Here is a 113,283-nt window from a genome sequence, read left to right as displayed (position 1 = left end):
AGACCGGCTATCCCCCAAACCTTCAGGTTCTTGAAGATGGCGTGGACGATGTCAAGAATCCGACGGTCGGCAAAAAGCTTTATTTCCTACGCCGGATTCCCCGTGATCCATTTTCCAGCAACCCGTCGCAGTCGGCTGCCGATACCTGGGGCAAGCGTAGCTATGCCAGTTCGGCGAAAAATCCGCAAGAGGGTGAAGATGTCTTTGACGTCTACTCCAAATCGAAGGCGACCGGTATCAACGGCATTCCTTATCGGCAATGGTGACCATGCAGCCTGACAACCGTCCCCGCCTCGCCGGGTTCACCCTGATCGAACTGGTCGTCGTCATGGCCATCATTGCGCTGCTCGTCGCCCTGGCGGCACCGCGCTACTTCCATAGTATCGACCGCTCCAAGGAAACCGTGCTCAAGGCTAATCTGGCCCAGACCCGCGACGCCCTCGACAAATTTTACGGCGACAACGGCCGCTACCCGGATTCGCTGGAGATGCTGGTCGAGAAGAAGTACCTGCGTGGCCTGCCTTACGACCCGCTGACCGACAGCAAGGAAACCTGGGTCATCGTGCAGCCCAAGAATACCGATTCAGGTGGCGTGTACGACCTGCACAGCGGGGCCGAGGGCACTGCCTCGGACGGAACGAGCTATGCCAGCTGGTAAACAGGGCGGCTTTGCCTATGTCGCGCTGCTCATCACCCTGGCCATTGTTGCAGCCGGCGTTGGTGCGGTAGCTGATGTCTGGCATACCACCATGCGGCGCGAGCGCGAAATGGAACTGCTCTTCGTCGGCCATCAATTCCGTCAGGCCTTGGCGCAATTTGCCCAGCGCCGGGGGCGTTATCCGACAGCGCTTGCTGAAATGCTCGGCGACGGTACGGCAAACTCCGCCCGTTTCCTGCGCAAGATCTACCCGGATCCGCTGACTGGCACTGAGGAGTGGGGGACGGTCAGCAATACGGGCGGTCAGATCGTTGGCGTCTACAGTCGTTTCGACGGCGAGCCGATCAAGCAAAAAGGTTTTGCCGAGCGAGACAACGCTTTCGAGGGCAAGAAAAAGTACACCGAGTGGATATTTTCACCGCTGGCCTCGGTGGCTTCGCCCAATGACGTCAAGGCGGCGCCGCCCCCAAATGCACCCCAGCCGCGCACCGTGGTCAATCCGGAAAGCGGTTTGCCGGGATCGCGCAACATGCAAGGCAGTACGCCGCTGATTATTACCCCAGTTGTACCGAGAAGAGGGACGCCATGAGCAAATACACCATCCTGATCGCCGAAGATTACGCGCTGATCCGCGCCGGCATCCGCTCGCTGCTTGCCGCCGAGGCCGATCTCGAAGTGGTTGGCGAAGTCGACAACGGCAAGGATGCCGTACGCCAGGCCGTGGCGCTCAACCCCTCGCTGGTCCTGATGGACCTCTCGATGCCCGGTTCCAACGGCATGGATGCGATTGGCGAGATCAAACGCCGCAATCCCGATACCCGCGTCCTGGTCCTGACCATGCACAAGACCGACGAATATATCCAGGAAGCCCTGCGCATGGGCGCCTCCGGCTACATCCTCAAGGAATCGTCGTACAACGAACTGATCACCGGTGTGCGCACCGTGCTGTCGGGCAAGATCTATCTTTCGCCGGATGTCTCGGAACGCGTCGTCAACAGCTTCATCATGTCGCCGCCGGCTGCCACCCCAAACAACACGGGCGGATCAACCTGGAACAGCCTGACGGTACGTGAGCGCGAGGTCATCAAGCTGGTCGCCGAAGGGTCGAGCAACAAGGAAATTGCCGAATACCTCTGCCTGTCGATCAAGACCGTCGAGAAGCACCGCTCCAGCCTGATGCGCAAGCTCAACCTGCGCAATTCGGCCATGCTCATCGCCTACGCCATCGAAAAGGGTATCGTAACCCTGTAGTGCGTGGCGGGATGGTTCAGGCCGCTGGCCTGTCATCAAATCGTCATCGGATCGTCATCAAAACTCAGCGCCATGCCTTTAACCATGCGGGTTGCGACTTTTCGTGAAGTATTTCACGGGGCATACTCCAAAACCTGTTGGAGGGGTATGGTGGGGCGGGAAAACCCGCATAAGGGATGATCAAAAACACTCGACGGAGTAGGGTGTTTGCGCAGTGCGTCAAATTGCCGCAGCACCGAGAATGGCATCGTGTATGAGAGGCCGTGTCACTAAGCCCTCTCACAACGATCAACTTCTTAGCGGGGATTCGACGAAATGAAAAATCAGACGCAAACTTTCAGGCTTAGCAAAATCGCAACGGCTGTTTCGATGGCCACCCTGGCCCTGTCGGCCGGTCTATCCATGGCCGGTCCCGGCCGAGTGCCGGCTGTCGGTGGTTATACCGTACCGGCCCAGTGCGGTCCGGACGTTGAGCCGGGTACGCCGGGCTATCCGGCCTACTACGCCTGTATTAATACGGCCAAGGGCACCTGGGTTTCCACCGGCGTACAGCCGACCTACTTCGCCAACAGCCCGCTAGGTACTCGTATTGACCCCGTTGATAACACGCCTGTCTTCACCGGTAAGGCCCTGCGCAAGTTCGTCGATACCCTGCCGGGCGTAGGTTCCGCCGGCGCCAACAATCTCGGTCAGTATTTGCCGGTGGCCAAGGCTGATACTACCTCCTACCCGGGTAGTGACTACTACGAAATCGCCGTCGTCGAGTATCAGGAAAAGCTCCACAGCGACCTGCCGAAGGGGACCACCCTGCGCGGTTACGTCCAGATCGACCGTGGCATGACAAACACCTCGTCGGCAGCCGGTATTGCTGCCGCCAATGCTTACCGTGATCTGCTCGCCGGTCTGGCAACGCAACAGGCTGCCTATACCGCCGCTGTCGATGCGCTGAATCTCTTCAATTCGCTGGTTGCCGGCCTTGATGCCGCCAACGTCACCTACGCTGCGCAAAACGCCATCTACGCCCCGCTGTATGCCAATCTGGGCAGCACCCAGACTTCTTACAGTGCCCTGCTGGCTCAATACAATACCGACCTCGTGGCCTACAGCGCCCTGGTTGCCGCCCTGCCGACCCAGCAGCTGGCCTACAACGCCGCCGTCAGCAACGCCAATGCCGCGATGGCCGCCCTGAGCGCCGCCAACGCCGGTGTCCAGACCAACTACGATATCGTCAAGTCGGTCGATGCCCAGTATCAGGCCCTGGTTGATGGCCTGGGTGCTGCCCAGACCGCCTACTCGGCGCTCATGCAGCCGGTCACCGATTACCAGCAGGCTGCTGCCAATCTCCTGACGGTTCAGGCCGCCTTTACGGCTGCCCGTCAATCGCTGGTTGACTACAATACCAACGTTGCGATGCTGCCCAAGGTTCAGCAAGGGTATGCTGCTGCAATTGCTAACCATAACGCTGATTGGGTCACCTTTAATAACAACTGTGACATGATTCAGGTAGTGGGTGGCACTACTGCTGACTGCATCATGCCTGTCGAGCCTGCTCTGGTTCCCCCGGCTGGATATTGGTTTGCCAGCAACCTTGACCGGAAAAATGGCATTCTCAGTGTGGTCGGCCCGGCCCCTGTCGAGCCGCCTGTTCCTGCCGGTTACACCCACATCGGCAACGGCGTCCTCGAAGCCACCCTGCCGGCTGGCGGCTTGGTCATCCCGACCGTTCCGGGCGGTTATATCGTTGATGCCGCTGGCACCCTCAGCGTGTTCGGTCCGAAGCCGGGAGACGCCGTTATCCCGACGGGCTTCCAGTCCTCGGGCACCGGCACCTCGCTGGCTGTCACCCCGGTTGTCGTTCCGGTTCCGGCTGGCTACACCGTCACGGCTGGTGTCCTCAGCGTAACCGGTGCAGCCCCGACCGTTCCGGCTGTCCCCGCCGGTTACGTCGATCTCGGTAATGGCACCCTGGCTGTTGGTGCAGCGGCTCCGGTCATTCCGGCTGGCTATGTGTTGAGCGGTGGCGCCCTGATCGTTCCGGGTACCGCCCCGGCTGCCCCGACCGTTCCGGCTGGCTACGTGCTGGCTCCGGACAACCTCACCCTGACCGTTCCGGCTCTGCCCACCGGTACCGGATTCCCGAGTGCGGGCAGCCTCGGTTATCCGCTGCTCTACCCAAATGGCACCCCGATCCTGGTTGCCCTGGAAAACTCCGATCACAGCCTGGCGATTGATCCGGTCACCAAGCAGCCGATCATGGTTCCGGCCTATGCCTACGACAAGCCGCATTACCTCGGCCCGGTCATCGTTGCCCAGGGTCAGAGCTCTGAAGCTGCAAACGACAATCGTCCGACACGCGTCAAGTTCGACAATCTTCTGCCGACCGGTCGTGCCACGGTTACCAAGGATGCCGCTGGCAAGGTGACCAACGTTGTCCGTAACGGCGATCTGTTTATTCCGTTCGATACCACCCTCATCGGTGCTGGCGCGACGCCGGCGGCTGGTGAAACCTACATGCAGAACCGTGCCAACATTCACTTGCACGGCGGCAATACCCCGTGGATTTCCGACGGTACGCCGCACCAGTGGGTGACGCCGGTTGGCGAATCGGCCACCGTAACGCAGCGCCGAGGTGTCAGCACGGTCGACGTGCCGGACATGCCGGCTGCGGGTGATGGTTCGTCCACCCTGTACTTTACCAATGCTCAGTCGGCCCGCCTGATGTTCTACCATGACCACACCGTTGGTCAGACCCGTCTGAACGTGTACGCCGGTATGGCCGCCGGTTACGTCGTGCAGGATGCGGCCGAGCAGGCATTTGCTGCTTTGACCGGTCTTGATGGCCTGGGTATCCCCCTGATCATCCAGGAACGTACCTTCGTGCCGGAAGACATCGCCATCCAGGACGCCAAGTGGCGTACCGATGCCTGGGGCAAGCCGGGTGACCTGTGGTATCCGCACGTTGTCGAAACCAACCAGGATCCGAACAACCGCGCCAATCAATTTACCAACCCGGTTGGTCGTTGGGACTATGCCCTGTGGTTCTGGCCGGTTTTCCCGGTCACCAATGCACTGCCCACCGGTGATTACGGCAATGTCACGGTAACCCCCGAAGCCTTCGGCGATACGCCGCTGGTCAACGGTACGGCTTACCCGACGATGACGGTCAAGCCCGAACCGACCCGCATGCGCATTCTGAATGCCTCCAACGACCGCATGTTCAACCTGCAGTTGTATGTGGCCGATGACAGCGTAACGGCTACCGATGCTGATGGCACCATCCGCCGCAACACCGAAGTCAAGATGATTTCGGCCATCGCCACCGATCGCCTCAACAATCCGCTGCCGGATTGCCAGGTCGTTCCGGGGCAGTCTTACGATCAGCTGGTTGTACCGCTGCAGGCTATTGACGGTAACGGGGTGCCGATTTCCGGTGCTACCGGTCCGGGCTCCTGCTACCCGTACAACTGGCCGACCGACGCCCGTACCAGTGGCGTGCCCGATCCTTCCCTGGTTGGCCCGACCATTTGGCACATCGGCACGGAAGCCGGTCTGCTGCCGAAGGTTGGTGCTGAGCCGCCGGTGCCGATGAACTTCGACTACAACCGTCGTAGCGTCACTGTTCTCAACGTTTCGCAGAACAACGATCCGACTCAGGCATGTGCCGCCGCCAACAACGGCGCCGGTAACTGTCATGGTCTGTACATGGGCAATGCCGAACGGGCTGACGTCGTTATCGACTTCTCGGCCTATGCCGGCAAGACCCTGATCCTGTACAACGATGCACCGGCTCCGAACCCGGCTTCCGATCCGCGTATCGACTACTTCACCAACAATGGCGATCAGACGCTGGCTGGTGGTACGCCGAACACGCTGGCAGGTTTTGGCCCGAACACCCGCACCATCATGCAGATCAAGGTCGATGCAACGCCGACCACCAAGACCACCAAGGGTGGCGCGCTGGGCACCGCCAAGTGGGTCGACGAGGTGCTGAACCCGGCCCTGCAGGCTGCTTACCGCGCCAGCCAGGACAAGCCGTTGATTGCTCAGCCGGTTCTCGACCAGGCCTTTGGCACCAATATCACCGGTGGCGAAGCCCAGCTCGGTACCATTTTCATCGGCTCGAACTCGCAGCTCGCCACGACCTTCAAGGATGCCGACGGCACCACCAAGGGTTATTGCGTGCCTGACGTGATCCCGGCTGTTGCAGGTGCAACGACCTTCCCGGACAACCTGGCAACGATGAAGATGCCGGCCTCCAAGAACGGCATCAATTGCGACGGCCCGATCCTCAACAAGGCCATCCAGGAACTGTTCGACAAGTACGGCCGCATGAACGCCACCCTCGGTGCCGAACTGCCGGCCACCACGGCGCTGACCCAGACGACCATTCCGCTCGGCTACATCGATCCGGTTACCGAGACGCTGCCGGCTGGCGAAACGCAGATCTGGAAGATCACGCACAACGGCGTCGATGCGCACCCGGTGCACTTCCATCTGCTCAACGTGCAGGTGATCAACCGTGTGGGCTGGGACGGTACGCTGAAGGAGCCGGAAGACGGCGAGCGCGGCTGGAAAGAAACCGTCAAGATGAACCCGCTCGAGGACATCATCGTCGCGGTCAAGGCTGCCCGTCTGCCGCCGCTGCCTGGCTTCGGCGTGCCGAAGAGCGTCCGCGTCATGGATCCGTCCAAGCCGGAGTCGAATCCTGCTGTTGCTGGCACGATGAATCCGCCGGACTTCATGAACATCGACCCGCTGACCAACATCCGTCCGGCTGGTGGCCAGCAGAACGTCAAGTTCAACTACGACTGGGAATACGTCTGGCACTGCCATATCCTTGGCCACGAAGAGAACGACTTCATGCGTCCGTTCGTGTTCACCGGTATGTCGGTTGCACCGACTTCCGCCTCGCAGGCTGAGATTGCTGCCGCCACGCTGGCTGACAGCCGTCCGGGTGCCGTCGCTGGTGCTGCTGTTGGTGCCCTGCCTTCCGGTGCGCCGAGCGGCGTGACGGTGGTTGGTAATACCGTCAGCTGGATTGATAACGCCAAGAACGAGTATCGCTTCGACATTCAGCAGGCACCGTTCGATGCACCGGTTTCGCAGGTCATCTCCGGTATCACCTACTATGTCCAGGGTACGACGGCTGGCAACTACACGACCATCGGCACCGCACTGGCTAACGCCAGCAAGTGGACCGCCCCGGCAGCTCTGCCGACGACCGGTGTTGCCTTCCGCGTTGCAGCTGTCGCTGCTGGCGGCTCGGCTCCTTCGACCGACGTCGTGACGACGCCGGTTCCGGCTCCGGCTCCGGTGGTTGGTGGGCTGACTGCGACGCTCGTGACCCCGACCAGCCTGACTCTGGGCTGGACCAACCCGACCCCGTCGGCTACGGTTGGCGTGCCGACCGAGACGACTGTCGGTTGTACCGGTGCCGCAACTTGCGTCGGTCAGACCACCGCCTGGTCGGCCGTGATGAACACCTCTGCCTACAAGGCCGGTGCTCAGACACGCGCCTTCACCGGTCTGCAGCCGGGTACCGCCTACACCTTCACGGTGACCGAGACCAATCCTACCGGCAACGCCAGCACCTCGCTGAACGTGACGACGCCGATGGTGGCTCTGGCTGCTGCGCCGGTCCTCACCTTCTCGTCGGGTCCGGTGGCAATCGCCAACTGGGCACCGGTGGCTGGTGCGGCTAGCTACAATGTCCAGGTCAGCGTCAATGGCGGCGCCATCCAGACGTTCAACGTTGCGGGCACCACCTTCGATACGACCGGTATCTCCCTGACGGCGGGTCGTCCGGTGATGATCCAGGTTGCTGCGGTGAGTGCTGGCGGTGTGGCCTCGGCCTACAAGGCCACCACCACCAACGTGCCGGCCATCCCGAACGTTGCTGGTCTGACCATCCCGACGGCAACCACGACGGCAACTGGCGTGACCTTGAACTGGACGCCTTCCAACAGCGTTTCGGCGACCGGTTACTCGGTGCAGATGGCGTCTGATGCAGCCTTCACCAACGTGCTGACGACCACCGCAGTCGCTGGGGCGGCAACGAGCACGCTGGCTGTCACTGGTCTGGTGCCGAATACCACCTACTGGTTCCGTATCGCCAACACCGACAACAACGGTGCGACGGTTGGTACCTACGGTGCTGGTGTCAGCAAGCTGACCCTGCCGGCAGCCGCCACTGCGCCTAGCTTCAATGCCGTGGCAACCACCACCGCCACCGTGTCTCTGACGACGATGGCTGGGGCGACTGCTTACCAGGTGTATCGTGATGGCGTAGCGACTGGTGGTGCTTCGCTGACCACTCCGCGTACGCTGACCGGTCTGGTGGGTAATACGACGTACAACTTCACGGTTGCCAATCGTAATGCCACTGGCTACGGTGCCCAGTCCCCGGCCCTGACGGTGCTGACGGCTCCGGCTACCCCGGTTGCTCCGGTCGCTGCTCAAGGCGCCATTGGTAGTGCTGCAGCAACCGTGACCTTCGTCCCGGTGGCTGGCCTTACCTACGATGTCGTGATGCAGAACCGTACGACCAACGTTGTCTCTACGGTAGCTACCGGTGTGACGAGTGGTTCGGTCACGGTGAATAGCCTGGTCGTCGGTAACCAGTACCGCTTCGCCCTGATCGCCAGCAACTCCGCAACGGCTCCGGCTGTTGGCGGTGGTGTCTCCCTCCAGGGTGGCTTCGGTAACACGGTTACTGCCCGGTAATTCGTAGCACTCATAACGCCGGCTTCATGGAAGTTCATGAAGCCGGCGTTTTTTTTGCGTTACGATTACGTCTTCTGGCGTAATCACTGAACACAGGAATCGACGAATGAAAAAATTGCACATGCTCCCGCTGGTTTGCGTTCTTGTTGCTGCCAACGTCATGGCGGAAAGCCAGCCGGTCGGCAAGGAAGTCAGGCAAACCAGGGAATCCAAGGAAAAGACCAGCTATGTGATCGGTATGCAGACCGGCCGCAATCTGCGTATGGGCGGAATGGAGATCGATGTGGAGCAGATGATTGCCGGTCTGCGCGATGGTCTCGATAACAAGTCGACCATTTCGGACGACGAGGCCCGCAAGATCATGACCAATGCCATGAATGACGCCCGCCGCAAGACCCGTGTCGCGGCCGAGGATAATCGCATGCGGTCGGCCAAGTTCCTTCAGGAAAACCGGATCCGGCCTGGCGTTGTCGTGCTCCCCACTGGCGTCCAGTATGAAGTGATCAAGCAAGGCACCGGTGCCAAGCCGATGGATGTCGACACAGTGGTTGTCAGTTATCGTGGCACCCTGATCAATGGTCAGGTATTCGACAAGTCCGAGGATGGTAAGCCGGTGGCCTTCAAGCAGGCCGGCCTGATTGCCGGCTGGCGCGATGCCCTCAAGGAAATGACGGTGGGTTCGCAGTGGAAGTTGTACGTGCCGCCCGAGCGTGCTTACGGCGAGCAAGGTGCCGGCGCAATCGGCCCCAACGAAGTGCTCATTTTTGAGATGGAACTGGTGGCGGTCAAGCCGTCCAAGTAAAGGGTCAGATCATGGCGCATCCCGATTACCTGAGCCGCAGCGGACAATGGGGGCGCGTTGTCGGCGTCCTGGCTGGCCTGCTGTTATGCCTTTTGGGCGGAACTGCGGCCCTGGCCGCCGATGACCTGGTCGAACAGGGGCGGCGTATTTACGTGGACGGGGTGCTCCCCTCGGGAGCGCCGCTGACCGCCCTGCGGGCCGGCGACGTGCGGGGTGAGGGGAGCAGCGTGGCCTGTGTCACCTGCCATCGCCCGAGCGGGATGGGTCAGGTTGAAGGCGATCTGCAGGTCAGGCCGATTACCGGCAATTATCTGTATCACATCGGCCGCAAGAACATGGCGACGATGGATCCGCGAATCGGCAAGCGGATGAATCAGGCCCATGCCGGCTATAACGACGAGACGCTGGCCCGCGCTATCCGCGAGGGCATCAACAGTCAGAACACCCGCATGGTCACCCTGATGCCACGCTATAACCTGGAAGCGCCCGACATGGCGGCGCTGCAGGCCTACCTCAAACAGTTGTCGGCGAACTGGTCACCCGGCGTCACCGCCAAGATGATCCACTTTGCCACCATCGTCACGCCGGAAGTCGAGCCGGCCCGGCGCAAGGTTTACGTCGACATGCTGCAGGGCATTTTCGACCAGAAGAATGGCAGCACGATGCCCGGTCGTCGCCACATGGTTTCGCCGGCAGAAATGCTCGGGGGCACCGAGCGTAACTGGACTCTCCATGTGTGGACGCTGGAGGGCGCGCCCGAGACCTGGGCGGCCCAGCTCGACGCCCTATATGCCCGTCAGCCGGTATTCGCTGTCCTCGGCGGCCTGTCCTCCGGCGACTGGTCGCCGGTGGCCGACTTCTGTGAACAGAAGCGCCTGCCCAACTGGTTCCCCAGTGTCGATTACTCGCCTTCGGAGCACGGTCGTTATACGGTTTATTTCTCGCGCGGCGTAGGTCTCGAGGCGGATGTGCTGGCCAAGACCCTGCGTGACGGCGCACCGGTCAAGGGGCGTATCGTCCAGGTCTATCGTGAGGGCAAGATCGGCCAGAAGGGATCTGAACAACTCAGGGCGGCTTTGGCCGAGACCGGCGACAAGACGGTGGTCGAAGATCGTGTCGTCCGCAAGCCGGGGCGCAAGGCGGTTCGGGAAGCATTGTCCGGACTGAGTCGCAGTGACGTGGCGGTCCTTTGGCTGACGCCCGATGATCTGGCCGCCCTCGGTGAAGGGGCGCCGCCGAAGAGCCGGGTGATTGTCTCCGGGCGGCTGGCTCGTGGTCAGTGGGCGACCCTGCCGCTTGCCAGCAAAAAGTCGCTCGAAGTGGTTACGCCTTACCTGCTGCCGCACAATCAGGATGCCAATCTGGCGACCTACCGCATCTGGATGGATTTACGGCGGTTCCCGGTGGTCGACGATGCCATGCAAAGCGAACTCTTTTTTGCCGCCAGTTACATGACGGCGACCATTTCGGAAATGCTCGACAATCTTTATGTCGATTATTTGCTGGAGCGGGTGGAAAACATGCTGACCGTTCAGGAAACCCTGCGTGCGGTCGATGAGTCGCGCATGCGCTCACTGGCCGGAAAGCCCGGTGCGATGATCGCGCATTACGGGCCGGAAACCTCGCCGGAGGGGATCCACCGCTCGACGCTCGAGCGGGTCACCAATATCAAGGCCGAACAGACGGGAACCAGCATCTATCCCGCACTCGGTCTTGGGGCCGGGCAGCGCCATGCCTCCAAGGGAGCGTATCTGACCCGTGTGGCGGGGCCGGGCCTGCATGATCTGGTCTCGGACTCTGGCTGGATCGTGCCCTGATTGGGTGGTGCGCGGAGCGGCCCTGGGGTCTATAACGATAAGGATGAACAGCTTTGCGAGGTGAAACAATGATCACGATGCCTGTCAGCCTTGCCCGCATCGGGGCAGTGGCATTTGTGCTGGGGTGTTTGGCGGGACCAACCGTGGCGCAGCAGACTATCTATTCCTGCGAGATGGATGATGGTTCGGTCGTTCTTGAAACCGAACAGGTCAGCAAAAAATGCCAGAAGGTGTCGGAAACCGCTGCGCCGCCCAAGCCGCCGGTAGCGGCTGCCGCTCCGCTGGCTCCTGCCGCCGCAGCCAGTGCGGCGAAGCAGCCGGCCGCGCCGGTCGCCAAGCCGCCGGCTGCAGCGCCCGGTCAGCCGGTGTCCGCCGTGGCCAAGACCTCGGGTAGCCTGGTCGTCAAGGCGCCGCTGCCACCGGTCAAGGTGCCGCCCAAGCGGACGGTGGCAGAAACCTATCATGATCTACAGGTCAAGAAGGCGGAAACAGCCCTGCATCAGGATGATCCCGAGCACGGCATCGTCGGTGCAGCACCGACGACCAACGCCGCCCGGCGCTATCTGATGACCGACAGGGCGCACTACCAGAAAGAGATTGGCGTGACGCCCCAGGCTGCGCCAGAACAAAAGTAGCTGAAAAAGGCCGGGCCACAGAGTGGGCCGGCCAGCTGCATCAGGAAATCGCCAGCATCCGGTCGAGGGCCAGTTTGGCCAGTCCGGCCTCGTGTTCCGGCACGGCGATCTGATTGACCACCTTGCCGTCAACCAGGTTTTCGAGGGTCCACGCCAGATGCTGCGGGTCGATGCGCTGCATGGTCGAACACATGCAGATGGTGGTCGCCATGAACTGGACGATCTTGTTCTGCGGCAGCACTTCCCTGGCCAGGCGGTCGACCAGGTTGAGTTCGGTGCCGACCAGCCAGCGCGTGCCTTCTGGCGCTTCCTTGATGATCTTGACGATGTGTTCGGTCGAACCGACATAATCGGAGGCAGCACAGACCTCGAAATTGCATTCCGGGTGGGCGATGACCTTGCCTTCCGGGTATTTGGCGCGGAAGGCGTCGATATGCGACTTCTGGAACATCTGGTGCACCGAGCAGTGCCCCTTCCACAACAGGATTTTGGCCTGCTTGATCTGGGCTGGCGTCAGGCCGCCGAGTTCGAGGTCGGGGTCCCAGACGACCATTTCGTCCATGGCGATGCCCATGTTGTGGCCGGTCCACCGACCGAGGTGCTGGTCGGGGAAGAACAGCACCTTCGGACGACGCTCAAAGGCCCATTTGGCAATCGTGCCGGCGTTGGACGATGTGCACACGATGCCGCCATGGTCGCCGCAGAAGGCCTTCAGGTCGGCTGCCGAGTTGATGTAGGTGACCGGCGTTACTTCCTCTTCGGCGTTGAGCACGGTGTTCAGTTCGCGCCAGCAGCGTTCGACCTTGGCCAGGTTGGCCATGTCGGCCATCGAGCAGCCGGCGGCGAGGTCGGGCAGGATGGCTTTCTGGTGCGGGGCGGTCATGATGTCGGCGACTTCGGCCATGAAATGCACGCCGCAGAAGATGACGTATTCGGCATCGGTTTGCGAGGCAAGGCGCGATAGTTTGAGCGAATCGCCGGTCAGATCGGCGTATTGATAGACGTCGGCACGCTGGTAGTGATGGCAGAGGAGGACGGCCTTCTTGCCGAGTTTGGCGCGGGCGACGCGGATGCGCTCATGGCAGGCGTCGTCGGAGAGGCGGTTGAACGGTTCGAAGGCGATGGTGGCTGTTTGCATGCTGTTCTCTGAATTTTGGCGTCGGTTTTTGCGGCGCCGGCAATTATCCCTGAATCCATGGCAATCCGGCCTTGCGCCAGCCGCCGATGGTATTGCGGTGCCCGTTGGCATCCTTGTCGCCCTCGAAGCCTTCGAGGATGTTGTAGCAACTGTTGTAGCCGGCTTCGGTGGCCGCCGTGGCGGCGCCGACCGATCGTACGCCGCTGCGGCAGAGGAACATGACCAGGGCTTCGGGATCGATCTGGCGCTTGAGTTCGGCCACGAAATTGGGGTTGCGCACGCCGCCGGGGTATTGGTTCCACTCGATTTCGACGGCGCCGGCCACCCGGCCGACCCAGTCCCATTCGGCACGGGTGCGGACATCGACGATTCTGGCGCCGGGGGCCAGATGCAAAATGTCGCTCGCTTCCTGCGGCGTCAGTTCGCCCAGGTAGGGCCGTTCCAGTGCTTTGCCCCGGGTTTGGGCGAGCTTGAGTATCTCGGTTAACTTTCCCATCGTATCCAACTGCTAAAATTACACATTAACAGTATAGGGCAAGAGATCATGGGACCAGAGCATCACCCTCCCGCCGCCACTCCCGGCGAGCGCGCTGCCGAGGCGCAAAAGGCAACCTGGGTAAGCGTCGCGGTCAATCTGGTGATGACTGTCCTTCAGTTGATCGTCGGCTGGCTGGCCCATTCGCAATCGCTGATCGCCCACGGCCTGCATTCCTTTTCCGACCTGCTCTCGGATTTTCTCGTGATCTACGCCAGCCGGCAGAGCGCCCACCCGGCCGACCAGGCGCATCCTTATGGCCATGCCCGCGTCGAAACCGCCGCGACGCTGGTGCTGGGAACGTCGCTGGCCCTGATTGGCGGCGGCATTCTCTGGGAGTCGGGGATGCGTCTGCAGCACATCGAGGCCCTGCCGACGGTTGAGCTGTCGGCCCTGTGGGTGGCGATTGCCACGGTGATTTCCAAGGAAGGCCTGTATCGCTACCTGATTCGCGTCGCCGAGCGTCAGCGTTCGCAACTGCTTATCGCCAATGCCCTGCATACGCGGGCCGATGCGGCGTCGGCGCTGGTCGTGGTGGTCGGTATTGGCGGCGCCTTGCTGGGCTGGTCTTTCCTCGACCTGCTGGCGGCAGCCTTGATGGGTTTCATGATCTTGCACATGGGGGCTGGTCTGGCCTGGGGGGCGATCAAGGAACTGATCGATACCGGTCTTGACGATGTTCAGGTTGAGGCGATCCGCAAGACCCTGCTGGCCACGCCCGGCGTGCGCGACCTGCACGAATTGCGGACCCGGCGCATGGCCCATCAGGCGCTGGTCGATACGCATGTCCAGGTCGATTCGCGGATCAGCGTGTCGGAAGGCCATCGCATTGCCGAGTCGGCGCGCGCCCGCGTGCTGCGCGAACATCCCGAGGTGCTCGATGTGCTCGTCCATATCGATCCCGAAGACGACATGGACCCGGATAGCTACGCGACACGATTGCCCGCCCGGGATAAATTGCTCAGCGAATTGCAGCCCTTGCTGGTCGATCTGCCGGAACCCGAGAAAATCGTCCTGCATTACCTGCGCGGGCAGATCGAGGCGGAAATCTATTTCAGCCACACCCTGTTCGAGAATGGCGAGGCGCTGCGACAGGCCGAGTCGATCCTGATCGACCGCCTGAAGTCGCATCCGCTAATTCGGAAAATTTCGCTGAATTGTTTTGTTGCACCATAAAGGTGCGTAAATTTTCGCCATTGCACAATGGTGGTGCGCTAATTCTTTGTTTAAACCCCGCATCTCATTGTGGCAAAATACAAAGATTACTCGTGAGCGTTTGGCACGCTTTCTGCTAAACACTCCGGGTTACAAATTTTTGATTGTCGCCGGATCGCCCGGCAACTTGTTTTCTTAGGAGATTAAGGCATATGGCAACCCCGCAAGACGTGCTCAAGATGATCAAGGAAAACGACGCCAAGTTCGTCGATTTCCGTTTCACCGATACCCGTGGCAAGGAACAGCACGTCACCGTGCCGGTTTCTGCCTTCAGCGAAGACAAGTTCGAAAACGGTCACGCTTTCGACGGCTCCTCGATCGCTGGCTGGAAGGGCATTCAGGCTTCCGACATGCAGCTGAATCCGGATCCGGATACCGCCTACATCGACCCGTTCTTCGACGAAACCACCGTCGTCCTGACCTGTGACGTCGTTGACCCGACCGATGGCCGTGGCTACGACCGCGACCCGCGCTCCATCGCCAAGCGCGCTGAAGCCTATCTGAAGTCCTCCGGCATTGGCGACACCGCCTACTTCGGTCCGGAACCGGAATTCTTCATTTTCGACGGCGTCGAGTGGAATGTCGACATGTCCGGCTGCTCCCTGAAGATCCACTCCGCTGAAGCGGCCTGGGGTTCGGGCGAGAAGAACGACGGCTCCGGCTCCACCGGCCACCGTCCGACGGTCAAGGGCGGCTACTTCCCGGTTCCGCCGGTTGACAGCCTGCACGACATCCGTTCGGCCATGGTCCTGACCCTGGAAGCCCTTGGCTGCCCGGTTGAAGTTCACCACCACGAAGTCGCCACTGCCGGTCAGTGCGAAATCGGTACCGTGTTCAACACCCTGGTCAAGCGTGCCGACCAGACCCAGATCCTGAAGTACGTGGTGCACAATGTGGCCCACCAGTACGGCAAGACCGCTACCTTCATGCCGAAGCCCATCGTTGGCGACAACGGTTCCGGCATGCACGTTCACCAGTCGATCTGGAAAGACGGCAAGAACCTGTTCGCCGGCGACGGCTATGCCGGTCTGTCTGAACTGGCTCTCTTCTACATCGGCGGCATCATCAAGCACGCCAAGGCCCTGAACGCCATCACCAACCCGGGTACCAACTCGTACAAGCGTCTGGTCCCGCATTACGAAGCCCCGGTCAAGCTGGCTTACTCGGCCAAGAACCGTTCTGCTTCCATCCGCATTCCGTACGTTGCCTCGACCAAGGCTCGTCGTATCGAGACCCGTTTCCCGGATCCGATCGCCAACCCGTACCTGTGCTTCGCCGCGCTGCTGATGGCCGGCCTGGATGGTATCCAGAACAAGATTCACCCGGGCGATCCGGCTTCCAAGAACCTGTACGACCTGCCGCCGGAAGAAGATGCAGCCATCCCGACCGTCTGCGCCTCCCTCGAGGAAGCCCTGGCCGCTCTGGAAGCTGACCACGAGTTCCTGACCCGTGGCGGTGTCTTCTCCAACGACTGGATCGATGCCTACATCACCCTGAAGATGGACGAAGTGAATCGCGTTCGCATGACGACCCACCCGGTCGAGTTCGATCTGTACTACTCCTGCTAATCAGCCGGATCTTGAAGAAGGGCGGGTATTTCCCGCCCTTTTTTTGTGCACTTTTTTCAGGCTCGGACGTTAAGTCCGATACACTCAGAAAATTGACAGGAATGATGCTGATGACACGCTGCTCGCTTGCCTTGCTTATCGCCTTGTTGCCGCTCTCGGCCTCGGCCCAGTCCATCTATAAGTGCGTTGACGCCAGCGGCAGCACGACCTACTCGAGTACGCGGCTGGAAAAGAACTGCAAGGTCATTTCCTCCAGCCCGGAAGGTTCCGCACCCGCACCCGCGCCTGCCCGTGCCCGGGCACCCGGCGCTGCGGCGAATCCGACCCAGGCGGGCTTCCCGCGTGTTCAGGAAGATACCCAGAAGGCGCGTGACGGTGACCGCCGCCATATCCTTGAGCAGGAACTGGCCGGCGAACAGCGCAACCTCGAGCAGGCCAGGAAGGAACTGGCCGACCAGGAAGTGGCCCGTACGCCAAGCGACCGCCTGTCTGGCTATCGCGAGCGCGTCGGCCAGCATGAGCGAAATATCCAGGCGATCCAGAAAGAACTGGCGGTCAGCCGATAGGGAGCAGTATCGACCGATTGAAAAGGGCGCCGAGGCGCCCTTTTTTGTCTGTGACGCCAGCCGTTAGTCCTTGATCCTGACCTTGTACCAGGCCGCATAGAGCGCCGGCAGGAAGAGCAGGGTCAGGGCCGTGGCGACCATCAGGCCGCCCATGATGGCGACGGCCATCGGCCCGAAAAAATCGTTGTGCGACAGGGGAATCATTGCCAGCACGGCAGCAGCGGCAGTCAGCACAATCGGCCGAAAACGCCGCACGGTCGATTCGACAATGGCTTCCCGGCGCGGGCGGCCTGCCGCCATGTCCTGTTCGATCTGGTCGACGAGAATGACGGCGTTGCGCATGATCATGCCGAACAGGGCGATGGTGCCGAGCAGGGCCATGAAGCCGAAGGGCTGGTTGAAGACGAGCAGGAACAGGGTGATGCCGATGATGCCGAGTGGTGCGGTGAGCAAAACCATGACGACGCGGGAAACACTCTGCAACTGGATCATCAGGACGGTGACCACGACCAGTACGAACAGCGGGATGCCGGCCATCACCGAGCCGGAGCCTTTCGAGGACTCTTCGACCGAGCCGCCGGTGGCGATGTGATAGCCCTCCGGGAGCTTGGCCTGGATGGCATCGATGGCCGGTTTGAGATGGCCGACGATTGTCGCCGGCTGCGTCTTGTCGTAGAGATTGGCGCGGACCGTGATGGTCGGCAGGCGATCGCGGCGCCAGATCAGGCCGGGTTCGAAGCTATGCTTGAGGCGGCCGATCTGGCTCAGCGGTACGCTTTTGCCGGCGCGGGTCGGCACCGAAAGATCGTCGAGGGACGAGAGGTGACTGCGTTCCTCACGGTCGCCACGGAGCACGACGTCGATACTCTTTTCGCCCTCGCGATAGGTGGTCACGGTAAAACCGTTGAGCGACATGTTGAGCAGCGCGGCGATATCCTGGCTGGACACGCCGAGCAGTCGGGCCTTGTCCTGGTCGATTTCGATCTCCACCGACTTTGACAGTTCGCTCCAGTCAACATTGATGTTCGACAGTTCCGGGTCCTGGCGCATCGCCGTGGCGACCTGGCCAGCCACCTGGCGCAGGATCGCCGGGTCTTCGCCGGAAACGCGGTATTGCACCGGGTAGCCGACCGGCGGGCCGTTTTCGATGCGGGCGATATTGCCCCGGGCGGCGAAGCTGTCGCTGTCGAACAGCTTGATCAGGCGCTCGCGCAGGGCCTCGCGGGCCTCGACGTTGCGCGTCACGATGACGAACTGGCCGACATTGCTTGACGGCATCTGCTGGTCGAGGCTGAGGTAGTAACGGGGCGAACCGGAGCCGATGTAGGCGATGAAGTGCTCAAACTGGTCGAATTCGGTCTTGTCCTTGTCCAGCCATCTCTCAAGTTGGCGGACTTCGGCGTCGATGGCAGCAATCGAGGCACCTTCGGGCAGGCGCAGTTCGACGTTCAGCTCAAGACGTGTCGAGTTCGGGAAGAACTGCTTCTGCACCTTGCCCATGCCGACGATGGACAGGGCAAAGAGGGCAATGGTGATGCCGATGACCAGCCAGCGCCGACTGACGCACCAGCTGACCAACTGGCGAAAGCGGGTATAGAACGCGGTGCCGTAAACGTCGTGGTCTTCGGCATGGGCCGGGCCGTTGAGGCCGAGTTTGTCGGCCAGCCAGGCCAGTCGCGGTAGCCGTTGGGCCAGGCGGCCGGGCGTGTGCGCCGCCCGTGGATCGGGGAGCAGCTTGTAGCCGAGCCAGGGAATGGCAATGACCGCAGCCAGCCAGGAAATGAGCAGGGCAAAGACATTGATCTGGAAGAAGGCGAAGGCGTATTCGCCGGTTGACGACTTGGCCAGGGCGATCGGAATGAAACCGGCGACGGTGACCAGTGTCCCCGACAACATCGGGCCGGCCGTGCTGGTGTAGGCGAAGGAGGCGGCGCGGGTACGTTCCCAGCCTTGTTCCATCTTCACCCACATCATCTCGACGGCGATGATGGCATCGTCCACCAGCAGGCCTAGGGCGAGTACGAGGGCGCCGAGCGACACCTTGTGGAGGCCGACGTTGAACAGATACATGGCGAGGAAAGTCGCAGCCAGAACGAGCGGAATGGAAATGGCGACGACCAGTCCGGTACGGATGCCGAGACTGAGGAAGGTGACCAGCATGACAACGGCGACGGCTTCGGTCAGGGCCTGGGTGAAGGCCTTGACCGAGCGGGCGACAGCGGTCGGCTGACTGATCGCGACGCCGATGTCGACGCCGACCGGGAGCGCCGCCTGAAGCGTCGCGACACGGCTGCTTAAGGCCTTGCCGAGTTCGATGATGTCGCCCCCCTTGGCCATGGTGACGCCGATGGCCAGGGCCCGCTTGCCACCATAACGGACCTGGGTGGCTGGCGGGTCGATGCCGCCGCGGTGCACCTCGGCAATGTCGCCGAGTCGAAAACTGCGGTTGCCGGAGCGGATCAGCGTGTCGGCCACTGCCTGCACGCTGTTGAAGGCACCACCGGGGTGAATCTGGATGCGTTCGCTGGATGTTTCGAAAAAGCCGGTGGCGGCGACCGCATTTTGCTGGTTGAGGGCCTGGGTGATGGTGGCCAGATCGATCCCTAGGGTTGCCAGCTTGCTGTTGGAGAGTTCGACGTAAATCTTCTCGTCCTGGATGCCGAATATTTCGACCTTGCCGACCTGCGGCACGCGCAGCAGATTGTCACGAACACGCTCGGCCATATCCTTCATCTGCGGATAATCGAGGCCTTCGGCAGTCAAGGCGTAAATATTGCCAAAAACGTCGCCGTACTCGTCGTTGAAAAAAGGCCCCTGAATGCCGCTCGGCAGGGTGTGCCGGATGTCGCCGATTTTCTTGCGCACCTGATAGTAGACATCAGGAACACTGCCCGGCGGTGTGCTGTCGAGGGCGAAGAACAGCACGGTCGACTCGCCGGGGCGGGAAAAGCTGGATACCCGGTCAATGTATGGTGTTTCCTGAAGCTTTTTCTCAATTTTGTCAGTCAGTTGCTGTTCGACCTGGCGCGCCGTCGCTCCCGGCCACAGCGTGCGGATGACCATGACTTTGAAGGTGAATGGCGGGTCTTCGGCCTGGCCGAGCCGGCTGAAGGCAATAACGCCCATTACCGCGATGGCGAGAAGGAAATAGCCAACCAGTGTGCGGTGGTGCAGGGTCCAGTCGGACAGATTGAAGCGGTGGCTCATCTCAGCGCTGCCGTTCCGGGGCGGTGACTGGACGGGCCTGGACCTCCTGGCCGTCGACCAGCTTGCCGGAACCGTTGATGATGACCAGTTCGCCTGCTTCCAGTCCGCCGCTCAGGGCCGCACCGTCTTCACGGAAGCGGGCGACCTGGACCGGGCGGGAAACTACCTTGCCGTCCTTGACGACGCGGACCAGCGGCCCTTGGCCGAGATCGATGATGGCGCTCAGCGGCACCAGCAAGGTGCTTTCGGCGCTGCTGTCGACGGCCACTCGCGCCGTCATGCCGAGGCGCACTTCGGGCGGCGGCTGAAGAATGCGGATGCGGGCAGCGTAGGTGCGGGTGGCCGGGTCGGCGGCTGGCGACAATTCGCGCAGTTCGCCGCGCAGGGCCAGTTTTGGGTCAGCCCACAGGCTGACGGCCAGTGTTTTTGCGGCTTTCAGCTCGGCCAGACGGCTTTCGGGAATGGCAATGGCCACTTCCTTCTCTTCCGGTCGGGCGACACGCAATACGGCCTGGCCAGCGCTGACTACCTGGCCGGCATCGGCCAGTACGGCGGTGACGACGGCGGGAAATTCGCTGCTCAGGGTGCCGTAAGCAGCCTGGTTGCCACTGATCCGGCTTTGCGCGCGGGCTTGCTCGAGGCGGCCCTGGGCGCTGTTCCAGGCGTTGTCCTTGGCATCAAAAGCGGCTTGGCTGACGAATTTCTTGGCGAGGAGTCCGGCATAACGCTCACGCTCGGCACGGGCTGTGGTCTGCTCACTTTCGGCGGCGCTCAATTGCGCCCGGGCCGCGGCGGCGGCGAGTTCAAGATCGGCCGGATCAAGGCGGGCGAGCGGCTGCCCGGCTTTGATCTCGGCGCCGGCATCAACAAGGCGGGCGCCGATCTTGCCGCCGACGCGGAAAGCCAGATCAACTTCGTGGCGGGCGCGAATCTCGCCGGTATAGATACCGCCGGCTGTCGCCACGTTGCCTGCCGCCTGAACGAGCACGGCACGGCTGGCCGGTGGCGGCGCTTCGCCTGAGCCGCAACCGGCCAGGGTGGTGGCAGCGAGCATCAGCAGGGTGGCGATGCGGGGAGCGAAGTTAGGCATTTTATCAAGATCCGGTAGCGAGTCCGTGGATGATAATGAACGATGGGTCAGTAAGGCAAGTTATCGTCGAGGGCGACGTTCAAATCGTTACAATGGCGAACATGAACGTGACCCATTCTTCCTTTGCCGGCCTTGATCTGCTGGCTTCGGCCGTACTCCTGCTGGATGACGGGTTGGCCATTCGCTATATCAATGCCGCGGGCGAAAATCTTCTCGCCGTGAGTGGTCGCGTCGTGGCCGGAAAAACGCTGGCGGCGGTGTGCACCTGTTCGGCGACCCTGCAGTCGGCACTTGATAACGGGCTTAACAACAACTGGGGCTACACCGGCCAGAACATCGAATTGAAGCGCAGCGATGGTGAGGTCCTCAATATCAACTGCACGGTGACGCCGCTGCGCCCCGATATCGCGCCCGGCGTCCGCTTGCTGCTCGAACTGCAACCGATCCAGCATCATCTGGCGTCGACCCGCGAAGAGCGCCTGATCGAGCAGCAGCAGGTCAGCCGAGAACTGATCCGCAATCTGGCGCATGAAATCAAGAATCCCCTGGGCGGCATCCGCGGTGCGGCCCAACTGCTCGAACATGAACTGGCCCATCTGGCCAACGCCCCGTCGCTCAAGGAGTACACGCAGGTCATCATCAAGGAGGCGGATCGCCTGCAGGACTTGATGCAGCGGCTGTTGACGCCGCACCGGGCAATGTTGCCGACGACGGTGAATATCCATGAAATCCTCGAGAGAGTGCGTAGCCTGCTGACTGCGGAGTTTCCCGGTTCGCTCAGTGTTCGTCGTGATTATGACACCAGTCTTCCGGAGTTGGTCGGCGACCGCGAGCAACTGATCCAGGCCGTTCTCAATATAGCCCGCAATGCCGCCCAGGCGATGGGCGGCGAAGGCGAAATCATTCTCCGTACGCGCTCCCTGCGCCAGGTAACGCTGGCCAAGAAGCGCTATCGCCTGGCCATGGAGCTAAAGGTCATCGACAACGGGCCGGGCATTCCTGACGCGATCCGCGAGCGCATGTTCTACCCGCTGGTTTCCGGGCGTGAAGGGGGGAGCGGCCTCGGTCTGACCATCGCCCAGAATTTCATCCAGCACCATCACGGGACGATCAATTGTGTCAGTCGGCCGGGGAATACGGTGTTCACACTGAATCTGCCGGTCGAGCAGGCTTGAGTCTTGCTTCGGTAATGCTCATTGTGAACACAAAATGAGCCATCAAAATATGAAACCCGTCTGGATCGTAGACGACGACCGCTCCATTCGCTGGGTGCTGGAAAAAACCCTGTCCCGCGAAGGTATCCCGTTCAAGAGTTATGCCTCGGCCAGCGAGGCGATTTCGCAGCTCGAACAAGGCATTGAACCCCCGCAAGTACTGCTTTCCGACATCCGCATGCCCGGCCAGTCGGGGCTTGAGCTGCTGCAGGAGGTAAAAACCCGTTTTCCGTCAGTGCCGGTCATCATCATGACCGCCTATTCCGATCTGGAAAGTGCGGTTGCGGCATTCCAGGGCGGCGCCTTCGAATACCTGCCCAAACCCTTTGACGTCGATCAGGCTGTGGAGCTTATCCGACGCGCCATTGATGAATCCATGCACCAGAGTGGTGCGGCGGAGGAGGAAGGGCTGGTCCCCGAGATCCTCGGTCAGGCACCGGCCATGCAGGAAGTCTTTCGGGCCATTGGCCGTTTGGCCCTGTCGCACGCCACCGTGCTGATTACTGGCGAGTCGGGTTCGGGCAAGGAACTGGTGGCGCGCGCCCTGCACCGCCACAGTCCGCGGGCCGACAAGCCCTTCATCGCCATCAATACGGCAGCGATCCCGAAGGACCTGCTCGAGTCCGAGCTGTTCGGTCATGAGCGCGGTGCCTTTACCGGGGCGCAGGCGCAACGGCGCGGCCGCTTCGAGCAGGCCGAGAGCGGTACCCTGTTTCTCGACGAAATCGGCGACATGCCGGCCGAATTGCAGACCCGTCTGCTGCGTGTTCTGTCGGACGGGCACTTCTACCGCGTCGGCGGTCATTCGCCGATCAAGGCCAACGTCCGGGTCATTGCCGCGACGCACCAGAACCTCGATACGCGGGTCAAGGATGGCCTGTTCCGCGAAGACCTCTTTCATCGTCTCAATGTCATCCGCGTCCGCCTGCCTGCCCTGCGCGAGCGGCGCGAAGATATTCCGCTGCTTGCTCGTCATTTCCTGCAAAAGAGCGCGCGGGAACTCGGGGTTGAAACCAAGCGCCTGACGGAAGCTGCGCTCAAGTACATGAGCGGCCTTGATTTCCAAGGCAACGTTCGTCAGCTCGAAAATCTCTGCCACTGGCTGACTGTCATGGCGCCGGGGCAGCAAGTCGATATCGGCGACCTGCCCGGCGAACTGCGCGAAGCAACCCCGGTGATGCTGGCGACCGATTGGGAAGGAGCGCTGGAGGGCGAGGTTGACCGTCTCCTGGCGCGCGGCGTGCCGGATATTCATGGTGTGCTGTCGCAGGTCTTCGAGCGGATCCTGATCGCCCGCGCGCTGGCCCATACCGGTGGTCGCCGGATCGAGGCGGCACAGGCGCTCGGTATCGGGCGCAATACGATCACCCGCAAGATCGCCGAACTCGGCATCGATGGCGGCAAGGAGCACGCGGCAGAGTAAAATCCATCGCATGACCCTGATTGATCCTGTTCTGTTGAAGGCCCGCCTGGGCGACCTGGCGGGTCGTTTTGACGTCGATGCTCTGGACGTGTGCGACTCGACCAACAGCGAACTGATGCGCCGGGCCGAGGCGGGCGCGCCCTCGGGCACGGTCGTCGTCGCTGACCGGCAAAGAGCCGGCCGGGGGCGGCGCGGGCGAAGCTGGTTGTCTTCGCCCGAATCCAGTCTGACTTTTTCCCTGCTTTGGCGTTTCGCCGGCCACCCGGCCAGCTTGAGTGGCCTGTCGCTGGCGGTTGGCGTCGGTCTGGTGCGGGCGATGGAAAGTCTTGGCGCGCAAGGCCTTTGTCTCAAATGGCCGAACGATGTATTGCTCCGTACCGGTCAGGATTTTGCCAAGCTGGCCGGCATCCTGATCGAACTGTCGTCTGACCGGCGCGGCATGCAGACAATCATCGGTATCGGTCTCAACCTGTCGCCGCCCGTTGGCGATCTGCCACAGCCGGCAGCCGGTGTAAGCCAGGCCGGCCTCGGGCCAATAGACCGGCATGATGTGCTGGCGGCCATTCTCACCCATTTGGCCGGGGTGCTCGACCGGTTTTCGGTGCGCGGCTTTGCCGGACTGAAAGACGAATGGCAGCGTCTGCATGCTTGGCAGGATCAGGCGGTGCAACTTTTCGGCGAAGGCGAGGTGACCAAAGCCGGGCGCTGTCTGGGCGTCGATGACGATGGTGCTCTGCTGCTCGAAACGGAAATTGGCCTTGAGCGCATATTTTCCGGTGATGTCAGCCTGCGCCCCGCAGGAACTACCATCGGTGAGGGCTGCCCATGATCATCTGCCTGGATAGTGGCAATAGCCGCATCAAATGGGGTGTGCACGACGGTGACCGTTGGCTTGCCCAGGGGGCTGTCACCCACGCCGACAGTGGCCAATTGGCGCAGCTGCCCGTCGACTGGCCGACGCCTGACAAGGTGATGCTGGCCAACGTGGCCGGGGTCGAAGCGGGCGGCCGGATTCGCCAGCATCTTGCCGCGTGGCAGGGAGTTTTTGTCGAAGCTCGCTCGGAAGCCAGCCGCTGCGGCGTTACCAGTCATTACCGTAATCCCGGGCAACTTGGCGTCGACCGTTGGTGTGCGCTGATGGGCGCCCGTGGTCTGAGCCAGAGTGCGGCCATCGTCGTCATGGCCGGTACGGCGACAACCATCGATACGCTGGATGCCGACGGCAACTTTCTCGGCGGCCTGATCCTGCCGGGCGGCGAACTGATGCGGCGCTCGCTGGCTGCCGATACGGCTGCTCTGCCCTTTGCCAATGGTGGCCATGCGACCTATCCACGCTGTACTGACGATGCCATCGTCAGTGGCACCATCGAGGCGCAGGTCGGGGCCATTGAGCGCGCCTGGCAGCGGTTGGGGAATATCGACAAGGTCTGCCTGCTGTCCGGGGGCAATGCCGCCAGTCTGGCGCCCCATCTGTCAATTCGATGGCGCTCGGTCGATAACCTGCCGATGGAAGGCCTGCTCCGTCTGGCGCTTGCGGCCTGAGGCTTGAACAAACCACGGCGAGCGGTGACAATCCCCTGTCATTGCCCCACCTCCGGGAGATTCCATGTTCGATCCGGTCATCAGTAGTCTGCCCGCCTTTGCCGGCTATTTCGCGACGGCCATCGGCCTGCTTGCCGTCTTTGTCGTGCTCTACGTCTTTGTCACCCCCTATAGCGAATTGCAGTTGATCCGCGAGGGCAATGTCGCGGCGGCCATCAGCCTGGCCGGGGCCATCGTCGGTTATGCGCTGCCCATTGCTGTCGCCGTGGTCACCAGCCACAACATCGAGGTGATGATCGGCTGGGGCATCGTTGCCTGCGTCGTCCAGTTGACCACCTACGTCGTGGCGCGTCTGGCCTTGCCACAGATCAATCTCAATATTCCCCAGGGCAAGATCGCCTCGGGAATATTCCTCGCCTCACTTTCTCTCGGTATCGGCATCCTCAATGCCGGCTGCATTGCCTGACCTTCCAAGGAGACTCCAATGGCCCTGATGGACTTCATCAAGAAGCAGTTTATCGACATTCTGCAATGGACCGAGGAGGGCGACGGCACGCTGGCCTGGCGCTTCCCGATGGCCGAAATGGAAATCCAGAACGGGGCCAGCCTGACCGTGCGCGATACGCAGGTGGCGATGTTCGTCAACGAAGGCCAGGTCGCCGATGTCTTTGCCCCTGGTATGTACCGGTTGACGACGCAGACCCTGCCGGTCCTGACCTATCTGAAAAACTGGGACAAGCTGTTCGAATCGCCGTTCAAGTCGGATGTTTACTTCTTCTCGACGCGCACCCAGATTGATCAGAAGTGGGGGACGCCCAACCCGATCACCATTCGCGACAAGGAATTCGGCGTCGTCCGTCTACGTGCCTTCGGCATCTATTCATATCACCTGACCGACGCCAAGACGTTCTACCAGAAGATTTCCGGCACCCGCGACAGCTATGGCCGTGAAGAACTCGAGGGCCAGTTGCGCAATACCCTGGTCGCCGGCCTGACCGACCTGTTCGGCGAATCCGGCGTGGCGTTCATCGACATGGCGGCCAATCAGGACGAGTTCGGCAAGGCGATGCAGGCCAAGGCTGCACCGATGTTTGCCGAATATGGGTTGATGCTCGATTCGCTGGTCGTCCAGAACGTTTCGCTGCCGGAAGAGTTGCAAAAGGTTCTCGACCAGAAGATCGGCATGAACATGATTGGCGACATGCAACGCTATACCCAGTATCAGGTCGCCAACAGCATCCCGGATGCGGCCAAGAACGAGGGCGGCATGGCGGCGATGGGGGTAGGACTCGGTGCTGGTGTCGGTTTTGGTCAGGTCGTCGGGCAGGTCATGGGTGCCGCCTTGCAGCCGGCTTCGGCGGCTGGCAGTGTGAGTGCCGACGAGGTCGTGGCGACGCTGGAAAAACTGCACGGTCTGGTCGAAAAAGGCATCCTGAGTCAGGCCGAGTTCGACGCCAAAAAGGCGGAGCTGCTCAAAAAACTGAGCTGACCGCTAACCCGTGTCCGTCAGTGCATCATGCCCTTCCTGCGGGGCGCCGGTTGTCTTCAAATCGGCGTCCTCGGTCTTTGCTGTCTGTGAGTACTGCCAGAGCACGCTGGTTCGCCACGACCAGAATCTGGAAGACATCGGCAAGATGGCGGCGCTGGTCGACGACCGCTCGCCGCTGCAACTGGGGGTAGAAGGGCGCTACAAGGGCGTCCATTTCGCCCTCATCGGACGCATCCAGATCAAGTATGGCCAGGGTTTGTGGAATGAATGGCATCTGTTGTTCGATGACATGCGGACCGGATGGCTGACGGAGGCGGGTGGAGAGTATGTGCTCACTTTTGCGGAGTTCGTCGGGGAGGCGCTGCCGGCCTTTGCTGACCTGACCATTGGCCAGCGCTTCGTTCTGGCCAGCCAGACGTGGACGGTAAGCAATGTTGAAAACGCCGAGTGCGTCGCCGGGCAGGGCGAGTTGCCATTCAAGGTCGGGGCCGGCTACCCGGTGGCGACGGTCGACCTGAGAAATCAGGCCAGCTTCGCCACCCTCGATTATTCCGAAACACCCCCCCTGTTTTTTGTCGGCGAAGTCGTTGATTTCGCATCGTTGCAGATGAATGGCCTGCGTGACGGGATGGCGCTTCCGACGGTGACCGTGCAGGCGCAGGTTTTCCGTTGTCCGGCCTGTGGTTCGCCGATGTCGGCCAGGTCTGCCGAGATTCTGTCGGTCGGTTGTGTGGCCTGCGGCGCAGTGGTCGATACTGCCGACCCGAATCACCGGGTGCTGACGACGGCGCTGGGTGTCCGCAACCCCATCTATGAGCCGCGTTTGCCATTGGGGACCACGGGTCGGCTGGACGGCAGCCCGGTCGAAGTCATTGGCTTTCTCGTCAGGCAGACCCGGGTCGATGGCATTTCTTACGACTGGCGCGAATATCTGCTGGCGGCCGGACACGGGACCTATCGCTGGCTGACCGAATACAACGGCCACTGGAATATCGCCGATAGCTTGTCGAGACCGCCCAGCGTCAGCCATGTCATCGAAGTCGATAGCATCCGTTTCGGCGGCCAGCGTTTCAAGCATTTCTCGACAACTCAGGCCGCCGAGGTGGTCCAGGTCAGCGGCGAGTTCACGTGGCGAGTCAGGCGGGGGGAAACGGCCCGTATTGTCGACTATGTGGCGCCACCCCTCATGCTGTCGAGCGAATCGACCGGCACCGATCTCAACTGGTCACAGAGCCGCTATGTCGAGCCAGCCGTTATCGCCGAGGCCTTCAGCTTGCCCGAAGCGCTACCCGGGCCGGTCGGTGTCTTTGCCAACCAGATCAATCCATGGGCCAAAAACAGCGAGCGGGTGTGGGTGCTGTTCTGGAAATTCGTGCTGGCCGTGGTCCTGATCCAGGCGTGGTTTGTCTTTTTTGCCGGCGGCAAGTTGTTGCTGCGCCAGGAGTTCATGTTTGATCCAAAGATGGCCGGAGAGGTGCAGACCCGCGAATTCGAGATCACCGGAAAGGCGCGCAAGATTGCCGTCAAGAACCTTACGTCGCTCGACAACAACTGGATCGGCCTCGACCTGATGCTGGTTAACAAGGCGACTGGCGCTGTCTGGCCGACCTCGCAGGCCTTGTCTTTCTACAGTGGCTACGACGGTGGTTCGTGGTCGGAAGGCAGCCGCGAGGACGAGGTGGTTTTCCGCAATATTCCCCCGGGCACCTATTACCTGACCGTCGATCCCGACATGGCACCGGAAAAACCTGTCGTCGTGCGCGACACGGTGGAAGTACACATCGCCGGGGCCGGCTGGTCCAATTTTGTGATGGTGATTATTTTTCTTCTGGTTTTTCCGGTTTTCAGCGCCTTACGTCAGGCTGCCTTCGAGGCGCGGCGCTGGGCCGAAAGTGATCACCCGCCGGTGCATGGTGGCGACGCGAGCGGAGACGATTGATGTTCACCAAAATCAACCTGCTGGCCGGTATCTTTGCCGTACTGCTTTTTGCTTACGCCCAACTGGAAGGCTGGAACATGTTCGACAACGAGGCGCGGTCGGCGCATGGGGGTTCCGGCGGCTCTGGTGGCAGTAGCCGGACCTATCACAAGTAGTGGGCTAGTCGCCGCCGCAACCGCCCCCGCATCCCCCGCCATCGGACGACACGGCATCGCCGCCACAGCCGCCGCCACAGCCGATATGGCTGGCGCAATAAGCGGATCCGACGCCAGCGCCTTGGGCGGCCAGGCAGTCGAGTTGATACACGAAGCCGCCGCTGATGCCCAGCGCCGCATCGAGCGCGAACAGGCGGGGCAGGCGATCCGGCTTTTTCGGGTCGATTTTCTCGCTGGCGCAGGCCAGTCGCCAGGCGCGTTTCAGGCCATCGCTCGCCTGCGTCGGGGTGCTCATTGCCTCGGCCGGGGTGTGGTGCAGAAAACGGCCAAAAGCGTGGCGGCAGAACTTGTCGTACTGGCGGGTGAACAGGATGAATTCATGCCAGGCTTCGTCCACCGCCTGCGAGGGCATGGCCACCATGCGCCGGCCCGCCTTGCGGCAAAGCTGGAAGTAATCGACCAGCCCGGCGAAAACCTCGGCGCGCTGTGCGGCCGTCAGTTCGGGTCGGCATGCCGCCAGTCGCTGGTCGATCAGGCGCTGGTAGGGAAAGGCGGCAATGTAGGCCGCCCGCCGCTGACGGATCCAGGCTCGCCAGAGCAGTGCGGCGACCAGCGCCAGCAGTCCGATAACGATGAGCTTGCCCATGCTCAGCCGTTGACGTCAAAGCAAAGGTATTTGATTTCCAGATAGTCCTCGATGCCGTATTTCGAGCCTTCACGGCCGAGGCCGGATTGCTTGATACCGCCGAAGGGTGCGACCTCGTTGGAGATCATCCCGGTATTGACGCCAACCATGCCGTATTCGAGGGCCTCGCCGACGCGCCAGCAACGGCCGACGTCGCGGCTGAAGAAATAGGCGGCCAGCCCGAACTCGGTGTCGTTGGCCATGGCGATGGCTTCCGCTTCGGTCTCGAATCGGAAAATCGGGGCAACCGGGCCGAAGGTTTCCTCGCGGGCGACCTTCATGGCGGTTGTTACATCGGCCAGCACGGTCGGCTGGAAGAAGTTGCCGCCGCGTTCGTGGCGGGTGCCACCGCACAGGACGCGGGCCCCCTTGCTGAGCGCATCGGCGACATGATCCTCAACCTTGGCCAGTCCGGCAGCATTGATCAGCGGGCCTTGCGCGACCCCGGCCTCGGTGCCGTTGCCGACCTTGAGGCTGCGTGCCTTGTCGGCAAACTTCCGGGCGAACTCCTCGTAGATGCCCGATTGCACCAGAAAGCGGTTGGCGCACACGCAGGTCTGGCCGGTGTTACGGTATTTGGCGGCGAGCGCGCCGTCGACCGCAGCGTCGACATCGGCATCGTTGAAGACGATGAAAGGCGCATTCCCGCCCAGTTCCAGCGACAGTTTCTTGATGGTCGGCGCACACTGTGCCATGAGCAGGCGACCGACCCCGGTCGAGCCGGTAAACGATAGCTTGCGGACGATGGGGTTGGCGCACAGTTCGCCGCCGATAGCAGCCGGCTGGCCGGTCACGACGTTGAAGACACCGGCCGGGAAGCCGGCCTGCTCGGCCAGTACGGCCAGGGCCAGGGCGCTCAAGGGCGTCGCTTCGGCCGGCTTGACGACCACCGGGCAACCGGCCGCCAGCGCCGGTGCCACCTTGCGGGTGATCATGGCGAGCGGGAAGTTCCACGGGGTAATCGCCGCACACACCCCAATCGGCTGTTTGATGACGATCAGGCGGGTATTCCAAGCCGGGCTGGGGATGCTTTCACCGTAGGTGCGCTTGCCCTCTTCGGCAAACCATTCGATGAAGGAGGCTCCGTAAATGACCTCGCCCTTGGCTTCGGCCAGGGGTTTGCCGCATTCGGCGGTAATCAGTTGAGCGAGATCGTCGGCATTGTCCAGAATCAGGCGGTTCCAGGCCTGCAGCAACTGTGCCCGACGGCGGGCCGTGAGCGCCCGCCAGGCCGGCCAGGCGGCATTGGCCGCGGCAATCGCCCGCTGCGTTTCAGCGGCACCGCATAGGGGAACATCGGCCAGCTTGTCCCCGGTCGCCGGGTTGGTGACGGCCAGCAGCGCACCATCGTCGGCATTGACCCAATGTCCGCCGATCAGGTTGGTTGACCGGAGCAACTGTGTGTTCTGTAAGTTCATGGCCTTGAAAATTCCTGTAGAAACGGTAAGTTGAAGATTATTCGAAGAAAGCACCCTGACTTGATGCGCCTTTCCGCCCTCATCCCGATATTGCTGTCCGCTTTGTTCCTGGCCGCCTGTAGCGGCCCCTCGCCGCGTTCAGGCGACACGCCGGAAACTATAACGCAAGCCTCGCTGCCGGTCAGTGGAAAGGGCCATGAAGTCGTTTTCTACGCCTTGGGCCTGATCGATACCGACTATCGCTTTGGCGGCCGCAATCCCGAAGCCGGGCTGGATTGCAGCGGCATGGTCAGCTATATCTACGACCGGGCGGCCGGGCTCAAGGTGCAGGGCAGCGCCGCCGACATCGCCCGCAATGGCCGACCGATTGCGCGGGGCGAACTGCGGCCGGGCGACCTGGTCTTCTTCAATACCCTGAATCGTCCGCTGTCGCATGTCGGCATCTATATCGGCGATGCCCGCTTCATTCATGCGCCGTCGACCAACGGCAAGGTACGCATCGACCGGCTGAGCGACAGCTATTTCGCCCGGCGCTTTGAAACGGCGCGAACCTATTTCGATTGATTGGCCAGCCATCGCTGGCGACGGGGTCTTCTGCCGGGCGTGCGTTATGGCGCATTGCGCCGTTACCTCAATATATTTCCGACATGGACGCGAGGCGGCTGTGAAGGGTAGAATACGCCCCTCCCAGGCGCCCGTAGCTCAGCTGGATAGAGTACTGCCCTCCGAAGGCAGGGGTCGGACGTTCGAATCGTCTCGGGCGCGCCATGAATTCAACGGGTTAGGTGATTGTTACCTAGCCCGTTTTCATTTTGTGACCATACTGTGACTAATCTGAGACCAGTATGTGACTACGTTCGCAATGAACGTTTCGGGAATCTCGAAAAACGACTACTGCCTGCTGTGAGCGTGTAAGAATTTTTGTGTAAACGGTCACCCGGCAGGAAACTGCCACATTGCCAGGAGCGATGATGACCGTAGGAAAGAAAGCAGTACCCAAAGAGTTGCTGGATAGCCTGTTGGCTGATTACCGGAAGCCGGAAGACCTGATTGGTGAGAATGGGTTGCTCAAGCAACTCACCAAGCTGCTGGTTGAGAAGGCGCTGGAAGTTGAGATGGCTGATCATCTCGGCCACGGCAAGAATGAGCCGGTGGAGAACACCGCCGGCAATACCCGTAATGGCAAGAGTAAGAAGACGCTGAAAGGGGAGTTCGGGGCATTGCCGATAGAGGTTCCCCGCGACCGCCAAGGCACTTTCGAGCCGCAGCTAATCCCAAAGCACCAGACCCGCTGGACAGGCTTTGACGACAAGATTCTGTCGCTATACGCCCGTGGCATGACGGTCCGTGAAATCCAGTCGCATCTGGAAGAGATGTACGGCACGGAGGTGTCGCCCACCCTGATTTCGTCAGTCACCGATGCGGTCATTGAAGAGGCTAAGGCCTGGCAATCACGACCACTGGATGCGCTGTACCCGATCGTCTATCTGGACTGCATTCACGTCAAAGTCAGGGATGGCAGTGTGCGCGTCAAAGCCGTGTATCTGGCCATCGGACTCAACATGGCGGGCGAGAAGGAAGTTCTCGGTCTGTGGATCGCCCAGACGGAAGGCGCCAAGTTCTGGCTGCAGGTGGTCACCGAACTCAAGAATCGTGGCGTCCAGGATATCTTCATTGCCTGCGTCGATGGGTTGAAGGGCTTTCCGGAAGCCATCGAGGCCGTCTATCCCCATGCAGCCGTTCAACTGTGCATCGTCCATATGGTCCGGCACAGCCTGAACTACGTTTCCTGGAAGATGCGTAAAGATGTTGCTGCTGACCTCAAACGGATATACAGCTGTGCCACCGCCGACGAAGCAGAACAGATGCTCGGAGAGTTTGAGGGCAAATGGGACGATGCCTACCTGCCCATCAGCCAGTCCTGGCGCCGGAACTGGCCGCGCATAACGCCGTTCTTTGACTACCCGCCGGAGATCCGGAAAGTCATCTACACGACCAATGCGATTGAATCAGTGAACATGAGCCTGCGGAAAATCACCAAGAACCGGGGCTCCTTTCCGAGCGATGAGGCGCTGATGAAACTCTTCTATCTGGCACTCCGCAACATCAGCCAGAAATGGACCATGCCCATTCGCGATTGGAAAGCAGCACTGACCCGATTTACTATCCAGTTCGAAGACCGGATGAATAACGTTTAACTCAAACCCCGTTTACACAAAATTCCGGACACGCCCTATTTACGCCATTTTCAACCAAATTATTCATATTGTAAACGTACTATACGTTCATGGATGGAGTTTCCTCCGAAGGGTCTCGGGCGCGCCAATATTCAATGACTTAGGCCACTCCATGTGGCCTTTTTCATGTCCGTATGGTTTGGCCTACGTCGCCGCCTTGCCCTGTATCGGCAGCCAGACCCGGAAGCAGGTACCCTGGCCAAGGGTGCTGGTGACATCCATGTGGCCGCCATGTTTCTTGACGATGATGTCGTAGGTGATCGACAGGCCGAGCCCGGTGCCTTTGCCGACCGGTTTGGTCGTGAAGAAGGGCTCGAATATCCGGTTGCGCACGGCTTCACTCATGCCCTGGCCGGTGTCCTCGATTTCAAACCACACCTGATCACTTTCGCTTCCTGTACGAACGAAAATCTTGCCCTGCTTTTCAATGGCCTGGGCGGCATTGACCAGCAGGTTCATGATGACCTGATTGATCTGGGCCGGGATGCAATCGACCTGGGGTATGTTGCCCAGCTCGCGGACGATTTCCGCCTTGTACTTGAGTTCATTCCAGACCACATTGAGCGTACTTTCAATCGCCGCGTTGAGATCGGCGAATTGCTGCGCTTCGGCCTGGTCGACGTGGGAGAAATCTTTGAGGTTCTTGACGATCTTGGTGACCCGGTTAAGACCTTCCTGCGATTCGGTGACCAGTGAGGGCAGGTCTTCGCGCAGGAACTCGATATCCGCTTTCTTGCGGGCTGCGGAAATTTCCTCCGGGTTGCCCCCTTCGTAGGCGCTGATGATGTCCAGCAACTGGGAAACGTAAGACTTGAGTGTCCCCAGATTGGAATTGACAAAGCCGACCGGGTTGTTGATTTCGTGGGCGACGCCGGCTGCCAGTTGACCGATGGCGGCCATTTTTTCGGATTGCAGAAGTTGTTGTTGAGCTTGTTCGACCTTGTGCAGCAGTTCCTTCAGTTCCTTTTGTTCGTTGGCTAACTGAATGTTGGCGCTGGCCAGTGCGGCGGTACGATCCTGGACCCGTTCTTCAAGGCTTTCGTTTATTTTTCCCAGCGTTCGGTTTTGGTCGGAAAGTAGCGCATAGAGCCGTGAAAGCGCGCCGAGAAGAATGGCTGTTCCCGGATCTTCTGCCTTTTTCTCGGCCTCGAAGGCGGCGCTGGCAGTCAGACCATTTTGCAGGCTGCTCATTTGGCGAGCCATCGCCTGGTCTTCGCCGAGAATATGTACGGTCAGCCAGGCTGCAAGAAAGCCGTGCACCGCCTCTGCGGGCTTGTCGATGGCAGCGCGGGATTTCCAGAGGCTGACCAGTTGTTCGACAAACTGCCGATGGTGGCTTATATGCTCGTCGCGGTGGCGTGGATCGACGGCCAATTCGCCCATCATTTTTTCTTCGTCGGAGAAATGGTGCCGGGCATACTCCGCAAGGCTACGGAAGAGTTCCTGCAACCGTTCTTCGGATACATCGCCGAGAAGCAGTTCGCTACCCAGCATATTGACCGCTTCGACTAAATGCTTGTGCTGTGTGTCGACGAGAGGAATGCCGGTTTCGAACCGGGTGTCCCAAACAAATGCATCCATATCAATATTCTCCTGTCATCGGACCGAGAACCCGAAGAATTTCATCCGGGGTAGTTGCGCCAGCCTGTACCCGTTCAACGGCGTGATGGACAATGTTACGCAGTCCCCGCCCCCTGGCTTGACGGCTGATTTCAAGAACGCTGGCGCCACTGCCAATGCAGTCGCGCAGTGCATCATCAAGGGTCAGGATTTCGTAAATGCCGACGCGTCCCTTGTAGCCGCTCCCATGGCAGGCATTGCAGCCTTCCCCGCGCCGGATTTCTTTAACTTCAGCGAAAGCGCTGCCCAGTCGATTCAGTATGGCAGGGTCCGGCTTCGCGGGCTGGCTGCAGGCTGGGCATACGTTGCGTACCAGGCGCTGGGCGATGATGCCTTCCAGCGCGGTAGCGACGACATAGGGCTTGAGGCCAAGATCGAAGAGGCGGGCAATGGTCGCGACGGCCGAGTTGGTATGCAGCGTCGAATAGACCAGGTGGCCGGTCAGGGCGGCGTGAAAAGCGACTTCGGCCGTGTCGAAGTCGCGGATTTCGCCGAGCAGGATGACGTCCGGATCCTGGCGGAGCAGGGCGCGCAGGACGGCGGGGAAGGTCAGGCCGATCTTTTCCCGGATGAGCACCTGGCCGGCCATGTCGAGGTAGTACTCGACCGGGTCTTCGATGGTGACGTAGTTCTTGTCCGGGGTGGCGTCGTGCTGGAGCAGCGAATAGAGTGTTGTCGTCTTGCCGCTGCCGGTCGGGCCGGTAGCGAGGATGATGCCTTGGGGCTTGGCGACCATGTCGGTGACGCGCAGCAAGTCGTTGCTCGAGAAGCCGAGTTTCTCGATGGTGTGCACTGTCGAATTGCGGTCGAGGATGCGCATGACGACTTTTTCGCCATTGATCGTCGGCAGGGTGGAAATCCGCAGGTCGACCATGCGCATCGGCGTCTTGACGGTGATGCGGCCATCCTGCGGGCGACGGCGCTCGGAGATGTCAAGCTCCGACATGATCTTCAGGCGCGACACCAGCGACTGATGCAGATGGTGTGGGATATGAATCTTGTCGGAGAGCACGCCGTCGATACGATAGCGCACGATAACGCTCTTGGTGCGGGGCTGTATGTGGATGTCGGAAGCACCGAGGCGGATTGCTTCGAGAATGATGGCGTTGGCCAGACGGATGGCCGGCGGTGTCTCGGTGTCGCGGAGCAGGTCTTCGAGCTTGGCGGCATCTTCCTCCTCGATGACGATCTCGATGCCTTCGTAGGGGTCAGGCGAGCTGACCAGGGTTTCCAGCTCCTTGAAGTCGACTTCGCCACCACCGTAAATCTCGTCGACTTTCTTGCGGATCGCTGCGATGTCGGCGGTTACCGCGTTGATGTCGAGACCGGCGGTGAAGCGGACTTCATCGATCAGGCCTTCATCGAGCGGGTCGGCCATAGCCAGCAGCAGTCGGCGGCCTTCCAGCTTGAGCGGGACCACCGCCTGGCGCATGCAGAAACTGCGCGGAATCAGATCAGTCAGGGCCGAATCGACGCTGAATTCCGAGAGCTGGACTTCCTCGATCATCATGTCGATCTTGAGCAGATCGCGGATACGGCGCTCCGCCACCCATTCCTTTTCCAGCAGTATGGTGATCAGCGGCTCCTTGCGCCGTTCCTGGAGCATGGTCAGTTCCTGCAACTGGGCATCGGTGAGCAGCTTTTTCTTGTGCAGCATGATGCCGAGCCGGCTGTGGTGTGTCGCGGCGAGCCGCGACAGGGCAGAGATTTCCTTCGACTTCAGCTCGTTCTCTGCCTTCAGGCTACGGTTGCGGGTGATCAGGTCGAACTGCTCAAGGGCCAGGGCGACGGTGACGCGCAGGTCGTCATCGTTCCACGGTTTGAGGATAAATTTGTAGACGGCACCTTCGTTGATGGCGCCCATGACGGCATCGGTATTGGCATGGCCGGTGAGCATGATGCGGATGGTGTCCGGCGACTGCTTTTTGACTTCCTGCAAAAACTGCGCGCCGTTCATGCCGGGCATCATGAAATCGCTGATCACCAGATGGATCGTTCCCGTGGCGAACTTCTCCAGACCCTCCTTGGCACTCCAGGCAGTGAGGACCTCATAGTTTTCCTGATGGAAGACCCGGCTGAGCGCCTTGACGATGCCCGGTTCATCATCGACAAAGAGCAGACGGTAGCGCGGCGGCGTCAGGTGGGTGGCCGGTGCCTGCGGGGCGGCGGTCTTGCCGGTAAATAGCGACGAATAATCGGTCATGGCGGGGTCGGGAAAAACAGGGTTACGGTGGTGCCGACATCCGGCTGGCTGTCGAGGCTGATGCGGCCGCTGTGGGCCTGCACGACGTTGCGTGCCGTGGCCAGCCCGAGTCCGACACCGGCCCCGACCGGTCGTGTCGTATAGAACGGTTCGAAGGCGTGTTCGATCTGCTCCTTGTTCATGCCGATACCGTTGTCGTGAATGCGGATGTGGATGCCTTCGTCGTCGGCCTCCGAGGCAATCCTGACTTCGCCCGGGCGTCCGGCATCCTTGATGGCCAGTACGCCATTGCGCAGGATGTTGAAAAACAGCTGGTTGATATGCCCCGGCAGGCAGACGATGCTGGGCAGGGGCAGCAGATCGAAATGGAAGCCAATGCCGGCCGGCGTCTGTGTTTCCAGCATGTGGACGGCTTCGTGCAGGCAATTGTTGAGGTCGGTATATTCTTCGGCGGCTCGGTCAATATTGGAAAAGGCCTTGAGGTCGGCGACGATGCGGGCAATGCGCTCCATCCCCTTGGCGCTGTCGTGCAGCAGGTCGATGCTGTCTTCGAGAATGAAATCGAGATCAAGGGCCTGCCAGCTTTCGGCCGCCGGGCCGGAAGCGGCTTTCAGATCGGCAAACTTGCCGAGATATTTCTCGAAGGTGCTCAGGTTGCTGCGCACAAAGCCGAGCGGATTGTTGATTTCGTGGGCCATGCCGGCCGCCAGTTGGCCGACCGAGGCAAGTTTCTCTGCCTCGTAGAGCATCTGCTGGCGTTCTTCCAGCTGGCTGACCTGCTTCTTGACGCGGCTTTCGAGTTCGGCCGAGAGGGTCTTGTAGCGGGCTTCGGATTCGCTGAGGCGGGCATGTTCGCGCTTGAGCGACTCGAAATCCTCGGCCACGGCTTCGAGGTGCAGGGTCGATGCCATCTTGAAACGGATCTGGGCGCGCAGCAGGGTCAGGAGCAGATTGCGGGCGGCCGTCAGTGCGGCGGCGGGGGCGGTGCAGCTGAGCAAGTAGCCGACCGCTTCGAGTTCGAGGATCAGCGGTTCCCGGCGGGCCTCGGGCGAAGGCTCCCCCCAGAGCGGCTTGCCGGCCTCATCGGTCAGGGCGAAATCGCCGCCGAGCAACGCCCTGAGCGCCGGGCCGATTTTTTCTTGGCTGGTGGCGTCGAGCAGTTCATCCAGTTTCCACTCGCGGTCAAAGCCCAGGCTCATGCCGATTTCCCCAGGGCCCCGGCAACGAAGGCGTTTTCATTGAGGCCGTGCCGGGAGAGCAGTTCCAGACTTTCGCCAAAGTTCCGGTACACGGCGCGCAAGAGCAGTTCGAAGGTCGATTCGATACCTTGCCCGGTCAAGGCGATGGCAAAGACCAGCGGCCATGGCGCGGCTGACCAGCGTTCGCGGATTTCGGCCTCGGGTACGGCATTGGGCAGGTCGCATTTGTTGAACTGGACGACCATCGGCAAATGTTCGAAATCGAGGCCGACGCGGGCGCAGTTGGCGGACAGACTCTGGAAGGATTCGCCATTGTTGGTTTCCTGGGCGCGATCAGCGTCGGCGACGAAGACCACGCCATCGGCACGTGACAGGACCGCCTTGCGCGTGCCGTCATGGGCGACCTGTCCGGGGACGGTGAATAGCCGGAACTTGATAAGCAGACCGGAGGGGGCGCGAAAACCGAGGGGCAGGAGATCGAAGAAAAGCGTGCGGTCGTCCTTGGTCTCCATGGTCATCAGCTCGCCCTTCATTTCCGGGGCAAGGAGGTCGTGCAGACGCAGCAGGTTGGTCGTCTTGCCGCTCTGCGCCGGGCCGTAATAGACCAGTTTGAAGGTCAGGTGCTGGGCATCGCTTTCGGGCATGGCCAGTCAGTCCTTGCGCTGAAACTCGGGATCGAGAATGACGGAACCGTCCGGGCCCCAATTTACGTCGGTGATCCCCGGTTCAATGTGCTCCAGCCGTTCCGCTTCCAATTGCTCGGGTGTGATGTCGCCCATTTCAAGGCGGACCAGATTGGCCAGCTGGCGGTTCTCCAGCATCAGGTCGCGATGGGCCAGCGCCTGGCCGATGGCCGACATCAGTTCATAGTCGTTCCACGGCTTGCCGATGAAGCGGTCGATGCCGACTTCATTGACGGCGCGGACCAGGGCATTGAGATCGGCGTAGCCGGAGAGGATCAGGCGGGCGGCATCGGGCTGGATGTCCTTGGCCGCCTTGAGGAATTCGATGCCATCCATGCCGGGCATCCGGTAGTCGCTCATGAACAGGTCGAACTCGTCGTGGCGCGCCGCTTCGAGCGCGGCTTCCGGTGAATTGAAATCGGCAATTTCCAGCGTGTAGCTCTTGTTGCCATAGGTGCACGGGGCGAGGCGCAGGACGCGCTTGAGTGCCTTGAGGATGGAATCCTCATCGTCAACGATCAGGATGCGGCTCATTTTTCCTCCTGGCGAACATGGAGCATCAATTTGGTTTGTTCTGCATCTTCCATCCTGATCAGTTGCCCGATGACTTCGGCCGTCAGTACAGCACCCTTGGCGAGCAGCAGGTAGCCGTCCCGGTGTACAAAGTCACGACTGAGCACCATGCCGGGCTTGAGCAGCAGGGGCCGGAAGGGCACCTCAATGGTGGTCGGCTTGCTGCTCTCGGTAAGCAGGGCAATGAAGGCATCGATCACTGCCGGGTCATAGCGCTTGCCGCGATTCTCGATGAGGTACTTCTGGGCTTCGGCCGGCTTGAGCGGACGCTGGACGAGGGTGCCAATAAGCAGCGAGTCATAGTCGTTGACCACTTGCAGAATCCGGCTGCCCAGTGGAATGGCATGGCCGACGAGGTGGTCGGGATAACCGTTGCCATCGAATGATTCATGATGATGGCGGACGAAGAGCGCCGCCTCCTTGAACTTGTCGATGCCCATCAGGACGTTCTGGCCGATGACCGGATGCTTGACGACGAGCGCCCGCTGTTCGGGCGTCAGTGTGTTGAAGGGCTTGGTCAGAAGGTCGTCGGGCAGGCCGAGCTTGCCGATGTCGTGCAAGAGGCCGGCCAGCATGATGTTCTGCTTCTCGACATCAGACAGGCCGAGACGCTGGGCGACGCTGCGCGCATGCTCGGCGACCCGCCGGCCGTGGCCGGAAATCTGGCTGCCGACGGTGCCATTGCGCAGTTCGATCAGGCCGGAAAAGACCTGGACGCTGGTCAGGAACGACTTTTTAAGTTCGCTGTGCGACTGCTCGACAAAAGCCAGCGCCTGGCTCACTTCGGCCGTACGTTCGGCGACTTTCTGCTCGAGGCCGGCGTTGAGTTCCTTCAACTGCTCGTTCTGGGCCTGGGCAAGCTGGGTCAGGCGCTCGTTTTCATATTTGAGGCGCTGATGTTCGATGGCTTCTCTGACAATGGTGACGATTTCGTTGTCGTCCCACGGCTTGGAAATGTAGCGATAGATTTCACCCTGGTTGATGGCAGCGACCGTCGACGTGATATCGGCATAACCGGTGAGCAGGATGCGGGTCACGGCCGGCCAGCGCGAACGGACTTCCTTGAGGAAAGTGGCGCCATCCATTTCGGGCATGCGCATGTCGGAAACGACGAGGTCGATGTGTTCCTTTTCGAGGATTTCCAGCCCGGCGGCACCGCCTTCGGCAATGAAAATCTGGTAACCGTGTGGCCGGAACAGGCGACGCAAGGCAGAAAGAATACCCGGTTCGTCATCAACAAAGAGCAGAACGGGAGCGGCCAAAGTCTCGCTCATGAAGATATCTCCGGATTTTGAATGGCAGCTTTCTGGGCTGGGTTGATGGGTAAGAGGACGCGGAAAGTGGCACCCCGACCGAGGACGCTGTCGACCTCGAGGCGTCCTCCGTGTCGCTGCACTATGCCATAGGAGAGTGACAGCCCGAGGCCGGTCCCCTTGCCGACCGGTTTGGTCGTGAAGAAGGGTTCGAAAATCCGCGTCATGTGCTCCGGGGCAATGCCTTTACCGGTGTCGCTGATTTCAATGCAGACCGTGTCGGCATCCTGGCGGAAGGTGCGAATGGTGATCGTGCCCTGCGTTTCAATGGCGTGTCCGGCATTGACCAGAAGGTTCATGAAAACCTGGTTGAGCTGTGAAATGAGGCAGAACAAATGGGGAATGTCGCCATATTCCTTGATCACCTTGGCCTTGTACTTGAGCTCGTTCCAGACGATGTTGAGGGTCGAGTCAATGCCTTCGTGGAGATCTGCTTCCTGCCACTCCTGTTCGCCAACCCGCGAGAAGTTCTTGAGGTCGAGCACGATCTTGCGTACGCGGCCAAGGCCATCCTTGGATTCGGCAAGAAGGTTGAAAATGTCGTCCTTGAGGAAGGCGAAGTCGTGCTGTTCCTTCAGTTGCCGGATGGAGTCTTCGTAGAGACTGGCTTCGCCGGATCGGGCGAGCATCCGGTCGTAGCCGTCGATGATGGCCAGGAGGTCGTGGATGTAGCCGTCCAGTGTCCCCAGGTTGGAATGGACAAAGCCGATCGGATTATTGAGTTCGTGGGCCACGCCAGCCGCCAGCTGACCGATCGAGGCCATTTTTTCAGATTGCATCAACTGGTTGTTGGCTTCTTCCAGGCGCTTGTTGAGTTGCTTCTGTTGTTTCAGGGCGTCGCTGAGTTCTTGCTGCTGCTGTTTGCGCTCGCTGATGTCGGTGAGAACACCGTCGAAAAATGCCGGGCGGCCATCGGCGTCGCGCACCACGCGGGTCCGGTCAGCGACCCAGATCACCTTGCTCTGTGCGGTCAGCAAGCGATATTCGAGGTCGTATCCAGTCGCTGCGGAGACCTCTTGGCGGGCTATTTCGGCGGCAATCCGGGGCTGGTCGTCGGGGTGGATCAGATCGCCAAAGGCGGGGTTGCCGGCGACCAGGTCGCTGGCCTGATAGCCCCACTGCACGACATTCTCCGAGATAAAGGTCACCGGCCGGCCGGGGCTGGCTGACCAGCGGAAGAAGACCACCGGGCTGGCATTGACTACCTGCATGGCCAGGTCGAGCGCGTCGGCCGGACGTTCCCGGCCTACCGGTGCCGGCTGACTACGGCGCATGCTCAGTCTCCTTGGCCTTGCGGAAGGCTTCGCGTATCTGTTCGCGCAGAATGTCGTCATCCCACGGTTTGGTCAGGAACTTGTAGATGGCGCCGCGATTGATCGCGCCGGTTACCGATTCGAGGTCGGTGTAGCCGGTCAGGACAATGCGCAGGGTGTCCGGATAAAGCTGGCGAACCCGGGCAAAGAACTCGGTGCCCGACATTTCCGGCATGCGCTGGTCGGAGAGGATCACCTGTACCGGCTGTTTGGCCAGATGCTCGAAGGCCTCTGCCGGCGACTGGGCGGTCAGGATGTTGAAACTCTCGCGGCGCAGCAGTCGGGTCAGGGCGGTGAGGATGTTTCGTTCGTCGTCGACAATGAGCAGCGTCTGCTGGCTTTCCTGCAGCTTGTCGTTGAATTGCATGCGCTTGCCGCTGGCCAGCAATTGCTCGAATTCGGCGGCCGGCACCGGGCGACTGAACAAATAACCCTGCATGGCGTCGCACCGCCGGCTGCGCAGGAAGCTGGCCTGTGCCTCGGTTTCGACGCCTTCAGCCAGTACCGAGAGATTGAGGCTGCGAGCGAGAACGATGGCGGCGTTGGCAATGGCGGCATTGACCGGATTTTCGGTGATGTCGCGGACGAAGCTTTGGTCAATCTTGATCTTGTCGAAGGGAAAACGGGAGATATAGGCCAGTGATGAATAGCCGGTACCAAAATCGTCGAGCGAAATCTTGATGCCGAGCGACTTCAGCGCCCGGCACTGGATAATCGCCTCGTCGACCTCGTCGATCAGGGCGCTTTCGGTAATTTCGAGCTCGAGTGCGCCGGCCGGCAGCCCGGTCTCGGTCAGGCACTGGCTGACTATGCCGACCAGGTTGGCCTGACGAAACTGGCGTGACGAGAGGTTGACCGCAATGCGCAGGCTGGCCAGTCCAAGGTCGAGCCACTGGCGGACCTGCCGGCAGGCGGTGCGCAATACCCATTCGCCGATCGGCAGGATCAGCCCGGTTTCTTCGGCAATCGGGATGAACTCGGCCGGAGAGACCGGACCGAATGCCGGGGTGGTCCACCGCAGCAAGGCCTCCATGCCGATCATGTTGCCGGTGTCGAGGCTGATCTGGGGCTGGTAATAGACGGTCAGTTCATTGTTTTGCAGGGCCTGGCGCAGGGCGGCTTCCAGTCCGAGGCGGCGACTGGCGTCGGCGTCCATTTCCGGCGAATAGAAGCGGAAGGTGTTTTGCCCGCAGGCCTTGGCACGGACCAGGGCAGCATCGGCGCACTTCATGATGGTATCGATGTCGTTGCCGTCGCGCGGCGCCACGCTGACGCCAATGCAGGCCGAGATGGTGATCGAATGGCCGCCCACGTCGAAAGGCTCGGCAATGGCATCAAGCATGCGCTGGGCGAGGGCGATGGCATCCCGTTCCTGTCCGAGGCTGGCCATTACGAAGCCGAATTCATTGCTCGACCGGCGACCGACAGTGTCGCCGTCGCGCACCTGCAGATTGAGCCGGCGGGCGACCTCGACCAAGATGCCGTCGCCAATGGGCGGGCCCAGCGTGTCGTTGATGAAGCGGAAGCGGTCAAGGTCAAGCAGGATCACCGCCGTTTCCCGGTTGAAGCGGTGCGCGCTGATCAGTGATTGCCCGAGACGGTCAGCAAACAGGCTGCGGTTGGGCAGCTTGGTCAGCGGATCGAAGCTTGAAAGATACTGGATGCGCTCGGCTGCCGCATGACGCTCGGAAAGGTCGCTGAAGATGCCGACATAATTGCTCAGGCGTCCCGCCGCATCGTGTACGGCCGAAATGCTCAGCCATTCGGAGATCAGTTCACCATCCTTGCGGCGGTTGGTGATCTCGCCCTGCCATTTGCCATGGCGGTTGATGTTGTCCCACATGTCACTATAGAACTCGGCACCATGGACGCCGGACTGAAGCATGTTCGGGGTTTTGCCGTAGGTTTCGCTGGCGCAGTACCCGCTGACCTTGGAAAAAGCCTGGTTGGTGAGCAAAATCCGGCGGTTGGCATCGGTGATGCAGATGCCATCGCTGATGCCGGTGAATACGACCGATGACAGGCGATGTTCGGCTTCGGCCATCTTGCGTCGGCTGATGTCGGCCATCGTGCCCAGGCTCAGGGCTGGCTTTCCGTGGGCGTCGCGCTGCAGTATCCGGCCGCGGACTTCCATCCACACCCAGTGGCCATCGGCGTGGCGCATGCGGACTTCTTCAACATGAATTTCATCACCCGAGGCAGCCCCGCCTTCAAGGGCCAATCCCATGGTCGCCCGGTCTTCCGGGTGGATCAGTTCGAGGCTGGCGGCGATCGTCGACGGCCCCCCGTCCAGGCCGAGAATGCGTGACAGGCTGGGGCTCCAGTTGTTGCTGCCGACAGCGTGATCGTATTCCCAGGTGCCGAAGCCGGAGGTGGCCAGAGCGACTTGCAGGCGGGCTTCGAGGGCGATGTTTTCGGCTGTCCGGCGGGCGACTTCTTCTTCCAGCCAGGCCTTTTGTCCGGCCATCATGTCGCGGGCCCGCTTTAGTTCCAGTTGGGACTTGACGCGAATGCCGAGGACGGCGGGATTGATCGGCTTGGTGATGTAGTCGACAGCACCTTCCTCGATGCCCTGTTCTTCGTTCTCCGGACTATCGAGGGCGGTTACGAAAATGACCGGGATGTCATGCGTTTCCTGGTCGGCACGCAGGGCCTGGAGAACGGCGTGGCCGTCCATGCCGGGCATCATGACATCGAGCAGGACCAGATCGGGGTGAGGGTCGAGCCGGGCGTAGCGCAGGGCCACCGGGCCGCTGTTGGCGACGCGCACATCAACGCCCAGTTCGCTGATCATTTCGGATATGGCGCTAAGGTTGTCGGGCACATCGTCAACGATCAGAACGACGGGCTTGCCCGGTCTTTGAGTCTGGCTCATCCCGCATGCTCTCCACGTGCTTCGTTCATGAACGGTAGTCTCCCTCCTCAAGCGCGCTGACACAAGGAATTCCATGCGCGCCGAAGAAAAAAATCAGCTTATCAGCCTTTTTATTCTTTCTATCAGTGGCGGTGTCGCATCAAAGTCGAACAGGGCGATCTTCTGGCGCAGTTGCTCGCACTCGGCCGGACAATGCTGGGATAGCTGGGCTTGCAGGCGGGTGAACTGGCGGGTCGCCTCAATGTCGCCACTGGCTAGCAGTGCCGCCAGGACGTCGAGTTTGGGCAGGAGGTCGGCGGCACCGGCCGGCGCGGCTGCCGCGCTATCCGGCAATGGCGCGGCGGCGGCTGGCTGGCTATGTCTGGACGGCAGATATTTCGCAAGTAGCGCATACAACTGGTCAGGCGGGGCTGGCTTGCCGAGGAAGTCGGTCATTCCCGCATCCATGCAGCGTTGCCTGTCCTCTTCAAAGGCGTTGGCCGTGAGCGCCACGATGGGGATTGAGTCGCCACCAGCGAGGGCGCGAATTTCCCGGGTGGCGTCCAGTCCGTTGAGTTCCGGCATCTGGATGTCCATCAGGATCAGATCAAAGCCAGACAGTTTGTACTGGTCGACGGCCTGTAAACCATTTTCGGCGGTGACGACATCGAGTCCGATACTGGTCAACAGTTCGACGACGATGTCGCGATTGATCTGGTCATCTTCGACCACCAGAACACGGCCGCGCAGCGGCTTCGCAGGCAGCGTGGCCGGGGCGGGTGGGCTGGCTGATTCTTGGTGGGCCAGGCCCAGGCGGGCGGTGATCCAGAAGCGGCTGCCGACGCCAGGTGTGCTGTCTACGCCGACTTGGCCCCCCATCAGCTCGGCGAGGTGGCGGGCGATGGCCAGACCCAGGCCGGTGCCGCCAAAACGCCGGTTGGTAGCGCTGTCGAGTTGTTCGAAGGCGTTGAACAGGCGGGCGGTATCTTCGGGGCGGATGCCGATGCCGGTATCGCTGACGGTGAACCGGCAGTTGACGTGCTCACCCTCAATACCCAGCAATTCGCCTTCGATGGCGATCTCGCCCTCTTCGGTGAACTTGAGTGCATTGCTGCTGAAGTTGAGCAGCACCTGACGCAGGCGGGTAACGTCGCCCATTGCCCGCTCCGGCAATCCATCGTCCTTGATCCGTACGGTCAGGCCCTTGCCGCTGGCCCGGTCGCGAATCATCGCGCCAACGTTCTGGAGGACTTCGGCCGGCGAAAACTCTCGGCTTTCGAGCACCAGCTTGCCCGCTTCAATTTTTGACAGGTCGAGAATGTCGTTGATGATCTGGAGCAGATGCTGCGCGGCTGTCGATACCTTGTTCAGCTTTTCGCGCTGTTCCGGTTGCAGCGGGCTTTGCCCGAGCAGGTAGTTGAGGCCGATGATGGCGTTCATCGGGGTGCGGATTTCGTGACTCATGTTGGCCAGAAATTCCGATTTGGCCTGGTTGGCGGAGTCGGCCTTGTCTCTGGCTACGGCGAGTTCGTGGGTGCGTTGCTCGACCAGTATTTCAAGGTGTCGGCGGTGGGCGGAGAGTTCGGCCTCATTGCGCCGTTGTTCCGTGATGTCTTCCTTGACGGCCACATAATGGGTGACCCGTCCGCTACTGTCGCGAACCGGAGAAATGGTTGCCAGCTCGAGGTAGTGCGAACCATCCTTGCGCCGGTTGATGAATTCGCCGCGCCAGACCTTGCCGGCCAGTAGTGCCGGCCACATTTGCCGATAGGTTTCTGGTGGCGTCTGGCCGGACTGGAGAATTTTCGGGGTCTGGCCGATGATCTCGGTCGCCGTATAGCCGCTGGCCAGGGTAAACGCCTCATTGACGAAGATGATTCTGGCATCTAGATCGGTGATCACGATACTGGCCGGGCTTTGCTCAACCGCCGTCGACAGCCGGCGCATACCTTCCTCGGTATTGGCCAGCTGGATATTGAGGGCGCGCAGTTCGATCATCTGTGCCTGGCGTTCGCGTTCGGCATCCTTGCGCCGGGTGACGTCGATGGTCATGCCGCCCAGCAGCTTGTTGCCACTGCCATCGTCGACGACGAATTTGGTGGTTTCGTAATCCCGGCCGTTAAGGTTTTCTTCAATGACCTTGCTGATGCCGGTGGAGAGGACTTCCCTGTCTTCGTTGGAGATTTTTTCGCCGAACTCGCCGGGAAACGCTTCCTGGGTGGTCTTGCCGATCAGTTCGTCCGGGTCGATGCCGAGCAGGGTTTTGAATCCCCGGTTGGCGACCAGAGTGCGTGCATCGGCATCCTTGACATAAGCCAATCCGGGGAAATGGTCGATGAAGTGCTGAAGGATGAACAAGGAGCGAAGGTTGGCCTCCTCTTTCTCCCGGATTTGCCGATCGAAGGCTTGTTGCCGGCGTTGGTAGAGGAATAGCAGGAGCGCGCAAATACTGGCCAGAAGGAGAAAAGACAGGATGCGGTGGGTTGTCTCGGATTGCCACGGGGCGAAAATATCCTCGACGTCGCGTGCCGCGCCAACGATCAGTGGCGCCGACATGTGCAGCATCTCTGGTTGCAGGGTGCGCATTGACATCATCCGCTCGCGGCCGATCGAGAATGAGCGGCCGGTCATCAGGCTGGCCGGCTGGGCGCTATCCATGTGCCGACGGAAAAAAGAACCAGGGACATCGACCGACTGACCCTGGGGACATTATTCTGCTCCGGAAAGAGAATCAGGATCTTGCCCTTGCCATGGGCCACCGAGAGTGTCGCATCGGGGCCGGCATGGATCGAGGCGAGCATGGTGCGCATGCTCTCGCTATCGAGGGTGGCCGTGACCAGGCCGGCAAATTCCCCCTGCGGCCCGCTGATCATGCGGCCGACGATGATGGTGTAGGCACCCAGGGTGGTGACGAAGGGTTCGCTCAGATACAGCGTCTCAGCCTTGGGGTTCGTCAGGAAGGCCTTGAAGTATTCCCGCTGGGAAAAATTCTTTCCCGGCAGTTCTGGCTGGTTGCTGACCAGCGCGGTGCCGCTGGCATCAAAGACGGCCAGGGTGCGGATACCCTCAAGCGCCTGGGCCAGTGTCTCCATTTCCCGGGTGATAACGGCTTTTCCATCCGGTTGGGTGAGTTGCCGGGGTGCCGTGTCGCGGAGCTTGTCGAGTACCACGCTGATCGAGCGAAGTCGGCGCTCCATTTCTTCGGCAGCGATCAGGCTGTGGTTTTCCAGCCGGCTCGTCGCTTCATTCTCGATACGGCGGCGCGATGTCAGCTGGTCAAAGCCGATTTCCGCTCCGAGAAGCAGCAGGCCCAGTCCCAGCGCCAGCCATTGCCGGCCGAAACGATGCCGGGGAAAAGCGAGGGGCGAAGTGGCGGGGCTGACCGGGGTGAGGGCAGGAGGTGTCACGACAGCTTTCGGCTCAGCCCGCCTCGTAGCTGGAAAGGGTCACCCCGGCATGGGTCAGCATCTCGCGGATGGTCTTGATATCCATGCGGCTGCAGGTGCTGCTGTTGTGCGGGTGATGGAGGAAGGCCTCAACCTTGTTGAGCGTGACCTTGAAGCGTGCGCCGTGGGCCGATTCGACCTCGGCACCGAGGTGGTGGAGCAGCGACTCAATCTCCCGCCAGTGGATGTTGGCCGAGGGCGGGTCCTGGAAAATGCTGCGCATCAGGTGAGCATGCTTGTGACTCATGGTGAAGCTCCAAGCGTAACGAACCTGGATATTCTATGCCTGTGGCGCCGCCATGTCAGGCAAATACGATCTTCAGCATGGCCAGGGCGAGCAGGGTGTACCCAGCCGCAACAAGATCATCAGCCATGACGCCGAAGCCATTTTTGACGTGTTCGTCAAAATAGCGGGCCGGTTGTGGCTTGGTGATGTCGAAAAAGCGGAACAGGGCGAAGGCGGCGAGTTGCCAGAGGATGGTATCGGGCGTCAGGAGCAGGACCAGCCAGAAGGGCACGATTTCGTCCCAGACAATGCTGCCGTGGTCGGGATCGCCGATGGCCCGGCCGGTGACATCGATGAACCAGATGCCGGCGAGGTAGGCGGCGCTCAACAGGAAGAGCAGACCGCCATCGGAAAAATAGGCGTGGAAGAGCGCGTAGGTCGCCCAGGCGAACAGGGTGCCGAAGGTCCCCGGCGCTTTCGGGGCCAGCCCGCTGCCGCAGCCCAGGGCAAAAAAATGCGCCGGGTGGGCGAGCAGGAATTTCAGGTCAGGACGTCGGGCCAAAGTGATCGTATCCCTTGCGGTCGAATTCGACCGGCTTGCCGTCCGGATCGAGGACGGTCACGCCAGCGCCAGCGACCATTTCGCCGATATTCCACAGCGGCAGCTCGAGTTGGGCGGCAATTTGCGCGATAGCGAGGCTTTGCGTGCCGGGGGCGGTAAAGCACAGCTCGTAGTCGTCGCCACCGGTCAGCTGGCATTCGAGGGCCATGCGGCGGAGGTCGGCATCGTAGCTTTCGCCCTTGGGCAGATGCGGTAGCTGGACCAGTTTGACAGCCGCCGCGCAGCCCGAGCGTTCGGCAATATGGCCGAGATCGGCGAGCAGGCCGTCGGAAACATCAATGGCGGCACTGGCAATGCCGTTCAGGGCAAGGCCGAGGGCGACGCGCGGGCGGGGCTTTTCGAGCGCCCCGACGCACAGGCGCGGCCATGGTTCGGGCAGCGTGATGCGGCCCTGAAGGTGGGCGAGGCCGAGGCTGGCCAGGCCGGGGCGGCCGGATACCCAGATCTGGTCGCCGGCCTTGGCCCCGTCGCGGTGCAGGGCGCGGCCGGGTTCGACTTCACCCATGGCGGTAATGCAGACGTTGAGCGGGCCTTTGGTCGTGTCGCCGCCGATGACGTCGACCCCGTATTCGGCGGCACAGGCGAAAAAGCCGTCGGCAAAGCTGGCGATCCACGCTTCATCAACCGCCGGTAGCGCCCCGGCCAACGTTGCCCAGCGTGGTTGCGCACCCATCGCGGCGAGATCGGAGATATTGACGGCGAGCGCCTTCCAGCCGAGGTTGCGGGGGTTGGTGTCGGGCAGGAAATGGGTGCCGGCGACCAGCATGTCGGTGGTGACTGCCAGTTGCTTGCCGGGGCTCGGCTGGACCAGCGCGCAATCATCGCCGGGGCCGAGGATGGCCGACGGGGTGGGGCGGACGAAATACTTCCTGATCAGGTTAAATTCGCCCGCCATTGATTTACTTGCCCTGCTTGCGGGCGGCAACCTCGTCGGCCCGGACGACGCCGGCGACCTTGTCGAGAACGCCATTGATGTACTTGTGGCCGTCGGTGCCGCCGAAGGCCTTGGTCAGTTCGATGGCCTCATTGATGATGACGCGGTACGGGGTTTCCGGATGGTTGATCATCTCGAAGCTGCCGAGCATGAGGATACAGGCTTCGACGGGCGACAGTTCGGTGAACGGGCGGTCGATGTGCACCGAAATCTTCTCGATCAGCGCTTCCCCCTGACCAATGACGCCGCGCAGGGTGCCGACGAAGAATTCGCGGTCAGCCTTGGCGAAACCTTCCATTTCCGGGGCGTAGGCTTCGATGGCGGCCTCATCGGCGCCGCCGACACGCCACTGATAAAGGCCTTGCAGCACGAACTCGCGGGCCCGGCGACGGGCCGACTTGGGCGGTGCCTTGACGTCGTGGGGATGTTCGCTGTCGCTGAGGAAGGTGGTCATTGGAGCAGGGCTTTCTGGAGATTGGCCATTTCGACGGCGGCCTGGGCGCAGTCGCTGCCCTTGGGTTGGGTGCGGACTTCGGCCTGCTCGTCGGTATCGCAGGTGAGGATGCCGTTGGCAATGGGGATGCCGGTGTCGAGCTGGACTTCCATGATGGCGCGGCAGGCGTCATTGGAAACGACTTCGAAATGGTAGGTGTCGCCGCGAATGACCGCACCGAGGGCGACCAGCGCGTCGAAACTGCCACTTTGCGCCATGGTTTGCAGGACCAGGGGAATTTCGAGGGCGCCGGGGACATTGGCGATGCTCATGTCGGCATCGGCGACGCCGAGGCGCTTCAGTTCAGCGACGCACGACGAAAGCAGGGCTTCGCAGACGGGCAGGTTGAAGCGGCTCATGACGATGCCAACACGCAGACCGCTGCCGTCGAGGTTGTTGTCGAATTCAAAGATATTGTCGAAACGGGACATGGCTTACAACTCCGCTGGCGTGGTGACGAAACCGGTAACTTCAAGGCCAAAGCCGGTCATGGAGGGCATCTTGCGCGGGCTGGAGAGCAGGCGCATGCGGGAAACGCCGAGGTCGCGCAGGATCTGGGCACCGATGCCGTAGGTCCGGGGATCCCATTTGGTCGGGGCGCTCGGCGCCGTGCCGGTGAGGCGGGCAAGCAGGGCTTCGCCATCTTCCGGACGGTGCATGAGGACGATGACGCCGTGACCGAACTGGGTCAGGGCCGCTTGCGCTTCGTCGATGGAAAAAGCCTGGCGCTTGCTGGCCGGATCAAGGAAGTCGAGTACCGACAGCGGCTCATGCACGCGGACCAGGGTTTCCTCGCCGGCGGCGATGTTGCCCTTGACCAGGGCCAGGTGGGTTGCCCCACTCGCCTGGTCGACATAGGCGTGCATGGTGAAATCGCCGTGGGCGGTGCTGATCGTCTTGCTGGTGACTCGCTTGACCAGGGTTTCGGAGGCGGCACGGTAATGGATGAGGTCGGCGATGGTGCCGATCTTCAGGCCGTGGGTCTGGGCGAAATCCATCAGTTCCGGGAGGCGGGCCATGGTGCCGTCGTCGTTCATGATTTCGCAGATTACCGAGGACGGCTCCAGACCGGCCATTCCAGCCAGGTCGCAGCCGGCTTCGGTGTGACCGGCGCGGACCAGCACGCCGCCTTCGCGGGCGGTGATGGGAAAGACGTGACCGGGCTGGACGATATCGTCGATGGTCGTGCCCTTGGCCACGGCGACCTGGATGGTGCGCGCCCGGTCTGCCGCGGAGATGCCGGTGGTGACGCCTTCGGCGGCTTCGATGGAAACGGTGAAGGCGGTGCCGTACTGGGTCTTGTTGTTCTTCGCCATCTGAACCAGGCCAAGCTTGCGGCAGCGGGCTTCGGTCAGCGTCAGGCAGATCAGGCCGCGACCATGCTTGGCCATGAAATTGATGGCATCGGGCGTGATGTGTTCGGCGGCCATGACAAGGTCGCCCTCGTTTTCACGGTCTTCTTCATCGACCAGGATGACCATGCGGCCGGCCTTGAGTTCGGCAACGATCTCGGCGGTGCTGGCAATGGTGGGATGGGGTGGCATTGGGTATCCGGGAACAGCAAAAGGGGGGTGCTATTTTCGCAGAAACAGGGGATTAGCACATGACTTTAGTGCACGGGCGGTGGCCTGTCGGTGCGGCGACTCAGGGGCGGTAGGCTTCGACCTGGATGCGCAGCCTGACCTCATCGCCGATGAAGGGCAGGCCATTGCTCAGGCCAAAATCGGAGCGGCGCAGCACGCCCGTGGCGTCGGCGCCACAGCCGTGCTGCCGTTTGGCCAGATTGAAACCGCACTTGAAGCGGCTGATGTCGAGGCGTAGCGGACGGACTTCGCCGAGCATGACGAGGATGCCGTCGACGGCGCTGAGGCGTTCGTCAGTGAAAATCAGGGTCTGGCTGCGAAAGAAAATGTAGGGATGGTCTTTGGCGTTGAACCACGATTCGCCGCGCAGCACCTTGTCGCGCAGTTCAAAGCCGGTGTCGAGTGAAGCGACGTCGATGCTGATGTCGATGCGGCCGGTCTTGCCCTCGGGATCGAATTCGACAATGCCGCTGCTCCGGTTGAACTGGCCGCGCTGGGTGGAAAAGCCGAGGTGGTCAATTTCGAAGCTGGCGTAGGTGTGCGTCGGATCGATGGCGAATTCCTCGGCCTGCGCCAGGGGGAGCCAGGCGGCCAGCAGCAGGGTAGGGATGAAGGATTTCGTCAGCACGGGGTTTCGCCTGAATGATTGGGGACTGTCGTTCTGACCGTGCCGCTGGCGAGGCGTTCCCCGCCGCGTGTTAGCATCTTTGCCCATGCGGCACGCCCTCCTTTTTTCCGTCTTTGTCATTGCCTCATGCGGTCTGGCTTACGAGCTGATTGCCGGGGCGTTGTCGTCGTACCTGCTGGGCGATTCGGTGACCCAGTTCTCGACGGTGATCGGCACTTACCTGTTCGCCATGGGGGCTGGCTCATGGCTATCGAAATACATCACCCGCGACTTGATCGGGCGTTTCATCCAGATCGAATTGATTGTCGGGCTGCTTGGCGGTTTTTCGGCGATCGGGTTGTTCCTTGTCTTTACCTGGCTGTCAGCACCATTCAAGCTGGTGCTCTATCTCGCGGTGTTTGGCGTCGGGATTCTCGTTGGTCTGGAAATCCCGCTGGTGATGCGAATCCTCAAGCGTGAACTGGCCTTCAAGGACCTCGTGTCGCAAGTGCTTACTTTCGATTACCTCGGCGCGCTGGCGGTCTCCATCCTGTTTCCGCTGGTGCTGGCGCCACAGATTGGTATGGTTAGGACGGGGCTGCTCTTTGGCGTTCTCAATGTCGCCGTGGCGCTGTGGGCGCTACACCTTTTCCGCGACCAGTTGCCCGCGCGGCGCTGGCTGGCGGTGCAAAGCTGGACGGTATTCGGACTGCTGGTTGCCGGCTTCGCTGGCGCCGGACAACTGACGACCCTGGCCGAAAGCCACCTCTATGCCGACGAAATCATCCATGCCGAAACGACGCCCTACCAGCGCCTTGTTGTGACGCGCTGGCGTGACGACCTGCGCCTGTTCATCAACAACAACCTGCAGTTTTCATCGCGCGACGAATACCGCTATCACGAGGCACTGGTTCATCCCGGTCTGTCCAGCTTGCCCGGTGCCAAACGTGTGCTGGTGCTGGGTGGCGGTGACGGGCTGGCGGTGCGCGAAATTCTCAAGTATCCGGGCATCGAGGCAGTGACGCTGGTCGATCTCGATCCGGCGATGACCGACCTGTTTTCGACGGCGCCGCCATTGGTGGCCTTGAATCAGGGGGCGCTGAGCTCACCGAAAGTGACGGTGGTCAGCGCCGATGCCCTGCAGTGGCTGGAGGAAAGCCGCGACTATTTCGACTTCATCGTTATCGATTTCCCCGATCCGACCAATTTTGCGCTGGGCAAGCTGTATACCTCGGCTTTCTACCGCCTGGTCGAGAAACGACTGTCGGCACGCGGCTTGCTCGTTGTCCAGTCGACCTCGCCGCTTTATGCCCGGCAATCCTTCTGGTGCGTGGTGACGACCCTCGAAAGCGCTGGTTTCAAGACGGCGCCCTATCACGCACTGGTGCCGTCGTTTGGCGAATGGGGGTACATCATCGCGGGGCGTCAGGCATTTGTGCCGGGGCCGCTCATCCCGGAAACCACGCGTTTTTTGACGGCGGAAATGCTGCCCGGCCTATTCCTGTTTCCGGCCGATATGGCCCGCCTGCCGGCCGAGGTCAATCAGTTGAACAATCAGGTGCTGGTGCGTACCTTCGAAGCCGAGTGGCGTCAGGTTATCCGTTAGTCGGCTGGTGGGCCTTGAGGTAGTCCACCGTCGCTTCGAAAGGCATGGGGCGGCTATACAGGTAACCTTGCAGCATGTCGCAGCCAAGACCGGCAAGGAAGTCGCGCTGGGTTTCGGTTTCGACGCCTTCGGCCACCAGTTCAAGGCCGAGGCTGTGGCCAAGGGCGATTGTCGCGGTACAGATGGCCGCATCGTTGGGGTCGGTTTCGAGGTCCTTGACGAAGGATCGGTCGAGTTTGAGCCGGTGGATGGGCAGGTGCTTGAGGTAGGCCAGCGATGAATAGCCCGTGCCGAAATCGTCGATGGCCAGCTTGACACCCATCGCGGCGAGCTGGTCGAGGATGGTCAGGGTCATTTCCGGCTTGTCCATGGCCGTACTTTCGGTGATTTCCAGCTCGATATCCTGCGCTTCCAGGTCGTAGCAGGCGAGTGCCCCGCGGACCAGCAGCACCAGGTTTTCGTGGCGTAGTTGCTGGGCCGAAATGTTGATGGCAACGCGGATACCGGTGACTCCCCGGCCCTTCATCACGCGGATCAGGCGGCAGGTTTCCCAGATCACCCAATCACCAAGTGGCTGGATCAGGCCGGTTTCTTCGGCGATGGGAATGAAGCGCATCGGCGAAATCAAACCGAGCTTCGGGCTGTTCCAGCGCAGCAGGGCCTCAACGCCGACAACGCGTCCGCTGACCGTCTCGATCTGCGGCTGGAAGTGCAGGGCAAACTCGCTACCGGTCGGCGAGATGCCGGCGACGGCCTGACGCAGTTCGTTTTCCATCTGGAGGCGCTCGCCCGCCGCCTCGTTCATTCGGGTTGTATAGAACTGGTGGTTGTTGCGGCCGGCGCTCTTGGCGAAGTACATCGCCGTGTCGGCATTGCGGAGCAATGTGCCGGGATCACGTCCATCAATCGGATACAGGCTGATGCCGATGCTGGGGGTGGCGTACAGCACGTGATCGGAGATCATGTGGCTGTCGACCAGATTGCTCTGAATCTTGCTGGCAACGCGGGCAGCGGTCAGCGGGGATTCGATTTCCGGGAGGACGACGACGAATTCATCACCGCCGATGCGGGCGACCAGATCGCTGGCCCGGACGCATTCGCGCAAGCGCTGGGCGACGCTTTGCAAGAGCTGGTCGCCGATCTGATGGCCGAGCGTGTCGTTGATGTTCTTGAAGTTATCGAGGTCGATCAACATCAGCGCCAACTGCTGGTTAGTGCGTTCGCAGGCGCGCAGGGACTGCGCCAATTGTAATTCGAAAGCCAGCCGGTTGGGCAGGTTGGTCAGCGGATCGTGATAGGCCAGATAGGTCAGGCGGTCGGCAACCTCGTGGCTGGCATGGGTGTCGATGTAGTTGGCGACATGCCCCTGAAAGCTGCCGTCGGCATGGCGCAGCACGGATATCTTCAGTTGGCGCGGATAGATCGAGCCATCCTTGTGCTTGTTCCAGACCTCACCTTCCCAGTAGTCCTGGGTGTCGAGGGCCTGCCGCATGGCCGCATAGAGGGCCTGGGTGGTGCGACCGGAGGCCAGAACCCTGGGGTTCCGGCCGATCAGTTCTTTGAGTGAATAGCCACTCAGTCGGGTGAAGGCCTGGTTGGCCGCAACAATGTGGTTGTTGCAGTCAGTGACCAGAATGCCTTCGTGGCTTTGTTCGAAAGCGCAAAGCAGAGCCTTCTCGGAGGGGGAGTTCCGCTTCGAGGAGTGCTCGGCATTGCTGGTGACGGCGCGCTTCATTAGAACAACCTGACTATGTATGCGCCAATTCTAATCTTCCTGTCAGACGTTAAACAGGAAATTCATGACGTCACCGTCCTTGACCACATATTCCTTGCCTTCGGCGCGCATCTTGCCGGCTTCTTTGGCCCCGGCTTCGCCCTTGTAGGTGATGAAGTCTTCATAGGCGATGGTCTGGGCGCGAATGAAGCCGCGCTCGAAGTCGGTATGGATGACACCGGCCGCCTGCGGGGCGGTGTCGCCCTGATGGATGGTCCAGGCGCGCACTTCCTTGACCCCGGCCGTGAAGTAGGTGGCCAGGCCAAGCAGCTTGTAACCGGCGTGGATGAGGCGGTCGAGGCCGGGCTCTTCGAGGCCGAGGTCGGCGAGGAACATCTGCTTTTCTTCGTCGTCGAGGTCGGCGATTTCCGATTCGATGGCGGCGCAGACCGACACCACTTCGGCCTTTTCGGTGGCCGCGTGGGCGCGCACGGCGTCGAGCAGCGGGTTGTTCTCGAAGCCGCTCTCGGCGACGTTGGCGACGTAGAGCACGGGCTTGCCGGTGATCATGCAGAAGGGCTTGATCAGGGCCAGTTCTTCCTTGGAAAGGTCGAGGGCGCGAATGGCCTTGGCCTGGTCGAGCTGGGTGAAGCATTTTTCGAGAACGGCGACCAGCGCCTTGGCTTCCTTGTCACCGGAACTGGCCGGGCGGCGGTAGCGGTTGAGCGCCTTCTCGACCGAGGCCATGTCAGCCAGCGCGAGTTCAGTGTCGATGACTTCGATGTCGCGCAGCGGATCGACGCCGCCCGAGACGTGGATCACGTTGTCGTCGGCAAAGCAGCGCACGACATGCACGATGGCGTCGGTTTCGCGGATATTGGCCAGGAACTGGTTGCCCAGGCCTTCGCCCTTGGAGGCGCCGGCGACGAGGCCGGCGATGTCGACGAATTCGACAATGGCCGGCTGCATCTTCTGCGGCTTGACGATGGCGGCGAGCGCGGCCATGCGCTTGTCGGGCACTTCAACGATGCCGACGTTCGGCTCGATGGTGCAGAAGGGGTAGTTTTCTGCCGCAATGCCCGACTTGGTCAGGGCGTTGAAGAGGGTGGATTTGCCGACGTTGGGCAGGCCGACGATGCCGCATTTCAAAGACATGAGGTTTTTCCTAAATGGTTGCCAACTAGACGGCTTTACCGTGTAACTGTTGTTGGGCGCCGGCAAAGTCTCCGGCGGCAAGTTTGGGCCAGGCCAGCAGGCAGCGGGCGAGGGCGTGTTCAATGTCCGGCAGTTCTTCCTTGCGCGGCTGGTGCAGCACGAAGTCTACAACCTGCTGGGACAGGCCGAGGGTGCGCGGATGGCCGATGCCGAGGCGCAGTCGCCAGAAATCCGGCGTGCCGAGTTTGGCCTGAATATCCTTCAGGCCGTTGTGTCCGCCATTGCCGCCGCCCTGCTTGAGGCGAATGCCGCCGGGTGGCAGGTCAAGTTCATCATGGATGACGAGAATCTCTTCGGCGGGAATCTTGTAGAAATTGGCCAGCGCAGCGACCGACTGACCGGAGCGGTTCATGAAGGTGCTTGGCTGGAGGAGCCAGGTTTCACCACTGCGCGCCGCCTTGCCATGGAACTTGGCCTGGGGGGCGAGCGCCATCTTCAGTTTGTCGGCGAGATGGTCGACAAACCAGAAGCCGACATTGTGTCGGGTCGCTTCGTATTCCGGGCCGGGGTTGCCGAGGCCGACGATCAGGCGGGGTGGGTTCATGGTCAGTAAAATGAAAAAGCCGCCGGCGGCAAAAAGCCAGCGGCGGCCATCACAGCTTGGGGCCGGAAATTACTCGGCAGCAGCTTCGCCTTCAGCGGCTTCTTCGGTCGAACCACCCTTGCCGACGATGCCGACGACGACGTCGTCAGTGGCGTGGGCAACGAGCTTGACGCCGTTCGGCAGCTTGAGCTGGGAGAGGTGGATGCTGTCACCGATCTTCAGGGCCGACAGGTCGACTTCGACGAACTCGGGCAGATCCTTGGCCAGGCAGTGGACATCGACTTCGGTGATGACGTGGTTGACCAGGCCGCCATTGAGCTTGACGCCCGGGGCGATTTCTTCGTTGACGAAGTGCAGCGGCACCTTGATGTGCAGTTCGTGCGTGGCGTCGACGCGCTGGAAGTCGATGTGCAGAACCAGCGGACGGTAGGCGTGCATCTGGTAATCGCGGAGAAGGACTTGTTCCTTCTTGCCATCGACCACGAGGTTGATCACGGAAGAATGGAAGGCTTCCTTCTTCAGCTTGAGCAACAGTTCGTTGTGGTTGGTTTCGATGGCTACCGGGGCAGCTTCGCCACCGTAGACGATACCCGGGACGGTGCCAGCGCGACGCAGGCGGCGGCTCGCACCCGTTCCCTGCAGCGTACGCGCTTGGGCGTTAAGTTCAAATTGCATGGTGATACTCCAGTAGGTTTCCCGGACCGCGACCAGTTCGGGAAGGTTAAAAAAACTTAGTCGATGAACAGCGACGAGACGGAGTCGTCGTTGCTGATGCGGCGAATGGTTTCGGCCATGATTTCGGCCACGGAAAGCTGACGGATACGGGGCGATGCAGCAGCCTCGTCGCGCAGCGGGATGGTATCGGTGACGACCAGGGCGTCGAGGTCGGAGCTGTTCACGCGCTCGACGGCCGGGCCGGACAGTACCGGGTGGGTACAGTAGGCGACAACCTTCTTGGCGCCATTGGCTTTCAGCGCGGTGGCGGCCTTGCACAGGGTGCCGGCGGTGTCGACCATGTCGTCCATGATAATGCAGGTGCGTCCGTCGACTTCACCGATGATGTTCATCACTTCGGAGACGTTGGCTTTCGGGCGGCGCTTGTCGATGATCGCCAGATCGCATTCGAGACGCTTGGCCAGCGAGCGGGCGCGGACAACGCCGCCGTGATCGGGCGAAACGACCATCGGGTTTTCATAATGCTGCTTGCGGATGTCGTCGAGCAGGATGGGCAGGGCGTAGATGTTATCGACCGGAATGTCGAAGAAGCCCTGAATCTGTTCGGCATGGAGGTCCATGGTCAGGACGCGGTCGACGCCGGAGGCGACGAGCATGTTGGCGACCAGCTTGGCGGCGATGGGCACGCGCGAGGAGCGCGAACGGCGGTCCTGGCGGGCGTAGCCAAAGTAGGGGATGGTGGCGGTGATACGGCCGGCCGAGGCGCGCTTGAGCGAGTCGACGATGACCAGCAGTTCCATCAGGTTGTCGTTGCAGGGTGCGCAGGTCGATTGCAGCACGAAGATGTCACGGCCACGAACGTGTTCCTGCAGTTCGACGCTGACTTCGCCGTCGGAAAAACGACCGACATTGGCGCGACCGAGATCGACATTGAGTTGCGTTGCGACGTCGGCAGCCAGTTTTGGATTGGCATTGCCGGTGAAGACCATCAAGCTGTTGTAGGCCATTCCCATGTTCCTCCGGACTTTTTGCATGCTTACGTGCATTTGCCCGCCACAATGAAAATTGGGCAGGCTTGTGACCTGCCCGAAGGAAACTTGGCTGGGGAAGAAGGATTCGAACCTTCGAATGCCGGAATCAAAATCCGGTGCCTTGACCAACTTGGCGACTCCCCAGCGGTTGCTCGAACGGGTTCGCGTCCGAGCGAGGCGCGAATAATACAGTAGCTCTGGCGGGAAATCCAGCCCTTTAGCGAATTTTTGCGAGCGGGTGGGCGGCGAGGCCGTCGGCAACCCAGCCCCGCATGCCGGTCGGGCACTTGGCCAGAACGGCTTCGGCCTCGCTGCGTCGGGCAAAGGCGGCAAAGACGCAGGCCCCGGAACCGGTCATCATGGCCTGGGGGGCGTGGCCCTTGAGCCAGTCGAGATGGTCGGCGACGGCCGGGAAGCGGGTGCAGGCAACCGGCTCCAGGTCGTTGTGGCCCTGGCCGGGCTGCCAGTCGGTCGGGCTGATGGCCGGGGTGTCCCGCTTCAGATCGGCCGCGCCGAAAATGGCTGCGGTCGGCACGTGAACGTCGGGGTGCAGGATCAGGTAGCTGGCTGCGGGTAACGCGACATCGGTAAACGCCTCGCCAACGCCTTCGGCAAAGGTGTTGTGACCATGGACGAAAACCGGGACGTCGGCCCCAAGGCTGAGCCCGATCTTTTCCAGGGTGGGTCGGTCGAGGCCGGTTTGCCATAGGTGGTTCAGCGCGAGCAATACGGTCGCCGCGTCGGAGGAGCCGCCACCCAGTCCGCCGCCCATCGGCAGCTGCTTGTCGAGGTGGATGGTGACGCCCTGCCGGCAGCTGGAGGCTTCCTGCAGTTGCCGGGCGGCACGGACCGTCAGGTCGGTGTCGGCGGGGACGCCGGGGATCGGCGTGGCGAGAACGATTTGATCATCGCTGCGCGGCGCAAAGCGCAAGGTATCGGCCCGGTCGATGAAACGGAAAACGGTTTGCAGCAAATGATAGCCATCGGCGCGGCGACCCACGACGTGCAGGAAAAGATTCAGTTTGGCCGGGGCTGGCCAGGCGCTATCCCAGTTCCAGTCGGTCATTGCCCGTCCTTCCATGCTTCGATGCGCAGGCGCAATTCGATTTCGCCCGGGCGCGACAGGGTTAGGCGGGCGGGCAGCGCACCCGGGTGCTCATCTTCAAAGCTGTAATCGACTTGCCAGCCGTCTTCGATCAGACGGACCGGGCGGCCAAGGGGGTCGCGCGTGATCTGCGCCGCGCCACCCGAGCGGCCGAGCAACCAGGTCGGCAGCCGGCTGATCGGCAGGCGCTGGCCGGTGACGTCTTCAATCAGGGTGTCGGGGTCGCTTGATTCGCGTGTCCTGCCATCCGCCGTGCGCAGACGGGAAATTTCCGGCGTGGTCTCGATTTCGGCCAGGCCGTAGCCGAGTGGGCTGGCGAGCAGGACGCGGTCGCCAGTTTTCTGGTGCGTCCAAGTCAGGCGTCCACCTGAGTTTTGCGCGGCCTGGCCGGGCATTGAGACGCGCAGCGCAAAGCGTCCCTCGAGGACAAAATCGCCCAGGGTGTCGCGCTCGGCCATTGGCGCCGGCGGCAGGCTGGTGCAGGCAGTCAGCAGGCTGACCGCGAGGAGCAGGGCGAGGCGCAATATCAAGGCCGGAATTTCTTGACGGCGGCCCCCAGGACTTCATTGTCCGGATTGGCTTTGGCGGCTTCCTTGAGAAGGCGGCCGGCTTCATCCTTGCGGTTGAGTACCCAGAGGACTTCGCCCAGGTGGGCGGCGATTTCCGGGTCGGCCTTGATGCGGTAGGCCTGCTCCAGTGTCTTCAAGGCTTCGGCCAGTTTGCCCTGGCGGTAGAGAACCCAGCCCATGCTGTCCATGATGAAGGGGTCTTCCGGCATCAGGCTGAGCGCCCTGGCAATCAGGGCGTTGGCTTCCGGCAGGCGGATGTTGCGGTCGGCCCATGAATAACCGAGGGCGTTCAGGGCATGGGCGTGATCCGGCTTGAGGCTGAGCAGGTGCTTGAGGTGGCCTTCGAGGGCCGCCGGCTGACCGATGCGTTCTGCCGTCAGGGCGGCTTCGTAGAGCAGTTCCGGATTGTCTGGCTGGCGCTTGAGGGCGGCTTCGAGAACGCCGTAGGCGTCGGTGTGCCGGCCGGCTTCGCGCAGAATCTGCGACTCGGCAAGGACCAGTTGGGACTGTTCGGTGGCTGTGCCGCCGCGGGTGTTGTGAAGGAGGTCGACAGCCTCGTTGATCTTGCCCTGCTGGAGGAGGAGTTGGGCTAGTCGCGAACGAGCGGCGACATATTGTTCGCCGGCCGTAACCTGGCGGAAGTGTTCGGCGGCAGCGTCGGCCTTGTTCTGTTCCTGGTCGAGTTGGCCGAGGAAGAAGTGGATGCTGCTCTTGTCGGCGAAATCCGTGTAGAGCAGGTGTTCGAGCTGGCTGCGACCGGTGTTCAGGTCGCCCTGTTGCAGGGCCAGCATGGCGACCGGGTAGATGAGCTCGGGGCTGTCCGGGTTGTCTTTGATCAGGCGGTCGAAATGACGGCGGGCGTCGTCGTAGCGCTTTTCGCTGATGAACAGTCGGGCCAGGGCCATTCTGGCGTCGCGGGCGGTCGGGTTGGCGTTGACGAAACGGTCCAGGCTGTCGATTGCGGTCTGGATGGACAGCCGGGACTGCAATTGGGCCCGGGCCAGGGCGGCGCTTTCCCAGTCGGGGCGCAACTGCAGCGCCTTTTCGGTTTCGTTCAGGGCGCGCAGGTTATCGTTGGCATTGGCTGCGGCCTGGGCCATTGCAAAATGGGCCTCGGGCAACTTGTCATAAGGCGAGGCAACCCGGTCGACGAGGGACTGGACGGCTTTCTTGTCCTCGTGGCGGGACAGCATGCGGTTGAGATGCATGAGGTTGGTGCCGAGGTTGACCTTGTCCTGTTCGAGCAACTGGGTCAGTTGCGGAGCGAGTTCGTCGAGGCGTTTGGCGAGAATCAGCAGCGAGGACTGCGATTGCCGCGCCTGGGTTGAGTCAGGTTCAACCTCAAGCCACAGTCGGGAAAGCTCGAGGGCGCGATCGAACTGGCGGGCCTGGCCGGCCACCTCGGTAGCGCGGGCCAGCACTTTCGGGTCACGGGTGCGCTGGGCCAGATCGGTCCAGGCGTCGGAGCCGAGTTTGGCATCGCCGCGCTGCAGCGCGAATTCGCCAACCAGCGCTTGAAAGACCGTACGCGCCAGCAGATCCTCCGAGGCGGCTTGCGGGTTCGGGCGCTTGCTGGCCGGTTTGGCGGCAGCGTCGCCAGCGGCCAGGCCATAGCCGCCGTGGGTCAGTCCCAGGGCGAGGGTAAGGGCGGCAGCGATTCGCTTCAGTAGCATGGACGGCTTTCGATCAAGGATTGCGCAAGAATTGCTTTATTGGAACGCATGGAATCGGATAAGTTTGCGATGTTATTGGGGTTTGCCCGGAGGAACAAGCAATGCCGGAATTGCCGGAAGTAGAGGTGTGTCGTCGCGGCCTGGCGCCGGAACTGGAAGGTGTCTTGATCAAGGGGGTGGAAATCCGCGTCCCCAAACTGCGCCAGGAGATTCCGCGCCAGTTGATCGATCTGTTGCCCGGTTGCCGTATCGCCGCCATTCGCCGACGTGGCAAGTACCTGCTGATCGATTGCCGGCGGGATGATGTCGAGGGTAGTCTGATCGTCCATCTCGGGATGACGGGCAATCTGCGTTTTGTGCCGCACGGCCAGTTGCCGGCCCGGCATGATCATGTCGATCTGGTCCTGCCTGGCCAGATTCTGCGGTTTTCCGATCCGCGCCGCTTCGGTGTCGTGCTCTGGCAAGCCGGCCCGCCGGCAGCGGCCGGGCAGCATCCGCTGCTGGCAACACAGGGAATCGAGCCTTTGTCCGACGATTTCACCGTCGACTGGATGGTTTCGGCCATGGCCAAGCGCAGTGGGCCGATCAAGCCGACCCTGATGGATAGCCACCTGATTGTCGGCATCGGCAATATTTATGCCTCGGAAAGTCTTTACCGCGCAGGCATTTCGCCGCTGCGGGCGGCCAACCGGATCAGCCGGGCGCGCTATGGGCAACTCGTCGCCGCCATTCGCGCCACCCTGTCGGATGCCATTGCCGCTGGTGGCAGCAGCATCCGTGACTATGTGCATAGTGATGGCAGTGCTGGCTGGTTCCAGATCCAGGCTGGCGTCTACGGGCGGGCCGGGCAGCCATGCCGGCGTTGTGGCGGGGTCGTCCGGCAAATTCGGCAGGGCGGGCGAAGCACCTTCTACTGCGCTGGTTGCCAGCATTAATTGCTCTCTCCAAGCCCCTGTTTTTATGCTAAATTGGAATTTCCGATTGCATCCGGGAAGGACGCCTCATGTCGCTCGCCAACCAATTCGCTGCCTACACCACCTGGCGCTCGCGCCTGGCCTCCAATATTGCCGAGCTGCAGGGCTGGCTGGGCCAGAACGAGCTGTCGGATGCCCAGAGCGACCTACGCCTGACGCAACTCCTTGATCGCTTGCGTGAAGATCGCTTGAACGTGGCCTTCGTCGCCGAGTTTTCGCGCGGCAAATCGGAACTGATCAACGCCATTTTCTTTGCTGACTACGGCAACCGGATGCTGCCTTCGTCGGCCGGCCGCACAACCATGTGCCCGACCGAACTGCTGTTCGACAGCAACAAGGCACCGTGCATCGAGCTACTGCCCATCCAGACGCGGGCCTCCAGTTCCAGCGTCACGGAATACAAGCGTTTTGCCGACGAGTGGACGAAAGTGTCGCTCGATACCGAATCGCCGGAAGCGATGCAGGACGCCCTGCGCCATGTCAGCGAAACGACCCGGGTCAGCCCCGAGGAAGCCGGCCGCCTGGGCTTCCAGGTCGGCGAGGGGCAGATTGACCTCTATGTCGTCGGCGAGGACGGGCTGGTTGAGGTGCCGCGCTGGCGCCACGCCATGATCAATTTCCCCCATCCGTTGCTCAAACAGGGGCTGGTCATCCTTGATACACCGGGCCTCAATGCCATCGGTGCCGAGCCGGAACTGACCCTTTCGCTGTTGCCCAATGCCCATGCTGTGCTCTTCATTCTGGCGGCCGATACCGGCGTCACGCAATCCGATCTGGCGATCTGGCGCGAGCATATCTGCGGTGGTGGCATGGCCAAGCGTGGCCGGATGGTTGTCCTCAACAAGATCGATGGCCAGTGGGACGAGTTGAAGTCCATCGAGGAAATCGATGCAGAAATCCAGCGTCAGGCCGATACCAGCGCCGCCATTCTCGACTTGCCGGTCAGCCAGGTTTTCCCTGTATCGGCGCAGAAGGGTCTGGTTGCCAAGATTAACGGCGATGCCGCCCTGCTCGAACGGAGTCGTTTGCCTCTGCTGGAAGCGGCGCTTTCGGAAGAATTGATTCCGGCCAAGCGCGACATCGTCTGTGAAAGTACCGAAGGCGAGTTCGGCGATGTCAGCCGCCGCGTGCGCGGTCTGCTTGACGCACGTCTGCTCGGCCTGCGCGAACAATTGACCGAACTCACTGAACTACGCGGCAAGAATAAGGGCGTCGTCGAATACATGATGGGCAAAGTGCGGGCCGAAAAGGACGAATTCGAGTCCGGCCTGCAACGCTATTACGCTGTGCGCAGCGTCTTTTCGACGCTGACCAACAAGCTCTTCGGCCATCTTGGCCTCGACGTCCTGCGTCAGCTGACGCAGGAAACCCGCGACGTGATGCTTGAAGCGGCGTTTTCGAAAACCTTGTCGCATGCCATGGCCGATTTTTTTGCCGGGTCGCGCAATGCCCTCGCCAAGTCGAATGGCGAAATCAGCGAAATTCTCGCCATGATGGAAGCGGTCTACAAGAAGTTCGCCATTGAGCACGGTCTCAAGCTGGGCTCGCCGACACCCTTCTCGCTGCTGCGTTACGAGAAGGAACTGGATCGCTTGCAGGCATGGTGTGACGATCACCTCAACACGATGGTCAGCCTGCTCACCCACGACAAGAAGAACATCACGCATAAATTCTTCGAGGAAGTGGCGACCCAGGTGCGGCGCGCCTTCGAGCATGCCAATCGCGATGCCGAGGTGTGGCTGCGCGCCATCATGGCACCGATGGAAACCCAGGTCCGCGAACACCAGATCCAGCTCAAGCGCCGTCTGGAAAGCATCAAGCGTATCCATCAGGCAACCGACACGCTGGAAGACCGGATTACCGAACTCGACGGCGTCGAAAAGAACCTGCTCGAGCAAATCGAGGCGCTGGAAGAAATTGTCGGCCGTGTCCAGGATATGCTGGTGCCGGGCGAGGCGTGCGAGTTGCAGGCGGCGTGAAGCGCGCTCTCCGGCGATAAGGGAAGATGCCGGCCAACAAAAAACCCGCGAAGCTCGCGGGTTTTTTTGTTGGCCTTGCAGAAATGTCAGGCGCGCTTGTTGCCGGTCAGCTTTTCATACTTGACCCACAGCATGTCTTCGCTCTCGACATTGCCGGCATCCTTGGGGATGCAGTCAACCGGACAGACCTGGACGCACTGCGGTTCATCGTAGTGGCCGACGCACTCCGTGCACTTGTTCGGGTCGATGACGTAAATTTCCTCGCCCTGGGAGATGGCCTCGTTCGGGCACTCCGGTTCGCACACGTCGCAATTGATGCACTCGTCGGTAATAATCAGAGACATAGCTGTTGTTCCTCTCTCGGTTAAGCTGTGGTTTTCGCCCGCAGGCGCTTTTCGACACAAGGTTGCACAAATTTGCTGACATCACCGCCCAGGCGCGCAATTTCACGCACCATGGTAGCGGAGATGAACATGTACTGCTCGCCCGGCGTCAGAAACACGGTTTCGACCTCGGGGTAGACGCTGCGGTTCATTCCCGCCATCTGGAATTCGTATTCGAAGTCGGAGACGGCGCGCAGGCCGCGGACGACTACCTTGGCATTCTTTTCATGGACGAAGTCCATGAGCAGTGAATTGAAGCCGACGATTTCGACATTCTTCAGGTCGCCGAGGATTTCAGTGGCCATGGCGACGCGATCGACGAGCGGGAAGCGGGGCTGCTTGGACGGGCTTTCGGCAATGGCCAGGATCAGCTTGTCGAAGAGCGTCGAGGCGCGCCGGACGAGGTCTTCATGGCCCCGGGTGATGGGGTCGAAGGTGCCGGGGTAGATCGCTACGCGATGATTGAGTTTGCTCAAGCTGTTTTCCCGCCTGTGTCTCGCCGCAACAAGTGATAGTGGACTTCGCCCGCCCGGCCATGACGCACGGTGCGCCAATCGCCAAGCGATTCGATCGGTTGTTCTGCTTCGACATAAATCGCTGCATCTTCATTCAGTACGCCGGGAAGGAGTGGCTCCAGGCGGGCAATCCAGCCTTTCTTGAAGGGCGGATCGAGGAAGATCAGGTCAAATTTTGCGTTCGTCGAGGCCAAATATTGTAGCGCATCCGCGCGAATGATCGTCATCGCTGCTGGTTTTTGCAACATTTCGTGGTTTTCGCGCAACGCCGCCAGGACTTTTGGCGCTTGCTCGACCAGCACGACGCGGGCCGCACCGCGTGATGCCGCCTCAAAGCCGAGGGCGCCGCTGCCGGCGAAGAGGTCGAGGCAGTGCCAGCCATCGAGTTCCTGGCCGAGCCAGTTGAACAGCGTCTCGCGCACCCGGTCTGGCGTCGGGCGGAGTCCTTCGCTGTCGGGGAATTTGAGGACGCGGCGGCGATAGTCGCCGCCGATGATGCGCACCGAATTCAAGGCTCAGTCCGCCGCCACCGTGACGGTGATGATGTTTTCCGGGCGGATGCGGCGGGCGAAGGCCTGCCGGATGTCGTCGGCGGTGACCGCTTGCACCCGCGCCTGGTACTGGTCGAGGTAATCGAAGGGCAGGCCGTAGAAGCCGATATTGGCAACGTTTTCAAGAATCTTCTTGTTGCTGTCCAGGCGCAGCGGGAAGCTGCCGGTCAGGTTGGCCTTGGCGGCGGCCAGTTCATCTTCGCTCGGACCGTTCTTGAGGAAACCGGTGAGGATCTCGCGCGTTAGCTTGAGCGCATCCTTGGCCTGCGAGCGCTTGGTCTGCAGGCCGATCTGGAAGGGGCCGGTCTGCTTGAGCGGAGCAAAGTAGCTATAGATGCTGTAGGCGTAGCCGCGCTGGTCGCGGACTTCCTTCATCAGGCGCGAGACAAAGCCGCCACCGCCCAGCGTGTAGTTGCCGACGAGCAGGGGGAAGAAGTCAGGATTGCCCCGCTCGATGGCGGGCAGGCCGATGTAGATGTGGGCCTGGCTGGCCGGGTGGGGCAGTTGGGTGATCGACCATTTCGGCTTTTCCGGCGCATCGGGGAGGGTTGCCGCCTCGCCCTTGGGCAGGCCGGCGGCGATGGCTTCGGCAATCTGCTCGGCCTCGGCCCGGGAAAGGTCGCCAACCAGCGTGATGCTGGCGTTGGCGGCATTGTAGTAACGGGCGTGGAAGGCGGCCAGATCATCACGGCTAAGCGCGGCAACGGTCTCCGGTGTGGCCTGCCGGCCATAGGGGTGCTTCGGGTACATGGCGGCCCAGAAGGCCTTGCCGGCGATGCTGTCGGGGCGGGTCATCGCTTCTTTCAGGCCGGCGATGGTGCGCGCCTTTTCGCGTTCAAAAATGGCGGTGTCGAAAAGCGGGGCGTGCAGCACGCTTTTAAGGATGGTCAGGGCCGGTTCGCGCTTGTCTTTGGCCGACAGGGTACGCAGGGAGATATTGGCCCGGTCGGTGTCGGCACCGCCAGCCAGGCTGGCCCCGATGTCGGCCATCTGTTCGGCGATGGCCGTTTCATCGAACTTGCCGGTGCCGAGGTCGAGCGCACCACGGGTCAGCGCAGCGAGGCCGGATTTTCCTTCCGGGTCGAACATTGAGCCGGCGGCAAAATCAACCTGTACATCGAGCATCGGCAAGACCCGGCTTTCGACAAACTGGACGCGGGCGCCGGACGGCGAAACCCAGTGCTGGATGTTGACGCTGGCCAGTGATGTTTGCGCGATGAGCAGGGCGAAGGTGGCGGTGAGCAGTTTTTTCATGCAAAAAACTCCGTTAGGCGGGGTTGCCAGACGAGCAGCAGGGCGAGGCTGGCGAGCAGCGCGGTGGCGGCAAGGCCCCAGGCCTGATGTTGGGCGCGGCGGCGCAGCATTTCGATCTGCGCGACCAGTTGGGCGTTTTGTTCGCTGAGTGCCTGGATCAGTTCGCCAGAGGCGAGAATCTGTGTGCGTAATTTTCGCTGGGCGGCTTCCAGGCCGGTCAGTCGGCTGGCGTGATCGGCATCCGGCGGAATCAAGGCTTCGGCCTCGGCGATGCTTCCCTCGCCATTTTTGCGACCCAGTCCCTGCCAGAGCTTCCTCGCGCCGTCGGCGATGACCGGTGCCTTGCCCAGCACATCGCGCCACGGCACGTTGGTGAGGATGGTTTTCCACGGTAAGGGCATGTGCTGGCGGCCTTAGTGTCGGGTGGCAACGGCCGGACGGCGTGGCTTGCCGTCGAGCGGTTGCGGGTCGAGGACGCCAATGGTCAGCGCATCGTCGTTGAAATACTTTTTGGCCACGGCCTGAATCTCGGCTGCCGTCACTTTCTGGAGCTTGTCGAGCATGTGGTCGAGTTTTTGGTAGGGCAGGCCGGCCGATTCGATCTGGCCGATTTCCATGGCTTGGCCGAACATCGAGTCGAGCTTGTAGACCTGGCCGGCGATCAGTTGCGCCTTGGCTCGCTTGAGTTCCTGCTCGCTGACGCCCTCCTTCTGGACGCGGGCAATTTCGGCCCGGAGGGCGGCCTCGAGGTCGCTGACCGTTCGGCCTTCGGACGGTGTGCCATGCAGGTAGAGCATGCCGGGGCCGCGTGCCGTGCTGTCGTAATCGATGCCGGCCGACAGCGCCACCTTGTCCTCGCGGACCAGTTTCTTGTTGAAGCGGGCGGCGTCATGGCCATCGAGGATGGCGGCGAGCATTTCCAGAGTGTAGGGATCGCTGTCCTTGTCGATATCGCGCAGGATGGGTGCCTTGTAGCCCATGATCAGCACCGGCAGTTCGGCCGGGGCCTTGACGGTAAGCCGGCGGCTACCTTCCTGGGCCGGTTCGATCTGTTGCCGGCGCTGTGGCAGGGCGCGGCCTTCCAGTTGACCATAGTGTTTTTCGGCCAGGGCGAAGACGTCCTTGTGGTCCACGTCGCCGGTGATGATCACATAAGCGTTGTTGGGCACGTACCAGGTGTTGTACCAAGCTTTGGCATCGGCCGCCGTCATCGTTTCGAGATCGTTCATCCAGCCGATGATCGGCCGGCGATAGGGGTGGGCCTGGAAGGCGACGGCGTTCATCTGCTCGAACAGCTTGGCTTGCGGATTGTCGTCGGTGCGCATGCGGCGCTCTTCCATGACGACCTTGATCTCCTGCGCAAACTCCTTGGCGTCCACGTTGAGGTGGCGCATGCGGTCGGCTTCAAGCTGCATCATGTCGGGCAGTTTTTCCTTGGGCACCTGCTGGAAATAGGCGGTGTAGTCACGGCTGGTAAAGGCATTGTCGCGCCCGCCGGCGGCGGCAACGCGCTTGTTGAATTCGCCGGGGCCGACGCTCGGCGTGCCCTTGAACATCATGTGTTCAAGCACGTGGGCGACACCAGAGGCGCCATCGACCTCATCGGTGCTGCCGATGCGGTACCAGACCATCTGGACCGCCGTTGGTGCCCGGTGGTCTTCCTTGACGATGATGCGCAGGCCGTTCTTGAGCGTTGTTTCGTAGGGGTTGGCGAAAGCTGCGGTAGATAGCCCGGCAGCGAGCAAAACGGAGAGCAGGGATTTGAGGCGCATGGGGGTACTGGGCTTTCTGCTAGAATTCGGGGCTGATTTTGCATCGAACCGGACGGCATCTTAACGGCTTGCCGCCCGCCTGTCAGCAAGGCTTGAGACCACCATCCCCATGTTCAGTTTCCTGAAAAAATCCGGCACCGACACCAAAGCCGATCACAAGGCCGACGTCACGGCTGAAGCGGCTGCTCCCTCATGGCGCGAACGCCTCTTCAAGGGCCTGGCCAAGACCCGCGCCCAGTGGGGCGGCAAGCTCAAGACCATTTTCTCGCGCGGCAAGGTCGACGACGAACTGCTCGAAGAACTGGAGACCCTCCTGCTGACGAGCGATTGCGGCATCGAGGCGACGACCCACCTGCTCGACGAACTGAAAAAGGCCGCCAAGCGCGACAAGCTGGAAACGCCGGAGGCCATCCAGAAGGCACTTCACGACGCCCTGCTCGAAACCCTTCAGCCGCTCGAAAAGCCCCTCGATGTGTCGACCCACAAGCCTTTCGTGATCATGATTGCCGGGGTTAACGGTGCCGGCAAGACGACGTCGATCGGCAAGCTAGCCAAGTATTTCCAGAGCCAGGGCAAGAGCGTCCTGCTCGCAGCCGGCGACACTTTCCGGGCCGCTGCACGCGAACAACTGGAAACCTGGGGCGAACGCAACAATGTCACAGTGATTGCTCAGGACAAGGGTGATCCGGCTGCTGTCGTCTTCGACGCCATTTCTGCCGCCAAGGCGCGTGGCATCGACATCGTGCTGGCCGACACGGCCGGCCGTCTGCCGACGCAATTGCACCTCATGGAAGAAATCGCCAAGGTTCGCCGCGTCATCCAGAAAATCGAGCCGGAAGGCCCGCACGAAACCCTCCTCGTCCTCGATGCCAACATCGGCCAGAACGCGCTCCAGCAGGTCAAGGCTTTCGACAAGGCAATCAACGTTACCGGACTGGTCCTGACCAAGCTCGACGGTACGGCCAAGGGCGGCGTCGTCACGGCGATTGCCCGGCAATGCCCGAAGCCGATCCGTTTCATCGGTGTCGGCGAACAGATCGACGACCTGCGGCCGTTTTCCGCCCGCGACTTCGTGGATGCAATGTTCGAGCAATGATCGAGGCGAGCAATCTGACCAAGCGCTATCCCGGCGGTTTTGAGGCCGTCAAGGATGCGAGTTTCTCGATCAAGGCCGGTCAGATGGTGCTCATCGCCGGTCATTCCGGGGCCGGCAAAACAACGCTGGTGAAGCTCATTTCGACCATCGAGCGACCGACCTCGGGTAGTCTGGTGGTCAATGGTCAAAATCTTTCCGCCCTTGGGCGTAGCGCCATTCCGCATGTGCGCCGGCACTTTGGCATGGTCTTCCAGGATCAGAAGCTGCTGTTCGACCGCAATGCACTGGAGAACGTGTTGCTCCCCCTGCATATCGCCGGGATGCCGCGCCGTGAGGCGCTGCGGCGGGCGCAGGCGGCGCTCGACAAGGTTGGTCTGCTGGCCCGTGAGAAAGCCAATCCGATCGCCCTGTCCGGTGGCGAACAGCAACGTCTGGCGATAGCCCGGGCCGTGGTCAACCGGCCGACCATCCTGATCGCCGACGAGCCGACCGGCAATCTTGATGTCGAATCCGGTATGGCCATTCTCGATATCTTTGCCGAGTTTCACCGCGTCGGGGTGACGGTTGTCGTCGCCACCCATGACCAGAGCTGGATCGAGCGTTACCACCCCAATGTGCTGCGCCTGGACCACGGGAGAGTAAGCGCATGAATACCTGGCTGATCCAGCACCGGTCGGCCCTGGCGGCCGCTTTTCGCCGCCTCTGGGCGACCCCGCTCAACACCCTGCTGTCGCTCCTGGTCATCGGCATTGCGCTGACCTTGCCGGCTTTTGGCTACGTGGCCCTCGATAATCTGCGCGATCTTGGCCGTAATGTGTCCGGTGTCCAGCAGATCAGCCTGTTCATGAACCTCGAGGCCAGCAAGAAGGAAGTCGGCGAAATTGAAAGCCGGCTGCGTCTGGCGGCCAACGGCAAATGGCGTTTCGTGCCGAAAGAGGAGGCCCTGAAGCGTATGCAGTCGAGTGAAGGGATGGCCGAGATCGTCGCCAGCCTGCCGCGTAATCCGCTACCTGATGCCTTTGTCGTCGAACCGGCCAATACCGAGCCGGAAGCGCTGGAAGTTCTGCGCAAGGAAATCGCCGGCTGGCCGAAGGTGGCCCATGTCCAGCTCGATTCAGCCTGGGTCAAGCGCTTCGACGCCTTCCTGCGTCTTGGCAAGCTGGCCCTTTGGATGCTGGCCGGGCTGTTCGGGGCCGGGCTGGTGGCGGTGACCTTCAATACCATCCGTCTGCAGGTCATGGCCCAGTCAGCCGAGATTGAAGTGGCGCGCATGATCGGCGCGACGGATGCCTTCATCCGCCGGCCGTTCTACTATTTTGGCGCCTTGCAGGGGGCGTTCGGCGGCCTGCTCGCCGGGGGGCTTGTCCTTGCGGCGCTGCGCCTGCTGGCCGGCCCGGTTGGTGAGCTGGCTGCCCTGTATGGCGGCAACTTCAGCCTGCGTCCGCCCGGCATTGTTGAAACGGCAGGCCTGGCTGCGCTTGGCGCTTTCCTCGGTTGGCTGGGGGCGCAGTTGTCGGTCAGCCTGTCGCTGCGGAAGCTTGATTAGTCCCAGGCACGGTATCGATTCTGGCGACGCCGAGGCGGGGTTCAGTCGGCGCGATTTTCTTTGCACGGTGGGGGCGGCCGCCCTCGCCGGTTGTGCTCCGGCCGGAAGGCCAGCCTTGCCGCCGGGTGAATTGCTCGGGTTCAATCAGGCACTCGGCCATCGGCTGCGCGACAGTAATTTCCCCGCTCCTGGCGAGGTACGCAAGACCGGTGTGCTGATCGTCGGGGGCGGCATTTCCGGACTGTCGGCGGCATGGAGCCTGGCCAAATCGGGATTCGACGATTTTCTCGTAGTCGACATGGAAACCGAAGCTGGCGGCAATTCGCGGGCCGGACAGTCGTCGCTTGTCGCCTATCCCTGGGGCGCACACTACCTGCCGCTGCCCAGTCGCGAATCGGTGCATGTGCGCGAACTTCTGGCGGAACTCGGCGTCCTGCAGGGTGATCCGCATGCGCCACAGCCCACCTATGACGAGCGTTATCTGTGCGCCACGCCGCAGGAGCGGATATATCGCAACAGCCTGTGGGACGAGGGCCTGCTGCCGCAACGGGGACTCGATGCCGAGGAGCGGGCACAGCAGCGTCGTTTTCACGAAAGAATAGATGTACTCAAGCAGGCCCGCGGCCGTGACGGGCGTCGCCTGTTCGCCATCCCGATGGCGCTGTCCAGTCGTGACCGGGAATGGCTGGCCCTCGACCGGATTTCCTTTGCCCAATGGCTGCGCGACAACGGCTTTACGGCGCCGACGCTAAGCTGGCTGGCCAACTATGCCTGCCGTGACGATTACGGAACAGCCAGCGATCAGGTCTCGGCCTGGGCCGGATTGCATTACTTCGCCTGCCGCAACGGCGAGGCGGCCAATGCGTCCAGCGATACCGTACTCACCGCCCCTGAGGGTAATGCCTGGCTGGTGCGTGGCCTGGCCAAAAGAGCGGGCAGTCGTGTGCTGACGGGGGCGCTGGCGTGGCATGTCGAGGAGCAAAAGTCGTCGGTGATGGTTGATGTGCTGGTCGGAGAAAAAACCGTCCGCTATCAAGCCAGTCAGCTGATCTGGGCGGCCCCGGCATTTGTCCTGCCACGGGTCTGGCCGGGCATCCCCGGTGATTTGCGAAGCGCAGCACTGGCCGGCGACTACGCCCCATGGCTGACCGCCAATCTGCACCTTTCCGCCTGGCCGGAAGAACGGTATGGTGCGCCGCCGGCCTGGGACAACGTGTTCTATGACAGTCCGGGGCTGGGCTACGTCACGGCAACCCATCAGCTGATCCGGCGTCGCCCGGCCGGCACGGTGTTTACCTATTATCGTTCGCTGCATGATGTTGCACCGGCCGAGGGGCGCCGGCTACTTATGGAAACGCCACGCGAAGCCTGGGCAGAAGGGATTCTGGCTGAGTTGGAGCGGGTTCATCCCGATATCCGGCGGCTGACGACGCGCCTCGACATCTTCCGCAACGGCCATGCCATGCGCCGACCCGTGCCGGGCAGTCTGTTTTCCGGTCAGCGGGAAATCATGGCCAGCTTTCAAAGTCCGCGCATCACTCTGGCCCATGCCGATCTCTCAGGCTTTTCGTTATTCGAGGAGGCGCAGTATCGGGGCGTACTGGCGGCCGAGCGGGTGTTCGGGAAAGTCGCCCGGCGCTAAGTTGCCAGATGGCGCAGCAGCTGCATTTTCAGGTCATCCGGGTCGACCGGCTTGACGATGAAGTCGTTCATTCCGGCAGCAAGGCAGCGTTCGCGATCTTCGGCAAAGGCGTTGGCCGTCATGGCGATGATCGGCAGCAGGGCATATTGCGGGTCGGCGCGAATTTGGCGGGTGGCTTCCAGACCATCCATTTCCGGCATCTGCATGTCCATCAGGATCAGGTCGTAGCTGCGCTTCTTGAGCATGTCGAGGGCCTGCCGGCCATTTTCGGCGGTGTCGGCCGTGGTGCCGAACTCTTGGATCAGTTCCAGGGCGATCTCGCGGTTGATCGGTTCGTCCTCGACGATCAGCAGGTGGCGCCCGGCCAGGGAATCCTGGACGGCCTGAGGCGGCATGCCGGCGTAGCTCGAGGTGACGAGGGCATTGAATTCGCTGCCTGGCTTCAGGCGGGCGGTGAACCAGAACCGGCTGCCGCTGCCTAGGCGGCTGCTGACCCCGACCTGGCCGCCCATCAATTCGGCGAGGCGGCGGGTGATGGCCAGACCAAGGCCGGTACCGCCAAATTTGCGGGTGGTTGACGCGTCAGCCTGTTCGAATATCCCGAAGAGCCGGGGAATGGAGTCTTCGGCTATGCCCACCCCGGTGTCTTCGACCTCGAAGCGGAGCAGGGTTTCGTTGGCATTTTCCGAGATATTGCCCGCCCGGATGGTGATGCTGCCCTGTTCGGTAAATTTGATCGCGTTGGCGGTGTAGTTGATCAGACATTGGGTGATACGGGTCGGGTCGCCGAGCATTGTCCGCGTGAATTCGGCTGATTCAGTCTGCAAGGTCAGTCCCTTCTCGCGGGCACGTTCGCCAAGGACGGAGACGACCCGCTTGAGGATGCTGTTCACGTCGACTGTGGCCTCGTCGAGTTGCAGTTTGCCGGCTTCAATCTTCGAGATGTCGAGAATGTCGTTGATGACGGCAAGGAGGTGCTGCGATGACGCATCGATCTTGTCGAGCCGGTCGACCTGGAGCTGCGTTGGATTGTCGCGACGGATCAGGTGAACCATGCCGAGTACGGCATTGAGGGGGGTCCGAATTTCGTGGCTCATGTTGGCCAGGAAGGCGCTCTTCGAGCGGCTGGCCATCTCGGCTGCCTGACGGGCAATCTCGAGTTGTTCGGTGCGCTGTCGGACTTCAATTTCCAGATTCTGGCGGTGTTTCTCGAGTTCCTTGGCGGTGCGCTGGATTTCGCTGATGTCCGAGAAGGAGACGACAACGCCGCTGACCAGCCCATCGCGGCGGGTTGGCGTGATCGTCAGGTTGACCGGGAAAAGCTCGCCGTTCTTGCGCCAGAAAGCGTCTTGCGTCCGGCGCGTGATGCCATCGCCGGCTGTTTTGCGGACCGGGCATTCGGTCGGCGCGTAGGGGGTGCCATCAACATGATGGTGGTGGAAGAGGTTATGGAGATTGCGACCGAGTACTTCACGTTCGGTGAAGCCGAGCATGGCCAGTCCGGCCGGATTGATGAAGGTGCAGATGCCATCGGCGTCAGTGCCGAAAACCCCTTCGCCGAGGGTTTCCAGAATCATGCGCTGGCGTGCCTCGCTTTCGCGCAGTGCATGTTCGGCGCTGACCAGGTCTTTCAGGTCGACGTTGAAGCCAAAGATCATCGGGCCGCGGTCAGGGGTGTCGACGACCGTGTGGCTCGAGTACACCTCGACCGGGTGGCCGTCCTTGTGGCGCAGGGTGAGACGCCCGGCCGGAATGCCGGCCTTGTTGGCGAACATCCACTGCATGGCGTCGCGCAGCCGTTCCTGCAATGGGGTCGGGACGATCAGTTCAAGCAGTGACCTATTCAAGGCTTCGCTGGGCGGGTAGCCATACAGCGTCTGCGAGGCGTGGTTCCAGTAGGCGACGGTGCCATCGGCCAGATAGCCTTGAATGGCCAGGGCATCGACGTTCTCGAAAATGGCCCGGAAGCGGGCTTCGGTAGCAGCCAGATCGGACATCGCCAGCGCCGTCCGGGCGCGTTCTGCCTTGAGTTGCCGATTCGATCTGAACAGGGTGACGACAAAGAGCATCAAGCCACTGGCCAGGGCGATGCCAACCAGACCGATCACCCAGCCGAACTGGTTGATGATGTCCTTGATGGTGACCCTGGGGGGCGCATCGAAGGGGGGCAGGCGAAGCTGTTGCAATAATTCCCCGACCGGGCGGTAGTCGCCGGGAATGTTGAAACCGTGGATGCCGGCTGCCCGGGCAACGTCGCCGCCGTGCGGCAGGGTCAGGATGTCGGCAGCGACCTTGCGGGCAAGGTCTTCGTCGACCCATGGCATCGCCGCCACAGGCCATTCCGGATAGAGGCGTGTCGAGTGCATCTGGGGAAAGCCATCGTCACGGGGGGTGATGATGCGCAACTGCCGGATATCGAGCTTGTGCTCCTTGATCATGGCTTCGAGAATGCCCGTTCGAACAAAGGCAACATCGACCTTGCCGGCCAGCAACTGCTCGACAGCCAGGTCCTGAGGTTGCCCGGTCTCGATGACGGTGGCGTCGCTGGTCAGATCGATGCCGCGCATCAGCAGTTCATAGGCCTGGGCCTGGTAGCTGCCCAGTGATGACTTGGTGCTGGTGGCGATCCGCCTTCCGACAAGGTCGGTAAGATTCTGGATGTCTTTCTGCTCGCTGCGCACTGCGATGACCCCGCCGAGTGCAGCAAGGGGCTTGCCGTCCTGGATTTCAACCAGCGAGGCGAGAGGGGAGAGCAAGCCCTCGCGCTGGGTCAGCGTAATGTAGTGGGCCGGTTGGGTGAGTGCGAAGTCGACCTGCTTGTTGCGGATTGCTGATTCCAGTTCCGGGTAGGTCAGTATGGCGAGTTCGAGCGGCCGGTTCGGGTTGGTCTTGTTGAGGTAGTCGATCAGGGGGCGCCAGCGGGCTTCGCTTTCGGGTTTCGGGCGAATCGCCAGGACGGCAAATTTCGCTATCCTTTTGGTGCTGCCACCAAGCACGGCAGGGGAGGGAGCGATGGTCGATGCCAGCGTCGTATCGGACGTTGTTGCCGGGGCATCCTGGCTGGCACAGGCAGAGGACAGTCCGAACAGCAGGCACAGGGTCGCCACGGCCTTGCCGAGCCAATGGCTGACTGAGTCCTCGCTATATGGGCCCACACAAACTCCACTCGAATTTATTACTTCATTTTGTTTCCGAATAATATTAGCAGGTTGTTATATTTTTGGTGTTTTTTTGCAGATGGCATGATCGCCCGGCGCCGGCTTCAGTAGAGCAGGAAGGGGCGGATTTTTTCCCGCCAGGCGACTTCGTCTGCTTGTGTCAGGCAGTCCAGATCGCTGGCCAGTGCAGCGGGATCATCAACCCACTGGCGAAGCAGTGGCGAGCCGTTGATAAGGTCGATGGCCAGGCGGTCGTGTTCATATTCATAGGCGAAATCACGCCACAGCGGATATTCCGGATAAAGACGGCGGATTGCCTTGAAGGCGAGGGCCTGGATACGCCAGGGCTGGAAGGCGGCGTGGTCGTAGTACGGCCCTTCGCAATGAATCTGGAGGCCATGATTGAGCTGACCGGCATGCTTGTGGAAAGTCGGTTCGAACCAGCATTCTCGCAGCTTGCAGCCAGCCAGCCAGGGCGGGGCAAAGTGGCGCATCTCGGCGAGTACGGCACGGGCATCGATGTCCGGTGCGCCGAACAGTTCAAGCGGCCGGGTCGTGCCCCGACCCTCGGAAAGTGTTGTCCCTTCAAGCATCACCGTACCGGCGTAGGCGCGGGCCATCGACAGGTTGGGCGCATTCGGGCTGGGATTGATCCAGGTGCGTTCGCCCAGCGGCCACCCGTAGCCGGGTGCGGCGTCGGGCTGCCAGCCCTGCAGAGTGATTACCTGGTAATCGACGTCGAGTTTGAGCGTGGCAATGAACCAGTGGCCCAGTTCGCCCATGGTCAGGCCGTGCCGCATTGGCATGGCGCCAGCACCGACGAAGCTCTCCCATCCGGCGCGCAGGGTCAGGCCTTCGATCGGTCGGCCGGCCGGGTTGGGGCGGTCGAGTACCCAGACGCTCTTGCCGTGCCGGGCGGCGGCTTCGAGCACATAGCGCAGCGTGGTGATGAAGGTGTAGATGCGGCAGCCGAGATCCTGAAGATCGACGAGCAGCACATCGAAGGTCGCCATCATGGCATCGGTTGGCCGGCGCACTTCGCCGTACAGGCTGAAGACCGGGATGCCGAGTTGCGGATCGAGAAAATCAGGCGACTCGACCATGTTGTCCTGCTTGTCGCCGCGCAGGCCGTGCTGCGGGCCAAAGGCAGTGCTTAGCGTGAGGTCGGGGAGCGCCGCCAGTGCATCCAGCGAGTGGGTCAGGTCGGCTGTCACCGAGGCCGGGTGGGCGAGCAGGGCCAGGCGTTTGCCGGCCAGCGGTCGGCGCAGGGTGGGGGCGGCAAGCAGGCGGTCGATGCCAAACTGGATGGTGTGTGTCATGGGGCGGGTCGGTTCAGGGCCAGGGTAAAGCTCTGGCGGAGATGGAAGTCGGGTTGGGCGGCGCAGTGGGTCAGCGCCCAGTAGCTCTTGCTGCCATCAGCAGCTTCGATGATTGCCGTAAGGCCAAGGTCTGGGCGCTCGTCAACGGGCAGCAAGGTAGCCGGGATCGTTGCCTGCAGCGCAAAACCATCCGGCAGCAGGGAAAAGGCGAGGTGCGGCTGGGCAGCTGGGGCATAGACCTCATCCCGCTTCCGGTAGTCGGTGAAACGGTAGCTGGCCCACTGGCCGGAGGGTGAAAAGTTGAATTCCCGATAAGCGGTGCCAGCTTCTGCCACGAAGGCTTCGCAGCAGGTGTGCTGCCACAGGCCGTCGGCCGGGCCGGGTGGCTTTTGCGCAGGTGTTCGGATAAGTTCCGGGCGGCCAAAGAGGCGGTAGTACAGGATCAATCCGCCATCAGCCAGGTGCGTCGCGGTCACTTCAAGGCGGTCGGGGCCGGAGCAGGGAGCGCCAGGGTGTCTGAGCAGGGGCGAGATGGTCGGGACGGACACGGCAGGGGCAAGGGAGAATTTTGGGCAGACGGTACTTTAACTGCTTGTTTCGGCTGCTGTCGCGGTTGACTCGAAATAAGGGCCAAAATCGATCTGTGCCCTTGGTCGCGTAGTCCTTTTGGAGTAACTTACCGGCTTTCAGAAAAACACTTTCCGGGAGAGAAAAGTGACGCCACTGCGGATCAATCTAGAACAAGAAGATATTCCGACCCACTGGTACAACGTCGTTGCCGACATGGTGAACCCGCCTGCCCCGCCGCTCGGGCCGGATGGCAACCCGGTGCCGCCGGAAGCGATGGGGGCGATTTTCCCCGGGCCGATTCTTGAACAGGAAATGTCGGCTGAACGCTGGATCGCCATTCCTGAAGAAGTCCGCCAGATTTACGCTCTGTGGCGTCCGGCCCCGCTCTGTCGTGCCCTGCGCCTGGAGCAGGCGCTCGGTACGCCGGCCAAGATTTTCTACAAGTACGAAGGTGTCTCGCCGGCCGGTTCGCACAAACCCAACTCTGCCGTGCCGCAGGCCTATTTCAACAAGATTGCCGGTACCAAGAAGCTGACCACCGAAACGGGCGCCGGCCAGTGGGGCTCGTCGATTGCCTTCGCCGGCCAGATGTTCGGCCTGCCTGTCCGTGTCTTCATGGTCAAGGTCAGCTATGAGCAGAAGCCGTTTCGTCGCTCAATGATGCAGACTTGGGGTGCCGACGTCTTCGCCAGCCCGACCAACCTGACCAATGCCGGGCGCGCCGCCCTGGCCGCCGATCCGCACAATCAGGGGTCGCTCGGTCTGGCCATCTCGGAAGCTGTTGAAGAGGCCGCTGCCGAACCCGGCACCTGCTACACCCTCGGTTCGGTCCTCAATCATGTGCTGCTGCACCAGTCGGTGATCGGTCTTGAGGCCAAGAAGCAGTTCGACAAGATCGGGCTCTATCCCGATGTGATCTTTGGCCCTTGCGGTGGTGGTTCAAGCTTCGGCGGCATCGCCTTCCCCTTCCTGGCCGACAAGGCCGCCGGGGACAAGCGGGCGACCAATCTGCGCTGCGTTGCCGTTGAGCCGACCTCCTGTCCGACGCTGACCAAGGGCCACTACGCCTACGACTACGGCGATGTCTCGGGGTACACGCCGATCATGAAGATGTACACCCTCGGCCACGATTTCATGCCGCCCGGTATCCATGCCGGCGGCCTGCGCTATCACGGCGATTCGCCGCTGGTTTCCCAGTTGCTGCACGAGGGGCAGATCGAGGCCCTGGCCGTGCCACAGGTGGCGACCTTTGACGCCGGTGTCCAGTTCGCCCGGGCGGAAGGCATCATCCCGGCCCCGGAGTCCTGTCATGCTATCCGCGCCGCCATCGATGAAGCACTCAAGTGCAAGATTACCGGCGAGCCGAAGACCATCCTGTTCAGTCTGACTGGCCACGGACACTTCGATATGGCCTCCTACGACAAGTTTTTCTCCGGGCAGCTGGAAGACTACGACTACCCGGAAGCTGCCATTACCGAATCGCTCAAGCACTTGCCCAAAGTAGGCTGATGCTGTGAAAGCCCTGGTTTTCCTTCTGGTACTCGGCAATTTGCTGTTCTATGCGTTTGCCGAGGGATATTTCGGTCGTCCCGACAATCCGGATGCCGGGCGGGTCGAGCAGCAGGTCATGCCTGATCGCATGCGGATCGTTTCGCGCGGCGAGATTCCGGCAGCACCGATCCGGGCCGAGCATGTCGCGCCGGAAATAAAGCCGGCCGAGGAACCGCCGGCGACTGACAAGGGCCACGAGGTTAAGACCGAGACGGTCAAGGAGGCAGCCGACAAGCCGGCCCCGGCAGAGCCGGAAGCCAAGGTCGAGAAGGTTGACAGTGCCCCTGTCTGCCTGACCTGGCGCCCCCTCCCGGCAGCTGATGCGGACCGGCTTTCAACCCTGCTGGTCAAACGCTTTGGCAGTTACAAGCTCAGCCGCAAGGTGATCGCCGCAGAGGGCAATGGCTGGTGGGTGTACATCCCGCCCCTGCCGGGCAAGGGTGATGCCGACAAGAAGGCAGCGGAGTTGCGCGAACTGGGGATCAGCGATTTCTTCGTCGTGCCCGATGCGCCGAGTCGTCTGGCTATTTCGCTCGGTGTCTTTTCGACGGAAAAAGGTGCGCAGGAACGCCTGGCAGATCTGAAAGCCAGGGGGGTCCGCTCGGCCCAGATGTCACCCCGTCCGGGCAAGGATAGTCAGGTCACCGTGCTGGCCAGAGGGCCGGCCAGCGAAAAGGCTGCCCTGCTTGGCGCCGTCGGCCAGTTGCTGCCCAAGGCCGAGGCGCTGGCCTGTAAATGAGCCAGTATGTCGTCGGGCTGACGGGCGGGATCGGGAGCGGCAAAAGCACGGTCGCCGATCTTTTTGTCGAGCAGGGCGCCGGCTTGGTCGATACCGATGCAATCGCCCATGCGCTCACCGCAGCCGGCGGGGCGGCGATGCCCGCCCTGGTCGACGAATTCGGCAGAAATATTCTGGCGGCAGATGGTGCCCTCGACCGCGCAGCCATGCGTCAGCTGGTCTTTGCCGATCCCTCGGTGCGTAGCCGGCTGGAAGGCATCCTGCATCCCTTGATTCGCCAAATATCGGATGAGCGCTGCCGGGCGGCGAGTTCCCCCTATGTCATTCTGGCCGTGCCGCTGCTTGTTGAGTCCGGCGGATATCGCGACCGGTGTGATCGCATTGCGGTCGTTGATTGTCCGGAAAGCCTGCAAATTGAGCGTGTCATGGCGCGCAGTGGTCTTGCCGCCGGGGAGGTCGAGGCAATCATGGCGGCCCAGGCGACACGTCAGCAAAGGCTGGTGGTGGCCGACGATGTGGTGGTCAACGATGCGGGCAGGACAAAAATTTACGAACAAGTGAAAGCCCTGCATGCAAACTATCTAGCACTTTTGGCTGAAAAACTTAAAGCATGCTGTTGAGATTTGCTTGCAAATAGCTCAGAATAAACAAAATTTTCCGTTTCTCGGACACTTGCCGCGTGATTACCTACGAATACCCGTTCAATGAGCGCATCCGCACGCTGCTGCGTCTGGAGGATCTGTTCGAAAAAACGGCGTATTTTGCCCAGGAAGATGGCCCTCAGGAGCATCACACGGCGCTGATTTCCCTGTTCGAAATCCTCGAGGTGGCCGGTCGTGCCGACCTCAAGATGGACCTCATTCAGGAACTCGAAAGACAACGGCAAACCCTGCTGGCCTTTCGCAATAACCCCGAAATTTCCGAAGAAGCCCTGTCCGGCGCCCTCTACGAGATCGAGCAGTCGTCGGCTGCCCTGCTCGGCATGACCGGCAAGATTGGCCAGTATCTGCGCGAAAACGACTGGCTCATGGGGATCAAGAGCCGGGCCGCCATTCCCGGTGGAGTCTGCGAGTTCGACCTGCCGTCCTATCATTGGTGGTTGCATCGTTCGGCTGATGAGCGGCGCAGCGCGCTTGAAGGCTGGACCAAGCCCATGCTGCCGCTGCGTGACGCTGCCGCCATTGTCCTCCGCCTGCTCCGCTCAAGCGGCAGGCCCAAGGACTACACGGCGACGGGTGGTCATTTCCAGCTCAATCTCGGCGGCTCTGCCGCGCAGATGGTGCGCGTCACCCTGAGTGTCGAGGAGCCGGCGATTCCCGAAGTCAGCGCCAACAAATATTTCCTGAATATCCGCTTTACCCGGCCGCCGGCTGGCGAACTCAAGGCTCGTGGTTGCGAGCGTGATGTTCCCTTTGCCCTGACCTTCTGCAATCTCTGATGGCAATCCGCAAGGTTCGCTGTCCGCAATGCGGCAAGGATGCCGTGTGGGCACCCGAGAATCCCTGGCGTCCTTTCTGCTCCGAGCGCTGCAAGCAGATTGATCTGGGTTGCTGGGCCAGCGATTCCTACCGGATTCCGGTCAAGGAAGATGCTAACGATCCGGGGTTTGACCCCGATCCTGCCAGCCACGCATAAGCGCCACACCGTGCGCGCCGTGCTGCTGTGCGACGGTCAGTATTTCCCGCTTCATGCCTCCCAGTGCAAGCACCGGTAATGTGTTTCCGGCCATCTGCTGCTCAAATGCCACCCAGCCGAGCCCTGTTGCTTCCGGGTGGGTCGGTGTCGGCAGGACCGGGCCGAGCAGGGCGTAATCCAGACCAAGTTCACCGGCCCGGGTGATTTCTGCGGCCTCATGGCAGGAGGCTCCGACCCAGGTGAAATCGGGACGCTGCTGGCAGGCCGAGAGGCTGGCGGCTGACAAGTGGAGGCCGTCGGCGCCCACCCGGCGGGCAATTTCCTGATCATCGTTGATGACGACCAGCGCGCCGTGGCTGCGGGCCAGCCGGCAAACGGCTTCGGCAAACCACAGGCGCTGGGCTTGCGGCCATCCCTTGTCGCGTACCTGAATCAGGCGCAGGCCATCATTCAGGGCTGCTTCCAGGTGCTCCAGCTGGCGTTCCGTGCCCTCGATCTCGGCGTTGGTGATGGCCATCGTCGTCGGCAGCGACAGGGCTTTGAGGATGGGATCGTTGGCCGGCAGGATGGGGGCGACGGTGGCCGCTTCCCCGGTCTTTTGCCAGGCGATCGCTGAGTGCTCAAGCGGTGCGGTGATGCCGATTTCGCCCTCCCAGGCGGTGACCCGCCAGAAGTTCAGGCGCACCTTGGCGTGTGGGTAGGTGAATTGCCGGGTCAGCCAGGGTGAGCAGGCGGTGATGGTGATGCCCAGTTCTTCCTGCAGTTCGCGGATCAGTGCGGCGCGGACGCTTTCACCCGGCTCCACCTTGCCACCGGGAAATTCCCAGTAACCGGCGTAGACCTTGCCGGGCGGGCGCTGGGCCAGCAAAAACTCGCGGCCATCAGCCCGGAGCATGACGGCGGCGGCGACCTCGACGACCGTACTCACTTGGCTTTCTTCCGTTCCGCTTTTTGTCGCCCGGCCAGATCGCGGGCGAACTGCCAGGCTACACGGCCAGAGCGTGAGCCACGGCTCAAAGCCCAGTTCAATGCCTCGCGCTCGCTGGCGGCGATGACCACTTCGGTGACGCCGAGTTGGCGGGCCCAGTGGTTGGCGATGCTCAGGTAATCATCCTGGCTGAACGGGTAGAAGGAAATCCACAGGCCGAAACGCTCGGACAGCGAAATTTTTTCCTCGGTCGTTTCGCCGGGGTGAATTTCGTCGTCGACACGATGTGTTTCGAGATTTTCCGAAAAGTATTCCGGCATCAGGTGTCGCCGGTTCGAGGTGGCGTAGATCAGGACATTGTCAGGCGGTGCCGCGATTGAGCCATCGAGTACTGATTTCAGCGCCTTGTAGGCGGTTTCGCCGGCTTCGAAGGACAGGTCATCGCAAAAGATGATGAATTTTTCCGGTCGGCCATCGAGCAGGTCGACGATATCGGCCAGATCGATCAGGTCTTCCTTGTCCACTTCGATCAGGCGCAGCCCCTTGCCTGCGTATTCGTTGAGCACAGCCTTGACCAGTGACGATTTGCCAGAGCCGCGGGTGCCGGTCAGCAAGACGTTGTTGGCGGTCTTGCCAGCGACAAACTGACGAGTGTTGGCGGTGATCCGGGCCTTCTGGTCGTCAATGTTCTCGAGGTCGGCGAGGCGGATCGGGTGCGGGTGGCGCACCCCCTGCAGCCAGCCGCGGCCGTTGCTCTTGCGCCAGCGGAAAGCCACGGCAGAAGTCCAGTCAGGCGATTGCGGGGGTGGCGGCAACACCGCTTCAAGGCGGCCGAGAACAGCTTCGGCACGAGCAAGCAGGCGTTCGAGAGGCAGGGTGTTGGGCATGGGGCAGGTATACTTCGCGGCAAATTGCGAACTCTAGCGAAACCCATGCGAAAAATCCAAACCGCAGCCTTTTTATTTCTCACCTTGCTGGCTGCCTGCTCCACCGTTCCGCCCAGTGTTGCTCCGGCGACGGCGACCTGCGCCCCTTGTCCGGCCTGTGCCGCCTGCCCGGCGGCTGCCGAGCCGGTCATCATGCCGCCGGCGCCATCATCGCCGCCAGCCTTCTCGCGTAGCTTGCAGCCGGCCAACTGGTCGGATCTACCCGGCTGGTCGGCCGACGATGTTGCCGCCGCCTGGCCGGCCTTTCTCCTTTCCTGTCGCGGCGTTGCCAGCAAGCCGAATGGCGCCGGCTGGAAGCGCGTCTGCGACCTGGCGCGGGCGGCCGAAGGCAAGTCCGGCCACGACCCGCGTCGTTTCTTTGAACAACATTTGAAACCCTACGCAGTCGTTAGCGGCGATGGTGCCACCAGCGGCATGATGACCGGCTATTACGAACCCCTGTTGCAGGGGCGGCGGACACGGAGCAAGGGATTTGAGCAAGCGGTCCGTGGTGTGCCGGACGACCTGCTGACCATCGATCTGTCGGCGGTTTTCCCCGAGCTGAAGGACAAGCGGGTACGTGGTCGCCTGGAGGGCAACAAGGTGGTGCCCTACTGGTCGCGAGCCGAAATTGCTGCGCGCGGCGAGAGCCTGCCGGGGAAGACGCTGCTTTATGTTGATGATGCCGTCGAACTCTTTTTCCTTCAGGTTCAGGGCTCCGGGCGGGTCAGGCTGGCAGATGGCAGCGTCGTCAGGCTCAACTATGCCGACCAGAACGGGCATCCGTACCAGTCCATCGGCAAGGCTCTGGTCGAGCGCGGTGAGTTGAAGCTCGAAGAGGCATCGATGCAGGGAATACAGGCCTGGGCACGGGCCAATCCGTCACGTCTCGACAATCTCTTGAATACCAATCCGAGTTACGTCTTTTTCCGCGAGGTGGCGAACAGCCCGGGTGGCCCGATCGGCGCGCTGGGTGTGCCGTTGACGGCCGAACGCAGCATTGCCGTCGATCCGCGTTCGATACCGCTTGGCTCGCCGGTTTTTCTGGCGACCACCCAGCCGAACTCGGCGCTGTCGATGAACCGGCTGGTTATGGCCCAGGATACCGGTGGGGCGATCAAGGGGGCGGTCCGTGCTGATTTCTTCTGGGGTTTCGGCAAGGAGGCAGGTGAGCGGGCTGGTCGCATGAAGCAAAGCGGTCGTCTGTGGGTGTTGCTTCCCCTTGAACTCGCCCCGAAATAAGGCGTCGGCGCACCGTTGCTGCGCGCGGCGTTTGAATTTTGCACCACTACGGTGCAAATGCTGGGGCGCGTGGTTTTTTAACGCACTGATTTGTAACAATTTTTATGCACTGGAATGGTGCTTGCTTTCAGATTCTCCATTCTTTGATTGGGGGGGTTCATGGAAGCATATCAATTCAGCAGCAATACGCTGTTCGTCCTGCTCGGTGCCATCATGGTGCTGGCCATGCACGCTGGCTTTGCCTTTCTTGAAGTCGGTACGGTCCGCAAGAAAAATCAGGTCAATGCGCTGGTCAAGATCCTGTCTGACTTCGGCGTGTCGACCGTGGCTTATTTCTTTGTTGGTTATAGCATCGCCTATGGCGTCAATTTCTTCAGTGGCGTCGAAACGCTGATGGAGAAAAACGGTTTCGAATTGACCAAGTTTTTCTTTCTGCTGACCTTCGCGGCGGCGATTCCGGCCATCATTTCCGGTGGTATTGCCGAGCGGGCCAAGTTCAATCCGCAACTGATCGCCACCTTCTTGTTGGTGGGCTTCGTCTATCCCTTCTTCGAAAGCATCGCCTGGAATCAGGCCTTCGGCATCCAGGCCTGGCTCAAGGGGACCTTCGGCGAGGAGTTTCATGACTTCGCTGGTTCGGTCGTGGTGCACGCCATGGGTGGCTGGATCGCCCTGCCTGCGGTGGTTCTGCTCGGCGCCCGCTACGGCCGCTACAGCAAGGATGGCCGCATCTCGGCACATCCGCCTTCATCCATTCCCTTCCTAGCGCTCGGTGCCTGGATACTGATCGTCGGCTGGTTCGGCTTCAATGTCATGAGCGCCCAGACGCTCGACAAGATCTCCGGCCTGGTCGCCCTCAATTCGCTGATGGCCATGGTCGGCGGCACGCTGGTTGCCCTGGTGGCTGGCAAGAATGACCCCGGCTTCCTGCATAACGGCCCGCTGGCCGGATTGGTCGCTGTTTGTGCTGGTTCCGATCTGATGCACCCAATTGGTGCGCTGGTGGTCGGTGGGGTGGCGGGTGGTCTGTTTGTCGTCATGTTCACGCTGGTGCAGAACCGCTGGAAGATCGACGATGTCCTCGGCGTCTGGCCGCTGCATGGCATGTGCGGTGCCTGGGGCGGCATTGCAGCCGGCATCTTTGGCACCAAGGCGCTGGGCGGAGCGGGTGGCATCGCATTCATGCCGCAACTGATCATGACCGCGATGGCCATTGGTGTTGCCCTGACCGGCGGTCTGCTCGTCTATGGCACGCTCAAGGCAACGCTCGGCCTGCGTCTCGATCAGGAAGAGGAATATGAAGGTGCCGACCTGAGTATCCACCGCATCACGGCCACGCCGGAGCGCGAGCCGAACTGGTGATCTGTTTTTTGATCGTATAAATAATGTCCGCCGGACTATATTGAAAAAGCCCCGCTCATGTTCGGGGCTTTTTGCTGTCGGATTTAGATCAATCCCGAGGCAATGTTGATGCTGAGTGCGATGAGGGTTGTGTTGAAGAAGAAAGCCAGTATGCAATGGATGGTTCCGGTGCGGCGCATGCTTCGGCTGGTAAAGCTGACATCGGCGGTCTGGCCCGAGGTGCCGATGACGCAGGCGAAGTAGAGAAAATCGCCATAATCCGGCGCGTGGCCCCCAGGGAAGGCAAGTCCGCCCTGATTGCCTCGCGCCTCACTGGCGTAGTAATCGTGGGCGTAGTGGAGGGCGAACATGGTTTGCGTAAAGGTCCACGACGACAGGATCGTCAAGGTGGCGAGGCCGATATGGATAGTCCGCAACGGGCCGTGAATGTCTTTGACCACCGAGAGTTGGGCAACAATGGCACCAAGGGCAGCGACGGCCGCCAGGACCACCAGGGCCAATACCAGAAATCGGCCCTCATCCTGCACCAGGGCACGACTGCGCATGCGTTCATGCGAGGACCAGAACATCATGTGAAAGGCCAGTAGCAGGTAGAGACCTGTGCCAACGTTCCAGCCGATGATGGCACGGGTTACCAGATGGGAGGCGAGCCAGTCAGGCAGCATCAGGGTCGTCACCAGGCCGGCTAGTATGCTGATACCCAGGCGTGGCCGGGAGATGATCAGGCGGATCGGTTTGGGAAAGTTCTGGTGAGTGGAGTTATCGAGCATGTGCTCATGCTAGCTTAAGCTAGGGGGGGGTAACAGCCTGGCGATGGGAGCGTGTGTGGTTAACGAAAATTTCGGGAAATATGTACTGGGTCTGGCGATCCTCGTTGGTTTGTTCGTTCTTGCAGGGGAGGCAAGGGCTGAGGGGGGTGATGAAACGTGGGCTTTCAAGCTGACGCCGTCGTACTATGTGACCACGCACGAAAAGGATGCGGCCGACATCAACTTGCGTGCCAATCATGGTCCGCATGCCTTGTGGCTGGGGTATTACCGGCGCGGGGCTGCGTTCGAGCAGGTGCGTACCGGCTATGAATATACAGCGCAGTTATCCTGGCTACAGTTGGTGCCTTCCGTGCAACTGGCTTCGCACGGTTTTGCCGGCGGCAGCATCAATGCGCAGGTGGGCGGTGCGGTCTATGGGCTGATCGGTCTTGGGCGGACCAATATGCAGGACTATTACAACCTCAATTTCGATCCCAACGATGCGCTCACCCTGGGTTTCGGGGCGCATCTGTCGCCGCAATCCAACCTGTCTCTTTTTGCTGTCAAGGACAACCGGCTGCATACCGGCCAGACGGTCAGCCATCTCGTCTGGCGCCATACGCCTGATGAGCATCAACGGTGGACGCTCGACCTGTCGGGCAAGCACGGCAGATCAAGCATCGACGCGCCGCCGGTGTCGGGCGCGGCGATTGCGGTTACCTATGATTATCGGGATGTCTTCGTCCGTCTGGCCTGGGACAAAAAGGTCAATTTCACCCCCGAAGAGCAAACCCGGATGTCGCTGGGGTTTCGTTTCTAGGCTTCAATTTTTAGGGAGGTGTGATTTTCTTCACTAAATGGTTTCTCGCTTGCCGATATCTTGGAGCCGTGAATGGTAGATGGACTCCAGAGGCGATTTCGGAGCGAGGTGAGAAATGGTGTGCAAGAACGAGAAGCGAATGGGTGGAGATCGTCGGGGGCGCGAGTCGGGCCCACCCAATGGCTGGCGTGAGCGCCGCAAGAGCGTCGAAAGGCGACGCCTAGAAGTTGATGAAATTCCCTTTTCGGAGTGGCTGGCCTATCGGCCGGTACGGGCCTTGAACGAAGCGGAGAAATAATCCCGGATGTTTTAAATAAAAAGGCCTCGCCAGATTGCGAGGCCTTTTTGCTGAGGTGGTCCGAAATTACTCTTCCCGTTCGTAGACCACGTCGGAGCGGCGGTTTTCCGCCCAGGATTCTTCGTCGTGCCCGAGTTTCCTCGGGTTGCTGGCGCCCAATGTCTTGATGCTGACCTGCTGCTTGGTGGCGCCATGCGCAAGCAGGGTGGATTGCACGTTTTTGGCGCGATTAAGGCCGAGACGCTGGTTGTGTTCAGTCGTGCCGCGCTCGTCGGCATTGCCTTCGATACGCACGCGTGCCTGACGGTGTTCGGCCAGGTAGCGGGCATGGGCGCGCAGGGCGGGCTCATAGTCAGCCTTGATGTTGGCCTTGTTCACGTCGAAATAGACGCTGCGCTGGGTGCGCAGGCCAATGGCATCGAGTTTGATCGGGGCGTCGCTGACCGGACTGGTGGTGACCGGGGGTGGTGCGACGATCGCTGCGGTTGTTGGTGGCACTGGTCTGGCGGCGGAGGGTTGGCCAAGCAGGGCGGGGTCTACCTTGAACGGGCCACTCTGCAGGATGTGGGTGCTGGGCGGAATTTCGCCCTTGAAAGCACAGCCGCTGAGCAGTGCGGAGAGCAGGAAAGCAACAGGCAGGGAGGCGCGCATCGGGACGTTTTGGCAGCGTGGGCAAGCTTGAATCATAGCCCCTCAGATGCCCCGTGAATAGAGCTTTCGGCATTGCCTAAGATAGCCAGCGGGTGTGATTCTACGTTTTGGAATAAGCAAATTCGCAATCCATCTTTGTGGTTATAAGTGGCTCGGATATATTCGTGTTTACTGTATTTGGAGCAAAGCCATGATCCGTATCCGCAAACCCCTTGTTTTCCTCCTTCTGGCCGTTCTGGCCGGCGCCGCCCTGGCTGATGTCGCCCTGCTCAACGCCTCCTACGACGTGGCGCGCGATGTTTACAAGGATTACAACCCGATGTTCCAGAAATACTGGAAGGCAAAATCGGGCGAAAGTCTCGAACTCAAGCAGTCGCATGGTGGTTCGACCAAGCAGGTGCGGGCGGTCGCCGATGGGCTGGAGGCTGATGTGGTGACCATGAACCAGGCCAACGACATCGAGTTCCTGGCCGAAAAAGGACTGGTCGCCAAGGACTGGACGAAAAAGTTTCCGAACAATGCATCGCCTTACACCTCGGCCATGGTGTTCATCGTCCGCAAGGGCAACCCGAAGGCGATCAAGGATTGGTCCGATGTGGCCGCGCCGGGCGTGCAGATGATCATTCCGCATCCGAAAAATACCGGCAATGGCCGTAACACCTACCTGTCGGCCTGGGCCTGGGCGCTCAAGCAGCCGGGAGGCAGCGAGGCCAAGGCCCAGGAATTCCTCGGCAAGCTCCTCAAGAACGCACCGCTGTTTGCCGCCGGTGGCCGCGATGCGACCACAACTTTCATGCAGCGCAAGATGGGCGATGTCCTGATCACCTTCGAGTCCGAAGCCGAGATGATTGCCAAGGAGTTCGGCAAGGGCGAGTTCGAGGTGGTCTATCCCAGCCTGACCATGCAGACCGAGTTTCCCGTCGCGCTGGTGGAGAAGGTCGTGGACAAGAAGGGGACGCGCAAACAGGCGCAGGCCTATCTGGAATACCTGTGGTCGAAGGAAGGCCAGGAGAATGCTGCCCAGAACTACCTGCGGCCGCGCGATGCCGAATTGCTGAAAAAATATGCCGGCTTCTTCCCACCGGTCAAAACCTTTACTGTTGATGAAGTCTTCGGTGGTGCCAACAAGGCCTTTGCCACGCACTTCAAGGATGGCGGTAGCTTCGACCAGATCTACGTGAGCAAGTAAGCCCGGGGGCAATCCCCGTCGGGCGGACCGGGCGATGCCCGGTCCTGTACTTTTTACGTCAACCGGAATATTGGCCAACCCCATGTCTGCAAAAACCCACCGCGTGCTGCCCGGCTTTGGCCTGGCGCTTGGCTACACTCTGGTCTATCTCTCCATACTGATCCTCCTGCCGCTGGGCGGCATGGTGCTCAAGGCCTCCGAGCTCGGCTTCGGTCAGATCATCGACATCGCACTCGGTGAGCGTTCGCTGGCTGCCTTTCGTGTCACCTTTGGTGCGTCCTTCCTGGCTGCCGCGATCAACGCTTTTTTTGGCCTGATCGTGGCCTGGATCCTGGTGCGCTATCCGTTTCCCGGCAAGCGTTTTGTCGACGCCCTGGTCGATCTGCCGTTTGCCCTGCCGACCGCTGTCGCCGGCATCACCCTGGCTACTCTGTATGCCGGCAACGGCTGGCTCGGCCAGTACCTTGAACCGCTCGGCATCAAGGTCGCCTACACGCCGCTGGGGATTGTCGTGGCGCTCACCTTCATCACTCTGCCTTTCGTCGTGCGTACCCTGCAGCCGGTTATTGAGGATATCGAGACCGAGGTCGAGGAGGCCGCTGCATCGCTCGGCGCGTCGCGCTGGCAGACTTTCGTCAAAGTCATTTTTCCGGCCATCTTCCCGGCCCTCCTGACTGGCTTTGCGCTGGCCTTCGCCCGGGCGGTGGGCGAATACGGGTCGGTCATTTTTATCGCCGGCAACCTGCCGCTGATTTCGGAAATCACCCCCTTGCTGATCATCTCCAAGCTCGAACAATATGACGTGCTGGGTGCCACGGCACTGGCCGTAGTCATGCTCTTTCTGTCCTTCATCCTGTTGCTGGCGGTCAATATCCTGCAGTGGTGGACGGCCAACCGCCACAAAAACAGCGAGCCGCTTGAAGTGGCAGCGGCCAAGGCCAGCGGGGTGAGCGCATGAAATCGACACGCGCCACGCAGGAGCCGGTCTGGGTGCGATATACGCTGCTCACGGTCGGCCTCGGTTTCCTGTTTTTCTTCCTTGGCCTGCCCCTCGTCGCGGTTTTTGTCGAAGCGCTCGCACAGGGCGTGCCGATCTACATTGAAGCATTGAAAGAACCGGAAACCCGCTCGGCTATAGGCCTGACCATAGGCATCGCGCTTGCCGTGCTGCCCTTCAATATCGTTTTTGGCGTTGCGGCCGCCTGGGCCATCGCCAAGTTCGAGTTCAAGGGCAAGAGCCTTCTGATCACCCTGATTGATCTGCCTTTCGCGGTCAGCCCGGTGGTCGCCGGCCTGATTTTTATTTTGCTCTTCGGCTCGCAAGGCACTTTCGGCAACTGGCTCTCCGAACACGACATCAAGATCATCTTTGCCGTGCCGGGCATGATCCTCGCCACCCTGTTCATTACGTTCCCTTTCATCGCCCGCGAATTGATCCCGCTCATGCAGTCGCAGGGCAAGGATGAGGAAGAGGCCGCCGTGTCGCTCGGGGCTTCCGGGTTCCAGATGTTCTGGCGCATCACCCTGCCCAATATCAAGTGGGGCCTGCTCTACGGTGTGATCCTGTCGAATGCCCGGGCGATGGGCGAATTTGGCGCCGTGTCGGTCGTCTCCGGCCATATTCGGGGGGAAACCAACACCCTGCCGCTGCACGTCGAAATCCTCTACAACGAATACAACGCCATTGGTGCCTTTGCTGCCGCCTCCATTCTTGCGCTGCTGGCCTTGGTCACGCTGGTCGCCAAGACCATTGTCGAATGGCGGATGAAAAAGGAAACCGACATGTTGAATACCGTGCTGGCACCGGAGAAAACCTGATGAGTATCGAAATCCGCAATATCTCCAAGCGCTTCGGCAACTTCGTCGCGCTCGACAATATCAACCTCGACATCCCGACCGGCGAACTGGTCGCTCTGCTCGGTCCCTCCGGCTGCGGCAAGACCACGCTGCTGCGCATTATCGCTGGCATGGAAACGGCTGATCAGGGGGGCATCCTCTTTTCCGGTGCCGAGGCGACCCACCTGCATGCCCGCGACCGCAATGTCGGTTTCGTTTTCCAGCATTACGCCCTGTTTCGCCACATGACGGTTTTCGAGAATGTCGCCTTCGGCCTGCGCGTCAAGCCGCGTCAGGAGCGGCCGTCGGATGCCGAGATCAAGCGCCGGGTCATGGAACTGCTCGGCCTCGTGCAGCTTGACTGGCTGGCCGATCGTTATCCGTCGCAACTCTCCGGCGGCCAACGCCAGCGTATCGCGCTGGCTCGGGCGCTGGCTGTCGAGCCCAAGGTGTTGCTCCTCGACGAGCCCTTCGGGGCGCTCGATACCAAGGTGCGCAAGGAACTGCGCCGCTGGTTGCGCCGCCTGCACGACGACATGCATATTTCCAGCGTCTTCGTGACGCACGACCAGGAAGAGGCGCTCGAAGTGGCCGACCGCGTGGTGGTCATGAATCACGGCAAGATTGAGCAGATCGGTTCGCCCGACGAGGTCTACTCCAGCCCGGCTTCACCCTTCGTTTACCAGTTCCTCGGCAACGTGAATGTCTTTCACAGCCGCCAGCAGGGTGCTTATGCCGAGGTCGAGCGCGGTGAGGTGGCAGAAAAAGCCACCGCATTTGTCCGTCCCCACGATATCGACATTACCCATCAGCCGGCCGAAGACGGCTTGCAGGCCACGGTCCAGCACGTGCATCCGATTGGCCCGGTGGTACGTATTGAGTTGCTGCATGGCAGCGAGATTGTCGAGGTTGAGCTGTCGCGCGAGCGGCATGACATGCTGCAACTGGCGGTTGGGCAGTCGGTGTGGTTCCGGCCACGCCAGATGAAAGTCTTTGGTGCCGATGTCCGACCGGGAGCGGCACCGGAAAAGCAGGCGTTCCTGTTCTGATTCGTCGCTGCCAGGGTGGCCGGGGGCGGATGGTATAATCGGCCCCCATTTCGTTCGCGCCTGCCCAATCCGGTGATTTTTACCCTCGGCATCAACCATCATTCTGCCCCTCTCGCCATTCGCGAGCGGGTGGCATTTGGCGCCGACAAATTGCCGCATGCCCTGGCCGACCTGACGCACGCCCGTCCGGTGCGTGAGGTGGCGATCCTGTCCACCTGCAACCGTACCGAGATTTACTGCTCGGCCGAATCGCCGGAAGTGGTCATCGACTGGCTGGCCCACTACCATCAGGTCAGCCGCGATGAACTGGCACCCTACCTGTATACGCATGACCAGCCGGAAGCCATTCGCCATGCTTTCCGCGTTGCCAGCGGCCTCGACTCGATGGTCATTGGCGAACCGCAGATTCTCGGCCAGATGAAGGATGCCGTGCGCACGGCCGAAGAAAACGGCACCCTGGGCACGCAGTTGCACAAGCTCTTTCAACGATCATTCTCGGTGGCCAAGGAAGTCCGCAGCACCACGGCGATCGGTGCCAATATCGTCTCGATGGCCGCCGCCGGCGTACATCTGGCCGAACGCATCTTCGAGTCGATTGCCGGCCAGCGTATCCTCTTCATCGGGGCCGGCGAAATGATCGAGCTGTGCGCCGCGCACTTCTGCGCCGGTCAGCCGAAGCAGGTCACCATCGCCAACCGGACGCTCGAACGCGGTCGCGCCCTGGCCGAACAGTATGGTGGCAGGGCGATTCGCCTCGACGAGCTGGGCGAGCATCTGGCGCAAAACGACATCATCGTCTCCTGTACCGCCAGCCCCTTGCCGATCATTGGTCTGGGCATGGTCGAGCGGGCGATCAAGACGCGCCGCCACCGCCCGATATTCATGGTTGACCTGGCTGTGCCGCGTGACATCGAAGAAGAAGTCGGTCAGCTCGATGACGTGTTTCTCTACACCGTCGATGATCTGGCTCAGGTCGTCGAAAGCGGCATGGAGTCGCGGCAGGCCGCCGTCCTCGACGCCGAAGTCATCATCGCCAACCGGGTGCAGGACTTCCTCGGCTGGCTGCAGTCGCGCGACACCGTGCCGGTGATCCGTTCCCTGCGCGACTCGGCAGAGCGCATGCGCCGGCACGAGATGGAACATGCGATGAAGCTTCTGGCCAAGGGCGAGGCCCCGGAGAAGGTGCTGGAACACCTGTCGCAGCGCCTGACCAACAAGTTCCTGCACGCCCCGACGCAGGCGCTGAATCAGGCCGACGGCCCGGATCGTGCCGAGTTGCAGGCGACCGCCGCCCGCCTTTTTCACCTCCATTCCGGCGAGTAGCGGCCCCGTCGGGCTGCTTTCGCGCGTGCACTTTCCGAGTATTTCATGAAGCCATCCATTCGCCAGAAACTCGACTTGCTGGTCGACCGTCTCGATGAAATCGACCGCATGTTGTCGGCACCGAGCACGTCCAGCGACATGGATCAATTCCGCAAGCTATCGCGCGAGCGGTCTGAAATCGAGCCGGTGATCGCCCAGTTCAATGCCTTTCGTCAGGCGGAAAACGATCTGGCCGAAGCCGAGGCGATGCGCAACGATCCGGAGATGCGTGACTTCGCCGAAGAAGAAATCGCCAGCGCCAAGGCACGCCTGCCCGAACTCGAAGTAGAGCTGCAAAAATTGCTGCTGCCCCGCGATCCCAACGATGAGCGCAGCGTTCTCCTGGAAATCCGCGCCGGGACCGGTGGCGACGAATCGGCCCTGTTCGCCGGCAGCCTCTTTCGCATGTATTCGCGCTTTGCCGAACGGCAGCGCTGGCAGGTCGAAATCATGTCGGCCAGCGAGTCGGAACTCGGCGGCTACCGCGAAATCATCTGCCGCATCGTCGGCAACGGCGCCTATTCGCGCCTCAAGTTCGAGTCGGGCGGCCATCGCGTCCAGCGCGTGCCGGAAACCGAAACGCAGGGCCGCATCCACACCTCGGCCTGTACCGTGGCGATCATGCCGGAAGTCGACGAGGTTGAAGACGTGAACCTCAACCCGGCCGACCTGCGCATCGACACCTTCCGCGCCTCGGGCGCGGGTGGCCAGCACATCAACAAGACCGACTCGGCAGTGCGCATCACCCACCTGCCGAGCGGCATCGTCGCCGAATGCCAGGACGGCCGCTCGCAGCATGCCAACAAGGCTTCCGCCATGAAAGTGCTGGCGGCGCGCATCAAGGACGTTCAGGTGCGCGCCCAGCAGGCCCACATTTCGAGCACGCGCAAGAGCCTGATCGGTTCCGGCGACCGCTCCGAGCGGATTCGTACCTACAATTTCCCGCAGGGGCGGATCACCGACCACCGCATCAACCTGACGCTCTACAAGATCGCCGCCATCATGGACGGCGACATGGACGAATTGCTCGGTGCCCTGGCGGCCGAACATCAGGCCGATTTGCTGGCCGAACTGGCCGAGCAGCAATGACCCTGGGCGAGGCACTGGCGGCGGCAAGAGGGCAGATCGACCGGCTCGATGCCCGTCTTCTGCTTCAGTCCGCCACCGCTTGCAGCCATGCGGACTTGCTGGCGCGACCGGAAACCCCGGTCATTGCGTCGGCCTATGCCCAGTTTGTCGATTGGGTGGCGCGTCGCGCTGCAGGTGAGCCACTGGCCTATCTGGTCGGCGAGGCAGAGTTTCGCGGGCGGGTTTTTCAGGTGTCGCCGGCTGTCCTCATTCCGCGCCCGGAAACCGAAGTGCTGATCGATCTGGCGCTCGACAAGCTGACCGGGATGGTCAGCCCCAGCGTGGTTGATCTTGGTACCGGTTCAGGCATCGTCGCTGTGTCGCTGGCGCTCGAGTGCCCGGCGGCGACGGTGACGGCGGTCGACCTGTCAGAAGCGGCGATGGCGGTGGCGCGCAACAACGCCGGAAGGCTTAGGGCCAGGGTCGATTTTCGTGCTGGCGACTGGTTCGCCCCGCTGGCCGGCGAACACTTCAACCTCATCGTCTCCAATCCGCCCTATGTTGCCGATGGTGACCCTCATCTGGCTCTCAACGGCCTTCCTTTCGAGCCGCAAATGGCGCTGACCGATGGCGCCGATGGGCTGGACTGCATTCGCTGCATCGTCGCCGATGCAGCCGCCCACCTTAACCCAGGTGGCTGGCTGCTCTTCGAACACGGCTATGATCAGGGCGAAGCGAGCCGGAACTTATTGACTGCGGCCGGGTTCAAAGCCGCATCCACTTTCCCCGACCTGGCCGGCATCGACCGTGTTTCAGGCGGTCATCTTTAAATCAGGAGAAATCATGTCCGACGTTCAGCAACACATCCACGCCACCGTGACCGGCAACCCGGTCGTCCTTTACATGAAGGGCGACGCCCGTTTCCCGCAGTGCGGCTTTTCGGCTACTGCCGTGCAGATACTTAAGGTCTGCGGCGTCGACGACTTCGTCACGGTCAATGTCCTGGCTGACGAGGAAATCCGTAATGGCGTCAAGGAATACGCCAACTGGCCGACCATTCCGCAGCTCTACATCAAGGGCGAATTCGTCGGCGGCTGCGACATCATGAAAGAGATGTACCAGACCGGCGAACTGCAGCAGATGCTGGAAGGTATCGCCGCCTGAGTTTGCTGCCGTCCCAATAAAATCTATGGTCAGCCCGATTTTTGCAAGGGAGATTTTGTTTTAAACTAAAGTTGGCTTGCGCAAATCTATCCGGCGTCGAATTGGGGAAGGAATTCCCCGCGCCACGATGAGAGCCGCGCCTGGCAATCCTCAAAAAACCATCAGCGTGTGATCGCTGTTTTTATTGTCAGGTTCTTTGCCAGGCCGTTGTGCCGTTTAGTTCATCACGTGATCTACCGTCGCAAAACCAGGTGGGTTACAAAAAGGTGAAGCGTTCCGTCAGATGGTGGCAGCCAGCGAACGGGATTGATAGTGTGTCCCTTTGGCGAGGATAGCCCAGGCGATCCTCGCCATTTTGTTGGCCAGCGCGCAGGCCACGACATTCGAGTGCCGTCGGCACAGCATGTCCCGTACCCATTCACCGAGCCCATCGCTTCTTGTCTGAATACGTTGCATGATGGTCCGTGCCCCCTGAACGAGCAATCGTCGCAAATTCTTGTCGCCCCGTTTGCTGATGCCGAGCAAGGTTGGTTTGCCGCCGGTGCTGTACTGACGGGGCACCAGACCGATGGAGGCGGCGAACTGGCGAGCATTGGCAAACTGATGGGCATCGCCCAGTTCGACCGCCAGGACGCTGGCGGTGATCGGCCCAATGCCAGGAATTTCCAATAAGCGTTGGCTACGCTCGTCTTCAGCCAGTTGTTGAGCCAATTCGCCCTCGACCGCTTTGATCTGTTCATCCAGATATTTGATATGCGCACGCAAGTGCTCGATAACAGCCATCAGGCGAGGTGGCAAAACTGCTTCATGCTCGGCCAGCACGGCTGGCAAGCGTTTGATGATGGCCGGGCCTTTCGGTAAGCTGATCCCAAATTCCAGCAAGAAGGCGTGGATCTGGTTAGTCGTCGACGTCCGATCCCGCACCAGCGCCTCACGCACGCGATGCGTCGCCGAGATGGTCTGCTGGCTTTCATTGCGCGGACTCACAAAACGCATGTTCGGTCGGCTCGCCGCTTCGCAGATCGCCTGCGCGTCGGCAAAGTCATTCTTGTTGCCTTGGACGAACGGCTTTACAAACTGCGGTGAAATCAACTTCGCCTCGTGACCCATCGCCGATAGGCGCCGGGCAATCCAGTGCGCACCCGCACACGCCTCCATCACAACCCGACAAACCGGGAAATTGGCCAGCTGCGTCAGCATCTGGCTACGCGAAAGCTTCTTGCGAAATACCATGCGACCTTGGGCATCCTGCCCATGTAAATGAAAACAATGCTTTCCAAGATCAATGCCAATGAGGGTAACCGTGTTCATGATGATCGCCTCCAAAAGAAAAAATCCCCACTCAGCTTACCGCTGGTGGGGATCGGGCTGACCATCTCATTAAACCGGAGCCTGTCTCCGGTTTTTTATTGTCCAGCCAGTGATCAGATTTCGCTGACCTGAAACTCGATGGAAGGCCCGTTGGCGACAATATCCTTCACCGCGCAATAGGCGATGCTGTCGAGAATCTTGGTTTTTTGCTCAGCCGTGAACTGCTCGGGGAAACGCACCTCGGTTTTAAAGCGGGCCAGCGTCAGCGGGCCGCCGGGGCCGGCGAAGGGCTTGCAGCCGATCTCGATGCCGGCCGCCGGGATGCCCAGTTCCTTGCAGGCCTTCTTGGCATAGACGGCAGCGCAGGCGGCGAGCGAAGCGTAGAACGCTTCGAGCGGGTTCATCAGCGAGCCGTTAACGGCATAGTTGGCTTCATGCTTGGCGCTGCTTACCTTGATCAGCGGGGTGTTGTCGACGATGGTGGTGTACATGCTGTTTTCCTTGATGGTGAATATTAGTATTTTCTGATTATACCCAAGGACAAAGCGGTTGTCCGCTTCCCGGTGTGAGGGTCTGATCGTGCCGATGGTGCGCTGCACCAAACTGGCTCGGTCTTTTCACCCCCGCACCAAAAATGGCCGAAAATATTGGCGGATTTTTCCTGTGGAATCGTAACTGACTGATTTCTTGCCCTGTTTTTGCATTGCAGCAGCCGGCACGGTTTTCGCTAATTCTGAAGGATCACGATCGACAGGGAGAAATCCTCAGGATGGAAAATCAGATTGAAAGAGCCCAGTTTCTTGCACGCTTCAAATTGCAGGTGCGGCGCACCATTGGTCAATCGGTCGATCTCGACCGGCTGACGCGCGACCCGGCCTATGCCCGGCAGCGCCTTTCGGAAATCGAAGAAGCGGCCGATGAAGAGGAATTGCTGATTTCCGTCCTGCGCATGCGCGATCTGCTGTTGCCTGTTACGCCAGAGGTTCGTGTAGAGCCAGTCGTTGAAACGGTAGCTGTTGCGCCGGACGTAACGAAACAGACGACAGAAACCCGCAATTACCTGATGGGGGCTCGCGCCTGGCGCTAATGCCTGCCTGGCGGGCATCCGGAAGATGCCCGCTGGTTTAACTTACAGTCGCTGACGGGCGCGGCCGATGGCGGCCCTGACCTGCTCCGGCGCGGTGCCGCCGATGTGGTTGCGGCTGGCCAGCGAACCTTCGACGGTGAGCACGGCAAAGACGTCGGACTCGACCTGCGGGCAGAAGGCGCGAAGTTCATCCAGCGTCAGTTGTGGCAGATCGACGCCCTTGGCCTCAGCCGCCTTGACGGCATGGCCGACAGCCTCGTGGGCATCGCGGAAGGGCAGGCCCTTCTTGACCAGATAATCAGCGAGGTCGGTGGCCGTGGCGAAGCCCTGGGTCAGCGCGGCCTTCATGTTTTCAGCGCGAACGGTGATGCCGCCGGCCATGTCGGCGAAGATGCGCAGGGTGTCGGTGACGGTGTCCACGGCATCGAACAGCGGTTCCTTGTCTTCCTGGTTGTCCTTGTTGTAGGCCAGCGGCTGCGACTTCATCAGGGTGAGCAGGCTCATCAGCTGGCCGTACACGCGGCCGGTTTTGCCACGTGCCAGTTCCGGCACGTCCGGGTTCTTCTTTTGCGGCATGATCGACGAGCCGGTACAGAAGCGGTCGGCGATCTGGATGAAGCCGATGCGCGGGCTCATCCACATCACCAGTTCTTCCGACAGGCGGCTGATGTGCATCATGAGCAGCGCGCAGGCGCTGGTGAATTCGATGGCGAAGTCGCGGTCGGAGACGGCGTCGAGGGAGTTTTCGCAGACGCCTTCAAAGCCCAGTTGTTCGGCGACGAAGGCGCGGTCGATCGGGTAGGTCGTGCCGGCCAGCGCGGCGGCGCCGAGCGGCAGGCGGCTGACCCGCTTGCGGCAATCGACGAAGCGTTCGGCATCGCGCCCGAACATTTCGAAGTAGGCCAGCATGTGGTGGCCGAAGGTCACCGGCTGCGCCACTTGCAGATGGGTGAAGCCGGGCATCGGCGTTGCTGCTTCCTTCTCGGCCAGATCGACCAGAGCGCTGCGGAAAGCCTTGATCAGGACGAGGATGTCGTCGATGGAGTCGCGCAGGTAGAGACGAATGTCGGTAGCTACCTGATCGTTGCGCGAGCGGCCGGTGTGCAGGCGCTTGCCGGCATCGCCGACGAGGGCGGTGAGGCGCTTTTCGATATTGAGGTGCACGTCTTCGAGATCAAGCGACCATTCAAACTTGCCGGATTCGATTTCTTCGGTGACGACAGCCATGCCACGTTCGATGTCCGCCAGGTCGGCAGCGGCGATGATGCCTTGCTTGGCCAGCATCCGGGCGTGCGCCAGCGAGCCGCGAATGTCCTGGCGCCACATGCGCTGGTCGAAGTCGACGGAAGCGGTATAACGTTTGACGAGATCGGAAACCGGCTCGGAGAAGCGTCCGGCCCAGGTGTATTGCGTGGCGTTGGAAGTCATGTCTTTGGTCTAGAATCGGGAAATCAGGCATCAATTGCACAGAGAATGACAAGTATACGGCACTTTCCCGCGACTCACCCCCTGCCCGACTGGCGCAATTTCGGCGTCATGTTGCGCGTCCTGCTGGGTATCAACCTTCTGGCCGGTCTCTCGGCACTGATCCAGTCGCCCGATCTGGCCGGCTGGGCGGCGCAATATGTCGAACTGGCGGCAGTCGTCGAACCGTTGCTGCTGATCGGACTCGGGCTCCTCTCACTGTTGCGCGATCTGCTCTGGCGTCTGCCGCTGCGCCTTGGACAGGCATGCGTCCTGGCCCTGGCCGGTGGGCTGACGGCCATTTTTTTTGGCTACGCCGCCTCACTGGCGCTAGCTGATCTTGGCAACATCGCGCGCCATGTTGTCCTAGCCCTGTCTGCCACGGCCCTGCTGCTGGTTTATTTTGAACTGCGTTCGCGGGCCATTTCGCCGGTCCTCACCGAAGCCCGCCTAGCGGCGCTGAACGCCCGTATCCGGCCGCATTTCCTGTTCAATTCGCTGAATGCCGTGCTGTCGCTGATCCGCGCCCGTCCGCAGCAGGCCGAAGAGGCGCTGGAGTCGCTGTCCGACCTGTTTCGCGCCGCCATGCGTGATCCGGGAGAGATGGTCAGCATTGCCGATGAAATCGCCCTGAGCAGGCAATATCTGGCCCTGGAAACCCTGCGTCTGGGGGATCGGCTGGTGGTCGACTGGAAAATCGGCCCCATCGCGCAGGACCTGCGGATTCCCCCCCTGATCCTCCAGCCGCTGCTTGAAAACGCCGTTTATCATGGCATCGAGCCCTCGGCCGACGGCGGTACGGTGAGCGTTGTCATCGACCGCAAGGGTGATGAATTGCACATTGCCATCACCAATCCAACCGTCGGTCAGGCCCAGCATGCCGCTGGCAACCAGATTGCCCTGACCAACATCCGCGATCGGCTGGCCCTGTATTACGATCTGGAAGCCCGTCTCGAAATCGAGACGGGTGACCATCGCTATGAAGTCCGGATCACCCTGCCATGCCAACGCCGCAAGCCCTCGCCGCTCCGCTGAAAGTCCTCATCGTCGATGATGAGCCGCTGGCCCGCGACCGCCTGCGGGCCTTGCTGTCCGACATTGCCGGGCAAATGCCGACCGAGGTCGTCGGTGAAGCGGCCAACGGTCTTCTTGCCCTCGACGTCCTGCGGCAAATGCCAGTTGACGTCGTTCTGGCTGACATCCGCATGCCCGGCATGGACGGCATTGAACTGGCCAGCCACCTCGGCCGCCTGGAAAAGCCGCCCGCCGTCATTTTCACCACCGCCTTCGATAACTATGCCGTGCAGGCCTTCGACCTCAATGCCGTCGATTACCTGCTCAAACCGGTCCGCACCCAACGCTTGCTCGCCGCCCTGCAGAAAGTGCCGGGGCAGCAACCCGATGTCGCCCTGCTTGCCGGCATCGGCCATGAAGTACGTGGCGGCGGGCGCACCCACCTTTCCTGTCATGAACGCGGTCGGCTCCTGCTGGTACCGATCGGCGAGGTGCTCTACTTCAAGGCCGATCTCAAATATGTCACGGCCCGTACCGTCGAGCGCGAATACCTCCTCGACGAAGCCCTGACCCATCTCGAAAGCGAATTCGCCGACCGTTTCCTGCGCCTGCATCGCGCCGTGCTGGTCGCCAAAAATGCCCTGGCCGGCTTCGAGAAAGCCGCCGGTGACGATGCCGAAGCCTATGGCTGGGCGCTGCTGCGCGGTGTCCCCGAAAAACTGCCGGTCAGCCGCCGCCAGTGGGTGCCCGCCAAGGCCCTCGTCAAGAACTCCTGAAACCTCCGCCGAGACAAATCGATGCGCCAGATCTGCCCGCACTGCAACTGTGCCCGCCAGGCCGAAGACACCGCCCCCGACTGGCAGTGTCCGTCCTGCCAACGGGCCTACGTCAAGGCCGGCACGCCGCTGCCCCCGGCCGGCTTCATCCAGTACGGTCCGGCCACGCAGCCCGCCCGCAGCGGTCTCGGCAAATGGCTGCTCATCCTCGTCCTGCTCGGCGGTGCCTTCCTCTACATCCGGCCGCTGCTCCACCCCCGCGCGCTCCAGCCAGCCGTCGCCGGTATCAACGGCGAACAACCCGCCGTCGTCCTCTACGCCACCAGCTGGTGCGGCTACTGCAAAATGACCCGCGAATTCTTCGCCGCCAACGGCATCCGCTACACGGAACAGGACATTGAGCAAAGCTCGGCCGCCTACAAGGAACATCGCCGCCTGGGCGGCAACGGCGTACCCCTCGTCGTGGTTGGCGATCAGGTAATCAAGGGGTGGAACGAGGGGGAGTTACGGCAATTGCTGGGACCGTGGGTGAAGGGGTGAGGGATGCGTTGCTGCCGGTGGCGTGAAACTGTGGGCTGTTCCTTCTTACCCGATGAGTCCAAAAAGCAATCCCAAAGCGCCAAAAGTCCATGACGTTAAATTGAACCAAGTGGTTTCCCACCAGCGCCGGTCCATTTCAGGGAGGATCAGAATTGTTCGGCCATCTGGGGCAAATAGCACCATGTCGTTTTCAATGAACCTGCGATCTTCGACTGGAATATCCCAACCTTCACGAAGTCCGAGAACTAGGGAAAAGCTGCCATCCGAAAAAGGGATGTGATAGCAATTGAATTCTGCTTTTGTCCAATCTTCCACAACCATTCGGTATATGGCCCGGAGGGGGACTGAGTCGGCTACGGCGTTTGCACGGTGTTTTATTTTCTTTGGCGTGGAATTGAAGTCATATTCCCAAAGTGTTCGCGCCTTGGCGGTCAAGTTCTCTAAATCGGTATTGCTATAGCTTTGGTTCAGCATGGAGGCCTCTATTTGCCTGTAGGATTGTGCAGCAAGCACCCTTCGATGCGTTCAAGGCGGCTATTTGCTTTCAGGCATGCTTCGACGTTAGAGCACCTTTTATGTGTGACCGCGACGGCCACAGCAGTTGAAATGCGAATGCCAGACAAAGTAACGACGCGCCCAATTACCGGACATTCGACGCGGTCAGAAAACGGTGTTTTTGTAGATCCCATGCGAACTTCCCTTTGCGTAAATAATGACATTAATATTATCCATAGTGAATATTCGTGTTTATTGTTATCTGTGCATGTGCGGGCAGTTGATTGGTATTCTTGGGTGAGCAGTCATTAGCCAAATGAGCGGCGATATTCAACGCCTCCCGGATTAACTTCCCAGATCAGCCTATACTGAATCTGCATCGTCATTTGCTGATGCACCAAAGGAGTATCGCCATGGGCAAGACTACGAAGAGCAACAAGGAAGTGAAAAAGGCGGCGGCGTTGACGCCGAAGGAGAAGAAGACCGCAAAGGCGGCGAAGAAGCATGCGTCGGATGTGGTTCCCCTCATCCATCGCTAAGCGCTGAAAGCTGAAAGCGAAACGGCCTGCCGGGTGATGCCTGGCAGGCCGTTTCGCTTTTGGGCGCTTAGTTTGACGCGTTAGCTGAGGGCGCGGCTGACCACTTCGAAGACGTCGGGTGACAGCCCTGCATGGTCGCGGATGCTTTCGAGGGCTGCCTTGGCGTGGCGCTGGCGTTCGCTGTCGAATTTCTTCCAGCGGTCGAAGGCGCGGGCCAGGCGGGACGCGATTTGCGGGTTGAGGGCATCGACGGCGCGCACCTGTTCAGCCATGTAGGCATAGCCCTCGGCGCTGTGGAAGTGGGCGAGGTTGCCGCCCAGCGTGCGGAAGACGGCATAGACCTTGTTCGGCTTGGCGAGGTCGAAGGCCGGGTGGGCGGTCAGTGCCTTGATGGTAGCCAGGGTGTTGGGGCGGCGGCTGCTTGCCTGCACGGCAAACCATTTGTCGACGACCAGCGACTCGTTTTGCCAGCGGTCGTAGAACTCGGCCAGCGCGCTGTCGCGTTCGGCGCAGTTCTCGGCTTCAACATTGGCCAGGGCGCTCAGGGCGGCGAACTGGTCGGTCATGTTGTCGGCCGTTTTGAATTGCTGGAAGGCGAGCTGGCGGTTGGCGGCGGTGTCGAGTTCGAGCAGGTAGCCGAGGCAGACGTTGCGCAGGGCTCGGCGGCCGGCTTCGGCGCTGCTCGGCGTGTAAGCCTGGGTCGGGGCGAGGGCGGCATATACGCCGGTCAGTTCGCCTTCGAGCTGTTCGGCGATGTGGCGGCGCAGGCCGTTGCGGGCGGCGCGCAGGGCGACCGGATCGACCTCGGCGAGGGCTTCGGCCAGGGTCGATTCGCCGGGTAGGCTGAGGGCTTCGGCGACGAAGGCGGCGCCCCGCTGGCCGTGCGTTTGCAGCAGGCGGCGGGCGGCGTCGATGAAGCTACCCGGCCAGGTCGGCTGCTGGCCGGCGGCGATGGCGGCGGTGGCGTCGAGAATGAGGGTCGACGCGAGGCGCTGACCGGCTTCCCAGGCGTTGAAGCTGTCGCTCTCATGGGCCAGCAGGCGGGTCAGCTGTTCGGGACGGTAGGGAAAATCGAGGATGACCGGGGCCGAGAAATCGCGCAGCAGCGAGGGAATCGGTTCGCTGGCGATGGCTTCGATGTGGAATTCCTGCTCGTTCTCGGTCAGGAGCAGGGTGTTCTCGGTGCCGGCAATCAGTTGGCCTGTGGCATCAAAGAGGGCGACCCGGATCGGGATCAGGTAAGGCGCGGTATCGCTGGCCAGCGGGTTGCTTTGTTTGAGATGCAGGGTGTAAATCTGGCGGTCCGGGTCGAATTTTCCGCTAGCCGAGACATGCGGCGTACCGGGCTGCTGGTACCAGCGCATGAATTGCGTGAAGTCAAAACCCGAGGCGGCAGCCATGGCGGCGACGAAATCCTCGCAGGTGACGGCCTGCCCGTCGTGGCGACGGAAGTATTCGTCCATGCCCCGGCGGAAACCGTCGCGGCCGATCAGCGTCTGGATCATGCGGACAACTTCGGCGCCCTTTTCGTAGACGGTCGAGGTGTAGAAGTTGCTGATTTCCATATACGAGGACGGGCGTACCGGGTGCGCCATCGGGCCACCGTCTTCCGGGAACTGGGCGGCGCGCAGGCCGCGCACGTCGCTGATGCGTGCGACCGAGGGATCGTGCTCGTCGAAACCGAATTCCTGGTCGCGGAAGACGGTCAGGCCTTCCTTGAGCGAAAGCTGGAACCAGTCGCGGCAGGTAACGCGGTTGCCAGTCCAGTTGTGGAAGTATTCGTGGGCGACGACGCGGTCGATGTTCTCGAAATCGACGTCGGTGGCGACATCGCCCCGCGCCAGCACGTATTTCGTGCTGAAGATGTTGAGGCCCTTGTTCTCCATGGCGCCGGCGTTGAAGTCGTCGACGGCGACGATCATGTACTGGTCGAGGTCGCATTCGAGGCCGAAGCGTTCCTCATCCCAGCGCATCGATTTTTTGAGGGCGGCCATGGCGTGCGGGGCCTGGTCGAGCTTGCCCGGTTCAACGTAAAGCGCCAGCTTGACGCTGCGGCCCGAGGCGGTCGTGAAGGTGTCGAACAGGCCGTCGAGTTTGCCGGCGACGACGGCGAACAGATAGCTCGGCTTGCGGAAGGGATCGACCCAGCGCGCCCAGTGCCTGCCATCGGCTTCGTCGCCAGCCGCATCGAGGTTGCCGTTGCCGAGCAGAATCGGCAGGGTGGCCTTGTCGGCATGGAGGGTGACGGTATAGGTGGACATCACGTCCGGGCGGTCGAGGAACCAGGTGATGCGGCGGAAACCCTGCGCTTCGCACTGGGTGAAATAGCTGCCGTGGGAGAGGAAGAGGCCGAGAAGCTTGGTGTTGTGGTCGGGGTCGATGCGGACGACGGTTTCCAGCGTGAAAGCGTCGGGCAGATCGGCGATGGTCAGGCTGCTGGCGGTGGCCGAAAAGGGTGTTTCTTTCCCGTTGACGGCTACCCGCAAGGTGGTCAGTTCATCACCGTCAAGGACCAGCGGCTGGGCGGCTACGGCCGGGTTGCGGCGCATCGCCAGTTTGGTGCTGACCGTGGTGCTGCCGGTTTCGATGCTGAAGTCGAGATCGACCGTGTCGATCAGGTAGGCGGGAGGTGTGTAGTCCTTGAGATAGACGGTCTGGGGCGTATCGGTTTTCATTTTATCGGCGAGGCTGCTGGGGAAGCTGTCGATGATACGTCAAACCGTTCATCATGGCCTGTCAGGCCATGATGAACCTGCTGGCTATGCGGTCAGTCGCGGCCACGACCGTGGCCGTGTTCATGACCTTCGCCGCGGCCTCGACCTCGGTCTTCACCGCGATATTCCTCGCGGTAGTCGCGCCGATAATCGCGGCGGTCATCACGCCGCTCTTCACGGTATTCATGCCGGTCGTGGTGACCGTGGCGCTCCTGGTAGCGCGGGGCGTATTCTTGTTCATACCAGTTGTTCTGCACGAAATAGACGCGCTCGCCGCAGGCATTGTAGTGATGGCAGTGCTTGCGCCAGTCGCGGGCGTGACCGGGCGGGACATGGAGATAAAGCGGCGGCCGGCTCATCGGCACCGGCTGGATCATCATCGGTTGCGGGTAGAGCAGCGGCGGCGGGGCAAAGCCGCCAATGTCGATCCGGCCGTAGAAGCCCGGCTGGCCGATATTGACCGAAATCTGGGCCGAGGCCGGGGCGCTGCTCAGGGTGGCTGCAGCAATCGCCGCTGCGATGAAAAAACGTTTCATGTCTGGTCGTTCCTTGGTGATTAGTGCCTGAATAACGCGCTGCAATGAGGCGTAGATGACATTGTCGCCTGAAACAAAATGTAACTTTGTGTCGGCTTGTAATCCGAGGGCTTAGCGCCGCCGCCAGACCTGCCAGCGTTCGCGTCCGGCGAATACCGGTATGGAGTCGCTGACTTCGGTGTCTTCGATGCGTTCGAAATTGTCCTGCAGCAAGGCCTCGAGTTGGGTGGGCAGGATGCCGAATGGCGGCCCTTTGGGCTGCTCGCAAAGGAAAAAGTAACCGGCCAGTCGGCCGCCCGCCGGCAGCAGGTCGGCGACGCGCTGTCCCCACTCGGCCCAGAGCTTGCGCGGCAGGGCGCAGAGAAAGGCGCGTTCGTAAATAAGCGCGATGGGGCGGGCCGGGCTAAAGGTGAAGAAGTCCGCGCAGAGGAGATCGACACTGGCTTGGCCCAGGACACGACGGGCTGTTTCGATGGCGGCCGGCGAGAAATCGAGGGCCGTGACCGGCCAGCCGAGTTCGGCCAGATGGGCTGCCTCCCAGGCGCTGCCGCAGCCAGGGATCAGCGTGTTGAGTGGGGCAGGCTGGCGAGCAATGTAGTCAGCAAAAGCGGCGGGAACCTTGCCGGCATCCCAGGGGGTGATACCTTCGCCAAAGCGTTTGCACCAGAAATCCGGATGTTCCGGACGCTGCTCAGGAGGTTTGATCGCTTCGCTCATGGTTTTTTCACGGCGCGGGCCGATTGCTCGACGGCGTCTTCAAGGTAGCTCTGGTAGAAATCCGGTAGCCGGGCGCCGACGATGGGTGAGGCCAGTTGCCGCCCGTCCGGGCCGTAAAAGGCAACGACCGGCACCAGTTTGACTTTCTCCGCAGCGGCCAGCCGGGCATGCGTCGTGGCGGCCCCCTTGAAGTCAGCAAGCGCCTGTTCGTCACCATCCTGATTGATCTGGCGAATCACCACGCGGTCACGGAAGCGCAGGTTGGTGGCGAGCGGCTTGAGGTAGTCGCGTTTGACTGCTTCGCAGTATTTGCAGTCCTGGCGGCTGTAGATGATGATCAGAGGGCCGCCCGCTTTCGCTGCCAGAGCCGTTTCGGCGCGCAGGTCTACGGCTGCCGGGAGGTCGGTGGCAGCCAAGGCGGGAGCAGCCAGCCATGCTAGAATCAGCCCTCCCAAAAGCCCTGCCCATTGCCTGCTCATGTCCCGTCCTTCCAAGATTGTCATTGCCTCCCGCGAATCCCGTCTGGCCATGTGGCAGGCGGTGCATGTCAGAGAACGCTTATCGAGTTTAAATCCGGGAACGGAAGTTGTCATTCTCGGCATGACCACCAAGGGTGATCAAATCCTTGACCGCCCGCTTGCCGAAATCGGTGGCAAGGGCCTCTTCATCAAGGAACTCGAAGTCGCCATGCAGGAAGGCAAGGCTCACCTCGCCGTGCATTCGATGAAGGACGTGCCCATGGTGATGCCGGAAGGCTTTGTGCTGGCCGCCATCTCGGCCCGCGAAAATCCCCGCGATGCCTTTGTTTCGAACAACTACAACGCGCTGGATGACCTGCCGGCCGGCGCCATTGTCGGCACCTCCAGCCTGCGCCGCGAATCCATTCTGCGCGCCAAGTATCCGCAACTCGTTATCAAGAGCCTGCGCGGCAATCTCGACACCCGCCTCAAGAAGCTGGATGCCGGCGAATACGACGCGATCATCCTGGCCGCTGCCGGTCTGATTCGCCTCGGCATGGAAAGCCGCATCAAGTCGGTGCTCACTGCCGAACAGTCGCTGCCGGCCCCCGGCCAGGGTGCTTTGGGGATCGAACTGATCGATGGTGCGGCCGATATGGCCGATGTCGTCGCCCCGCTTAACGACCCGGAGACCGCTCACTGCGTCAAGGCCGAACGCGCCTTCTCGCGCGCTCTGGGCGGCAGTTGCCAGGTGCCGCTGGGTGGCTATGCCATCATCGAAAATGGCCAGCTCTGGCTGCGCGGCTTTGTCGCTACCGCTGACGGCAAGGAAGTGGTCAGCGCCGAACTGCGCGGTAATCCGGTTGATGATGAAGCGCTCGGCCTGCAACTGGCATCCGAACTCCGGGCCAAGGGCGCCGATGCCATCCTCGCCAAGCTGGCCTGCCACGCGTAGGGTCGAATGAGCCTTGGCGGCCCTCTGGCTGGCAAAACCATCGTCGTGACCCGGCCACAGGCGCAGGCCGCGCCGCTGGCCGAGGCGATAGCGAAGGTCGGTGGTACGGCGCTGATTTTCCCCTTGCTTGAGATTTCACCGGCGGCTGATTCAGCGCCATTGGTTGAAGCCGCTGCCCGGTTAGAGGATTATGCGCTGGCCGTGTTCATCAGCCCGAATGCGGTCGAACATGCCCTACCGGTTTTGCTGGCGGACAAAGCCTGGCCGGCATCGCTGATTCCCGCGGCGGTCGGACAAGGCACCGTCAAGACGCTGGCGGCGCACGGGGTCATGGATTGCATCGCGCCGACCGAGCGTTTTGATTCCGAAGCCCTGCTTGCCTTGCCCGAACTCAGCGCCGAGCGCGTTGGCGGGCGGCGCATCGCCATCTTTCGTGGTGATGGCGGCCGCGAGCTTCTGGCCGAGACGCTGCGTCAGCGGGGTGCGACGGTCGATTGCATCACCGCTTATCAGCGCTCCGGGCCATCCACAGGTGCTACGCCGCTGATGGCAGCCTGGCGGGCCGGCCGACTCGATGCGCTGGCCGTGTCGAGCAGTGAAGGTCTGCGCTATCTGGTCGACTTGCTCGATGCCGAGGGCCGCGCCTTACTGCACAACACACCCGTGTTCGTTCCGCATGCCCGGATCGCCGAAAATGCCCTGGCTTTGGGTTTAAGCAACATTCTCCTCACCGAAGCAGCCGACGCCGGCATCCTCGCCGGCTTAGTTGCTTATAATTGGCCGGCATGATGCCCGAAAACGAAAACTCCTCCCCGTCAGCCATGACTTACCTCCCGGCGCCCCGCCCCAGGCGCACTGGTCCCTGGCTGTTCGTTGCCATTGCCGCGCTGCTGCTGGCTGCCTGGCAGTGGTTCGAAACCCGCCATCGCCTGCTCGATGTGCAGCAGGAAGTGGCTGGCAAACTGGCCGCCTTCGATACCGGCAACAAGGAAGACCGTGGTGCCCAGAAGCAGTCGCGTGAGCAGATCGAGGCCCTGCAGGCCCGGCTCGGCGCGGTCGATGGCAAACTGGCCGAGTTCCAGACCCAGACGGCGAGCTTGCAGGCGCTTTATCAGGATATTGCCCGTAGCCGCGAAGAAATTACGCTTCTTGAAGTTGAACAGGCCATCGTGCTGGCCGGGCAGCAATTGCAGCTGGCAGGCAACCTGCCGGTCGCCGTGCTCGCCCTGCAAACAGCCGATGCGCAGCTGGCGCGCCTCGACCGTCCGCAGCACCTGCCGTTGCGCAAGGCGCTAGCCAAGGATCTGGCCCGTCTCAACGCCTTGCCGTTCGTCGATATGCCGGGTATCAGCCTGCGCCTCGAGCAGGTACTCATTGGAATCGACAAGTTGCCGCTGGTCTCCTCGGTGCACCCGGAAAAAATGCCTGAAAGCGATCCGGCAATGGCTTCCCTGCCGTGGTGGCAGCGTACCGGCGAAGCGATCTGGCAGGAAATGAAGGGCCTCGTTCGTATCCAGCGCATGGATCGCGATGATGCAGTATTGCTGGCGCCGGGTCAGGGTTACTTCCTCCGCGAAAATCTCAAGCTGCGCCTGCTCAATGCCCGACTCGCCCTCTTTTCTCGCGATCAGGCAACTTTCCGCAACGAAGTGAAAGTGGCGCTCGATTTGCTGGGCCGTCATTTCGACGGTGGTGACAAGGCAGTTCAGACGGCGCAGACCACCCTACGCCAGATGACGGCCACCGAGATCAATGTCGAGCTGCCCAACCTCGGCGATAGCCAGGCGGCCTTGCGGTCGCTGCGTCAGGGCAAGGAAAAGCGGTGAAGGCGCTGCTCTGGATTCTTGCCCTGTGCGGGCTGGCTGTTGCAGTCGCGCTCGGCGCCCGTACCAACGATGGTTATGTTTTGCTGGTACTGGCACCGTGGCGTGTCGAGATTTCCCTGAATCTTTTCATCCTTGTGCTGCTCTCCGTGTTCGCTGGTCTTTACGCTGCGGCTCGGGCCTTGTCGGTGACCTTTGGCCTGCCGCAACGGGTGCGCGAATACCGGGCGCAGCGGCAGCGGGAAAGCGCTGGCCTGGTTTTCCAGGATGCTGTCCGGCTGCTTTTCGAGGGGCGTTTCGGTCAGGCCATGAAAAAAGCGACCGAGGCCCATGGCGCCGGTACGGCCCCTGGCCTGTCGGCACTGATTGCCGCACGGGCGGCGCAACGCATGCGTGAGCCGGAAAAACAGCAATACTG

At 61.3% G+C, this 113,283-nt stretch carries 106 protein-coding genes and 2 tRNA genes (2 of these 108 running past the window's edge); 55 read left to right on the top strand and 53 right to left on the bottom strand.

Features of this window, described 5'->3' with window-relative positions; translation table 11 throughout:
* The 8 genes from HYN24_RS14000 to HYN24_RS13965 all read left to right on the top strand — a co-directional run.
* Positions 1-266, top strand: the 3' portion of a protein-coding gene (locus HYN24_RS14000; protein WP_117609824.1) for a type II secretion system protein. 223 nt of this gene lie to the left of the window's left edge; only the last 266 of its 489 coding nucleotides appear in the window; the start codon falls outside the window, past its left edge; the stop codon is at positions 264-266.
* Positions 267-268: 2 nt separating this feature from the next.
* A complete protein-coding gene (locus HYN24_RS13995; protein ID WP_117610398.1) occupies positions 269-658 on the top strand; it encodes a type II secretion system protein in 390 nt (129 codons plus the stop codon).
* Positions 645-1,247: a type II secretion system protein gene (locus tag HYN24_RS13990; RefSeq protein WP_117609823.1), complete on the top strand. Its 603-nt coding sequence runs from the start codon at positions 645-647 to the stop codon at positions 1,245-1,247. Before HYN24_RS13995 ends, HYN24_RS13990 begins: the two co-directional genes overlap by 14 nt.
* Positions 1,244-1,909: a response regulator transcription factor gene (locus tag HYN24_RS13985; RefSeq protein ID WP_117609822.1), complete on the top strand. Its 666-nt coding sequence runs from the start codon at positions 1,244-1,246 to the stop codon at positions 1,907-1,909. Before HYN24_RS13990 ends, HYN24_RS13985 begins: the two co-directional genes overlap by 4 nt.
* A 369-nt stretch (positions 1,910-2,278) precedes the next feature.
* A complete protein-coding gene (locus tag HYN24_RS13980; protein ID WP_117609821.1) occupies positions 2,279-8,632 on the top strand; it encodes a fibronectin type III domain-containing protein in 6,354 nt (2,117 codons plus the stop codon).
* Positions 8,633-8,738: 106 nt separating this feature from the next.
* Positions 8,739-9,434, top strand: coding sequence for an FKBP-type peptidyl-prolyl cis-trans isomerase (locus HYN24_RS13975; protein WP_117609820.1), 696 nt, complete (start codon positions 8,739-8,741; stop codon positions 9,432-9,434).
* Between the two features lie 11 nt (positions 9,435-9,445).
* Positions 9,446-11,251: an ABC transporter substrate-binding protein gene (locus tag HYN24_RS13970; protein ID WP_117609819.1), complete on the top strand. Its 1,806-nt coding sequence runs from the start codon at positions 9,446-9,448 to the stop codon at positions 11,249-11,251.
* A 68-nt stretch (positions 11,252-11,319) separates the two neighbouring features.
* A complete protein-coding gene (locus tag HYN24_RS13965) occupies positions 11,320-11,886 on the top strand; it encodes a hypothetical protein (protein ID WP_117609818.1) in 567 nt (188 codons plus the stop codon).
* A gap of 40 nt (positions 11,887-11,926) precedes the next feature.
* On the opposite strand, the gene nadA is transcribed toward HYN24_RS13965, so the two are convergent.
* On the bottom strand, positions 11,927-13,024 hold the full coding sequence (nadA, locus tag HYN24_RS13960) for a quinolinate synthase NadA (protein WP_117609817.1): 1,098 nt from the start codon (positions 13,022-13,024) through the stop codon (positions 11,927-11,929).
* A gap of 43 nt (positions 13,025-13,067) precedes the next feature.
* On the bottom strand, positions 13,068-13,520 hold the full coding sequence (locus HYN24_RS13955; protein ID WP_117609816.1) for a rhodanese-like domain-containing protein: 453 nt from the start codon (positions 13,518-13,520) through the stop codon (positions 13,068-13,070).
* 48 nt (positions 13,521-13,568) lie between these two features.
* On the opposite strand from HYN24_RS13955, the gene HYN24_RS13950 reads away from it, so the two are divergent.
* The 3 genes from HYN24_RS13950 (at position 13,569) to HYN24_RS13940 (ending at position 16,908) form a co-directional block, all read left to right on the top strand.
* Complete coding sequence (locus HYN24_RS13950) at positions 13,569-14,735, top strand: cation diffusion facilitator family transporter (RefSeq protein WP_117609815.1); 1,167 nt, start codon at positions 13,569-13,571, stop codon at positions 14,733-14,735.
* Positions 14,736-14,926: 191 nt separating this feature from the next.
* A complete protein-coding gene (glnA, locus tag HYN24_RS13945) occupies positions 14,927-16,342 on the top strand; it encodes a type I glutamate--ammonia ligase (RefSeq protein WP_117609814.1) in 1,416 nt (471 codons plus the stop codon).
* A 110-nt stretch (positions 16,343-16,452) separates the two neighbouring features.
* A complete protein-coding gene (locus HYN24_RS13940; protein WP_162888749.1) occupies positions 16,453-16,908 on the top strand; it encodes a DUF4124 domain-containing protein in 456 nt (151 codons plus the stop codon).
* A 63-nt stretch (positions 16,909-16,971) separates the two neighbouring features.
* Here the strand turns inward: HYN24_RS13940 and HYN24_RS13935 are convergent, their stop codons facing one another.
* A complete protein-coding gene (locus HYN24_RS13935) occupies positions 16,972-20,115 on the bottom strand; it encodes an efflux RND transporter permease subunit (protein ID WP_117609812.1) in 3,144 nt (1,047 codons plus the stop codon).
* Between the two features lies 1 nt (position 20,116).
* Entirely contained in the window at positions 20,117-21,205 is a 1,089-nt protein-coding gene (locus tag HYN24_RS13930; protein ID WP_205421398.1) for an efflux RND transporter periplasmic adaptor subunit, read from the bottom strand.
* A gap of 92 nt (positions 21,206-21,297) precedes the next feature.
* Here HYN24_RS13930 and glnL point away from each other — a divergent pair, with 92 nt between their 5' ends.
* The 8 genes from glnL to HYN24_RS15980 all read left to right on the top strand — a co-directional run bounded on the left by glnL (position 21,298) and on the right by HYN24_RS15980 (position 28,967).
* On the top strand, positions 21,298-22,380 hold the full coding sequence (gene glnL / locus HYN24_RS13925) for a nitrogen regulation protein NR(II) (protein ID WP_117609810.1): 1,083 nt from the start codon (positions 21,298-21,300) through the stop codon (positions 22,378-22,380).
* Positions 22,381-22,429: 49 nt separating this feature from the next.
* Entirely contained in the window at positions 22,430-23,842 is a 1,413-nt protein-coding gene (gene ntrC, locus HYN24_RS13920; protein ID WP_117609809.1) for a nitrogen regulation protein NR(I), read from the top strand.
* 10 nt (positions 23,843-23,852) lie between these two features.
* The gene (locus tag HYN24_RS13915; RefSeq protein ID WP_117609808.1) at positions 23,853-24,671 is read left to right on the top strand and encodes a biotin--[acetyl-CoA-carboxylase] ligase; all 819 of its coding nucleotides are present in this window, start codon (positions 23,853-23,855) and stop codon (positions 24,669-24,671) included.
* The gene (locus HYN24_RS13910; RefSeq protein WP_117609807.1) at positions 24,668-25,384 is read left to right on the top strand and encodes a type III pantothenate kinase; all 717 of its coding nucleotides are present in this window, start codon (positions 24,668-24,670) and stop codon (positions 25,382-25,384) included. The genes HYN24_RS13915 and HYN24_RS13910 overlap by 4 nt, the downstream gene beginning before the upstream one ends.
* 64 nt (positions 25,385-25,448) lie before the next feature.
* Positions 25,449-25,850 carry a DUF350 domain-containing protein gene (locus HYN24_RS13905; protein WP_117609806.1) on the top strand — a complete coding sequence of 134 codons (402 nt, stop codon included), beginning with the start codon at positions 25,449-25,451 and terminating at the stop codon, positions 25,848-25,850.
* 18 nt (positions 25,851-25,868) lie between these two features.
* A complete protein-coding gene (locus HYN24_RS13900; RefSeq protein WP_117609805.1) occupies positions 25,869-26,873 on the top strand; it encodes an SPFH domain-containing protein in 1,005 nt (334 codons plus the stop codon).
* A 10-nt stretch (positions 26,874-26,883) separates the two neighbouring features.
* Positions 26,884-28,812 (top strand): DUF4178 domain-containing protein, encoded by a 1,929-nt coding sequence (locus tag HYN24_RS13895; RefSeq protein WP_117609804.1) that lies wholly within the window; start codon positions 26,884-26,886, stop codon positions 28,810-28,812.
* Entirely contained in the window at positions 28,812-28,967 is a 156-nt protein-coding gene (locus HYN24_RS15980; RefSeq protein WP_162888748.1) for a hypothetical protein, read from the top strand. Before HYN24_RS13895 ends, HYN24_RS15980 begins: the two co-directional genes overlap by 1 nt.
* Before the next feature lie 4 nt (positions 28,968-28,971).
* Here the strand turns inward: HYN24_RS15980 and HYN24_RS13890 are convergent, their stop codons facing one another.
* Positions 28,972-29,613 carry a hypothetical protein gene (locus HYN24_RS13890; RefSeq protein ID WP_117609803.1) on the bottom strand — a complete coding sequence of 214 codons (642 nt, stop codon included), beginning with the start codon at positions 29,611-29,613 and terminating at the stop codon, positions 28,972-28,974.
* Between the two features lie 2 nt (positions 29,614-29,615).
* Positions 29,616-31,070 carry an NAD-dependent succinate-semialdehyde dehydrogenase gene (locus HYN24_RS13885; RefSeq protein WP_117609802.1) on the bottom strand — a complete coding sequence of 485 codons (1,455 nt, stop codon included), beginning with the start codon at positions 31,068-31,070 and terminating at the stop codon, positions 29,616-29,618.
* A 63-nt stretch (positions 31,071-31,133) separates the two neighbouring features.
* On the opposite strand from HYN24_RS13885, the gene HYN24_RS13880 reads away from it, so the two are divergent.
* The 3 genes from HYN24_RS13880 (at position 31,134) to HYN24_RS13870 (ending at position 33,268) form a co-directional block, all read left to right on the top strand.
* Positions 31,134-31,634, top strand: a complete 501-nt coding sequence (locus HYN24_RS13880) for a C40 family peptidase (RefSeq protein ID WP_117609801.1) — start codon at positions 31,134-31,136, stop codon at positions 31,632-31,634.
* Positions 31,635-31,761: 127 nt separating this feature from the next.
* Positions 31,762-31,838, top strand: a tRNA-Arg gene (locus HYN24_RS13875).
* A 203-nt stretch (positions 31,839-32,041) separates the two neighbouring features.
* Positions 32,042-33,268, top strand: coding sequence for an IS256 family transposase (locus HYN24_RS13870; protein ID WP_117610312.1), 1,227 nt, complete (start codon positions 32,042-32,044; stop codon positions 33,266-33,268).
* Positions 33,269-33,451: 183 nt separating this feature from the next.
* Here the strand turns inward: HYN24_RS13870 and HYN24_RS13865 are convergent, their stop codons facing one another.
* The 17 genes from HYN24_RS13865 to HYN24_RS13785 all read right to left on the bottom strand — a co-directional run bounded on the left by HYN24_RS13865 (position 33,452) and on the right by HYN24_RS13785 (position 52,997).
* Positions 33,452-34,888, bottom strand: coding sequence for a hemerythrin domain-containing protein (locus HYN24_RS13865; RefSeq protein ID WP_117609800.1), 1,437 nt, complete (start codon positions 34,886-34,888; stop codon positions 33,452-33,454).
* Between the two features lies 1 nt (position 34,889).
* A complete protein-coding gene (locus HYN24_RS13860) occupies positions 34,890-37,130 on the bottom strand; it encodes an ATPase, T2SS/T4P/T4SS family (RefSeq protein ID WP_117609799.1) in 2,241 nt (746 codons plus the stop codon).
* Entirely contained in the window at positions 37,127-38,329 is a 1,203-nt protein-coding gene (locus HYN24_RS13855; protein ID WP_117609798.1) for a sensor histidine kinase, read from the bottom strand. Before HYN24_RS13855 ends, HYN24_RS13860 begins: the two co-directional genes overlap by 4 nt.
* On the bottom strand, positions 38,326-38,973 hold the full coding sequence (locus HYN24_RS13850) for an ATP/GTP-binding protein (RefSeq protein ID WP_117609797.1): 648 nt from the start codon (positions 38,971-38,973) through the stop codon (positions 38,326-38,328). The genes HYN24_RS13855 and HYN24_RS13850 overlap by 4 nt, the downstream gene beginning before the upstream one ends.
* Positions 38,974-38,979: 6 nt before the next feature.
* A complete protein-coding gene (locus HYN24_RS13845; RefSeq protein WP_117609796.1) occupies positions 38,980-39,546 on the bottom strand; it encodes a response regulator in 567 nt (188 codons plus the stop codon).
* Positions 39,543-40,859: an HD domain-containing phosphohydrolase gene (locus HYN24_RS13840; protein ID WP_117609795.1), complete on the bottom strand. Its 1,317-nt coding sequence runs from the start codon at positions 40,857-40,859 to the stop codon at positions 39,543-39,545. The genes HYN24_RS13845 and HYN24_RS13840 overlap by 4 nt, the downstream gene beginning before the upstream one ends.
* Positions 40,856-42,172: an ATP-binding protein gene (locus HYN24_RS13835; RefSeq protein WP_162888747.1), complete on the bottom strand. Its 1,317-nt coding sequence runs from the start codon at positions 42,170-42,172 to the stop codon at positions 40,856-40,858. Before HYN24_RS13835 ends, HYN24_RS13840 begins: the two co-directional genes overlap by 4 nt.
* The gene (locus tag HYN24_RS13830; protein WP_162888746.1) at positions 42,162-45,086 is read right to left on the bottom strand and encodes an EAL domain-containing protein; all 2,925 of its coding nucleotides are present in this window, start codon (positions 45,084-45,086) and stop codon (positions 42,162-42,164) included. Before HYN24_RS13830 ends, HYN24_RS13835 begins: the two co-directional genes overlap by 11 nt.
* A 93-nt stretch (positions 45,087-45,179) precedes the next feature.
* Complete coding sequence (locus tag HYN24_RS13825) at positions 45,180-47,723, bottom strand: PAS domain-containing protein (RefSeq protein WP_117609792.1); 2,544 nt, start codon at positions 47,721-47,723, stop codon at positions 45,180-45,182.
* On the bottom strand, positions 47,696-48,472 hold the full coding sequence (locus HYN24_RS13820; protein WP_117609791.1) for a hypothetical protein: 777 nt from the start codon (positions 48,470-48,472) through the stop codon (positions 47,696-47,698). The genes HYN24_RS13825 and HYN24_RS13820 overlap by 28 nt, the downstream gene beginning before the upstream one ends.
* 13 nt (positions 48,473-48,485) lie before the next feature.
* On the bottom strand, positions 48,486-48,758 hold the full coding sequence (locus HYN24_RS13815) for a type II toxin-antitoxin system HicA family toxin (RefSeq protein WP_117609790.1): 273 nt from the start codon (positions 48,756-48,758) through the stop codon (positions 48,486-48,488).
* 55 nt (positions 48,759-48,813) lie between these two features.
* Positions 48,814-49,299 (bottom strand): phosphatidylglycerophosphatase A, encoded by a 486-nt coding sequence (locus HYN24_RS13810; protein WP_205421397.1) that lies wholly within the window; start codon positions 49,297-49,299, stop codon positions 48,814-48,816.
* Positions 49,283-50,254 (bottom strand): thiamine-phosphate kinase, encoded by a 972-nt coding sequence (gene thiL, locus HYN24_RS13805; RefSeq protein ID WP_117609789.1) that lies wholly within the window; start codon positions 50,252-50,254, stop codon positions 49,283-49,285. Before thiL ends, HYN24_RS13810 begins: the two co-directional genes overlap by 17 nt.
* 4 nt (positions 50,255-50,258) lie before the next feature.
* Complete coding sequence (gene nusB / locus HYN24_RS13800) at positions 50,259-50,747, bottom strand: transcription antitermination factor NusB (protein WP_117609788.1); 489 nt, start codon at positions 50,745-50,747, stop codon at positions 50,259-50,261.
* On the bottom strand, positions 50,744-51,217 hold the full coding sequence (gene ribH, locus HYN24_RS13795; RefSeq protein ID WP_117609787.1) for a 6,7-dimethyl-8-ribityllumazine synthase: 474 nt from the start codon (positions 51,215-51,217) through the stop codon (positions 50,744-50,746). The genes nusB and ribH overlap by 4 nt, the downstream gene beginning before the upstream one ends.
* A 3-nt stretch (positions 51,218-51,220) precedes the next feature.
* Positions 51,221-52,330, bottom strand: a complete 1,110-nt coding sequence (gene ribBA, locus HYN24_RS13790; RefSeq protein ID WP_117609786.1) for a bifunctional 3,4-dihydroxy-2-butanone-4-phosphate synthase/GTP cyclohydrolase II — start codon at positions 52,328-52,330, stop codon at positions 51,221-51,223.
* A 100-nt stretch (positions 52,331-52,430) separates the two neighbouring features.
* A complete protein-coding gene (locus HYN24_RS13785; RefSeq protein WP_162888745.1) occupies positions 52,431-52,997 on the bottom strand; it encodes a YceI family protein in 567 nt (188 codons plus the stop codon).
* Positions 52,998-53,082: 85 nt separating this feature from the next.
* Here HYN24_RS13785 and HYN24_RS13780 point away from each other — a divergent pair, with 85 nt between their 5' ends.
* Positions 53,083-54,582, top strand: coding sequence for a polyamine aminopropyltransferase (locus HYN24_RS13780; RefSeq protein WP_117609784.1), 1,500 nt, complete (start codon positions 53,083-53,085; stop codon positions 54,580-54,582).
* Here HYN24_RS13780 and HYN24_RS13775 read toward each other — a convergent pair.
* The 9 genes from HYN24_RS13775 to HYN24_RS13735 form a co-directional block, all read right to left on the bottom strand.
* On the bottom strand, positions 54,572-56,317 hold the full coding sequence (locus tag HYN24_RS13775; RefSeq protein WP_117609783.1) for a bifunctional diguanylate cyclase/phosphodiesterase: 1,746 nt from the start codon (positions 56,315-56,317) through the stop codon (positions 54,572-54,574). The genes HYN24_RS13780 and HYN24_RS13775 overlap by 11 nt on opposite strands.
* 42 nt (positions 56,318-56,359) lie before the next feature.
* A complete protein-coding gene (gene ychF, locus HYN24_RS13770) occupies positions 56,360-57,451 on the bottom strand; it encodes a redox-regulated ATPase YchF (protein ID WP_117609782.1) in 1,092 nt (363 codons plus the stop codon).
* 25 nt (positions 57,452-57,476) lie between these two features.
* On the bottom strand, positions 57,477-58,055 hold the full coding sequence (pth, locus tag HYN24_RS13765) for an aminoacyl-tRNA hydrolase (protein WP_117609781.1): 579 nt from the start codon (positions 58,053-58,055) through the stop codon (positions 57,477-57,479).
* Between the two features lie 69 nt (positions 58,056-58,124).
* On the bottom strand, positions 58,125-58,730 hold the full coding sequence (locus tag HYN24_RS13760; protein WP_117609780.1) for a 50S ribosomal protein L25/general stress protein Ctc: 606 nt from the start codon (positions 58,728-58,730) through the stop codon (positions 58,125-58,127).
* 56 nt (positions 58,731-58,786) lie between these two features.
* Complete coding sequence (locus HYN24_RS13755; protein ID WP_117609779.1) at positions 58,787-59,737, bottom strand: ribose-phosphate pyrophosphokinase; 951 nt, start codon at positions 59,735-59,737, stop codon at positions 58,787-58,789.
* A 91-nt stretch (positions 59,738-59,828) separates the two neighbouring features.
* Positions 59,829-59,905: transfer RNA gene (locus HYN24_RS13750), tRNA-Gln, on the bottom strand.
* 73 nt (positions 59,906-59,978) lie between these two features.
* Complete coding sequence (gene ispE / locus HYN24_RS13745; protein ID WP_205421396.1) at positions 59,979-60,827, bottom strand: 4-(cytidine 5'-diphospho)-2-C-methyl-D-erythritol kinase; 849 nt, start codon at positions 60,825-60,827, stop codon at positions 59,979-59,981.
* A complete protein-coding gene (lolB, locus tag HYN24_RS13740; RefSeq protein ID WP_162888744.1) occupies positions 60,824-61,396 on the bottom strand; it encodes a lipoprotein insertase outer membrane protein LolB in 573 nt (190 codons plus the stop codon). The genes ispE and lolB overlap by 4 nt, the downstream gene beginning before the upstream one ends.
* A complete protein-coding gene (locus HYN24_RS13735; protein ID WP_117609776.1) occupies positions 61,393-63,108 on the bottom strand; it encodes a tetratricopeptide repeat protein in 1,716 nt (571 codons plus the stop codon). The genes lolB and HYN24_RS13735 overlap by 4 nt, the downstream gene beginning before the upstream one ends.
* A gap of 101 nt (positions 63,109-63,209) precedes the next feature.
* On the opposite strand from HYN24_RS13735, the gene mutM reads away from it, so the two are divergent.
* Complete coding sequence (gene mutM / locus HYN24_RS13730; RefSeq protein ID WP_117609775.1) at positions 63,210-64,043, top strand: bifunctional DNA-formamidopyrimidine glycosylase/DNA-(apurinic or apyrimidinic site) lyase; 834 nt, start codon at positions 63,210-63,212, stop codon at positions 64,041-64,043.
* A 68-nt stretch (positions 64,044-64,111) separates the two neighbouring features.
* Entirely contained in the window at positions 64,112-66,061 is a 1,950-nt protein-coding gene (locus tag HYN24_RS13725; RefSeq protein ID WP_117609774.1) for a dynamin family protein, read from the top strand.
* A gap of 86 nt (positions 66,062-66,147) precedes the next feature.
* Here the strand turns inward: HYN24_RS13725 and HYN24_RS13720 are convergent, their stop codons facing one another.
* Genes HYN24_RS13720 through HYN24_RS13695 form a run of 6 tightly spaced genes read right to left on the bottom strand, consistent with a single transcriptional unit; the run spans position 66,148 to position 70,536 of the window.
* Positions 66,148-66,405 carry a YfhL family 4Fe-4S dicluster ferredoxin gene (locus tag HYN24_RS13720; protein WP_117609773.1) on the bottom strand — a complete coding sequence of 86 codons (258 nt, stop codon included), beginning with the start codon at positions 66,403-66,405 and terminating at the stop codon, positions 66,148-66,150.
* A gap of 20 nt (positions 66,406-66,425) precedes the next feature.
* Positions 66,426-66,920 carry a pantetheine-phosphate adenylyltransferase gene (gene coaD / locus HYN24_RS13715; RefSeq protein WP_117609772.1) on the bottom strand — a complete coding sequence of 165 codons (495 nt, stop codon included), beginning with the start codon at positions 66,918-66,920 and terminating at the stop codon, positions 66,426-66,428.
* Complete coding sequence (gene rsmD / locus HYN24_RS13710; RefSeq protein ID WP_117609771.1) at positions 66,917-67,471, bottom strand: 16S rRNA (guanine(966)-N(2))-methyltransferase RsmD; 555 nt, start codon at positions 67,469-67,471, stop codon at positions 66,917-66,919. Before rsmD ends, coaD begins: the two co-directional genes overlap by 4 nt.
* A gap of 3 nt (positions 67,472-67,474) precedes the next feature.
* Positions 67,475-68,764, bottom strand: a complete 1,290-nt coding sequence (locus HYN24_RS13705) for a pitrilysin family protein (RefSeq protein WP_117609770.1) — start codon at positions 68,762-68,764, stop codon at positions 67,475-67,477.
* Positions 68,761-69,165, bottom strand: coding sequence for a hypothetical protein (locus HYN24_RS13700; protein ID WP_117609769.1), 405 nt, complete (start codon positions 69,163-69,165; stop codon positions 68,761-68,763). Before HYN24_RS13700 ends, HYN24_RS13705 begins: the two co-directional genes overlap by 4 nt.
* Before the next feature lie 12 nt (positions 69,166-69,177).
* A complete protein-coding gene (locus tag HYN24_RS13695; protein WP_117609768.1) occupies positions 69,178-70,536 on the bottom strand; it encodes a pitrilysin family protein in 1,359 nt (452 codons plus the stop codon).
* A 109-nt stretch (positions 70,537-70,645) separates the two neighbouring features.
* On the opposite strand from HYN24_RS13695, the gene ftsY reads away from it, so the two are divergent.
* From ftsY to HYN24_RS13675, 4 genes are read left to right on the top strand one after another with little or no spacing between them, the layout of a single operon-like run.
* The gene (gene ftsY / locus HYN24_RS13690; RefSeq protein WP_117609767.1) at positions 70,646-71,632 is read left to right on the top strand and encodes a signal recognition particle-docking protein FtsY; all 987 of its coding nucleotides are present in this window, start codon (positions 70,646-70,648) and stop codon (positions 71,630-71,632) included.
* Positions 71,629-72,282 (top strand): cell division ATP-binding protein FtsE, encoded by a 654-nt coding sequence (locus HYN24_RS13685; protein ID WP_117609766.1) that lies wholly within the window; start codon positions 71,629-71,631, stop codon positions 72,280-72,282. The genes ftsY and HYN24_RS13685 overlap by 4 nt, the downstream gene beginning before the upstream one ends.
* Positions 72,279-73,178 carry a permease-like cell division protein FtsX gene (gene ftsX, locus HYN24_RS13680; protein WP_117609765.1) on the top strand — a complete coding sequence of 300 codons (900 nt, stop codon included), beginning with the start codon at positions 72,279-72,281 and terminating at the stop codon, positions 73,176-73,178. The genes HYN24_RS13685 and ftsX overlap by 4 nt, the downstream gene beginning before the upstream one ends.
* On the top strand, positions 73,171-74,820 hold the full coding sequence (locus tag HYN24_RS13675) for an FAD-dependent oxidoreductase (protein ID WP_240327681.1): 1,650 nt from the start codon (positions 73,171-73,173) through the stop codon (positions 74,818-74,820). Before ftsX ends, HYN24_RS13675 begins: the two co-directional genes overlap by 8 nt.
* On the opposite strand, the gene HYN24_RS13670 is transcribed toward HYN24_RS13675, so the two are convergent.
* The 3 genes from HYN24_RS13670 to HYN24_RS13660 form a co-directional block, all read right to left on the bottom strand.
* Positions 74,817-77,975 (bottom strand): PhnD/SsuA/transferrin family substrate-binding protein, encoded by a 3,159-nt coding sequence (locus HYN24_RS13670; RefSeq protein WP_117609764.1) that lies wholly within the window; start codon positions 77,973-77,975, stop codon positions 74,817-74,819. The two genes, HYN24_RS13675 and HYN24_RS13670, sit on opposite strands and share 4 nt — an antisense overlap.
* Positions 77,976-78,082: 107 nt before the next feature.
* On the bottom strand, positions 78,083-79,297 hold the full coding sequence (locus HYN24_RS13665; protein WP_117609763.1) for an exo-beta-N-acetylmuramidase NamZ domain-containing protein: 1,215 nt from the start codon (positions 79,295-79,297) through the stop codon (positions 78,083-78,085).
* Complete coding sequence (locus HYN24_RS13660) at positions 79,294-79,845, bottom strand: DOMON-like domain-containing protein (protein ID WP_117609762.1); 552 nt, start codon at positions 79,843-79,845, stop codon at positions 79,294-79,296. Before HYN24_RS13660 ends, HYN24_RS13665 begins: the two co-directional genes overlap by 4 nt.
* A 166-nt stretch (positions 79,846-80,011) precedes the next feature.
* On the opposite strand from HYN24_RS13660, the gene HYN24_RS13655 reads away from it, so the two are divergent.
* Genes HYN24_RS13655 through HYN24_RS13635 form a run of 5 tightly spaced genes read left to right on the top strand, consistent with a single transcriptional unit; the run spans position 80,012 to position 83,792 of the window.
* Complete coding sequence (locus tag HYN24_RS13655) at positions 80,012-81,376, top strand: TrpB-like pyridoxal phosphate-dependent enzyme (protein WP_117609761.1); 1,365 nt, start codon at positions 80,012-80,014, stop codon at positions 81,374-81,376.
* A 4-nt stretch (positions 81,377-81,380) separates the two neighbouring features.
* On the top strand, positions 81,381-82,157 hold the full coding sequence (locus HYN24_RS13650) for an SPOR domain-containing protein (RefSeq protein WP_117609760.1): 777 nt from the start codon (positions 81,381-81,383) through the stop codon (positions 82,155-82,157).
* A complete protein-coding gene (gene coaE, locus HYN24_RS13645; protein WP_117609759.1) occupies positions 82,154-82,777 on the top strand; it encodes a dephospho-CoA kinase in 624 nt (207 codons plus the stop codon). Before HYN24_RS13650 ends, coaE begins: the two co-directional genes overlap by 4 nt.
* 59 nt (positions 82,778-82,836) lie before the next feature.
* Positions 82,837-83,595, top strand: a complete 759-nt coding sequence (gene zapD, locus HYN24_RS13640; RefSeq protein WP_117609758.1) for a cell division protein ZapD — start codon at positions 82,837-82,839, stop codon at positions 83,593-83,595.
* Positions 83,595-83,792: a DNA gyrase inhibitor YacG gene (locus tag HYN24_RS13635; RefSeq protein WP_117609757.1), complete on the top strand. Its 198-nt coding sequence runs from the start codon at positions 83,595-83,597 to the stop codon at positions 83,790-83,792. Before zapD ends, HYN24_RS13635 begins: the two co-directional genes overlap by 1 nt.
* On the opposite strand, the gene HYN24_RS13630 is transcribed toward HYN24_RS13635, so the two are convergent.
* Both HYN24_RS13630 and HYN24_RS13625 read right to left on the bottom strand, forming a co-directional pair.
* Entirely contained in the window at positions 83,749-84,720 is a 972-nt protein-coding gene (locus HYN24_RS13630) for a Nudix family hydrolase (protein WP_117609756.1), read from the bottom strand. The two genes, HYN24_RS13635 and HYN24_RS13630, sit on opposite strands and share 44 nt — an antisense overlap.
* Positions 84,717-85,607, bottom strand: coding sequence for an ATP-binding protein (locus HYN24_RS13625; protein ID WP_117609755.1), 891 nt, complete (start codon positions 85,605-85,607; stop codon positions 84,717-84,719). The genes HYN24_RS13630 and HYN24_RS13625 overlap by 4 nt, the downstream gene beginning before the upstream one ends.
* Before the next feature lie 45 nt (positions 85,608-85,652).
* Here HYN24_RS13625 and HYN24_RS13620 point away from each other — a divergent pair, with 45 nt between their 5' ends.
* The gene (locus HYN24_RS13620; RefSeq protein WP_117609754.1) at positions 85,653-86,888 is read left to right on the top strand and encodes a murein transglycosylase A; all 1,236 of its coding nucleotides are present in this window, start codon (positions 85,653-85,655) and stop codon (positions 86,886-86,888) included.
* Positions 86,889-87,047: 159 nt separating this feature from the next.
* Positions 87,048-88,250, top strand: coding sequence for an ammonium transporter (locus HYN24_RS13615; protein ID WP_117609753.1), 1,203 nt, complete (start codon positions 87,048-87,050; stop codon positions 88,248-88,250).
* 83 nt (positions 88,251-88,333) lie between these two features.
* On the opposite strand, the gene HYN24_RS13610 is transcribed toward HYN24_RS13615, so the two are convergent.
* Complete coding sequence (locus HYN24_RS13610; protein ID WP_117609752.1) at positions 88,334-89,020, bottom strand: DUF1345 domain-containing protein; 687 nt, start codon at positions 89,018-89,020, stop codon at positions 88,334-88,336.
* A gap of 55 nt (positions 89,021-89,075) precedes the next feature.
* Between HYN24_RS13610 and HYN24_RS13605 the strand changes: the two genes are divergently transcribed.
* Together HYN24_RS13605 and HYN24_RS15975 are read left to right on the top strand one after the other, a co-directional pair.
* Positions 89,076-89,819 carry a hypothetical protein gene (locus tag HYN24_RS13605; protein WP_117609751.1) on the top strand — a complete coding sequence of 248 codons (744 nt, stop codon included), beginning with the start codon at positions 89,076-89,078 and terminating at the stop codon, positions 89,817-89,819.
* Between the two features lie 139 nt (positions 89,820-89,958).
* Complete coding sequence (locus HYN24_RS15975) at positions 89,959-90,117, top strand: hypothetical protein (RefSeq protein WP_162888743.1); 159 nt, start codon at positions 89,959-89,961, stop codon at positions 90,115-90,117.
* Positions 90,118-90,183: 66 nt separating this feature from the next.
* On the opposite strand, the gene HYN24_RS13600 is transcribed toward HYN24_RS15975, so the two are convergent.
* Positions 90,184-90,768 (bottom strand): OmpA family protein, encoded by a 585-nt coding sequence (locus HYN24_RS13600; RefSeq protein WP_162888742.1) that lies wholly within the window; start codon positions 90,766-90,768, stop codon positions 90,184-90,186.
* Positions 90,769-90,958: 190 nt separating this feature from the next.
* On the opposite strand from HYN24_RS13600, the gene HYN24_RS13595 reads away from it, so the two are divergent.
* From HYN24_RS13595 to grxD, 8 genes are all read left to right on the top strand, one after another.
* Entirely contained in the window at positions 90,959-91,957 is a 999-nt protein-coding gene (locus HYN24_RS13595) for a sulfate ABC transporter substrate-binding protein (RefSeq protein ID WP_117609749.1), read from the top strand.
* Positions 91,958-92,039: 82 nt separating this feature from the next.
* Positions 92,040-92,915, top strand: coding sequence for a sulfate ABC transporter permease subunit CysT (gene cysT, locus HYN24_RS13590; RefSeq protein ID WP_117609748.1), 876 nt, complete (start codon positions 92,040-92,042; stop codon positions 92,913-92,915).
* Positions 92,912-93,775, top strand: a complete 864-nt coding sequence (cysW, locus tag HYN24_RS13585; protein WP_117609747.1) for a sulfate ABC transporter permease subunit CysW — start codon at positions 92,912-92,914, stop codon at positions 93,773-93,775. Before cysT ends, cysW begins: the two co-directional genes overlap by 4 nt.
* Positions 93,775-94,842, top strand: coding sequence for a sulfate/molybdate ABC transporter ATP-binding protein (locus HYN24_RS13580; protein ID WP_117609746.1), 1,068 nt, complete (start codon positions 93,775-93,777; stop codon positions 94,840-94,842). The genes cysW and HYN24_RS13580 overlap by 1 nt, the downstream gene beginning before the upstream one ends.
* Positions 94,843-94,914: 72 nt before the next feature.
* Positions 94,915-96,165, top strand: coding sequence for a glutamyl-tRNA reductase (gene hemA, locus HYN24_RS13575; protein ID WP_117609745.1), 1,251 nt, complete (start codon positions 94,915-94,917; stop codon positions 96,163-96,165).
* 45 nt (positions 96,166-96,210) lie between these two features.
* A complete protein-coding gene (gene prfA, locus HYN24_RS13570) occupies positions 96,211-97,293 on the top strand; it encodes a peptide chain release factor 1 (protein ID WP_117609744.1) in 1,083 nt (360 codons plus the stop codon).
* Entirely contained in the window at positions 97,290-98,102 is an 813-nt protein-coding gene (gene prmC, locus HYN24_RS13565) for a peptide chain release factor N(5)-glutamine methyltransferase (protein ID WP_117609743.1), read from the top strand. Before prfA ends, prmC begins: the two co-directional genes overlap by 4 nt.
* A 13-nt stretch (positions 98,103-98,115) precedes the next feature.
* Positions 98,116-98,436: a Grx4 family monothiol glutaredoxin gene (grxD, locus tag HYN24_RS13560; RefSeq protein ID WP_117609742.1), complete on the top strand. Its 321-nt coding sequence runs from the start codon at positions 98,116-98,118 to the stop codon at positions 98,434-98,436.
* Between the two features lie 279 nt (positions 98,437-98,715).
* Here grxD and HYN24_RS13555 read toward each other — a convergent pair whose 3' ends face one another.
* Positions 98,716-99,747, bottom strand: a complete 1,032-nt coding sequence (locus tag HYN24_RS13555; RefSeq protein ID WP_117610395.1) for an IS110 family transposase — start codon at positions 99,745-99,747, stop codon at positions 98,716-98,718.
* 113 nt (positions 99,748-99,860) lie between these two features.
* Positions 99,861-100,238 (bottom strand): OsmC family protein, encoded by a 378-nt coding sequence (locus tag HYN24_RS13550; RefSeq protein ID WP_117609741.1) that lies wholly within the window; start codon positions 100,236-100,238, stop codon positions 99,861-99,863.
* A gap of 278 nt (positions 100,239-100,516) precedes the next feature.
* Here HYN24_RS13550 and HYN24_RS13545 point away from each other — a divergent pair, with 278 nt between their 5' ends.
* Positions 100,517-100,834 (top strand): hypothetical protein, encoded by a 318-nt coding sequence (locus HYN24_RS13545; protein WP_117609740.1) that lies wholly within the window; start codon positions 100,517-100,519, stop codon positions 100,832-100,834.
* Positions 100,835-100,876: 42 nt separating this feature from the next.
* Here the strand turns inward: HYN24_RS13545 and argH are convergent, their stop codons facing one another.
* A complete protein-coding gene (gene argH / locus HYN24_RS13540; protein WP_117609739.1) occupies positions 100,877-102,262 on the bottom strand; it encodes an argininosuccinate lyase in 1,386 nt (461 codons plus the stop codon).
* A 45-nt stretch (positions 102,263-102,307) separates the two neighbouring features.
* Between argH and HYN24_RS13535 the strand changes: the two genes are divergently transcribed.
* Genes HYN24_RS13535 through HYN24_RS13525 form a run of 3 tightly spaced genes read left to right on the top strand, consistent with a single transcriptional unit; the run spans position 102,308 to position 104,628 of the window.
* The gene (locus HYN24_RS13535; protein WP_117609738.1) at positions 102,308-103,333 is read left to right on the top strand and encodes a sensor histidine kinase; all 1,026 of its coding nucleotides are present in this window, start codon (positions 102,308-102,310) and stop codon (positions 103,331-103,333) included.
* A complete protein-coding gene (locus tag HYN24_RS13530; RefSeq protein ID WP_117609737.1) occupies positions 103,300-104,088 on the top strand; it encodes a LytTR family DNA-binding domain-containing protein in 789 nt (262 codons plus the stop codon). Before HYN24_RS13535 ends, HYN24_RS13530 begins: the two co-directional genes overlap by 34 nt.
* Before the next feature lie 21 nt (positions 104,089-104,109).
* Entirely contained in the window at positions 104,110-104,628 is a 519-nt protein-coding gene (locus HYN24_RS13525) for a glutaredoxin family protein (protein ID WP_117609736.1), read from the top strand.
* A 45-nt stretch (positions 104,629-104,673) separates the two neighbouring features.
* Here HYN24_RS13525 and HYN24_RS13520 read toward each other — a convergent pair whose 3' ends face one another.
* Complete coding sequence (locus HYN24_RS13520) at positions 104,674-105,102, bottom strand: hypothetical protein (protein WP_117609735.1); 429 nt, start codon at positions 105,100-105,102, stop codon at positions 104,674-104,676.
* A 434-nt stretch (positions 105,103-105,536) separates the two neighbouring features.
* On the opposite strand from HYN24_RS13520, the gene HYN24_RS16270 reads away from it, so the two are divergent.
* Positions 105,537-105,662 carry a hypothetical protein gene (locus HYN24_RS16270; protein WP_256372096.1) on the top strand — a complete coding sequence of 42 codons (126 nt, stop codon included), beginning with the start codon at positions 105,537-105,539 and terminating at the stop codon, positions 105,660-105,662.
* A gap of 80 nt (positions 105,663-105,742) precedes the next feature.
* On the opposite strand, the gene pepN is transcribed toward HYN24_RS16270, so the two are convergent.
* The 4 genes from pepN to HYN24_RS13500 form a co-directional block, all read right to left on the bottom strand.
* Positions 105,743-108,337, bottom strand: a complete 2,595-nt coding sequence (pepN, locus tag HYN24_RS13515; RefSeq protein WP_117609734.1) for an aminopeptidase N — start codon at positions 108,335-108,337, stop codon at positions 105,743-105,745.
* Between the two features lie 92 nt (positions 108,338-108,429).
* Positions 108,430-108,912: a hypothetical protein gene (locus HYN24_RS13510; RefSeq protein WP_117609733.1), complete on the bottom strand. Its 483-nt coding sequence runs from the start codon at positions 108,910-108,912 to the stop codon at positions 108,430-108,432.
* Positions 108,913-109,023: 111 nt separating this feature from the next.
* Entirely contained in the window at positions 109,024-109,629 is a 606-nt protein-coding gene (locus HYN24_RS13505) for a methyltransferase domain-containing protein (RefSeq protein ID WP_117609732.1), read from the bottom strand.
* Positions 109,626-110,045 carry a thioredoxin family protein gene (locus tag HYN24_RS13500; protein ID WP_162888741.1) on the bottom strand — a complete coding sequence of 140 codons (420 nt, stop codon included), beginning with the start codon at positions 110,043-110,045 and terminating at the stop codon, positions 109,626-109,628. Before HYN24_RS13500 ends, HYN24_RS13505 begins: the two co-directional genes overlap by 4 nt.
* A 61-nt stretch (positions 110,046-110,106) precedes the next feature.
* Between HYN24_RS13500 and hemC the strand changes: the two genes are divergently transcribed.
* The 4 genes in view from hemC to HYN24_RS13480 are tightly spaced (at most 32 nt apart) and all read left to right on the top strand, a layout consistent with a single transcriptional unit that may run on beyond the window.
* The gene (gene hemC / locus HYN24_RS13495) at positions 110,107-111,042 is read left to right on the top strand and encodes a hydroxymethylbilane synthase (protein WP_205421395.1); all 936 of its coding nucleotides are present in this window, start codon (positions 110,107-110,109) and stop codon (positions 111,040-111,042) included.
* A gap of 6 nt (positions 111,043-111,048) precedes the next feature.
* Positions 111,049-111,831, top strand: coding sequence for a uroporphyrinogen-III synthase (locus tag HYN24_RS13490; RefSeq protein WP_117609731.1), 783 nt, complete (start codon positions 111,049-111,051; stop codon positions 111,829-111,831).
* A 32-nt stretch (positions 111,832-111,863) separates the two neighbouring features.
* A complete protein-coding gene (locus HYN24_RS13485; RefSeq protein WP_240327680.1) occupies positions 111,864-112,868 on the top strand; it encodes a uroporphyrinogen-III C-methyltransferase in 1,005 nt (334 codons plus the stop codon).
* A protein-coding gene (locus tag HYN24_RS13480) for a heme biosynthesis protein HemY (RefSeq protein WP_117609729.1) crosses the window boundary here: on the top strand, positions 112,865-113,283 show its start. Its footprint extends 766 nt past the window's final position; the window shows 419 of its 1,185 coding nt (coding positions 1-419); its start codon is at positions 112,865-112,867; the stop codon falls past the right edge of the window. Before HYN24_RS13485 ends, HYN24_RS13480 begins: the two co-directional genes overlap by 4 nt.

The sequence above is a fragment of the Dechloromonas sp. HYN0024 genome (genome assembly GCF_003441615.1).
GTDB lineage: Bacteria > Pseudomonadota > Gammaproteobacteria > Burkholderiales > Rhodocyclaceae > Azonexus.
Note: the sequence above shows the minus strand (reverse complement) of the source record. Positions and strands in the feature narration are given on the sequence as shown.

Excerpts from the sequence above, each read along its gene's own strand:
- HYN24_RS16270 (WP_256372096.1), top strand. The coding sequence starts at position 105,537 with ATGGGCAAGACTACGAAGAGCAACAAGGAAGTGAAAAAGGCGGCGGCG.
- HYN24_RS13985 (WP_117609822.1), top strand. The coding sequence starts at position 1,244 with ATGAGCAAATACACCATCCTGATCGCCGAAGATTACGCGCTGATCCGC.
- HYN24_RS13530 (WP_117609737.1), top strand. The coding sequence starts at position 103,300 with ATGCCAACGCCGCAAGCCCTCGCCGCTCCGCTGAAAGTCCTCATCGTC.
- HYN24_RS13725 (WP_117609774.1), top strand. The coding sequence starts at position 64,112 with ATGTCGCTCGCCAACCAATTCGCTGCCTACACCACCTGGCGCTCGCGC.
- HYN24_RS13860 (WP_117609799.1), bottom strand. The coding sequence starts at position 37,130 with ATGACCGATTATTCGTCGCTATTTACCGGCAAGACCGCCGCCCCGCAG.
- ispE (WP_205421396.1), bottom strand. The coding sequence starts at position 60,827 with ATGACCGACTGGAACTGGGATAGCGCCTGGCCAGCCCCGGCCAAACTG.
- HYN24_RS13485 (WP_240327680.1), top strand. The coding sequence starts at position 111,864 with ATGACTTACCTCCCGGCGCCCCGCCCCAGGCGCACTGGTCCCTGGCTG.
- HYN24_RS13830 (WP_162888746.1), bottom strand. The coding sequence starts at position 45,086 with ATGAGCCAGACTCAAAGACCGGGCAAGCCCGTCGTTCTGATCGTTGAC.
- HYN24_RS13665 (WP_117609763.1), bottom strand. The coding sequence starts at position 79,297 with ATGACACACACCATCCAGTTTGGCATCGACCGCCTGCTTGCCGCCCCC.
- HYN24_RS13580 (WP_117609746.1), top strand. The coding sequence starts at position 93,775 with ATGAGTATCGAAATCCGCAATATCTCCAAGCGCTTCGGCAACTTCGTC.
- ribBA (WP_117609786.1), bottom strand. The coding sequence starts at position 52,330 with ATGCCACCCCATCCCACCATTGCCAGCACCGCCGAGATCGTTGCCGAA.
- HYN24_RS13705 (WP_117609770.1), bottom strand. The coding sequence starts at position 68,764 with ATGAAAAAACTGCTCACCGCCACCTTCGCCCTGCTCATCGCGCAAACA.
- HYN24_RS13625 (WP_117609755.1), bottom strand. The coding sequence starts at position 85,607 with ATGCCCAACACCCTGCCTCTCGAACGCCTGCTTGCTCGTGCCGAAGCT.
- HYN24_RS13930 (WP_205421398.1), bottom strand. The coding sequence starts at position 21,205 with ATGCCTAACTTCGCTCCCCGCATCGCCACCCTGCTGATGCTCGCTGCC.
- HYN24_RS13955 (WP_117609816.1), bottom strand. The coding sequence starts at position 13,520 with ATGGGAAAGTTAACCGAGATACTCAAGCTCGCCCAAACCCGGGGCAAA.
- nusB (WP_117609788.1), bottom strand. The coding sequence starts at position 50,747 with ATGACCACCTTCCTCAGCGACAGCGAACATCCCCACGACGTCAAGGCA.
- HYN24_RS13760 (WP_117609780.1), bottom strand. The coding sequence starts at position 58,730 with ATGCAATTTGAACTTAACGCCCAAGCGCGTACGCTGCAGGGAACGGGT.
- nadA (WP_117609817.1), bottom strand. The coding sequence starts at position 13,024 with ATGCAAACAGCCACCATCGCCTTCGAACCGTTCAACCGCCTCTCCGAC.
- pth (WP_117609781.1), bottom strand. The coding sequence starts at position 58,055 with ATGAACCCACCCCGCCTGATCGTCGGCCTCGGCAACCCCGGCCCGGAA.
- HYN24_RS13755 (WP_117609779.1), bottom strand. The coding sequence starts at position 59,737 with ATGGCCTACAACAGCTTGATGGTCTTCACCGGCAATGCCAATCCAAAA.
- coaE (WP_117609759.1), top strand. The coding sequence starts at position 82,154 with ATGAGCCAGTATGTCGTCGGGCTGACGGGCGGGATCGGGAGCGGCAAA.
- HYN24_RS13935 (WP_117609812.1), bottom strand. The coding sequence starts at position 20,115 with ATGAGCCACCGCTTCAATCTGTCCGACTGGACCCTGCACCACCGCACA.
- HYN24_RS13840 (WP_117609795.1), bottom strand. The coding sequence starts at position 40,859 with ATGAGCGAGACTTTGGCCGCTCCCGTTCTGCTCTTTGTTGATGACGAA.
- HYN24_RS13940 (WP_162888749.1), top strand. The coding sequence starts at position 16,453 with ATGACACGCTGCTCGCTTGCCTTGCTTATCGCCTTGTTGCCGCTCTCG.
- HYN24_RS13825 (WP_117609792.1), bottom strand. The coding sequence starts at position 47,723 with ATGGATAGCGCCCAGCCGGCCAGCCTGATGACCGGCCGCTCATTCTCG.
- HYN24_RS13735 (WP_117609776.1), bottom strand. The coding sequence starts at position 63,108 with ATGCTACTGAAGCGAATCGCTGCCGCCCTTACCCTCGCCCTGGGACTG.
- HYN24_RS15980 (WP_162888748.1), top strand. The coding sequence starts at position 28,812 with ATGTTCACCAAAATCAACCTGCTGGCCGGTATCTTTGCCGTACTGCTT.
- HYN24_RS13520 (WP_117609735.1), bottom strand. The coding sequence starts at position 105,102 with ATGCTGAACCAAAGCTATAGCAATACCGATTTAGAGAACTTGACCGCC.
- cysT (WP_117609748.1), top strand. The coding sequence starts at position 92,040 with ATGTCTGCAAAAACCCACCGCGTGCTGCCCGGCTTTGGCCTGGCGCTT.
- HYN24_RS13620 (WP_117609754.1), top strand. The coding sequence starts at position 85,653 with ATGCGAAAAATCCAAACCGCAGCCTTTTTATTTCTCACCTTGCTGGCT.
- HYN24_RS13685 (WP_117609766.1), top strand. The coding sequence starts at position 71,629 with ATGATCGAGGCGAGCAATCTGACCAAGCGCTATCCCGGCGGTTTTGAG.
- HYN24_RS13780 (WP_117609784.1), top strand. The coding sequence starts at position 53,083 with ATGCGGCACGCCCTCCTTTTTTCCGTCTTTGTCATTGCCTCATGCGGT.
- HYN24_RS13870 (WP_117610312.1), top strand. The coding sequence starts at position 32,042 with ATGACCGTAGGAAAGAAAGCAGTACCCAAAGAGTTGCTGGATAGCCTG.
- ribH (WP_117609787.1), bottom strand. The coding sequence starts at position 51,217 with ATGTCCCGTTTCGACAATATCTTTGAATTCGACAACAACCTCGACGGC.
- HYN24_RS13550 (WP_117609741.1), bottom strand. The coding sequence starts at position 100,238 with ATGTACACCACCATCGTCGACAACACCCCGCTGATCAAGGTAAGCAGC.
- HYN24_RS13850 (WP_117609797.1), bottom strand. The coding sequence starts at position 38,973 with ATGCCCGAAAGCGATGCCCAGCACCTGACCTTCAAACTGGTCTATTAC.
- glnL (WP_117609810.1), top strand. The coding sequence starts at position 21,298 with ATGGCGAACATGAACGTGACCCATTCTTCCTTTGCCGGCCTTGATCTG.
- thiL (WP_117609789.1), bottom strand. The coding sequence starts at position 50,254 with ATGGCGGGCGAATTTAACCTGATCAGGAAGTATTTCGTCCGCCCCACC.
- mutM (WP_117609775.1), top strand. The coding sequence starts at position 63,210 with ATGCCGGAATTGCCGGAAGTAGAGGTGTGTCGTCGCGGCCTGGCGCCG.
- HYN24_RS13910 (WP_117609807.1), top strand. The coding sequence starts at position 24,668 with ATGATCATCTGCCTGGATAGTGGCAATAGCCGCATCAAATGGGGTGTG.
- grxD (WP_117609742.1), top strand. The coding sequence starts at position 98,116 with ATGTCCGACGTTCAGCAACACATCCACGCCACCGTGACCGGCAACCCG.
- HYN24_RS13970 (WP_117609819.1), top strand. The coding sequence starts at position 9,446 with ATGGCGCATCCCGATTACCTGAGCCGCAGCGGACAATGGGGGCGCGTT.
- HYN24_RS13950 (WP_117609815.1), top strand. The coding sequence starts at position 13,569 with ATGGGACCAGAGCATCACCCTCCCGCCGCCACTCCCGGCGAGCGCGCT.
- HYN24_RS13890 (WP_117609803.1), bottom strand. The coding sequence starts at position 29,613 with ATGGGCAAGCTCATCGTTATCGGACTGCTGGCGCTGGTCGCCGCACTG.
- ychF (WP_117609782.1), bottom strand. The coding sequence starts at position 57,451 with ATGTCTTTGAAATGCGGCATCGTCGGCCTGCCCAACGTCGGCAAATCC.
- HYN24_RS13855 (WP_117609798.1), bottom strand. The coding sequence starts at position 38,329 with ATGAGCCTGGGCTTTGACCGCGAGTGGAAACTGGATGAACTGCTCGAC.
- ftsY (WP_117609767.1), top strand. The coding sequence starts at position 70,646 with ATGTTCAGTTTCCTGAAAAAATCCGGCACCGACACCAAAGCCGATCAC.
- HYN24_RS13490 (WP_117609731.1), top strand. The coding sequence starts at position 111,049 with ATGAGCCTTGGCGGCCCTCTGGCTGGCAAAACCATCGTCGTGACCCGG.
- HYN24_RS13700 (WP_117609769.1), bottom strand. The coding sequence starts at position 69,165 with ATGCCCTTACCGTGGAAAACCATCCTCACCAACGTGCCGTGGCGCGAT.
- HYN24_RS13900 (WP_117609805.1), top strand. The coding sequence starts at position 25,869 with ATGGCCCTGATGGACTTCATCAAGAAGCAGTTTATCGACATTCTGCAA.
- ntrC (WP_117609809.1), top strand. The coding sequence starts at position 22,430 with ATGAAACCCGTCTGGATCGTAGACGACGACCGCTCCATTCGCTGGGTG.
- HYN24_RS13610 (WP_117609752.1), bottom strand. The coding sequence starts at position 89,020 with ATGCTCGATAACTCCACTCACCAGAACTTTCCCAAACCGATCCGCCTG.
- HYN24_RS13505 (WP_117609732.1), bottom strand. The coding sequence starts at position 109,629 with ATGAGCGAAGCGATCAAACCTCCTGAGCAGCGTCCGGAACATCCGGAT.
- HYN24_RS13885 (WP_117609802.1), bottom strand. The coding sequence starts at position 31,070 with ATGAACTTACAGAACACACAGTTGCTCCGGTCAACCAACCTGATCGGC.
- HYN24_RS13595 (WP_117609749.1), top strand. The coding sequence starts at position 90,959 with ATGATCCGTATCCGCAAACCCCTTGTTTTCCTCCTTCTGGCCGTTCTG.
- HYN24_RS13880 (WP_117609801.1), top strand. The coding sequence starts at position 31,134 with ATGCGCCTTTCCGCCCTCATCCCGATATTGCTGTCCGCTTTGTTCCTG.
- HYN24_RS13720 (WP_117609773.1), bottom strand. The coding sequence starts at position 66,405 with ATGTCTCTGATTATTACCGACGAGTGCATCAATTGCGACGTGTGCGAA.
- prmC (WP_117609743.1), top strand. The coding sequence starts at position 97,290 with ATGACCCTGGGCGAGGCACTGGCGGCGGCAAGAGGGCAGATCGACCGG.
- HYN24_RS13905 (WP_117609806.1), top strand. The coding sequence starts at position 25,449 with ATGTTCGATCCGGTCATCAGTAGTCTGCCCGCCTTTGCCGGCTATTTC.
- HYN24_RS13915 (WP_117609808.1), top strand. The coding sequence starts at position 23,853 with ATGACCCTGATTGATCCTGTTCTGTTGAAGGCCCGCCTGGGCGACCTG.
- HYN24_RS13510 (WP_117609733.1), bottom strand. The coding sequence starts at position 108,912 with ATGAAACGTTTTTTCATCGCAGCGGCGATTGCTGCAGCCACCCTGAGC.
- HYN24_RS13600 (WP_162888742.1), bottom strand. The coding sequence starts at position 90,768 with ATGCGCGCCTCCCTGCCTGTTGCTTTCCTGCTCTCCGCACTGCTCAGC.
- HYN24_RS13845 (WP_117609796.1), bottom strand. The coding sequence starts at position 39,546 with ATGAGCCGCATCCTGATCGTTGACGATGAGGATTCCATCCTCAAGGCA.
- hemC (WP_205421395.1), top strand. The coding sequence starts at position 110,107 with ATGTCCCGTCCTTCCAAGATTGTCATTGCCTCCCGCGAATCCCGTCTG.
- cysW (WP_117609747.1), top strand. The coding sequence starts at position 92,912 with ATGAAATCGACACGCGCCACGCAGGAGCCGGTCTGGGTGCGATATACG.
- HYN24_RS13815 (WP_117609790.1), bottom strand. The coding sequence starts at position 48,758 with ATGAGTCACAAGCATGCTCACCTGATGCGCAGCATTTTCCAGGACCCG.
- HYN24_RS15975 (WP_162888743.1), top strand. The coding sequence starts at position 89,959 with ATGGGTGGAGATCGTCGGGGGCGCGAGTCGGGCCCACCCAATGGCTGG.
- HYN24_RS13995 (WP_117610398.1), top strand. The coding sequence starts at position 269 with ATGCAGCCTGACAACCGTCCCCGCCTCGCCGGGTTCACCCTGATCGAA.
- glnA (WP_117609814.1), top strand. The coding sequence starts at position 14,927 with ATGGCAACCCCGCAAGACGTGCTCAAGATGATCAAGGAAAACGACGCC.
- HYN24_RS13695 (WP_117609768.1), bottom strand. The coding sequence starts at position 70,536 with ATGCGCCTCAAATCCCTGCTCTCCGTTTTGCTCGCTGCCGGGCTATCT.
- HYN24_RS13545 (WP_117609740.1), top strand. The coding sequence starts at position 100,517 with ATGGAAAATCAGATTGAAAGAGCCCAGTTTCTTGCACGCTTCAAATTG.
- HYN24_RS13965 (WP_117609818.1), top strand. The coding sequence starts at position 11,320 with ATGATCACGATGCCTGTCAGCCTTGCCCGCATCGGGGCAGTGGCATTT.
- prfA (WP_117609744.1), top strand. The coding sequence starts at position 96,211 with ATGAAGCCATCCATTCGCCAGAAACTCGACTTGCTGGTCGACCGTCTC.
- HYN24_RS13615 (WP_117609753.1), top strand. The coding sequence starts at position 87,048 with ATGGAAGCATATCAATTCAGCAGCAATACGCTGTTCGTCCTGCTCGGT.
- HYN24_RS13555 (WP_117610395.1), bottom strand. The coding sequence starts at position 99,747 with ATGAACACGGTTACCCTCATTGGCATTGATCTTGGAAAGCATTGTTTT.
- HYN24_RS13975 (WP_117609820.1), top strand. The coding sequence starts at position 8,739 with ATGAAAAAATTGCACATGCTCCCGCTGGTTTGCGTTCTTGTTGCTGCC.
- ftsX (WP_117609765.1), top strand. The coding sequence starts at position 72,279 with ATGAATACCTGGCTGATCCAGCACCGGTCGGCCCTGGCGGCCGCTTTT.
- HYN24_RS13635 (WP_117609757.1), top strand. The coding sequence starts at position 83,595 with ATGGCAATCCGCAAGGTTCGCTGTCCGCAATGCGGCAAGGATGCCGTG.
- argH (WP_117609739.1), bottom strand. The coding sequence starts at position 102,262 with ATGACTTCCAACGCCACGCAATACACCTGGGCCGGACGCTTCTCCGAG.
- HYN24_RS13535 (WP_117609738.1), top strand. The coding sequence starts at position 102,308 with ATGACAAGTATACGGCACTTTCCCGCGACTCACCCCCTGCCCGACTGG.
- HYN24_RS13525 (WP_117609736.1), top strand. The coding sequence starts at position 104,110 with ATGCGCCAGATCTGCCCGCACTGCAACTGTGCCCGCCAGGCCGAAGAC.
- HYN24_RS13835 (WP_162888747.1), bottom strand. The coding sequence starts at position 42,172 with ATGCGCCGTAGTCAGCCGGCACCGGTAGGCCGGGAACGTCCGGCCGAC.
- pepN (WP_117609734.1), bottom strand. The coding sequence starts at position 108,337 with ATGAAAACCGATACGCCCCAGACCGTCTATCTCAAGGACTACACACCT.
- HYN24_RS13775 (WP_117609783.1), bottom strand. The coding sequence starts at position 56,317 with ATGAAGCGCGCCGTCACCAGCAATGCCGAGCACTCCTCGAAGCGGAAC.
- HYN24_RS13865 (WP_117609800.1), bottom strand. The coding sequence starts at position 34,888 with ATGGATGCATTTGTTTGGGACACCCGGTTCGAAACCGGCATTCCTCTC.
- HYN24_RS13980 (WP_117609821.1), top strand. The coding sequence starts at position 2,279 with ATGGCCACCCTGGCCCTGTCGGCCGGTCTATCCATGGCCGGTCCCGGC.
- HYN24_RS13990 (WP_117609823.1), top strand. The coding sequence starts at position 645 with ATGCCAGCTGGTAAACAGGGCGGCTTTGCCTATGTCGCGCTGCTCATC.